Source organism: Arenibacter troitsensis, assembly GCF_900177645.1.
Lineage (GTDB): Bacteria > Bacteroidota > Bacteroidia > Flavobacteriales > Flavobacteriaceae > Arenibacter > Arenibacter troitsensis.
On record NZ_FXAO01000007.1, the window covers coordinates 217,387 to 332,729 of the forward strand.

Annotated in this window: 95 protein-coding genes, 1 tRNA gene and 1 pseudogene (1 of these 97 running past the window's edge); 56 read left to right on the plus strand and 41 right to left on the minus strand. The window is 39.3% G+C overall.

Features of this window, described 5'->3' with window-relative positions; translation table 11 throughout:
• Positions 1 to 321: the end of a Gfo/Idh/MocA family protein gene (locus tag B9Y87_RS16400; RefSeq protein ID WP_085500055.1), read on the plus strand. It extends 816 nt beyond the left edge of the window; only the last 321 of its 1,137 coding nucleotides appear in the window; its start codon lies off the left edge, out of view; the stop codon is at positions 319 to 321.
• A 66-nt stretch (positions 322 to 387) separates the two neighbouring features.
• Here the strand turns inward: B9Y87_RS16400 and B9Y87_RS16405 are convergent, their stop codons facing one another.
• Positions 388 to 849, minus strand: a complete 462-nt coding sequence (locus tag B9Y87_RS16405) for an ASCH domain-containing protein (protein ID WP_085500056.1) — start codon at positions 847 to 849, stop codon at positions 388 to 390.
• Between the two features lie 61 nt (positions 850 to 910).
• The gene (locus B9Y87_RS16410; protein ID WP_085500057.1) at positions 911 to 2,614 is read right to left on the minus strand and encodes a GMC oxidoreductase; all 1,704 of its coding nucleotides are present in this window, start codon (positions 2,612 to 2,614) and stop codon (positions 911 to 913) included.
• A 144-nt stretch (positions 2,615 to 2,758) separates the two neighbouring features.
• On the opposite strand from B9Y87_RS16410, the gene B9Y87_RS16415 reads away from it, so the two are divergent.
• The 7 genes from B9Y87_RS16415 (at position 2,759) to nadD (ending at position 8,062) form a co-directional block, all read left to right on the plus strand.
• A complete protein-coding gene (locus B9Y87_RS16415; protein WP_085500058.1) occupies positions 2,759 to 3,811 on the plus strand; it encodes a sugar phosphate isomerase/epimerase family protein in 1,053 nt (350 codons plus the stop codon).
• A gap of 17 nt (positions 3,812 to 3,828) precedes the next feature.
• Positions 3,829 to 4,605 carry a 3-keto-disaccharide hydrolase gene (locus tag B9Y87_RS16420; protein WP_085500059.1) on the plus strand — a complete coding sequence of 259 codons (777 nt, stop codon included), beginning with the start codon at positions 3,829 to 3,831 and terminating at the stop codon, positions 4,603 to 4,605.
• Positions 4,606 to 4,618: 13 nt separating this feature from the next.
• Entirely contained in the window at positions 4,619 to 5,455 is an 837-nt protein-coding gene (locus tag B9Y87_RS16425) for a 3-keto-disaccharide hydrolase (protein WP_085500060.1), read from the plus strand.
• Positions 5,456 to 5,833 (plus strand): SdpI family protein, encoded by a 378-nt coding sequence (locus tag B9Y87_RS16430; RefSeq protein WP_085500061.1) that lies wholly within the window; start codon positions 5,456 to 5,458, stop codon positions 5,831 to 5,833.
• A 109-nt stretch (positions 5,834 to 5,942) separates the two neighbouring features.
• Positions 5,943 to 6,800 (plus strand): YicC/YloC family endoribonuclease, encoded by an 858-nt coding sequence (locus B9Y87_RS16435; RefSeq protein WP_085500062.1) that lies wholly within the window; start codon positions 5,943 to 5,945, stop codon positions 6,798 to 6,800.
• Positions 6,800 to 7,390 (plus strand): guanylate kinase, encoded by a 591-nt coding sequence (gmk, locus tag B9Y87_RS16440; RefSeq protein WP_085500063.1) that lies wholly within the window; start codon positions 6,800 to 6,802, stop codon positions 7,388 to 7,390. Before B9Y87_RS16435 ends, gmk begins: the two co-directional genes overlap by 1 nt.
• An 84-nt stretch (positions 7,391 to 7,474) precedes the next feature.
• On the plus strand, positions 7,475 to 8,062 hold the full coding sequence (gene nadD / locus B9Y87_RS16445; protein WP_085500064.1) for a nicotinate (nicotinamide) nucleotide adenylyltransferase: 588 nt from the start codon (positions 7,475 to 7,477) through the stop codon (positions 8,060 to 8,062).
• Between the two features lies 1 nt (position 8,063).
• Here nadD and B9Y87_RS22430 read toward each other — a convergent pair.
• From B9Y87_RS22430 to B9Y87_RS16455, 3 genes and pseudogenes are all read right to left on the minus strand, one after another.
• Positions 8,064 to 8,393, minus strand: a pseudogene (locus tag B9Y87_RS22430) (DUF6503 family protein); the annotation flags it as partial.
• A 408-nt stretch (positions 8,394 to 8,801) separates the two neighbouring features.
• Positions 8,802 to 11,072: an inorganic phosphate transporter gene (locus B9Y87_RS16450; RefSeq protein ID WP_085500065.1), complete on the minus strand. Its 2,271-nt coding sequence runs from the start codon at positions 11,070 to 11,072 to the stop codon at positions 8,802 to 8,804.
• Between the two features lie 73 nt (positions 11,073 to 11,145).
• Entirely contained in the window at positions 11,146 to 12,351 is a 1,206-nt protein-coding gene (locus B9Y87_RS16455) for a porin (RefSeq protein WP_085500066.1), read from the minus strand.
• Between the two features lie 331 nt (positions 12,352 to 12,682).
• On the opposite strand from B9Y87_RS16455, the gene dgt reads away from it, so the two are divergent.
• Complete coding sequence (gene dgt / locus B9Y87_RS16460; RefSeq protein ID WP_085500067.1) at positions 12,683 to 14,026, plus strand: dGTP triphosphohydrolase; 1,344 nt, start codon at positions 12,683 to 12,685, stop codon at positions 14,024 to 14,026.
• Here dgt and B9Y87_RS16465 read toward each other — a convergent pair.
• Both B9Y87_RS16465 and B9Y87_RS16470 read right to left on the minus strand, forming a co-directional pair.
• Positions 14,023 to 15,150, minus strand: coding sequence for a DUF3078 domain-containing protein (locus B9Y87_RS16465; protein ID WP_085500068.1), 1,128 nt, complete (start codon positions 15,148 to 15,150; stop codon positions 14,023 to 14,025). The genes dgt and B9Y87_RS16465 overlap by 4 nt on opposite strands.
• 1 nt (position 15,151) lies before the next feature.
• A complete protein-coding gene (locus B9Y87_RS16470; RefSeq protein WP_085500069.1) occupies positions 15,152 to 16,930 on the minus strand; it encodes a 1-deoxy-D-xylulose-5-phosphate synthase in 1,779 nt (592 codons plus the stop codon).
• A gap of 152 nt (positions 16,931 to 17,082) precedes the next feature.
• Between B9Y87_RS16470 and B9Y87_RS16475 the strand changes: the two genes are divergently transcribed.
• On the plus strand, positions 17,083 to 17,532 hold the full coding sequence (locus tag B9Y87_RS16475) for a nucleoside deaminase (RefSeq protein ID WP_085500172.1): 450 nt from the start codon (positions 17,083 to 17,085) through the stop codon (positions 17,530 to 17,532).
• Between the two features lie 83 nt (positions 17,533 to 17,615).
• Entirely contained in the window at positions 17,616 to 18,035 is a 420-nt protein-coding gene (locus tag B9Y87_RS16480) for a hypothetical protein (protein ID WP_085500070.1), read from the plus strand.
• A gap of 78 nt (positions 18,036 to 18,113) precedes the next feature.
• On the opposite strand, the gene B9Y87_RS16485 is transcribed toward B9Y87_RS16480, so the two are convergent.
• The 4 genes from B9Y87_RS16485 to aspS form a co-directional block, all read right to left on the minus strand.
• The gene (locus B9Y87_RS16485) at positions 18,114 to 18,308 is read right to left on the minus strand and encodes a cold-shock protein (RefSeq protein WP_031441862.1); all 195 of its coding nucleotides are present in this window, start codon (positions 18,306 to 18,308) and stop codon (positions 18,114 to 18,116) included.
• A 90-nt stretch (positions 18,309 to 18,398) separates the two neighbouring features.
• A complete protein-coding gene (locus B9Y87_RS16490) occupies positions 18,399 to 18,650 on the minus strand; it encodes a hypothetical protein (RefSeq protein WP_072859951.1) in 252 nt (83 codons plus the stop codon).
• Between the two features lie 14 nt (positions 18,651 to 18,664).
• The gene (locus B9Y87_RS16495) at positions 18,665 to 20,458 is read right to left on the minus strand and encodes a chloride channel protein (RefSeq protein WP_085500071.1); all 1,794 of its coding nucleotides are present in this window, start codon (positions 20,456 to 20,458) and stop codon (positions 18,665 to 18,667) included.
• Between the two features lie 53 nt (positions 20,459 to 20,511).
• Positions 20,512 to 22,260 (minus strand): aspartate--tRNA ligase, encoded by a 1,749-nt coding sequence (gene aspS, locus B9Y87_RS16500; protein WP_085500072.1) that lies wholly within the window; start codon positions 22,258 to 22,260, stop codon positions 20,512 to 20,514.
• 178 nt (positions 22,261 to 22,438) lie between these two features.
• On the opposite strand from aspS, the gene B9Y87_RS16505 reads away from it, so the two are divergent.
• The 3 genes from B9Y87_RS16505 (at position 22,439) to B9Y87_RS16515 (ending at position 25,860) form a co-directional block, all read left to right on the plus strand.
• Entirely contained in the window at positions 22,439 to 25,078 is a 2,640-nt protein-coding gene (locus B9Y87_RS16505; protein ID WP_085500073.1) for a TonB-dependent receptor, read from the plus strand.
• Between the two features lie 210 nt (positions 25,079 to 25,288).
• Positions 25,289 to 25,639 carry a toxin-antitoxin system YwqK family antitoxin gene (locus tag B9Y87_RS16510; RefSeq protein ID WP_085500074.1) on the plus strand — a complete coding sequence of 117 codons (351 nt, stop codon included), beginning with the start codon at positions 25,289 to 25,291 and terminating at the stop codon, positions 25,637 to 25,639.
• On the plus strand, positions 25,636 to 25,860 hold the full coding sequence (locus B9Y87_RS16515; protein WP_085500075.1) for a hypothetical protein: 225 nt from the start codon (positions 25,636 to 25,638) through the stop codon (positions 25,858 to 25,860). The genes B9Y87_RS16510 and B9Y87_RS16515 overlap by 4 nt, the downstream gene beginning before the upstream one ends.
• Before the next feature lie 84 nt (positions 25,861 to 25,944).
• Here the strand turns inward: B9Y87_RS16515 and B9Y87_RS16520 are convergent, their stop codons facing one another.
• The 4 genes from B9Y87_RS16520 to B9Y87_RS16535 are packed head-to-tail and all read right to left on the minus strand — an operon-like array spanning position 25,945 to position 32,624.
• Positions 25,945 to 29,433 carry an efflux RND transporter permease subunit gene (locus B9Y87_RS16520; protein ID WP_085500076.1) on the minus strand — a complete coding sequence of 1,163 codons (3,489 nt, stop codon included), beginning with the start codon at positions 29,431 to 29,433 and terminating at the stop codon, positions 25,945 to 25,947.
• Between the two features lie 7 nt (positions 29,434 to 29,440).
• Positions 29,441 to 30,610 (minus strand): efflux RND transporter periplasmic adaptor subunit, encoded by a 1,170-nt coding sequence (locus tag B9Y87_RS16525; RefSeq protein WP_085500077.1) that lies wholly within the window; start codon positions 30,608 to 30,610, stop codon positions 29,441 to 29,443.
• A 22-nt stretch (positions 30,611 to 30,632) separates the two neighbouring features.
• Entirely contained in the window at positions 30,633 to 31,973 is a 1,341-nt protein-coding gene (locus tag B9Y87_RS16530; RefSeq protein WP_085500173.1) for a TolC family protein, read from the minus strand.
• A gap of 45 nt (positions 31,974 to 32,018) precedes the next feature.
• Positions 32,019 to 32,624 carry a TetR/AcrR family transcriptional regulator gene (locus B9Y87_RS16535; RefSeq protein WP_085500078.1) on the minus strand — a complete coding sequence of 202 codons (606 nt, stop codon included), beginning with the start codon at positions 32,622 to 32,624 and terminating at the stop codon, positions 32,019 to 32,021.
• Between the two features lie 160 nt (positions 32,625 to 32,784).
• On the opposite strand from B9Y87_RS16535, the gene B9Y87_RS16540 reads away from it, so the two are divergent.
• Positions 32,785 to 33,759, plus strand: coding sequence for a polyprenyl synthetase family protein (locus B9Y87_RS16540; RefSeq protein ID WP_085500174.1), 975 nt, complete (start codon positions 32,785 to 32,787; stop codon positions 33,757 to 33,759).
• Between the two features lie 29 nt (positions 33,760 to 33,788).
• On the opposite strand, the gene B9Y87_RS16545 is transcribed toward B9Y87_RS16540, so the two are convergent.
• The 4 genes from B9Y87_RS16545 to B9Y87_RS16560 all read right to left on the minus strand — a co-directional run bounded on the left by B9Y87_RS16545 (position 33,789) and on the right by B9Y87_RS16560 (position 41,347).
• Complete coding sequence (locus B9Y87_RS16545) at positions 33,789 to 37,199, minus strand: HEAT repeat domain-containing protein (RefSeq protein WP_085500079.1); 3,411 nt, start codon at positions 37,197 to 37,199, stop codon at positions 33,789 to 33,791.
• A gap of 67 nt (positions 37,200 to 37,266) precedes the next feature.
• A complete protein-coding gene (locus B9Y87_RS16550; protein WP_085500080.1) occupies positions 37,267 to 38,421 on the minus strand; it encodes a lycopene cyclase family protein in 1,155 nt (384 codons plus the stop codon).
• Positions 38,422 to 38,549: 128 nt separating this feature from the next.
• A complete protein-coding gene (locus tag B9Y87_RS16555) occupies positions 38,550 to 39,038 on the minus strand; it encodes a thioredoxin family protein (protein ID WP_085500081.1) in 489 nt (162 codons plus the stop codon).
• 5 nt (positions 39,039 to 39,043) lie between these two features.
• On the minus strand, positions 39,044 to 41,347 hold the full coding sequence (locus tag B9Y87_RS16560; protein WP_085500082.1) for a TonB-dependent receptor: 2,304 nt from the start codon (positions 41,345 to 41,347) through the stop codon (positions 39,044 to 39,046).
• Positions 41,348 to 41,426: 79 nt separating this feature from the next.
• Between B9Y87_RS16560 and B9Y87_RS16565 the strand changes: the two genes are divergently transcribed.
• The 5 genes from B9Y87_RS16565 to B9Y87_RS16585 are packed head-to-tail and all read left to right on the plus strand — an operon-like array spanning position 41,427 to position 44,252.
• Complete coding sequence (locus B9Y87_RS16565; RefSeq protein ID WP_085500083.1) at positions 41,427 to 42,089, plus strand: metal-dependent transcriptional regulator; 663 nt, start codon at positions 41,427 to 41,429, stop codon at positions 42,087 to 42,089.
• Positions 42,086 to 42,907 (plus strand): ZIP family metal transporter, encoded by an 822-nt coding sequence (locus B9Y87_RS16570; protein WP_072859938.1) that lies wholly within the window; start codon positions 42,086 to 42,088, stop codon positions 42,905 to 42,907. Before B9Y87_RS16565 ends, B9Y87_RS16570 begins: the two co-directional genes overlap by 4 nt.
• 44 nt (positions 42,908 to 42,951) lie before the next feature.
• Positions 42,952 to 43,383, plus strand: a complete 432-nt coding sequence (locus tag B9Y87_RS16575) for a hypothetical protein (protein ID WP_085500084.1) — start codon at positions 42,952 to 42,954, stop codon at positions 43,381 to 43,383.
• Positions 43,384 to 43,416: 33 nt separating this feature from the next.
• Positions 43,417 to 43,830, plus strand: a complete 414-nt coding sequence (locus B9Y87_RS16580) for a DUF2141 domain-containing protein (protein ID WP_085500085.1) — start codon at positions 43,417 to 43,419, stop codon at positions 43,828 to 43,830.
• 35 nt (positions 43,831 to 43,865) lie between these two features.
• A complete protein-coding gene (locus tag B9Y87_RS16585; protein WP_085500086.1) occupies positions 43,866 to 44,252 on the plus strand; it encodes a DUF423 domain-containing protein in 387 nt (128 codons plus the stop codon).
• A gap of 3 nt (positions 44,253 to 44,255) precedes the next feature.
• Here B9Y87_RS16585 and B9Y87_RS16590 read toward each other — a convergent pair whose 3' ends face one another.
• From B9Y87_RS16590 to B9Y87_RS16605, 5 genes are all read right to left on the minus strand, one after another.
• Positions 44,256 to 45,788 carry a carboxypeptidase-like regulatory domain-containing protein gene (locus B9Y87_RS16590; RefSeq protein ID WP_139827262.1) on the minus strand — a complete coding sequence of 511 codons (1,533 nt, stop codon included), beginning with the start codon at positions 45,786 to 45,788 and terminating at the stop codon, positions 44,256 to 44,258.
• A 138-nt stretch (positions 45,789 to 45,926) separates the two neighbouring features.
• Entirely contained in the window at positions 45,927 to 46,076 is a 150-nt protein-coding gene (locus B9Y87_RS21990; protein WP_176225653.1) for a hypothetical protein, read from the minus strand.
• Positions 46,077 to 46,180: 104 nt separating this feature from the next.
• On the minus strand, positions 46,181 to 48,418 hold the full coding sequence (gene feoB, locus B9Y87_RS16595) for a ferrous iron transport protein B (RefSeq protein WP_085500087.1): 2,238 nt from the start codon (positions 48,416 to 48,418) through the stop codon (positions 46,181 to 46,183).
• A complete protein-coding gene (locus B9Y87_RS16600) occupies positions 48,415 to 48,657 on the minus strand; it encodes a FeoA family protein (RefSeq protein ID WP_072859933.1) in 243 nt (80 codons plus the stop codon). Before B9Y87_RS16600 ends, feoB begins: the two co-directional genes overlap by 4 nt.
• Positions 48,658 to 48,875: 218 nt before the next feature.
• Positions 48,876 to 49,550, minus strand: a complete 675-nt coding sequence (locus B9Y87_RS16605; protein ID WP_085500088.1) for an SCO family protein — start codon at positions 49,548 to 49,550, stop codon at positions 48,876 to 48,878.
• Between the two features lie 163 nt (positions 49,551 to 49,713).
• On the opposite strand from B9Y87_RS16605, the gene rseP reads away from it, so the two are divergent.
• Complete coding sequence (gene rseP / locus B9Y87_RS16610; RefSeq protein WP_085500089.1) at positions 49,714 to 51,030, plus strand: RIP metalloprotease RseP; 1,317 nt, start codon at positions 49,714 to 49,716, stop codon at positions 51,028 to 51,030.
• A 178-nt stretch (positions 51,031 to 51,208) separates the two neighbouring features.
• Positions 51,209 to 51,282 (plus strand) — tRNA-Asn (locus tag B9Y87_RS16615).
• 197 nt (positions 51,283 to 51,479) lie between these two features.
• Here B9Y87_RS16615 and B9Y87_RS16620 read toward each other — a convergent pair.
• The 5 genes from B9Y87_RS16620 to B9Y87_RS16635 form a co-directional block, all read right to left on the minus strand.
• On the minus strand, positions 51,480 to 51,686 hold the full coding sequence (locus B9Y87_RS16620; protein WP_085500090.1) for a hypothetical protein: 207 nt from the start codon (positions 51,684 to 51,686) through the stop codon (positions 51,480 to 51,482).
• Positions 51,687 to 51,714: 28 nt separating this feature from the next.
• Positions 51,715 to 51,984 (minus strand): type II toxin-antitoxin system RelE family toxin, encoded by a 270-nt coding sequence (locus B9Y87_RS16625; protein ID WP_085500091.1) that lies wholly within the window; start codon positions 51,982 to 51,984, stop codon positions 51,715 to 51,717.
• Positions 51,981 to 52,232, minus strand: a complete 252-nt coding sequence (locus B9Y87_RS16630) for a hypothetical protein (RefSeq protein ID WP_031442718.1) — start codon at positions 52,230 to 52,232, stop codon at positions 51,981 to 51,983. The genes B9Y87_RS16625 and B9Y87_RS16630 overlap by 4 nt, the downstream gene beginning before the upstream one ends.
• Positions 52,233 to 52,369: 137 nt before the next feature.
• The gene (locus B9Y87_RS21840) at positions 52,370 to 52,627 is read right to left on the minus strand and encodes a hypothetical protein (protein WP_139827263.1); all 258 of its coding nucleotides are present in this window, start codon (positions 52,625 to 52,627) and stop codon (positions 52,370 to 52,372) included.
• Between the two features lie 217 nt (positions 52,628 to 52,844).
• Positions 52,845 to 53,756 (minus strand): helix-turn-helix domain-containing protein, encoded by a 912-nt coding sequence (locus tag B9Y87_RS16635; RefSeq protein ID WP_085500092.1) that lies wholly within the window; start codon positions 53,754 to 53,756, stop codon positions 52,845 to 52,847.
• Between the two features lie 289 nt (positions 53,757 to 54,045).
• On the opposite strand from B9Y87_RS16635, the gene B9Y87_RS16640 reads away from it, so the two are divergent.
• From B9Y87_RS16640 to B9Y87_RS16690, 11 genes are all read left to right on the plus strand, one after another.
• A complete protein-coding gene (locus B9Y87_RS16640) occupies positions 54,046 to 54,519 on the plus strand; it encodes a cupin domain-containing protein (RefSeq protein WP_085500093.1) in 474 nt (157 codons plus the stop codon).
• A 54-nt stretch (positions 54,520 to 54,573) separates the two neighbouring features.
• Positions 54,574 to 55,158: a flavodoxin gene (locus B9Y87_RS16645; RefSeq protein ID WP_262483188.1), complete on the plus strand. Its 585-nt coding sequence runs from the start codon at positions 54,574 to 54,576 to the stop codon at positions 55,156 to 55,158.
• 76 nt (positions 55,159 to 55,234) lie between these two features.
• A complete protein-coding gene (locus tag B9Y87_RS16650) occupies positions 55,235 to 55,699 on the plus strand; it encodes a (2Fe-2S)-binding protein (RefSeq protein ID WP_031445892.1) in 465 nt (154 codons plus the stop codon).
• A 16-nt stretch (positions 55,700 to 55,715) separates the two neighbouring features.
• Positions 55,716 to 57,977, plus strand: a complete 2,262-nt coding sequence (locus tag B9Y87_RS16655) for a xanthine dehydrogenase family protein molybdopterin-binding subunit (RefSeq protein ID WP_085500095.1) — start codon at positions 55,716 to 55,718, stop codon at positions 57,975 to 57,977.
• Positions 57,978 to 57,994: 17 nt separating this feature from the next.
• A complete protein-coding gene (locus tag B9Y87_RS16660) occupies positions 57,995 to 58,417 on the plus strand; it encodes a putative quinol monooxygenase (protein ID WP_245808729.1) in 423 nt (140 codons plus the stop codon).
• A gap of 31 nt (positions 58,418 to 58,448) precedes the next feature.
• A complete protein-coding gene (locus tag B9Y87_RS16665; protein WP_085500096.1) occupies positions 58,449 to 60,701 on the plus strand; it encodes a xanthine dehydrogenase family protein molybdopterin-binding subunit in 2,253 nt (750 codons plus the stop codon).
• Positions 60,702 to 61,097: 396 nt separating this feature from the next.
• Entirely contained in the window at positions 61,098 to 61,331 is a 234-nt protein-coding gene (locus B9Y87_RS16670; protein ID WP_085500097.1) for a GTP-binding protein LepA, read from the plus strand.
• A 296-nt stretch (positions 61,332 to 61,627) separates the two neighbouring features.
• The gene (locus B9Y87_RS16675; protein WP_085500098.1) at positions 61,628 to 62,578 is read left to right on the plus strand and encodes a hypothetical protein; all 951 of its coding nucleotides are present in this window, start codon (positions 61,628 to 61,630) and stop codon (positions 62,576 to 62,578) included.
• Positions 62,579 to 63,377: 799 nt separating this feature from the next.
• Positions 63,378 to 65,615 (plus strand): TonB-dependent receptor, encoded by a 2,238-nt coding sequence (locus tag B9Y87_RS16680; RefSeq protein WP_176225654.1) that lies wholly within the window; start codon positions 63,378 to 63,380, stop codon positions 65,613 to 65,615.
• 609 nt (positions 65,616 to 66,224) lie between these two features.
• Positions 66,225 to 66,614, plus strand: coding sequence for a plasmid mobilization relaxosome protein MobC (mobC, locus tag B9Y87_RS16685; RefSeq protein WP_176225655.1), 390 nt, complete (start codon positions 66,225 to 66,227; stop codon positions 66,612 to 66,614).
• Positions 66,611 to 68,896 carry a relaxase/mobilization nuclease domain-containing protein gene (locus B9Y87_RS16690; RefSeq protein ID WP_085500101.1) on the plus strand — a complete coding sequence of 762 codons (2,286 nt, stop codon included), beginning with the start codon at positions 66,611 to 66,613 and terminating at the stop codon, positions 68,894 to 68,896. The genes mobC and B9Y87_RS16690 overlap by 4 nt, the downstream gene beginning before the upstream one ends.
• Before the next feature lie 407 nt (positions 68,897 to 69,303).
• Here the strand turns inward: B9Y87_RS16690 and B9Y87_RS16695 are convergent, their stop codons facing one another.
• Positions 69,304 to 70,620, minus strand: coding sequence for a tyrosine-type recombinase/integrase (locus tag B9Y87_RS16695; RefSeq protein WP_085500102.1), 1,317 nt, complete (start codon positions 70,618 to 70,620; stop codon positions 69,304 to 69,306).
• 320 nt (positions 70,621 to 70,940) lie between these two features.
• Between B9Y87_RS16695 and B9Y87_RS16700 the strand changes: the two genes are divergently transcribed.
• The 5 genes from B9Y87_RS16700 to B9Y87_RS16720 all read left to right on the plus strand — a co-directional run bounded on the left by B9Y87_RS16700 (position 70,941) and on the right by B9Y87_RS16720 (position 74,217).
• Complete coding sequence (locus B9Y87_RS16700; protein ID WP_085500103.1) at positions 70,941 to 71,615, plus strand: hypothetical protein; 675 nt, start codon at positions 70,941 to 70,943, stop codon at positions 71,613 to 71,615.
• Positions 71,616 to 71,742: 127 nt separating this feature from the next.
• The gene (locus B9Y87_RS16705; RefSeq protein WP_176225656.1) at positions 71,743 to 72,033 is read left to right on the plus strand and encodes a helix-turn-helix transcriptional regulator; all 291 of its coding nucleotides are present in this window, start codon (positions 71,743 to 71,745) and stop codon (positions 72,031 to 72,033) included.
• Positions 72,034 to 72,049: 16 nt separating this feature from the next.
• Positions 72,050 to 72,502, plus strand: a complete 453-nt coding sequence (locus tag B9Y87_RS16710; RefSeq protein ID WP_176225657.1) for a helix-turn-helix domain-containing protein — start codon at positions 72,050 to 72,052, stop codon at positions 72,500 to 72,502.
• Positions 72,503 to 72,507: 5 nt separating this feature from the next.
• On the plus strand, positions 72,508 to 73,170 hold the full coding sequence (locus B9Y87_RS22085) for a P-loop NTPase family protein (protein ID WP_085500106.1): 663 nt from the start codon (positions 72,508 to 72,510) through the stop codon (positions 73,168 to 73,170).
• Positions 73,171 to 73,635: 465 nt separating this feature from the next.
• Entirely contained in the window at positions 73,636 to 74,217 is a 582-nt protein-coding gene (locus B9Y87_RS16720) for a BfmA/BtgA family mobilization protein (RefSeq protein WP_139827266.1), read from the plus strand.
• 246 nt (positions 74,218 to 74,463) lie between these two features.
• Here B9Y87_RS16720 and B9Y87_RS16725 read toward each other — a convergent pair whose 3' ends face one another.
• The 6 genes from B9Y87_RS16725 to B9Y87_RS16750 form a co-directional block, all read right to left on the minus strand.
• Positions 74,464 to 75,870, minus strand: coding sequence for an alpha/beta hydrolase family protein (locus tag B9Y87_RS16725; protein WP_085500108.1), 1,407 nt, complete (start codon positions 75,868 to 75,870; stop codon positions 74,464 to 74,466).
• 55 nt (positions 75,871 to 75,925) lie between these two features.
• Positions 75,926 to 76,507 carry a hypothetical protein gene (locus tag B9Y87_RS16730; RefSeq protein ID WP_085500109.1) on the minus strand — a complete coding sequence of 194 codons (582 nt, stop codon included), beginning with the start codon at positions 76,505 to 76,507 and terminating at the stop codon, positions 75,926 to 75,928.
• Complete coding sequence (locus B9Y87_RS16735; protein ID WP_085500110.1) at positions 76,504 to 77,010, minus strand: RNA polymerase sigma factor; 507 nt, start codon at positions 77,008 to 77,010, stop codon at positions 76,504 to 76,506. The genes B9Y87_RS16730 and B9Y87_RS16735 overlap by 4 nt, the downstream gene beginning before the upstream one ends.
• A gap of 269 nt (positions 77,011 to 77,279) precedes the next feature.
• Positions 77,280 to 77,624 carry a hypothetical protein gene (locus B9Y87_RS16740; protein ID WP_085500111.1) on the minus strand — a complete coding sequence of 115 codons (345 nt, stop codon included), beginning with the start codon at positions 77,622 to 77,624 and terminating at the stop codon, positions 77,280 to 77,282.
• A complete protein-coding gene (locus B9Y87_RS16745; RefSeq protein WP_085500112.1) occupies positions 77,621 to 77,992 on the minus strand; it encodes a hypothetical protein in 372 nt (123 codons plus the stop codon). The genes B9Y87_RS16740 and B9Y87_RS16745 overlap by 4 nt, the downstream gene beginning before the upstream one ends.
• A 19-nt stretch (positions 77,993 to 78,011) precedes the next feature.
• On the minus strand, positions 78,012 to 78,467 hold the full coding sequence (locus B9Y87_RS16750; protein WP_085500113.1) for a hypothetical protein: 456 nt from the start codon (positions 78,465 to 78,467) through the stop codon (positions 78,012 to 78,014).
• A gap of 192 nt (positions 78,468 to 78,659) precedes the next feature.
• On the opposite strand from B9Y87_RS16750, the gene B9Y87_RS16755 reads away from it, so the two are divergent.
• From B9Y87_RS16755 to B9Y87_RS16800, 10 genes are all read left to right on the plus strand, one after another.
• On the plus strand, positions 78,660 to 78,875 hold the full coding sequence (locus B9Y87_RS16755; protein ID WP_085500114.1) for a helix-turn-helix domain-containing protein: 216 nt from the start codon (positions 78,660 to 78,662) through the stop codon (positions 78,873 to 78,875).
• Between the two features lie 52 nt (positions 78,876 to 78,927).
• Complete coding sequence (locus B9Y87_RS16760; protein ID WP_085500115.1) at positions 78,928 to 79,539, plus strand: hypothetical protein; 612 nt, start codon at positions 78,928 to 78,930, stop codon at positions 79,537 to 79,539.
• A gap of 548 nt (positions 79,540 to 80,087) precedes the next feature.
• Positions 80,088 to 81,656 (plus strand): class I SAM-dependent DNA methyltransferase, encoded by a 1,569-nt coding sequence (locus B9Y87_RS16765; protein WP_085500116.1) that lies wholly within the window; start codon positions 80,088 to 80,090, stop codon positions 81,654 to 81,656.
• A complete protein-coding gene (locus B9Y87_RS16770) occupies positions 81,653 to 82,882 on the plus strand; it encodes a restriction endonuclease subunit S (RefSeq protein WP_085500117.1) in 1,230 nt (409 codons plus the stop codon). Before B9Y87_RS16765 ends, B9Y87_RS16770 begins: the two co-directional genes overlap by 4 nt.
• 9 nt (positions 82,883 to 82,891) lie before the next feature.
• The gene (locus B9Y87_RS16775) at positions 82,892 to 83,905 is read left to right on the plus strand and encodes a ComEC/Rec2 family competence protein (protein WP_085500118.1); all 1,014 of its coding nucleotides are present in this window, start codon (positions 82,892 to 82,894) and stop codon (positions 83,903 to 83,905) included.
• Positions 83,880 to 86,225, plus strand: a complete 2,346-nt coding sequence (locus tag B9Y87_RS16780) for an RNA-directed DNA polymerase (RefSeq protein ID WP_085500119.1) — start codon at positions 83,880 to 83,882, stop codon at positions 86,223 to 86,225. Before B9Y87_RS16775 ends, B9Y87_RS16780 begins: the two co-directional genes overlap by 26 nt.
• Positions 86,222 to 87,688: a DNA polymerase gene (locus B9Y87_RS16785; protein ID WP_085500120.1), complete on the plus strand. Its 1,467-nt coding sequence runs from the start codon at positions 86,222 to 86,224 to the stop codon at positions 87,686 to 87,688. The genes B9Y87_RS16780 and B9Y87_RS16785 overlap by 4 nt, the downstream gene beginning before the upstream one ends.
• On the plus strand, positions 87,669 to 90,890 hold the full coding sequence (locus B9Y87_RS16790) for a type I restriction endonuclease subunit R (protein ID WP_217807531.1): 3,222 nt from the start codon (positions 87,669 to 87,671) through the stop codon (positions 90,888 to 90,890). Before B9Y87_RS16785 ends, B9Y87_RS16790 begins: the two co-directional genes overlap by 20 nt.
• Positions 90,891 to 91,399: 509 nt before the next feature.
• Complete coding sequence (locus tag B9Y87_RS16795) at positions 91,400 to 93,265, plus strand: AAA family ATPase (RefSeq protein ID WP_085500122.1); 1,866 nt, start codon at positions 91,400 to 91,402, stop codon at positions 93,263 to 93,265.
• 317 nt (positions 93,266 to 93,582) lie between these two features.
• Complete coding sequence (locus B9Y87_RS16800; RefSeq protein WP_085500123.1) at positions 93,583 to 94,938, plus strand: transposase; 1,356 nt, start codon at positions 93,583 to 93,585, stop codon at positions 94,936 to 94,938.
• A 306-nt stretch (positions 94,939 to 95,244) separates the two neighbouring features.
• On the opposite strand, the gene B9Y87_RS16805 is transcribed toward B9Y87_RS16800, so the two are convergent.
• The 4 genes from B9Y87_RS16805 to B9Y87_RS16820 all read right to left on the minus strand — a co-directional run bounded on the left by B9Y87_RS16805 (position 95,245) and on the right by B9Y87_RS16820 (position 99,987).
• Complete coding sequence (locus B9Y87_RS16805) at positions 95,245 to 96,087, minus strand: nucleotidyl transferase AbiEii/AbiGii toxin family protein (RefSeq protein WP_085500124.1); 843 nt, start codon at positions 96,085 to 96,087, stop codon at positions 95,245 to 95,247.
• Positions 96,062 to 97,060, minus strand: coding sequence for a type IV toxin-antitoxin system AbiEi family antitoxin (locus B9Y87_RS16810; RefSeq protein ID WP_085500125.1), 999 nt, complete (start codon positions 97,058 to 97,060; stop codon positions 96,062 to 96,064). Before B9Y87_RS16810 ends, B9Y87_RS16805 begins: the two co-directional genes overlap by 26 nt.
• Positions 97,061 to 97,642: 582 nt before the next feature.
• On the minus strand, positions 97,643 to 98,851 hold the full coding sequence (locus tag B9Y87_RS16815; RefSeq protein WP_085500126.1) for a site-specific integrase: 1,209 nt from the start codon (positions 98,849 to 98,851) through the stop codon (positions 97,643 to 97,645).
• Between the two features lie 659 nt (positions 98,852 to 99,510).
• A complete protein-coding gene (locus B9Y87_RS16820) occupies positions 99,511 to 99,987 on the minus strand; it encodes a cupin domain-containing protein (RefSeq protein WP_085500127.1) in 477 nt (158 codons plus the stop codon).
• A 424-nt stretch (positions 99,988 to 100,411) separates the two neighbouring features.
• Between B9Y87_RS16820 and B9Y87_RS16825 the strand changes: the two genes are divergently transcribed.
• Positions 100,412 to 100,741, plus strand: a complete 330-nt coding sequence (locus B9Y87_RS16825) for a YegP family protein (RefSeq protein ID WP_085500128.1) — start codon at positions 100,412 to 100,414, stop codon at positions 100,739 to 100,741.
• Between the two features lie 278 nt (positions 100,742 to 101,019).
• On the opposite strand, the gene B9Y87_RS16830 is transcribed toward B9Y87_RS16825, so the two are convergent.
• Positions 101,020 to 101,631 carry an RNA polymerase sigma factor gene (locus B9Y87_RS16830; RefSeq protein WP_085500129.1) on the minus strand — a complete coding sequence of 204 codons (612 nt, stop codon included), beginning with the start codon at positions 101,629 to 101,631 and terminating at the stop codon, positions 101,020 to 101,022.
• A gap of 112 nt (positions 101,632 to 101,743) precedes the next feature.
• On the opposite strand from B9Y87_RS16830, the gene B9Y87_RS16835 reads away from it, so the two are divergent.
• From B9Y87_RS16835 to B9Y87_RS16865, 7 genes are all read left to right on the plus strand, one after another.
• Positions 101,744 to 102,913 (plus strand): FecR family protein, encoded by a 1,170-nt coding sequence (locus tag B9Y87_RS16835; RefSeq protein WP_085500130.1) that lies wholly within the window; start codon positions 101,744 to 101,746, stop codon positions 102,911 to 102,913.
• Between the two features lie 109 nt (positions 102,914 to 103,022).
• Positions 103,023 to 106,403, plus strand: a complete 3,381-nt coding sequence (locus B9Y87_RS16840) for a SusC/RagA family TonB-linked outer membrane protein (protein ID WP_085500131.1) — start codon at positions 103,023 to 103,025, stop codon at positions 106,401 to 106,403.
• An 11-nt stretch (positions 106,404 to 106,414) separates the two neighbouring features.
• Positions 106,415 to 107,911 (plus strand): RagB/SusD family nutrient uptake outer membrane protein, encoded by a 1,497-nt coding sequence (locus tag B9Y87_RS16845; RefSeq protein WP_085500132.1) that lies wholly within the window; start codon positions 106,415 to 106,417, stop codon positions 107,909 to 107,911.
• A gap of 153 nt (positions 107,912 to 108,064) precedes the next feature.
• Positions 108,065 to 109,417: a sulfatase family protein gene (locus tag B9Y87_RS16850; protein WP_176225659.1), complete on the plus strand. Its 1,353-nt coding sequence runs from the start codon at positions 108,065 to 108,067 to the stop codon at positions 109,415 to 109,417.
• A gap of 508 nt (positions 109,418 to 109,925) precedes the next feature.
• Complete coding sequence (locus B9Y87_RS16855) at positions 109,926 to 111,506, plus strand: sulfatase family protein (RefSeq protein WP_085500177.1); 1,581 nt, start codon at positions 109,926 to 109,928, stop codon at positions 111,504 to 111,506.
• Between the two features lie 267 nt (positions 111,507 to 111,773).
• Positions 111,774 to 113,363, plus strand: coding sequence for a sulfatase (locus B9Y87_RS16860; RefSeq protein ID WP_085500134.1), 1,590 nt, complete (start codon positions 111,774 to 111,776; stop codon positions 113,361 to 113,363).
• A 27-nt stretch (positions 113,364 to 113,390) separates the two neighbouring features.
• The gene (locus B9Y87_RS16865) at positions 113,391 to 115,301 is read left to right on the plus strand and encodes a glycoside hydrolase family 97 protein (protein WP_217807532.1); all 1,911 of its coding nucleotides are present in this window, start codon (positions 113,391 to 113,393) and stop codon (positions 115,299 to 115,301) included.
• Positions 115,302 to 115,343: the final 42 nt, after the last annotated feature.

A 115,343-nucleotide genomic window follows, 5' to 3' on the forward strand; every position in this document is an offset into this window, starting at 1 on the left:
AAGGGCGGACTTAGATGGGAGCAGGAAAATCCAAATTATCTGTATGTCCTAAGTGATGATAAACCTCTTCAGGTTTATAAGCCGGGACATTCCTATAATTCCAAATTATCCTTGGGAGGTACTAAATTGCCTCCGGGACACCCTGAAGGAATTTTTGATTCCATGGCGAACATCTATTTGGGTGTTGCAAGGGCAATTCGTGGTGAAAAATATAACGATGGCGAATTCCCTACCATGATGGATGGTGTTCGCGGCCTGGATTTTATAGAGAGTTCTGTGGAGTCCAACAAAAAGGGCAATGTTTGGATCAATTTGAAATAAATCTAGGATCAAGTACAAATATTAAGGGCCGCAATTGCGGCCCTTATCTGTATAAGATGTTTAAGTTTATCCGTATACCTTTTCAAACTCTACACAGACCACGATCATACTATCCCTAGGGACACGATTAAAAGGGCCCAATTCTCGGGAGAAATAATCCCAATGGTATTTTTTCCAATATTCCAGGCTTTTATCCCCTAAGCCATCCAATTGAACATATTCTTTGGTAATGCTAAAAAAGGGCTTCAGCTTTACAGCGGTTGTCCTAACAATACATTTTGCCTTACCGTTCCAGTCCGTAAGGATCATAAAGGCACCTATTTTGGGGAGTGGCTCATTTCTGTGCTGCAGGCCCAAAAGGGAAAAGGAAGCTGCATTTTTAAGGTTTTTAAGTACAAGATCCACACTGTGGTCTGCCTCTTGTTCATTGTCGCTGAAGTGAAGCACTTTAGGTGTTTCTACAAAAGCGAATTCCAAATGGGCATCCAAATAATCACCCCACATATTTCTAGCCGAAGCATTGTCCATTCTAATTAGGTCTAAGGTTTAACAGTAACGGTAAAATACATTAATTATTTCTCGAAGTATGTTATGAAAATTTACCCGCTTTTAATTGTTTGGCAGCGTGATTTGCCGCCCTGGCCGTAAATGCCATATAAGTCAATGATGGATTTACACAATTGGAAGAGGTCATAAAGGCACCATCGGTGACATAAACATTGGGAACCAGATGCACTTGATTGTATTTATTCAATATAGAGGTTTTTGGGTCATGCCCCATACGGGCTCCCCCCATTTCATGTATTCCCAATCCCGGTCCCGAAGGTTCTTCATAGGAACGTACATCTTTAAATCCGGCGGCTTCAAACATTTCAACAATAACTTTTATGATATCCTTACGCATATTCAACTCGTTCTCCTTAAACTCAACATCAAAGGCCAATTGGGGAAGTCCCCATTTGTCTTTTTCGGTAGGGCTTAAGGTAACCCTATTATCGTCATATGGCAGGAACTCTCCAAATCCAGTGGCCCCTATCGTCCAATGGCCGGGCTTAAGAATGCTTTCTTTGAGTTCTTTTCCGAATCCCAGTTCCCCTATGGCCTCTGACCAATCGCCTCTACTGGCAGTGCCTTGAAATCCAAATCCACGGATATAATCATTGCGTTTGGTCTTTTCGTCCATATTTACGAATCTCGGAATATAGAAACCGTTGGCACGGCGACCTTTATAATATTTGTCCAAATGCCCATCTACTTTGGCAGTTGCCCCTAATTTATAATGATGGTCCATGATTCCTCTTCCCAAGGTATCCGAATCGTTACCAAGACCATTGGGAAAGCGTTCACTTTTTGATTGTAATAATATGCCCACTGAGGCCATGGCCGAAGCACAAAGAAAAATAACACGGGCCTTAAATTCTATTTTTTCGTGGGTCACCGCATCTATGATTTTTACTCCGGTGGCTTTTTTAGTTTTATCGTCATAGACCACTTCATACACAATTGAATTGGGCCTGAGCGTCATATTGCCAGTTCTTTCGGCGGCCGGTAAAGTAGATGAATTGCTACTAAAATAACCTCCGAAGGGGCAACCGCGCCAGCATCTATCTCGATTTTGACACACTCCGCGACCTTCAAAATCTGCATTTGGATCCGTGATGTGAGCTGTACGGCCAATGGTCACCAACCGGCCATCATCAAATTTTTCTTCAATCGATTTTTGAAAATCCTCTTCAACACAGTTCAATTTCATGGGAGGTTGAAATTTGCCATCGGGCAATTGCTGAAGCCCAAGGGCTTGGCCACTGACCCCTATATATTCTTCAACCTTGTCATACCATGGGGAAATGTCCTTGTATCTAATAGGCCAATCAACCCCTATGCCTTCTTTTTTATTGGCCTCAAAATCGATATCGCTCCAACGGTAGCTTTGTCTTCCCCAGGTTAAGGAGCGTCCACCTACCTGATACCCTCTTATCCAATCGAATCTTTTGGTTTGCACATAAGGGTGCTCCAAATCGTTTACAAAAAAATGCTTATTGCTCTCAACTGGAGCCCAATTCAACCTACTTTGTATGTGGTATTTCTCTTTATCGGATTTGGATAATTTGTCTTTTAATGGGTAATCCCAGGGGTCATCGTTCATTGTGGGATAATCCTCAATATGTTTTACCATTGGCCCTCTTTCCAGTACTAAGGTTTTTAACCCATTCTCGCAAAGTTCTTTAGCTGCCCAACCTCCACTAATTCCAGTACCTACAACAATGGCATCAAATATTTCACTTTGATTCATTCTATATTTCTTGTATTAATTCTGATGCTTTTCCTATATTTATGACTTCGCGTTTGTAGGCATATGCTACAAACTTTAAATATAGGATTTTTATCCTAAATGTTAACTAAGGTTATTTTCAATTACAACTAATAAAAATTTAAAATGAAGACAATTAAAGGGCCGGCAGTATTTTTAGCACAATTTGTTGATGAAAAAGCACCATTCAATTCCTTGGATGGCATGTGTAAATGGGCATCCGATTTAGGATACAAGGGAATACAGATACCAACTTGGGTCGATTTTCTTATCGATTTGGATAAAGCTGCCGAGAGCCAGACCTATTGTGACGAATTAAAGGGAAAGATAAATTCCTATGGCCTGGAAATTACAGAGTTGTCCACGCATTTACAAGGACAATTGGTAGCAGTGAATCCCGCTTATGATTTAATGTTCGACAATTTTGCGCCAGACAAGTTAAAGAACAACCCAAAAGCACGTACCGAATGGGCCATTGATGTTGTTAAAAAAGGAGCCACCGCCAGTCGCAGGCTAGGACTAAAGGCACATGCCACTTTTTCGGGCTCCCTCCTATGGCATACCGCCCACCCTTGGCCTCAAAGACCAGCGGGATTGGTGGAAATGGGCTTCGAAGAGTTGGCAAAAAGGTGGTTGCCCATCCTTAATCACTTTGATAAGGAAGGTGTAGATGTATGTTACGAAATACACCCTGGAGAAGATCTGCACGATGGGGATACCTTTGAGCGTTTCTTGGCTGCCACCGGCAACCATAAACGAGTTAATATTTTGTACGATCCAAGTCATTTTGTGCTGCAGCAGTTGGATTACATAGCTTACATAGACCATTATCACGAATTTATAAAATCGTTCCACGTTAAGGATTCCGAATTTAACCCAACAGGCAAAAAAGGGGCCTTTGGTGGGTTTAATGATTGGGGTGACCGCGCAGGTAGATATCGCTCGCTGGGTGATGGACAGATAGATTTTAAGTCGATCTTCTCTAAATTAACACAGTATGGTTGTGATGTTTGGGCGGTAATGGAATGGGAATGCTGTATAAAAAGTCCGGAACAAGGAGCTAGGGAAGGTGCCAAATTTATACAGGACCATATTATTGAGGCCACGGAGAAAACCTTTGACGATTTTGCTGGGGCAGCTATTGATAAAACAGTATTGAAGAAAATATTAGGACTTTAATTTCAACAAATAGAAAGATGAAAAAATTAATTTTCAGTGCCTTGATAGCCGTTATGGTAATCGGCTGTAAAGATAAAACGGAAAAAACGAACATGGACATAGACTCAGATCCCCTTGCCAATTCTGAGAAAACAACTCCACCTCCAACAGCCCTAATTGAAGGGGAATGGAAGGTGCTTTTTGACGGGACCAATTTCGATGCCTGGAAACGGTATAAGGAAGATGGGGTCGGGGAGGCCTGGAAAATAGAGGACGGTGCCATGGTCTTTTATCCACCTAAGGAACGGGAAAAAGGCGAGAAATATAATTTAGTGACCAAAGAGGAGTTTACCAATTTTGTTCTATCCATAGATTGGAAAATCACGGAGGGGGGCAACAGTGGTATTTTCTGGGGAGTGCAAGAAATTGAAAGCCTTCGTGAGGCTTACCACTCTGGACCGGAAATACAAGTTTTGGACAATGAAAAACACCCTGATGCAAAAAATGGACCTGTAAGACAGGCAGGGGCTTTGTACGATATGGTTGGTCCTAGTGAGGACGTAACCAAACCTGTTGGGGAATGGAACACCTGTGTTATTACCGTAAACCATATAACCAATAAAGGGAATGTTGTGTTGAATGGTACGGAAGTGGCTTCTTTCCCGGTACAAGGAGAGGAATGGGATGCTATGGTGGCCAATTCTAAATTTAAGGGGTCGGAGCACTTTGGAAAATATAAGACTGGAAAAATAGGTTTACAGGATCATGGGGACATAGTATCCTATAGAAATATTAAGATAAAAACATTGGATTAAAACATTATTGGTTATGCCCAAGCAGCTAAGATCTATTTGTATTCCTATAATTTTGTTGTTGGCATTTGCCTGCAAGGAAAAGGTCAATGTGGATCCTTTGGAACCAAAAGACCTAAAATCGACGGGGGAAGAAATTGTAGTAAACGAGGAATACTCCGGTACTGAGCCTACTACACCCGAAGAGACCGAATTTTATAAGCCCGTGCCTCCAGTAGTAAATCCATTTGACCCTATAAAAAAAGCCCCCAGTGATGCCATTATACTTTTTAGTGGGGACAATTTGGACAATTGGATCAGCTCTAGGGATAGTACGGCAGCCAAGTGGATCGTAAATAAGGATGGTAGTATGACCGTTAACAACAAGACGGGTGATATACAGACGGTCCAAAATTTTGGAAGTATACAGTTGCACTTGGAATGGAAATCCCCAATAGAAATACAGGGAAAAGGACAAAGTAGGGGCAATAGCGGCGTCTTTTTAAATGGGCTGTACGAGGTTCAGGTCTTGGACAACAATGACAATGATACCTATGTAAACGGCCAAGTAGGTTCAATCTACAAGCAACACGTACCGCTCGCCATGGCATCGGTACCTACGGGGGAATGGAATACCTATGATATTGTTTATCACGCACCGGAGTTCAATGATGCGGGGGATAAAATTAAATCCGGGACAGTAACGGTTTTGCATAATGGTGTGCTGATTCAGGACAATGTTGAAATTAAGGGAACCACCCCCTATATAGGTTGGCCCAAAAATCCCGCACATGGAAAGGGCCCTTTAAGACTTCAGGACCACGGGGACAACAGTAGGGTAAGTTACAGGAATATATGGGTAAGGGAGCTTTAGATGGAGTGGGTGTTTTTCTTGTCAGCAACAGCGCCCGGTCTAGTTTTAACCTTTATTTCTTGGATCTATAAAGTACATCCACCCAAGAGCATCAATTATCTCTATGGCTATCGGACGCGTAGAAGTATGCGGAACCAGGATACATGGGATTTTGGCAATTTTATTGGGGCCAAGATGATGTTGTGGGTTGGAATTTCAACTTTTATAGCTGGGGTAATTGCCTATTTCATTAAGCCCTCTTGGGCTATGGGCATTTCTACTTTTTTCTTAATCGTGGCCGTATTTGTGGGAATTTTTTGGTGTGAACGCCAATTGGGGATTAAATTTGACAAAAACGGAAGGCCATTGTTTGATAAGGACCCATCCAATTTAGGATGAGGTTTTATATTAAAAAAATAGGTTGTTGGTAAGGAATTATTCAGGATCCTTGCCATCCTTTATTCAAACCCCAATTTTATTTACCTTTGACAAATTCTAAAAACAATTTATGATCCAATCAATGACAGGGTTTGGGAAGCATGTAATTCAACTTCCATCTAAAAAAATTACAATAGAAATTAAATCCCTTAACAGCAAAAGTCTCGATTTAAACGCCAGAATTCCTTCTACATATAGGGAAAAGGAATTGGAATTGCGCAGGACTATTGCAGGCTCATTGGTCAGGGGCAAGATAGATTTTGGACTTTATATTGAAAATACCGGCGCAGAGACTTCTTCTGAGGTAAACGAAGTAGTGGTTAGGCAATACATGAAGCAGTTGGGACATATTGTTTCAGGGAATGAAATGGGTCTTTTGGAAATTGCTATGCGCATGCCCGATACTATGAAAACGGAACGGGAAGACATTGATGAAGAGGAATACAAGGTCATTAAGGAATCATTGGAGGAGGCCCTAAAGGAAATAAACATCTTTAGAACAGAGGAGGGAAAGGTTTTGGAAGCCGATTTTGAGGCCAGAATAGGCGTTTTAAAGGGCTTATTGGAACAGGTGGCACAAATGGACCCTGATAGGCTCCTGACGATAAGGGAACGGCTGGAAAAGGCCGTAGCTGACTTAAAGGCCGATCTTGACACAAACCGTTTTGAACAGGAGCTTATTTATTATCTGGAGAAATATGATATCACGGAAGAAAAAGTCCGTTTGCTGAACCACTTGGATTATTTTGCCGCCACCCTTAAATCGGACGATTCCAATGGTAAAAAGCTGGGCTTTATTAGTCAGGAAATAGGAAGGGAAATCAATACCATTGGATCCAAGGCAAATTTTGCACCTATGCAACAGCTGGTAGTGCAGATGAAGGATGAATTGGAAAAGATTAAGGAACAAATGCTTAACGTTTTATAATGAAAGGAGGAAAGCTAATTATTTTTTCTGCCCCATCGGGCAGTGGAAAAACTACTATCGTCAAACATTTATTAAATCAGCCGGAGCTCAATTTGGCGTTTTCCATTTCTGCCACCTCCAGGCCTAGGAGGGGCAAGGAAAAGCATGGCGAACATTATTATTTTATGACCCTGTCCGAGTTTAAGAGACACATTAAGAACGATGACTTTTTGGAATGGGAAGAGGTGTATAGGGATAATTTCTATGGGACTCTAAAAAGTGAGGTAGACCGACTTTGGGCAGAGGGCAAGAACGTAATTTTTGATATAGACGTGGTTGGTGGCCTGCGCATCAAGAAGAAGTTTCCCGATCAGACACTTGCTGTATTTGTAAAGCCGCCCAGTGTTGATGAACTTAAAATTAGGTTGAAAAAACGGAGTACGGAGTCCGACGATAAAATTAACATGCGGATTGCGAAAGCTTCAGTAGAGTTGGCCACTGCTCCCCAATTTGATGTGGTCATCAAGAATTATGATTTGGATACCGCCCTGGAGGAAGCACATAGATTGGTAGCGGACTATATTGGTGTTGAAGTTAAAAACAAAATATAGGAAAACAGATTCTGGTTGGGATTGTCCCGTGTGGTTACATCTTGGGAGGACTTCTTTGAAAAATGGTATTGAATCAAACTTCGCATGAATAAAAAAATTGGACTTTATTTCGGCACCTTCAATCCTATCCATATTGGGCATTTGGTGATAGCCAATCATATGGTAGAGTTTTCTGATTTGGATGAGGTATGGTTTGTAGTTACTCCACAAAGTCCGTTTAAAACCAAAAAAAGTTTGTTGGACAATCATCATCGATATCAGCTAGTAGCTGAAGCTACCGTGGATTATCCCAAATTAAAGCCGAGCAAAATAGAGTTTGATCTTCCCCAACCCAATTATACCGTAAATACACTTGCCTATTTACATGATAAGTATAATGACAAATATAATTTCTGTTTAATAATGGGGGAGGATAATTTGAAGGGACTGCATAAATGGAAGAATTATGAGGTAATTCTGGAAAATCACTTCATCTATGTCTACCCAAGAATTTCTGAAGGGGAGGTAGCGCATCGTTTTAAAGATCACGATAAGATTCAATACGTGGAAGCTCCTATCATGGAAATATCCTCGACCTTTATTAGGGCGCAACATAAATTGGGCAAGAATGTGAGACCTATGCTTCCGGAAAAAGTCTGGAAATATATGGATGAAATGAATTTTTATAGATAGATTAACTGGACGATTTGTTCAAAATATCGGTGCCAAAATATTGCTCGTACCTGTAGTAGTGCCACGCCCTGTTCTTGGGCATTTTAGCATTGTTGATGATATCTCCCGCGTTCAATTCAATGAATTCACCAACATTTTTGGTATTATCATGGAAGCGTTGATAAGCTTCCATGGCATAGCTGTTAGGGTCGAAATAGAAATATCAGGTAACCGTTCCCACATCCTCGCAATATGTTACCTTTAGTGTCAAATATTCCTTGTCCCTAATGGTTTTGATCTCAACATTTGGATCTGCAAGGGTTTCCGTGTCCCTTAATTTCATGGGAAGGCCATTGAGATAGGTGCACTAGGCACTCATTAATTTGGCACGTACACAATAGATATCCTGGAGTGCTATATTCTATTCTGAAGTAATGGCCATACGGACAATTTTCAAAGGACATTTTTCCCCCTTCACCATCTGTTCCGTGGTTTTTCCTGCCTTATTTGTGGTTAGCTTAAAGGAAAAGGAGGAACGCTACAGTATTATCCGTATAATTCGTTAATCCCATTTAGGCGATTCCAAGGTCGCTGTAAATTCAAATTTAAAGGTCTGCAAATTGTTATTGGAGTCATTATATTCAATGGCCTAGTCCAATAGTTGAGGCTGCGATACTTTCTGTTCCAAGTATCCCTTGGTCGTAACTAGACATACCAATATGGCAAGAATTCGCTATAAATATTTAATGGTTGTGTTGCGCTATTGCATTTCCAACTTGGCGGGTTCCACCGTACTGTCGTGCTCATTGTAATAGAGCTCCAAAAGATTCATTGTAGCATTAATAAAATCTTTTGTTTCCAAGAGAAAGGTAAAGTACAACGTAGTATTTTTTGGACTTGACTCTTCGGTACGTGTCCTAGCGATCTGTTTTTCTATTTTTTGTGAAACCATATCCAACAGTTCCTGTTTGCTGGCAAAAATTACACCAATGCGTTCAAAGGAGCGGGTTTCAAATGCGGCCTTTGTGGCACTCAACAATTTTTGTAATTCCAGATCAATTTCCTTAAGTTCTTTAATCTGGTTGTATTTCAATTTTTTATGGTTATTGTGGATGTGCTTATGGCTTATCTTGTTCAGATATTCCAATGATTGGGCCATATCCTGTAAATACCCCAATATATTGATATAAAGGTTACTGGCGCCAACACTGGCCTCATCCAAATTCTTGATAAAATAGAAGATATGATCTCTTAGTTCGTCTATTTCCGCAGAAAGTTTAACCACCTGTTTTTTGTTCTTTTTTAGAAGCTCCAAATCCTGTTTGGCCAATCCGTCGATGATGTGTGTGTAAATCTTGTTACTTCTTTTTGCCACATTGGAGATGTTGTCGGCACTTTCTTCTATCACACCTTGGATGGAGCTGCTTTCGGCCTTTCTTAAACTGTCTTCGGCCCTTATTTCCTTAGATTTTTTATTATGCGAAATGTAGTTCCTAACCAGCAATAAAACCGCAATCAACAATAGAATGGCCACCATGGATGGAACATGAATATTGATTAGGGAAACTATAACTGCGGCAGAGACAAAGGCTATAATAGCCGTAAAGAACCACCCTCCAATGACATTCAATACCCCGGCAACCCGGTAAACGGCACTTTCTGCGCCCCATGCCCTATCGGCCAAAGAAGATCCCATTGCCACCATAAATGTAACGTAAGTGGTAGATAATGGCAATTTGTATGAGGTGGCCACGGAAATAAGTACCCCGGCTACCATCAAGTTAACGGAAGCCCTTACCATATCAAAAGCTGGCATTTCAAAGGTCTTATCTTTGGAAAGGGGTATAACGGGTTTTTTAAAATTGGAATCTATTTTTTCCTGAAGGGCTTTTGGCAAAAGGGCAGAGGTGACAGTAGACAGCATCATAGCCGACCTTACTATTCCCCTTGATAGAAAATTAGGCTGAAAGCGTTCCTTGGATTCGCCTTCCCTGGATAGGTTAATTTCCGTTTGGGTTACATAACGTGCCTTTTTGGAAAACCAGAGGGTAAGTACCATGACCATACCTGCCACGAACAGCAAAATAGTGGGGGTAGGAACCTTTTCGGCCAAAACGGTCATGCTAAATTCGGTTGCAGGAATCCCTGAAGCCTGCCAAGCCTCAAAAGACTGCCAAGCGGCGATGGGCACCCCAATAAAGTTAACTAGGTCGTTCCCGGCAAAAGCAAGTGCCAATGCAAATGTTCCTACCACAATAATAAGCTTATACACGTCGTATTTTAATAGTACCGAAATAATATATGATACCAGGGTCCAAAGTACCAGACTACCTATGATAATGGTACTGGTGTTGTTTTTTATATAGTCCAGGACATCATCGCTCACAAAGGTGGCGCCTTTTAGACCTTTGATTAGGATGAAATAGGTGATAGCGGTCAGGGCAATACCTCCAAAAAGTGCTCCAATTATCTTAGCCTTTTTTCTAAAGTCGAAAGAAAGTAGAATTCGGGACAGATATTGCACTAGGGCACCTATGGAAAAGGCAATTACAACGGAAAGCAATATGCCCAAAATAATTTCAGTGGCCTTTGAAGTGTTTATGTAATTGTAAATGTCAATATAGTCACCCCCACTTGAGGCAATTTTAATAAAGGACATGGCTACCGAGGCGCCCAAAAGTTCAAAGACTATGGAAACCGTAGTGGAGGTAGGCATTCCCACCGTGTTGAAGAAATCCAATAACAGGATATCCGTAATCATGACGGCCATAAAGATGATCATGATCTCGCTGAACATAAACTCACCTGGATGAAATATCCCCTTACGGGCCACCTCCATCATACCACTGGAGAAAATGGCTCCTATGGCTATCCCCAAACTGGCCACGATCATAATGGTCCTGAACGAAATGGCTTTGGAGCCGATGGCGGAATTTAAAAAGTTAACGGCGTCATTGCTAACCCCAACAACTAAATCTGCTATTGCCAAGAAGGCAAGGGCAATGATCATTAATAAATATATATTATCCATTATCTTATAAAAATAGTTTGCAAATATCTAAAGTCTCTAGGTTTGTAACGTTATCTTAAGGTTATATTTTTAACTAAAAATGTACGTCCAATTGTAGTCTATACATTAATTCATCAGGGCCATTATTTACGGAAAGATAGCTGATATCTGTTTGCACCTTTAATTTGTGGCCTACAATATATTTGGAAAGTCCCAATGTGTATTGTTTTTTTGGGTTTTCACCGGTAATGTTTTTCTTTAGTTTCACATGGGTGTATCTTCCAGATATCTCCCAATGGTGGTTCATAAGATAACCGGTTTGCAGATTTAATCCGCGGCCCACCTGAACCACTTCCCCGGTTAAGGAGCCATCCATATTTCTGGCAAAGGGATCTTCGGCATCCCTGTAGGCATATTCACCCATAAAGGAAAATCCGTTATATTTGAACATGGCATCTATGAACAGGGTGCTGATGTTGGTTTGGTGAAAACCAAAATCGGTGACCATATATTCGCCCTGATTACTTCTTGTTTTTACGGCCCTGTGATTAAAGTCGTAGGTGGCAGCCAACATTAGTTTTGGGGATTTTTCCCTTTTTAAATCACCACCGCTATATTCGGAATTGTTGGTGAATTCGCCAAATGGGAGCAGTTCCAGTCTCCCCGTATATTGATGTCCTCCTAGATTCCCGGTCGTGATATTCCTTCCCTCCCCTTGTGATATGGACATTTTTTCCCTTATCAGAATTTTATTGTTCAAGAAAAAATGATGTCTTATCTGTAGGCCCATATCGCGGTCTATATTGAATTGTCTATTCAATAAAGAGCGATCTACCAATTGCATATTGCCAGAGGAAATTACACGTTCTATATTGCCCGGAAGTTTGGTCTGGCCTGCCCATAGTTCAAAATTTTTATAAAAATTCCACATTACAACGGCATCATAGATGTATCTTGGAGCGTTACTGGTGTATTGTGATCCCCCAGAAATATCCCTATTGGACAATCCTATTTCAATCTTGTACTTGAGTTTTGGCGAATAGGCAAACCCGTCAAATTTTAGTCTGGCCCTTCTAATAAGGGCATTAAAATGGGGGTCCGTGAAATTATCGTTCGGATTTTCTGACCAAGTAGTGCTACTTAACATTTGCATCCTAGCGGCAATTTTGGCACTCCAGGTACTGTCCCTACCCATTAAATTAAAAAGGCCCTTGCCAAATTCAGGGGCATTTGGTTCTTGAGAATAGGAAATATAAAGTGAGCATAATGCAAGCCCAAGGGCTAAGCATTTCATTTTCATAATGTATTAGTTTTTGTCGGGTGCAAAATACCAACACCTATGTAAAGTTAATGTTAATCTATAAACAATTTTACTTTAAATGAAAAAGCTACCTTGGCCAGAGGTAGCCTTAGATTTCAATTATTTAGTCGACAAAAACTAATATCTATAATGAAACCAACTTCGTCTTAAGACAATTGCTAAGATGGGAATACGGATTGAATCCATTGTAATCTTAAGTTTAATTAATCGTTAAAATTGGGATCTAGGTTTTGAAGTTTATAAAGTGGAAGCTGGATTTATTATGTGTTGAATTGTTAAAAATGTATATTGCGGCCACTAAAATTAAATTATGCATTGGGAACAGCTTCTTTCCTTGAAACGTTTTGGTGATACCCACAAAAGAATAAGAAAGGAACAGGATGAAACCCGATTGGGGTTTGAAGTGGATTACGACAGGGTGATATTTTCTGCGGCATTTAGAAGCCTACAGGACAAGACTCAGGTAATACCCCTTTCCAAAACCGATTTTGTACATACCCGTCTTACCCATAGTTTGGAGGTTTCGGTGGTAGGCAGAAGTCTGGGAAGGATCGCCGGAAAGAAAATTTTGGAAAAACACCCCCATTTACGAGAAGTACACGGCTATCATTTCAACGATATTGGCGCCATTGTTGCCGCCGCGGCCTTGGCACATGATATTGGAAACCCTCCTTTTGGGCATAGTGGCGAGAAGGCCATAGGGGAATACTTTAAAACTGGCAAAGGCAAACAATTTGAAGGGGTATTGACGCAAAAGGAATATCAGGACATTGTAGATTTTGAAGGTAATGCCAATGGATATAGACTATTAACGGAATCCCGCCAGGGTGTTGAAGGTGGATTGCGACTTAGTTATGCCACCTTGGGTGCCTTTATGAAGTACCCAAAAGAATCCCTGCCCAAAAAGCCGACAAAACATATTGCGGACAAGAAATTTGGATTTTTTCAACAGGATGTGGCCTCTTTTCAAGAAGTGGCCGCTGAATTGGGACTGGAATCGAGGGGACAGGGCAAAGACGTTGGTTTTTGCAGACACCCGCTTACCTTCTTGGTAGAGGCGGCGGATGATATTTGTTATACCATTATCGATTTTGAGGATGGAATCAATTTAGGCCTTATATCGGAGGATTATGCCCTGGAATATTTAATAAAGTTGGTCAAGGACAGTATCAATATAAAAAAGTATAATAATTTGGTCTATATGGAAGATCGCTTGAGCTATTTAAGGGCATTGGCGATCAATACCTTGATTTCTGATGCCATTTCAATTTTTATTGAAAATGAGGAAGCTATCCTCAATGGGGAATTTTCGGTATCCTTATTGGATAAAAGCAAGTTCAAGGCCCAGATAGAAGATATTATTACCTTAAGTGTGCAGAAGGTCTACCGGTCCCATGAAGTATTGGAAAAGGAAATAGCGGGCTACAGGATTATCTCGGACATTTTGGATGTGTATGCCACCGCATTGATCCGGAATAAGGAAGGGAATAGCTCCAATTATGACCGACTAATGATTTCTACCTTGCCCGAACCTTACAGGGCAAGCACTGGTTCTACATACGACATACTCTTGAGTACCTGCTGTTATGTAGCCAGCTTATCGGATAGCGCAGCGGTTCATATCCATAATAAGATTATGGGAAAACAGCTTTAAAAATCATAGACCAAACCTACCCCCAGTAATTGTTTGAATTGAATTTTACGTTTTCCCGGGCTGGTAACGGTGCCATCCGCCGCTTTTACCTCATCGAATATGATATCGTGGTCATAAAGAACATGGGTGCCAATGGAGGCCTTTACATATTTGTTTACGTTTAAATCCAGATTTACCTCCCAGTCCACATCTATATTTCCGAAATTATTTACGTAATCCGAGTACAATTGCAATCTGTGATTTAATTTGACATTTTCATAAACCATGGTTTGCCAGGTGTTGGACACCAAAAAACCAAATTCCAGATAAACGTTTTCTCCCTCCTTAATTATATTGCCATCCGTATCCACAAGTGCTTTTTGGACCCCAAAGGCACCACTGTTGGCCAGGGTTTGGTCCAGAACAAAGGTAGATTTGAAGGTAAGTGGGGCCAAGCGAAGGTTAAATTTTTTGCCTTCTGGAATAAAGGAGGTACCAGCACCCAAAAGGGCATACCCAGGCGCCATAAACCTAGAAATGGGTTTATCCCTGTTAGGGTATTTATAACCATTGGAGAACTGGGTCCTAAACTCCGCACTGGCAGAATAATACCAATTACTTATGGTGTCCCTACGAAACGCAAAAGTGGAGGAAAACCGAAGTGCATCATCGGATTTTCTTAATTTAAAGCCTTCTTGGGCATTTAGACCGTATCGTATATCCAAATTGTTGTTGAGTTGTACATATCGAAATTTATAATTTCGGACAAACTTGGCGCTGGCCAATCCGGAAATGGAATTGTTCCCCCCCGCATTCCAGTTTACAAAGGCTACCTCACTAAAGTTAAATCCAAGTTTATTCTCCTTTTCCCAAAATGACGGAATTCTAAAACGTCTATACTTTTCCTCTAGGGGCTTGGTGCGTTTAAATGAAACGATCGGATTGGTCAAATCCGCACCTCGGGGAATGTACTTTATTTTGTCCTGCAAGGTCCGTATTACGATGGTATCTATACGCGTGCTATCTACTCGCATAGAATCTACTTGGGTAGAATCTGGAGGTTGTGGAGCGGGAATGGTATCTTGTGCGAATAAAAAATTGAAATTTAGGAACAGAAGGACAAAAATGAAAATTTTACCGTACATGCTAATCAGTGTTCAAGAGGTTGTTAATATAATTTTTTAAGGTCGATATATCTATTTTAGCTATTTTATGGAGCTCTTCAATGGTTCCCTGCTCTATAAAAACATCTTCAATCCCAAAAACTTTAATGGGGACAAAACTATGCATCTCATTGGCATATTCCAAAATTGCACTTCCAAATCCCCCTATTTTACAGCCATCTTCAATGGTGATGATGTTCTCATAGGTCGAAAATATTCTTTGAAGCATGTCGGTATCCAAAGGTTTTACAAAACGCATATTGTAATGGCCAATCTGGTCCGTATTGTGCATGCTTTTTAGTAAATCTGCGACCATATTCCCAATATGGCCGATGGAAAGTACTGCAATTTTCGTTCCTTTTTTCAATTCTTGGGATATTCCTATCGGAATTTTATGAAACTTTTGCTTCCAATCCAGTGTTACGCCCCTTCCTCTAGGATATCTTATGGCAATGGGGTTATCTAATCCGAGCTGTGCAGTGAACATAATATCCCTGAGTTCAATTTCGTTCAAGGGTGCAAAAATAATAAGATTTGGTATACACCTTAGGTATGCCATATCATATATTCCGTGATGGGTGGCACCGTCCTGTCCAACTATGCCTGCACGATCCAAACAGAAAATAACGGGAAGATTTTGTAGTGCTACATCGTGTATGATCTGGTCATAGGCTCGTTGTAAAAAAGTGGAGTAGATGTTGCAAAAAGGGACCAGGCCTTCTGCAGCCATTCCGCCAGCCATGGTTACTGCATGTTGCTCCGCAATGCCCACGTCAAAAGCCCTATCAGGGAGTTCTTCCATCATGTATTTTAGGGAACTTCCGGTAGGCATGGCCGGGGTAATGCCCACTATTTTTTCATTCTTTTTGGCCAATTCCAAAAGGGTATGCCCAAATACATCCTGATATTTTGGAGGCTGTATTTCGGAGGTTTTGGGCCAAAGGTCACCTGTAAGCTTATCAAATTTTCCCGGGGCGTGATAAACAACTTGATTTTCCTCGGCTTTTTTGAGACCCTTGCCCTTGGTGGTTATGATGTGTAGCAATTTAGGTCCTTCAATATCCTTTAGTCTCCTTAGTTCGTTAACCAGAGCTGCCAGATCATGCCCATCCATGGGGCCGGAATAGTTAAAATTTAAACATTCAAAAATGTTCTCATCTTTGGCCGTTCCTTTTTTAACATTGGTAAGGTATTTTTTCAAAGCCCCTACACTAGGGTCTATTCCTATGGCATTGTCATTTAATACAATCAGGATATTGGCATTGGTGTCGCCGGCATGGTTAAGACCTTCAAAGGCCATACCACTTGCAATGGAAGCATCGCCAATGACCGCTATGTGCTGTACATTCCTGGAGCCCTTGATTTGGGACGCCAAAGCCATTCCGAGAATGGCCGAAATGGAGGTGGAACTATGGCCGGTCCCAAAGTCGTCATAGGGGCTTTCCGTACGTTTTGGAAATCCGCTTATCCCTCCCAATTGCCTGTTGGTATTGAATATTTCCCTTCGTCCAGTTAATATTTTATGGCCGTATGCCTGATGTCCCACATCCCATATTAGTTTGTCTTTTGGGGTGTTGAACACATAGTGGAGGGCAATTGTGAGCTCAACCACGCCCAGGCTAGCCCCTAAATGTCCTTCTTTGGTTGCAACAATATCTATGATAAACTCCCTTAATTCTTGGGCAAGTTGTAATAAATCGACTATTTCCAAGGATCGGATATCCTTAGGGTCGTTAATATGTTGAAGAATTCCCTTGGGCATACTAAAAATGTTACGCAAAACTAATGTATTTAAACATGGGTTGGTATGTTTTTAAGTGTTTGATTGACTGTTTTTATTGATATATTAAACAATTCGTATTTTTTTTGAACCTTCACCATTATTGTTTACTATTGTGCCTTAAAATGATTCAAATGATCAATCCGTTCGATGATGCTTATTTTATGAGGAAGGCCTTGCAGGAGGCAGAAGCGGCCTTTGAGATTGGGGAGGTGCCCGTTGGGGCGGTCATCGTTGTTGAGAATAGGATCATTGCCAGGGCGCATAATTTAACTGAACGTTTAAACGATGTTACGGCACATGCAGAAATGCAGGCCATAACTTCGGCTGCTAATTTTCTGGGGGGGAAATACCTTCATAATTGTACCCTATATGTTACCTTGGAACCCTGTCAAATGTGTGCCGGCGCGTTATACTGGAGCCAAATTTCCAAAATAGTATACGCGGCAAAGGATATAGATAGGGGCTTTGTGACCATGGGGACCAAAATACACCCCAAGACCGAACTAGTGAATGGGGTATTGGAGGAGGAAGCTTCGGCCATTTTAAAGCGCTTTTTTATTCAAAAACGCAATTTAAATTAGAAAGGCACCTATTAGGGCCAACCGAAAACGCAACGTATTGACTAGTTGTGTATCTACTTTTTAGTTCAACAATCTAGGTTAATATGAAAATATGCGGATTAATGTTCTTTTTGGTCGTGATTTTGGTCTTTAACCGATGTTCCACAGACCTAACTCCTGAGGGAAACGATAAAGTTAATGGAACTTGGAGTCTTATTAACGTTAGTGGCGGTTTCGCTGGGGTTGACGATGACTTCGAAAAAGGTAAAATTGTTTGGAAATTCAACGCCGCTGATGGGTCATTGACCATTACCAACAATGATGCGTCCAGCGCAATTTACAATGGCTTGCCATCGGGAACCTATACTTATTCCATTATAAAGGAGAAAGACCTATACTATTTGTTATTAAATGACAAGGAGATAGGTGGGGTAGATGTTGCCAAATCACAACTCATGATAGATCAAAACTTCACTACCTCGGGGAGTGGGGCCGATGGCTTCCTGTTGAAATTGATAAAATAGGCAGGTAGCCAATAGGTTGATTAAAAACAAAACCCTTAGGGTTGCCAAGGGTTTACAATTTTTCAAAATAAAATAGTATTAGCCGATTACCTGCACTTTTGCAGCAACTATACCCTTGCGCCCTTCTTCTTCCTGGTATTCTACTTTGTCTCCTTCGTTAAGTTCAGTTCCGTTTAATGCAGTAGCATGAACAAAAATGTCCTTACCCGTGTCATCGTTGGTAATGAAGCCATATCCCTTGGATTCATTAAAAAATTTTACTGTTCCAGTCATTCCAATTGAATTAAAATAATAATCGTTTAGATTACTAATTTATGTTTTTTTGGTCAAAATGGCCATAATCAATCTAAAAAAATATCAAAATTACTGCTTGTCTTTGGGGTCCATTTCCTTTCCCTGCATTTTTCTGATGTTTTCCTCGGTGAGCATATAATCCTTCATTTTTTTGCCTTTGCTCACCTTGATAAGAAAGAGGGGCATGGCTATCAAAAATATTCCGACAGTACCAAAACCAATACACTTATTGGATAAGGCCAAATCTTCCTCATTAATGCTAAAGCCATAAATGATGGAAGCAAAGGACGCTAAGAGAATTAAAGAAATAATATATTTCATTCCCAACCTGGGTTTTAGGAGGTTAAAGTTATTAATTTTCTTCTATAAGCGGTCAAGAGCTTGGATTTGGAGATAAAACCAATATACTTTTCATCCTTGATGACGGGCAGGTTCCAAGCACCACTATTTTGAAATTTCTCCATAATATCTGTCATTTTATCCTTGTCCATTTCAATAATTTCAGGGGGGGTGTTCATAATGTCGGCAGCCATCACCTCCTTGTACAATTTCTGATCGAACATAATGGGGCGAATGTCATCCAACAGAATAACCCCTAGAAGAGTGTTGTCCTCCTTGTCAATCACCGGAAATATATTTCTACTGGATTTTACCACCGCTTGGTGTACAATGTCCCCCAAGTTCATCTCGGGATATATGGGTACAAAATTGTCTTCAATGACCTTGTCAATATCCATCAGGGTTAAAACGGCATGATCCTTATCATGTGTTATTAATTCGCCCTTTCTTCCCAGTTCCATGTTATAGACAGAATGTGGGTGTACATATTTGGTTATGGAAAAGGAGATGGCCGAAGTTATCATTAACGGAATAAACAATTCATAACCTCCTGTAACCTCTGCAATAAGGAATATAGCCGTAAGCGGGGCGTGAAGTACCCCTGCCATGAGGCCGGCCATGCCTACAAGGGTAAAATTGCTTTCAGAAATTTGGTTAGGGAAGATTCCTAAATTGTTAATTGCCTTGGCGATACAATTGCCCATTATACTTCCCATAAAGAGTGTTGGGGCGAAGATGCCCCCAACGCCCCCTGCACCAAAAGTAAGGGCACAGGCTATAATTTTAAAAAAAACCAATCCGGCAAGTAAGCCTATTACCATCCAAACATTGGTAAGGTCCAATTGGAAAATGTTGTTTTCCAATACCTTTTCGGGATTGCCTTTGATGAGGTTGTTAATAACATCAAAACCTTCACCGTATAGGGGAGGGACCAAATAAACCAATATTCCTATGGCCGTACCTCCATAAAGCAACCTTTTTATGGGGGAATCTATTTTATCGAATAGCTTTTGGACCCGCTCATAGACTTCTGTGAAATATATGGAAGTTGAGCCCGCAAATAGCCCTAGGACAATATAAAAGGGTATGTCTGACATCATAAAGTCATCTTCCAGCTTAAAAGGCAAAAGAATATCATTTCCAAAGAAGAAGTAGGAAGTAATGATTCCCGAAAGCGATGCCAATAGCAAGGGCAACATGGACGCAATAGTAAGGTCCAGGCTAAATACCTCAATAGCAAAAATTATGGCTGCAATAGGGGCTTTAAATATGGAGGACATGGCTCCAGCTGCCGCACATCCAATAAGTAAGTTCCTTGTGGTCTGGTTTACATGGAACATTCTTGAGATATTGGAACTTATTGCTGCCCCGGTGGCCACCGTAGGGCCCTCCAATCCAACAGATCCTCCAAAACCAACGGTAATAGGGGCAGTAAGAATGGATCCGAACATTTGATATTTTCTCATGATTCCCTTTTTTTTTGAAATAGCGAAAAGGGTGGATGGGATACCATGGCTCACTTTGTTGCGGATCACATATTTAATGATCAGATAAACAATAGTTAGGCCAATGATGGGAAAGACAAAATAAAAGGCGTTGTGATAATACCTTACCAAATTGCCTTCCAATAAATGTTGAAAAAAATGGGTTAGATTTTTAAGGATAACCGCACCGATCCCCGAGGTAAAACCTACCAAAATACTGAGCAGGTAAATAAATTGCCTTTGGGAAATATGTTTTGCGCGCCAAACCAAAAAGTTGGTAAGCCAAGATTTTTTTAGTGCTGTCATGCCATTGAAAAAAATCCTGCTAGTACTGGACTAGCAGGATTTTAAAGATATGATTATAAATCCAATTTTAGGTGAAGTTCCTTCAATTGTAAATCGTCAATCGGGGCAGGAGCATCGATCATGACATCGCGGCCACTGTTATTTTTTGGAAAAGCAATAAAATCGCGAATGGTTTCCTGTCCACCTAAAATGGCCACCAACCTATCCAGGCCAAATGCCAAACCACCATGTGGAGGTGCCCCATATTGAAAGGCGTCCATTAAAAATCCAAATTGTGCCTTGGCCTCCTCAGGGCTAAAGCCAAGATGTCTAAACATTGTGGATTGTATCTGCTTATCGTGAATACGTATGGAGCCACCTCCAATTTCATTTCCATTCAATACTAGGTCATAGGCATTGGCCTTTACTGCTCCCGGATCGGTATCCAACAATTCCAATTGTCCAGGTTTTGGCGAGGTAAACGGATGGTGCATGGCATGGTAATGCCCAGTTTCCTCGTCCAGCTCCAACAATGGAAAATCTATTACCCAAAGGGGGGCAAACTCGTTCTTTTTTCGCAATCCTAGACGTTGTGCAATTTCCATTCTAAGCGCACTTAACTGTGTGCGCGTTTTATTGGCATCTCCGGAAAGCACGCAGATTAAGTCGCCCGCCTTTGCTCCCGTGACTTCTGCCCATTTTGCAAGATCTTCCTGATCATAAAATTTATCTACCGAAGATTTAAAGGAACCATCTTCATTATATTTGGCATAGACCATGCCTTTAGCCCCTATTTGTGGCCTACGTACCCAATCTACAAGCGCGTCAATTTCTTTTCTAGTATAGGCCGCTCCACCGGGTATGGCAATACCTACTACCAATTCGGCCTCATTGAATATTCCAAAGTCCTTATGCTGTGCAATGGCGTTAAGTTCACCGAATTCCATCCCAAATCGGATATCCGGTTTGTCGTTGCCATATTTTTTCATGGCCTCATCGTAAGTCATTCTTGGGAACTTGTCAATAGAGACCCCTTTAATTTCTTTTAACAAATGTCTGGTAAGGCCTTCAAAGATGTTTAGAATGTCCTCTTGTTCCACAAAGGCCATTTCACAGTCGATTTGTGTAAATTCCGGTTGCCTGTCCGCCCTAAGGTCTTCGTCCCTAAAGCATTTAACGATCTGGAAGTATTTGTCCATTCCGCCCACCATTAGTAATTGCTTAAAGGTCTGGGGCGATTGTGGCAAGGCATAGAACTGGCCTTCGTTCATTCTGCTTGGAACCACAAAATCTCGGGCGCCTTCCGGGGTAGACTTTATCAAATAAGGCGTTTCAACTTCAATAAAACCTTGGTCGGAGAGGTATTTTCTAACCTCAATGGCTACTTTATGACGAAAAATAAGGTTGTTTTTTACGGGATTTCTGCGAATGTCCAGATATCGGAATTTCATCCGGATATCCTCACCACCATCGGTCTGGTCTTCAATGGTGAAAGGAGGTACCAGGGATTTGTTGAGGATTTTGATCTCAGAGACCAGCACTTCCACATTGCCGGTAGGTATGTTTGGATTTTTGGAAGCCCTTTCAATCACGGTTCCTTTAACCTGTATTACAAATTCGCGGCCCAAAGATTTTGCGATCTCCATAATCTCTTTTGAAGAGCGTTCCTCATCAAAAATGAGCTGGGTAATACCATATCGGTCCCGAAGATCGGCCCATACAACAAAACCCTTATCCCTTACTGTTTGTACCCATCCTGACAAGGTTACTTGTGACTGTTGATGGGTTTCCCGCAATTCACCGCAATTATGACTTCTATACATTTTTAATATCATCTAAGAAAAGGCAAATGTAAGAAGTAATAGGGTAAGCTGAAAAAAATATAGTCAATTGAGAAATTATTAAATTTTACTATAAAAATTTATCATATTATAAATTATTTTAGAGAATATTAACAAAACTTACTTATTTTAGTATATAAATCTAACGAAACTCATTACTATGAAACAGAAATTATTTAAGAAGAACATGTTCTTATTTTTCTTAATGGCACCTTTGATGTTGTTGGCTCAGGATGTTGTTAAGGGAAAGGTGACCGACTCGGGTCTTGGGGATCCGCTTCCTGGGGTGAATGTGGTTATTAAGGGAACCACTACGGGTACTACTACGGATTTTGATGGTAATTATGAACTTTCGGTTGATAATTTTCCATCCATTCTAGTGTTTTCCTCCTTGGGGTATGCCTCAAAGGAAATGCAGGTAACCGGACCAACAACTTTGAACGTTGCCATGGATGAATCGGCAACAGGATTGGAGGAAGTTGTCTTGTTGGGGAACCGTTCCAAGCCAAGAACAGTTCTAGGATCACCTGTGCCTATTGATAATATAGGAGTTGCCGAATTAAAAAGCACCGGTCAACCTACAGTTGACAAGATGTTGACTTATAAAGTTCCATCATTTAACTCTACCACCCAGGCAATCTCAGATGGTACAGCACACTTCGATCCTGCTGATTTACGGGGGTTGGGTCCAAGTAGAACTTTGGTGTTGGTAAATGGAAAGCGTAAAAATTTGAGTGCTTTGGTATATATCAATGATACTCCTGGTAAAGGGGAAGTCGGAGTGGATTTGAAAAGTGTTCCCTCTGCGGCAATAGAAAGGATAGAGGTTTTAAGAGACGGGGCTTCTGCCCAATATGGTTCAGATGCCATTGCTGGAGTCATTAATATGGTATTGAAAAGGAATGTTGAATATACTACTGTGGGTGTTAGTTCCGGAATCACCACTGAAGGGGATGGCTTTAATTTTGCTGCAGATGTGAATAGTGCTATAAAACTTGGTGAAGATGGAGGGTATCTCAACTTGACAGTGGGCTATTATAATCAAGAAAAGACCAATAGAGCTGGAACACCTGGAGAAGATGGTTTGTTTGGGGTACCTGCAAATGATCCCGACTGGGGATCCTGGCTGGCTGAAAACCCGGATTTGGGAATGACCATAGGTCAACCCGAACTAGAAAAAATGGATGTATTTTTTAATGCAGGTATTCCTTTTAAAAATGGCAATGGGGAGATCTATACTTTTGGAGGGCTTACCTATAGAAAGGGAAAAAGCTTTGCATTATACAGACCACCATATTGGGTTTCCGATCCATATAACTTATTGCATGATCCAGGAACCACTTATCAAGGATTTCAGCCAACTTTTGAAACAGATATAAGGGACAATAATGCAACGGTAGGAGTAAAATGGAAATTGTTCACCTTCGATGTTGATTTGAGCGGTACTTATGGTAGAAATGCTGTTAATTACGACGTAAGAAACACGCTAAACATTGTTTTGGGAGCCAATAGTCCTACATCTTTTGACGTTGGGGCCTATTCTTTTAGCAATACCTTGGGAAATTTGGATTTTTCCAAAAATTTGGGGACCGTCAATATTGCCTTTGGTGCCGAGATTAGGGGGGAACGTTTTACTGCTTTGGCAGGTGAGTCAGCCTCCTTTGCGGGGCAAGGGGCTGTATCCTTTCCTGGATTGCAACCAAGTAATGCGGTAGAAGCTACCAGGGATAACTATGGTCTCTATGGAGATTTGGAATGGGAGCCTACCGAAAAATTACTTTTGGGAGGGGCACTGAGATACGAGGACTTTAGCGATTTTGGTGATAATACTTCCTGGAAGGTTAACGGGCGCTATTTATTGGGAGAGCGTAAAGGAGCCATTAGGGCCTCTTATAGCACAGGTTTTAGAGCACCGGCATTACATCAAATTTATTTGAGCAATATACAAACATTGGTTTCCGGTGGGACTATTTCCAATCAGGGGACATTTAACAACGTTGATCCAATAATCAGGGATGGTTTGGGAGTACCACAGCTAACTGCTGAAACTTCAAAAAATATCACGGCTGGTTTTACATTCAGTCCGCTTACCAATTTATCTTTTGCCGTGGATTTTTACAATGTTAAAATTGATGATCGGGTATTGTTTACCAATGAGATTGGATTCGATGGTGATACTGCGAACAACAATCCTGTTGAGGAAATATTATTGGACAATGACATAACTAGTTTAAAATTCTTTGTAAATGCTGTAAACACCAACACAACAGGTGTTGACATAGTGGCCAATTATAAAAATATAGCTATAGGTGCTGGAAGTTTGGGTGCCACAATAGCTGCCAATTTCAATAAGACAGAGATTGAAGGGCAAATTAAAACACCTAGTTTATTGGCAGCCAATGGTTATGAGATTTTTAACAGAAAGGAACAGGCCAGAATCACAACGGTTAGGCCAAAATCCAAAATTCTTATTGGGCTTGACTACAATATTGAAAAATGGAATTTTATTTTAAACAATACCTACTTTGGGGAGGTAAAGTGGGATCATGGTACAGATCCCTTAAAGGATCAGGTCTTTGCAGGAAAGGTTATTACCGACCTAATATTGGGTTATGAATTTTCACAGAAAGTATCTGCGACTATAGCAGTAAATAACCTATTGAATGTCTATCCGGATGAATTGGATCCCAAAGGCGATGTGGTTACAGATCTTGGAGGAAGATTTAAGTATCCTTGGGAAGTGAATCAATTTGGTTTTGCGGGAACTATTATAAATGCCGGACTTTCTTTTAAATTTTAAGATTTGAATTAATAGCGACAATAGAACCATTTTATCGATTAAAACAGAAACTCCCTATTTAAGGGAGTTTCTTTGTTTTATAAACCTCTCAAAGACAAGTAATTAATGTTTCAATGTAAATTTAATGTTAACTAAAGGTTTCTTTTTCGTAAAATATATGTATCTTTAATTCGTTAAGAGTTAATAGATAAACATAAAATCCCAAATAAAATGAAAGGAATAACACTAGTTTTTGCACTAATATTTGCAGTTGTAATCAACGCACAAGATATAAAACCTGTTTTTGAACAAGATGGTGAAATGTTAAAGGCGACTTATTTCCATGACAATGGGGAAGTTTCCCAAGAGGGACATTTCCTAAACGGAAAACTGCATGGCGAATGGAAGATGTTTGGTGAAGATGGAAAGAAAATAGCCATGGGTGAATATGCCGAAGGTAAGAAAACTGGGAAATGGTTTTTCTGGGATGCCAAAAAATTAAAAGAAGTAGATTTTGTTGACAGTAAAATTGCCAATGTTACCGAATGGAATAGCGAAGGTCAGTTAGCGATCAATAAATGATAAAATTATTTTTCAATAGGAAACCCGGCGAATATCGCCGGGTTTTTTTGTTTTGGATCTTACCGGAATCCGTTAACGAGCACATTATTCGTATAAGGGAAAAGTATATGGACTATAATTTTGCTTCCAAAATCCAATGTATAGGTATTGCCATAGACATAGTTTTCCATAATGGCTACGGAGCCGATAATAACCTGGGTATTTCTCCAACAGGATATTAGAATTGATAGAATAAGTACAGGTATAGTGCAAAAAAAAGCCTGTTTTATTAAAACAGGCTCCTATTAGATTTGGTTGCAAATAACCTAGGCAGTTACAACTTTCTCAGTTTTTGGCTTACCAATGCCCCTTATGGCTATTTTCATCCTGTAGGTAATATTAAATAGTACAGGAACAATGATCAAGGTTAGGAAGGTGGCCACTATCAACCCGAAGATTACCGTCCAGGCCAAAGGACCCCAGAATACCACGTTGTCTCCACCAATGTATATATGCGGATTAAATTCCGAAAATAGGGCAAAGAAATCGATATTTAAACCAATTGCTAGAGGAATCAAGCCCAATACGGTGGTGATGGCTGTAAGTAGTACTGGTCTTAGCCTGGCCTTTCCACCCTTAATGATCGCTTCTGTAGCATCTTCCCTTGTCAATAGGGCTTTATCATCCATACTTAGCTTTACCTTCCTACGATCAATTAAAATCTGGGTGTAATCCAATAGAACCACTCCGTTGTTCACCACAATACCAGCCAAGGAAATTATTCCCATCATCGTCATCATGATCACAAAAGACCATCCGGTAAGCATTAGCCCTCCAAATACCCCAATAAAACTTAGGAAAATGGCAATCATTATGATCAATGGCTTGGAAATACCACCAAACTGAAATATCAATATCAACATAATAAGGCCTAAACCGGTGAAAAATGCACCTACAAGGAACATCATTTGTTTGTTCTGTTCCTCTATTTGCCCCGTATAGTCTATTTTGATATCGTCAGGAAGGTTTTTGAATTCTTCCATTTCCTTTTGTATCTCGGCAACAATGGCCGCCGCATCGGTAAACCCAGGCTGAAGCCCGGAATAGACGGTAACCACACGTTTGTTGTCCCTGTGTTTAATAGCACTAAAGGCCGATGTATTTCTTTCTGTTGCCACAGCGGAAATAGGGATTTCCTTGATTTTACCCGTAGATTGGTCCCTAAATATGATATTTTGGTTGAAAAGGGCGCTTTTATTATATCTTAAATCTTCGCTAAAACGGACATTGATATCATAATCATCCCCATCTTCCTTATATACACCGGCTTTTTCACCAAACAGAGCCCTTCGCAATTGGTTCCCCACTTGGCCAACAGAGACCCCTAGTTCACCTGCCTTTTTACGGTCTACCGCCACTTGCATGGAAGGCTTGCTCTTGTTTACGTCAATTTTTATTTCTTCTATACCGGCGATATTTTTGGTGTTGATAAAGTTTCTGATATCCTCGGCCGTATTGATCAATTGGTCGTAATCCTTACCTTCCAATTCAATGTTAATTGGATAACCGGCCGGTGGGCCATTGGCCTCTTTTTCAACGGAAATGGCTACCCCGGGATATACGCCGCTTAGGCCGGCCTGAACTTTGGCACGGATGTCCTCGGTGTTGACTCCCCGTCTATATTTAAATTCACTGAAATTGACCGTAATTTTACCCTTATGGGGCATTTCGGCCGAAGAACCTCCATCTGCCAAAGGATTACCGGCGCCTTCACCCACCTGGGATACGGCTGTGGTAACAATAAAGTTCTCCCCATTGTGAAAATATGCCTGGTCATTGACAATGCCGTAGACCTTTTTCTCAATATCCAGGGTAATTGCATTGGTCTTCTCTATGGCGGTGCCTTCAGGGTATTCTATATAGACGTATATTTCATTGGGGATGTTGTCCGGGAAGAATTCTATTTTGGTTCTCCCACTGCCTACGGACATGCCGAAAAGCATAAACACCACTACCAAAAGCATAGTCGTAATTCCAAAATACCAGTATACATTTTTCCCCCTCAATGCATGTATCAATCTTTTCTCATACCAGTTTTCAATGCGGGTCATGGTATTTTTCTGAAAGCGCAGTGCCCATTTCTTCAGTACATATTTGTAAATCCAAAACATGGCCGCCGTTAAAATCATAACCGTGCCCAAGCCCCTCATAGCTCCACCGAACAACAAAATCAATAGCCCAAGTCCGCCCAAAACAATACTGATACGAATTAGCTGTTTTCTAGTCAGTTCCTTTTCATCGGTATCCATAAAGTTGGATACCAACATGGAGTTCATAAATATGGCCACAAACAGGGAGGATCCCAATACTACCGATAAGGTGATTGGAAAATAGATCATAAACTGTCCAAATATTCCAGGCCATAGCCCAAGTGGAACAAAGGCCGCAACAGTGGTAGCCGTGGAAATAATAATGGGAAAGGCTATTTCACCGATTCCCTTTTTCGCTGCTTCAATACGGGGCATTCCCTCATCCATTAAACGATACACGTTCTCTACCACAACGATACCATTATCCACCAACATTCCCAATCCCATGATCATTCCAAATAGAATCATGGTATTCAAGGTATAGCCCAACCAGGAAAGGATCATAAAGGACATAAACATGGACATGGGTATGGCAAAACCAACGAACAAGGCGTTTCGGAACCCTAAAAAGAACATTAGGACCCCAACCACCAATATAATTCCGAAAATGATATTATTGACCAAGTCATCTACCTGGTTAAGGGTTCTTGTAGAGGAATCATTGGCAATGGAAATGTGAAGATCGGGAGGGAAATAGTTGGCCTTGGTGGTCTTTACTATTTCCTTAATTTGGTCGGATGCCGATATGGCATTTTGGCCTGCACGCTTTTTAACATCGAGCATCACAACGCTTTCCCCAAATTCCCTGGCATAGGTAGTTTTATCCTTTTCGTCAAAATAAACGGTCGCAATATCTTTTAAATACACTGCCCCATTGTCTGATTTTACCACAAAATCGTTAAGTTGATTGGGATCTTCTATCTCGCCCAATATACGAATGGTACGGCGTTGGCCGCCAATCTTTAGATTTCCTGCGGACATGGTCATGTTACCATTGCCAATGGTCTGCATTACATCGTCAAAGCTAACCTTGGCCGCCATCATTTTATAGACATCTACAGCAACCTCCACTTCTTTTTCCTGGGCTCCACGGATATCGGCTTTTTTTACTTCAGGGAGATTTTCAATTTCGTCCTGAAGGTATTCCGCATATTCCTTTAATTTTTCTACCGGATAATCGCCGGTGAAGTTGATGTTCATTATGGGGACTTCCTCGGAAAAATTTAGGTCGAACACGTTGGGTTCTACCTTGGCGCCGTTGAAGGTGGGCCAATCCTCACTGGCTTTCTCGCCATCAACCTCGTCCTTTACCTTTTGTTTTGCCGCTTCCACCGTAATTTCTTCGTCGAACTCAACGGTGATGATGGAATAATCTTCCTGTGAAGTGGAAATAATTTCCACCACATTGCTGATATTCTTTAGTTCATCCTCCAAAGGATCTGTTATCAACCTTTCAATATCCTCCGCTGTATTACCAGGATAGGGGGTACTGATATATATTTTGGTTTCTATGATTTCTGGAAAGTCTTCCCTGGGCATGGCCATATAGGAGGAAAAACCGATCCATAGGAAGATACCGATCATTACATAGATAACCGACGGGTTATCTATTGCCCAAGACGATAAACTAAATTCTTTGTCTGCGTTTTTTTGTAGTTTGCTCATGGACTCTTTAGTTTAAAACTTTCACTTTTTGACCATCTTTTACGCTTCTAGCACCCTCTTTGATAATGTGGTTTCCATTGCTGATTCCTGAAAGAACTTCCACATAACCATTTTGGGTCTTACCAGTGGTAATGATTTTCTTCATTACTATGGCTTCGTTTTCATCATTTAGTTCTTCGGCCACGTAGGCGTACTGCTCTCCATCGGCATTTTCGGATACTATACTTTGCGGTATAAGAATGGCATTATCACTACTGTAGTCGTTCAATTGTACTTTGGCGCTTAAGTTGGGCTTAATGGTACCTGTCTTGTTGGGCACAGGTATTTCTACGGTAAATGATCTGTTGCCAGGATTAATAAAGTTTCCTGTTTGTCTAATATTGGTCATAATACTATCACCTAACACAGGGAAATATACTTTGGCTTCCTTCCCATTTTTTATACTTCCCAAATAGGTTTCCGGCACCTCCACTACAATGTACATATCCGAAAGGTTTACTATACGGAAAATTTCGGATCCAGGACCAGGGGCAACCACTGTTCCTTGGTCCTTGATAACATCGTCTATAATTCCTGAAAATGGTGCCCTAATTGTGGATTTTCCTAACTGACTTTCCATTTGTTTAACGGAATTTTCGCTAGCTTCATAATTGGTCTTTGCCTGTAAATACTGAATTTCCGAACCTATCTTTTGCTCCCACAATCTTTTTTGACGCTCAAAGGTAGTTTTTGCCAATTGTGCCTGGGTTTTTAATTGTTCCAGTTGGCTGCCCATACCACCATCATCTATGCTGGCCAAGATCTGACCCTTGGTCACTTCTTGTCCCTCCTTTACATAGACTTTTTGTAATACGCCTTGCATTTCCGGATAGATCAGTACATTTTGCTTTGTTTTTACGTCTCCCTGTAAATCCAGAAAATGATCAAATTTTTTGGGATTGGCTATAATTGTGGTTACCAAGGGAAGGTTTTCATTTCCGCTCATTGATCCAATTACCGAATCCAGTTTTTTCATTTCAGATTCCAATACTTTTTGTTTCTCGAAGAGCTCACCTTTTTTAGTGCGCAAGGCATTAAGGTCCCCTGCAGATATAAGGTCGTCTACTGTTTTTTGATTATCGCTTCCACAAGAAACCATTAAGGTTCCCAATACGAATATTTGAAGTATTTTGTTCATAGTTTTAATTTCTAGGTTGATGTTATAATTTGCTGTTCAGTACCGTCTCCAAGGCTGTTTTGTTGTTTATTACCTCTACCATGGATTGCAGGTATTCCTGCTGTGCATCATAGAGTTGTGTTTGTGCCTGTCTCAGCTCAAAGCTGGTGGCAAGTCCTTCTGTGTATTTTATTTCGTTCTTCTTTTCAATACGTTCCGCCAAAGCCAAATTTTCACTTGCCGTATTATACTGCTCAATGGAAAAGAGGTAGTTGCTCTTGGCTGTTTGGTGTTGTAGTTTAATACTTTGTTCTGTTTCGGATTTTTGTGTTCTCGCTTTTTCAAGTGCAATTTTTGCCCTTGCAGTCTTGGCACTCCTTCCTAAAGAACTAAAAATGGGGATGCTAAGGTCGAATCCCAGAATGGAGGAATCAAACCATTCGGAATCGTTGCCCAAAAAATTAAACCTGTCGCTATAGGAAGTACTACCGTAATTTATAAAGGCATTCAAGGTTGGCAAGGCCAAACTTTTCTGTAACTTAAGTTCCAGTTCCCTTTGTTGGTTTAAATTGTCCACTATTTTAAAATCTATATTGTTGTCCATGACCAAATCTTCATCCAATAGATCCAGGCGAATTTGCTCCTGGGCCAGATCGGACAGATTTTCCTTTAAAGTGGTAGGAGCATCTATATCCAGGCCCATAATCAGATTTAGCATCTGAAGGGTTATGGATTGAAGGCGTAAGGAGTTCTTTAACTGATTTTCTACCGAGGATAGGGTAATCTGCAATTGCTCCACACTTTCCTCATCGCCAAGACCATTTTCGAAAAGTTTCTGTGTCTCATATAAATTTTTCTCCAAATTGGCCTTATTCTTTTCAAGTATGGCAATACTTTCTTGGGATAACAACACATTACCATAAGCTTCCACTACCGATTTACGAACATCCAATTCGGTCTTTTCCTTGTTGTTGTTACTGTAGGCAATAAAAGCCTTTGTGGCTTGAATGCCCACGATATAGGATCCATCAAAAATTTGCTGTTTCAAGGTAGCGGTGGCACTTGCAGTTTGTGGCTGACTAAAGACTATAGGGATAAAGGTTCCTGGTTCCTGCCCTGCCAATTCACCTGGTAACAGGGAAACAGGCTGCTTTAATTGGTTTTGATAGCTCACGGCACCACTTATTTGGGGTAGTCCGGTGGCAATGGTTTCCCATTTTTGCTTTTGGGCATCCAAAAGATCTCTGTCCGCATTAATGGCCCCATAATTATTTTCTATGGCGAAATTAATGGCTTCTTCTAGGGTGAAACTATAAGTTTGTTCCTGGGCGTAGGACCAAGTTGCTGTAAATAGCATCAATAGTGCTAAAAAACTGTTTTTCATAAAATTGGCTTTATAGTTTTTTAATTCGGTCATTTAACTTATTAATTAATCTTGCGTAGAATTGATTATATCGTTTAGTATCTTTCTTCCCTTAGGTGTTACAATTCCTCGCAAATGATATTCAAGAAAATAATCCTGTAGTTCCTTTGCAGAAAAATTGCCTTGCGGGAAAAAGCGCTCGTCCTTAATACTGGCCACGCCGGAAATATAGATCCGGGATACAAATTCAACGTTTAAGTTTTCCCTGTAAATGCCCATTTCCAAACCTCTTTTGATATTGTCTACCGTACATTCCTGCATAAGCTCATATTGCTTTTTGCTAGTGTTGTCGAAAATTTTGGGATAGTATTTTTGTAACTGGTATTGGGGGGAAGATTTTTCATCCTTCAATTGTGAAATGACAAACTTTTTAATGTCGTACAATTCCTCAATAGGATTCTTGCCGCTGGAACATATTAATTCTATCCCAAGATTAATCCTATCCAATAGGCCGAAAGTACATTCTTGTACCAACTTGGTTTTGTTCTCAAAATGGGTGTAGATCGTTTTTTTTGATATCCCCATTTCATTCGCCAAATCATCCATGGTAACACTTTTGAACCCAAGGTTCAAAAACATATCCGTTGCTTTTTCTAAAATTTTTTCCTTCATAGAGGCCGCAAAGATAATCGTGGAAACTTATAAAACAAAAAAAGTTTCCTAAGTTTTACGTTTTCTTAACACTTTAGTCGATTACTTACTTTTTGCATCGTATCTTGTTTCCCTATGGTAGGTGATTTCTTTTAATGTATTTTTGAAGAAAATTGCCGTTATGCATAGTATTGAACAGTATAGGTCCCAGTTTTTGGCCCATATGGAGCAGAAAGTGAAAATAAAGGAACCTGTAAATCTTTATCAGCCAATTTCCTATATATTGAATTTAGGGGGGAAACGATTAAGGCCTGTGTTAACATTGATGACCACTGATATTTTTGGAGGCGATTATAAAAAGGCTTTGGATGCTGCTTTGGCGGTAGAGGTATTTCACAATTTTTCTTTGGTTCATGATGATATTATGGATGAGGCCCCCTTAAGGAGAGGGAAACAGACGTTGCATAAAAAATGGGACCTGAATACTGGTATTTTATCAGGGGATGCCATGTTGATATACAGCTATCAATTATTGGAAAGTTACCCTGCCATGATTTTTAAGAAATTGTTGCAGGTGTTTAGTCAAACTGCTTTAGAGGTCTGCGAAGGGCAACAATACGATGTGGACTTTGAGAATAGGGAAGATGTTACTATTCCGGAATACCTGATCATGATCCAAAATAAAACTGCAGTATTGGTAGCAGCGGCCATGAAAATGGGAGCCATAATTGCCGAGAAACCAGACGATTTGCAAGATTTAATATATGACTTTGGAAAGAATCTAGGTATTGCCTTTCAATTACAGGACGATTATTTGGATGCCTTTGGGGATCCCGAGAGTTTTGGGAAACAGGTTGGAGGCGATATTATTGAAAACAAAAAGACCTATTTGTATTTGAAGGCCTTGGAAATGGGAACCCCAAAACAGGCTCAGGAGTTGGAACACTTGTACTCCATTAAGCCCAAAAACGCCAAGGACAAAATAAGCACGGTAAAGGAATTATTTCTAGAAACTGGAGCAGTATCCAGAACTATCGAAGAAATAAAAAGTTATACCGATAGGGCCTTCACAACCTTGGAAATGCTTAAACTGGAACCTGGGAAGAGCGACCTATTAAGGCAGTTTGGCACTGCCTTAATGAATCGCGAGGTTTAAGGAGGTGTAAAGTATTATTTTAGTTTGGGTCAATTCTTTTTTAAATTGGCCAAAAACTCTATCACATCCCTAATTTCCCTTTTGGACATTACAGTTCCCATGGGAGGCATGCCAGAGGCCATATTTTGTCTTTTGTCTATCCTGGACAAGGCAATTTCCATGGGTTCCGCATCTGAAGTTTTTAGTATTAGTTCATCCTCCGTTTCCTCTTCCAATATTCCTGTAACTGTTTGTCCGTCCTTTAGGGTAACGGTAACCATTCCATAACCTGGTGATAAACGTGCACTAGGGTTTATTAAGGCTTCAAGGAGCTTTTCCCTGCTCAAAATGTCACCTATATTGTCCAAGGCCGGACCCACAGCTCCGCCTGCACCACCAAGGGCATGGCATCTAACGCACTGTCCGGCGGAATTGGTGTTGAAATATTGATAACCCGCCCGTCTGTTACCTCCATTTAGGGTTTCCGTATAGGCTTCCAGCCCATCTCCATGGGCTTTCAAAATCCCCAATTGGGAAATTAGCTCATCCGATTTGGTAGCCTCTACAGCCTCTGTTAAATCTAAAATGACCCCGTTGGAAAGTTTTTTGTCGTTCCCCTGTTTTATTAGGGAGATTAAAACGTCCTTACTTTTTTCTAGGGGCATTTCTCCCAGGACACTCAACATTTTCTGTTGCTCTACTATGGATCCACTTTTAAATATAGGTTCCACAATAGCAGGGAGCTTTTCTTTGGGGAGATCTACCTGTGTTACCAATCCGACTGCCACGGTACGTACATCACTATCCTTATCCGCCATGCCTATCCTCATTGCCTCCTCTATTTTGGAATAATTCAAATCCCCTAGCGCCGCCAACATGGCCGAACGTACCTCTGGGGAAGCATGGTTTTTCATGATCTGTGCCAATTGGGCATTATAGCCTTCGATCTGCAATGAGCTTAGGGCCTTAGCTGCAGCCACCAAAATATCCGGATTTTTATCCTTTAGGAAGTTGGGAATATACTTTTCTATCTTCTGCTTTACTACAATGGCATCCCTATTGATCTCGCCCCTGTAGCGGCCATCTACCCTATCCAGAACGGAAGGGGAGGCCCAAGTACCAATGGCTGCCAATGCCTCGCCCCTAAGATTACTTGAAACGGATGCCCTTTTTGCAAAGTTGATTAGCAAGTCCAGTTCTTGTTCTCCACCAACTCTAAGGGCAGCATTTATACTCCTGCGCAATAAAGGCTCTGAAGTGTATTTTTCCTCCTTCAGCAATGAAGCCAAAGCAGGTAGGGCGGGTTCAATAGACCAGTCATCGTTGATGGCCCTAGCTGCCTCGGTTACTATATATTCATCCTGGTCCTGTAAAAATAAAGTCAATTGTTCATGCTGTAGACGTCTTAATACCAATACCGCAGCTATGCGCAAACTTCTGTTTTCGCTTTTGGCCAAGGCAACAATTGGGTCAACTTCCCCTATTCTTGACAATGCCAGTACCCCAGCATGTCTTAGATAGAGGTCTTCGTCATTATTGGTTTCCAACATTTTTAGAAGGGGCTCAATGGCATTTTTGTCCTTTAACCTGCCCAAGGCCTGGGCTGCAAAGAAACGGACACGGGCATTGTCGTGTTCAAGTAAGGAAATTAAATCCTTCCCTGCATTATTGTATTTTACATCGCCCAAGGTTTTGGCGGCCTGTGCCACTATTTCCGCATCACCATCCTTTAAAAGACCCATTAGTGATTGGGCCCTTTCCAAATTTTTTCTTGCCAACTGCCCAATTCCCCAGATACCATGTACCCTGGCCAATTGGTTTTGCTTTTGTGCAATAGCTTCGGTAAAGGCTTGTAACCCTTTGTTGTCCCTATTGGCCAATTCGAACTGTGCTTTTTGACGGATGCGCATGTCCGGGTAGGAAAGAAATGGGGTCAATTTATCCTCGCTTTGATCTGTATAATCCAGAGTCATAAGTCGCTCTGTCTCTTTTCTTTCGGCCTCTAAGTCGTTCTTGTTCTGTGCCACATCCAACTTCCAGACCCGACCGTAATTTTTGGTGTCCCATCCATTCATCCAATCGGCAATATACAGTGCGCCATCCGGGGCGAAACGGATTCCCGTTGGTAAAATTCCGCTTAGGATATCCTGCTCGCTATTCAATTCAAAAGAGGCACCTTTAGGTTTTAGGTCAAAACTCCAAATATGGGATCTACTTGGATTGCCGACAAACTCTACCAGGAAAAATTTGTTTCTCCATTCCTTTCCTAGGGCAGTTCCCGGATTGTATGCCATTCCTGTGGGGCCATTGTGAAAATTCATTATTGGAGGAATAATATAAGCGGCCTGACCCTCCCAATGTGGGACATATAGCTTTTCATCCATCCAAACGTTGTACCCATTATTTTTTGGATCGGTGTATTTGCCATACTGCCAATTGGAGCGCCATCCTGCATCGGAACCTTCCACAATATAAACCAAGCGTTCACTCTCCCCACGGTGATCCCCATCATTGTCTGCCGTAATAATATTGCCATATTCGTCAAAGACAAATTCGTGGGTGTTACGGACCCCGGCTGCAAAAACCTCAAAATCACTTCCGTCCGGATTGGATCTAACAATAACCCCTTGATTCGGGTATTTATGATGTATCCCATCTGCCGTAGTAATATTGGCACCTATATCACCAATACCCCAATATATTCTTCCATCAGGACCTTCAATGGCGCCCGACATTCCATGACCTCCAAAACCTATATGTACCCCATAACCATGGGAAATGGAAGTTTTATCGCTCATAATGCCATCACCATCCTCATCGGTAACTCTCCACATATCCGGGGCAATACCCACGAACATATCATTTTTCCGAACCAATAATGCCCCGGCCACGTCCGATACTTCATCGTGAAAATCATTAAGGATTCTTGTGGCAACGTTGGCTATACCACTTCCATTTTGGTCTTCCAGCTTCCAAATTTCTTCCTTTTGAACCGTAAGATCCTTCCAATCATGTATACTATCTTTGTTGAGGTCCTTTAACCATTCGTTTTCTGAACTTTTTTCAGTAGCGAAGGTTTCATGTAAGAATTTTTTTCGATCTTCCACGGATTGTAGAGCGATGGACGGTGTCATCCAATGCCTAAACCCCCTAATATCAAATTCGGAGTTCTTCTGACGATTGGTCCTTGTAAGGTATATATTGCCCTCATCATCCACGGACATGGCCACCGGATCGGGAGCCAAAGAGTCCGAAGCCCATAAGGATAGTGTCAATCCGTCAGCAACTTGGGCGGGAACGCTTTCCCTTATTTCCTTAAATCTAGTCCGAGCAGTTGTCGTATCCTCTTTTATAACCAGCAAAGGTTCTTGTGGTTGTTTGGGTTTTTTGTCGCAAGAAATGGCGAAAATCCCAAAAAGGGAAACTAATAGTGCAAGTCTAAAGGAGATAGTGTTTCGCATGGGTTTATATTGGTCTTAAGAGGAGTAAAATATACGTGTATATATCAGTATTTTAAAATATTGTCTGTTAAATTAAGAATATCCTGCGTACAAAGGCTTGGATAAACTCTTTTTTGGGACATGCCAAAATTATACTTAGGTCTTGCCATATGGTAGATTTTTCATCCAAAAAGGCAAAGATTTTTTGCGGAGTACGATTATTGAACAATTGCCCAAAAATTAATCGCCCCTTATTGTTGTCCTTAAATAGAATATCCAACAAAAGGAGGTCGTAAAACCAAAAGCGATCCTTTTTAAAGAAGGTGTTTAGAGGTCTATTCTCTTTTATAAAGGGTATTAGCTTCTTTGTTTTTTGATGTGTCCGCATAAAAGTATAGCCGGAACTGGGCTTGGCCCATCCGCCGGCAACCCCAATGTGCATAAGATTCTTACTGTTGTGAATATTGAAATCATAACAGCTCATGGGGATGCTTCCCTTTTCCCTTTCCAATATTTCGTACTGTTGGCAATTTAGATCATCTTTTAGGTAGTCTTTTATGGCTTCTTCATATTCATGGGCAGGGAGCAGATTTTTGGAGAATAAAGTATACTCCACCAGGGCCTCCGTTTCAGAAAAGGGCAATACATACATAAACCGGGTGTTACCTTTCTGTGGTATGGAAAAATCCATAAAAGTGGCCTGTTGACTGTCAAAAACAGGTTTGTCAGATTTTATAAACCAGCCAATAAAATGTTGCTGAAGGACCGGGTATTTATTTTGTTGCAAAAGAGGTTTGTAGTTGAATATGCTATTGAATACTTTTTTACCGATAAATGAATGGGAATCCGTGTCTACAATTACTTGGTCATCCCTCTCCTCTATGTGGACAACATTCGCTTCCAAGAAAGTGATGTTGGCATACCCATTGATTTTTGTCCGGTAGGCCTTGTAAAAATCCAAGGCCCTGATCATCTTATAGGTATAAGGGTCAATGGACATACGATTGGAATAGGTATCATCTGCCACCAAAATATGATTCCAGGTTTTGTGTAGTATGGTATCGAATTCACCCTTGCCCTTTTCCCAAAAACACCAGGTGCGATCATTGGGTTTGTTCAAGTCCTTGTCCAATAAAAGAATGGACTTTTCCGAAAAGAAACTATCCTTTCCCAGGGCGTCGGCCAATAGCAGACCGGAAGCACCGGCACCAATAATTATATAATCGTATGTGGCCTTGGACATGGTCTCTATTGACACGGAATAATGCTGGGTTAAGTAATGATGAAATATCCATATAGGGGATATTTCCAAAAATACGAATTCTATTTATAGAACATACATTTCCTTGAAAGGTAAAAAATTGGTTTAGGTTATGGCATTTTTTCCAGTATAGCCAGCAATTGTTCTGCATCCAGATACTGGAAATAACGTGCTTGGGCATTAAATTTGGAGTCCATCAAAACCATGGCGGGCAAGGTAAAGGGAGCGTCTTTTCTACTGGCTAAAAGAAGGGGGATTTCGTGTACTGGATTGCGTTTATTGGCCCTTTTATTGATAAAACTTTGTTGCCCAAAAACAATGGTGTCCGTTGTTTCCACATTCATCTTCACGGCATAATAGTCGTTGTTGAGTTTTTGGATTACCTTGGGGTCTTTAAAGGCAATTTCATCCATTTTTAGGCATGGGGCGCACCAATCCGCATAAAAATCGATAAATACTTTTTTTGGATGCACTTTTAGGGAATCGTGCAATTGTTCAAAGCTGATCCATTGTATTGCATTATTTGCTTGGGCATATGTAATACTGGAGACAACGTGAAATAGACAAACGAACATCCATATAGTCAGCTTTTTCTTCATGTTTATTACAATGATTTGATCCTTAGTCCAACAAAAACGGTCCTGGGTGCTCCCGGTCCATAGACGTAGTTACTATCCCTATTTTTTCCTAGATCGAAATCCTTCTGATAATCGTTGGTCAAGTTTTTTACCCCGGCAAAGACTTCCATTCCAGTATCAATATTGGGAATTTCAAAACTGTACCCAAGTCTTAGGCTAAGCTCCGTGAAGGATGGGGAGCTAGTGTATTCATCCAGAGCCTGCCCAGTTCCTTCCCCGCTAAAATGGACCAGTTCCATAGGACCTGTATACACTATATTGGCGCTGGCGCTTAATTTTTTGGTAGGGGTATAAGTAAAGGTAGCATAACCGTAATTATTAGGGGTTCTTAGAAATTCCCTTTTGGCTTCCAGGCCTTCAATATTTACTACAGCCTCATCATACTGGCTCTGTTGTAGGGTAAGGCCTGCATCAACTTGTAACATATAGTCAAAATTGGCCCTTGTTTCCAAGGTAATACCTTTTACGGTGGCACTACTGCCATTTCTTTTTTCGAAACGTTCACCAAATTGATCTTCCCCCAATGGGAAAAGGTAAAAGGCGTCATTTAGATGGGTATGGAATCCCTCCAGAGTGAAACCTGCAATAAAGTGTTCCCTAGCCTTATCGTAATTTACTGAAGCCGTAAAACTATTGGAGCGTTCTTCCTTTAAATTATCGGACAGGGTGATGCGCGAAATACCACCTCCGGCAAAGGCTATGTGCAGGTCGGTATCAAAGGCTTGCGGCGCCCTGAAACCTGTGCCCCAGCCGAGTCTAAATTGTGTCTCTTTCTTCCATTTGTACAGCAAGGAGAGTCTAGGGCTTAATATGGCCTTTTCCAAGAGATTGTGCTGGTCTATTCTAAACCCTGATAAAAAATTTAGATCGGGAGTTATATCCCAATCATTCTGTAGAAATCCCCCAAGGTTTCTTGTGGTCTGATCTATTTTATAGTTATAGGCTTCAATTACATCCAATACCTCGTCATATACATACTCGGAACCAAGGGTAATTACGCTCTTGCCGCCTAAAAAGGAATTGAATCTATGATTGTATTGTGCCCCGCCTTGATGGGTGGTAACATGGGATATGCCATAGGGAGGGTCCGCATAAAACTGGCTCAATTCTGGTTCCTCGTCCGGGATGATGCCCGTATAATGATCTCGATCGGTATATTGACCGCCGTAATAGAGTATCAAAGCACTTTTTTCTTCATTAAAATTAATCTGATAATCCAAACTTCCCATGAGTACGTTGTGGGTCCTTTCTTCCGACTGCTGTGCCAAGTGGGCGGGTTTGTCTACCATTTCGCCTCCATAGCGATATTCATTAATACTACTTATACTCGCTTCCAGTTTTTGGTTTTCTTTAGGGATATAAAAAAAATTGGTGCCAAAGGAATTGTTTTTTAGCTGTGGTAATTCGGAAAAATTATCCCCGTTAAAGTCATAGGTATCGCGGTCCCGCTTACTGACAAAAAATGTAGCGCCAGCATTTTTCTTGGTGTTTACTACAGTTGCGTTTCCAACAAGAAGATGGTCGTTGCTGCCGTTGCCCATATTTTGATAGGTGTAGGTAAAGGCGTACTCATTTTGCCTAGGAATTTTGGTCATTACATTTACTGTCCCTCCAATGGCACTAGACCCGTATAGGGCCGAAACGCCGCCTCGGACTATTTCAATGCGCTCTATCATATTGGCAGGAATTTGCTCCATACCATATAATCCGGTAAGTGGACTAAATATGGGCCTCCCATTGATAAGGATTTGCGAATATCCTCCTTGGAGCCCGTTTATGCGCAATTGGGTATAATTGCAAGTTTGGCAATCGGTTTCTATGCGGAGACCAGGTTGAAATCTGAGGCCTTCGGACAGGTTGCTTGCCACCACGTTGTCCAATGTTTTACTGTTGATCAAATTTACAATTACTGGAGAGTCCGTCCGTCTTTTGTCGGTCCGGGTACCCGTAACCACCACTTGTTCCAGCCCCATAACATCTTCTTCCAATTGAAAATTTAGTTGCAAGGGAAGGGAGTTGTTTAGCGCAACCACTTTTTCCACGGTTGTGTATCCTATGCTTTTACATATCACGGTATAGGTGCCAAGGGGAGCCTCCAGGACAAACTTTCCGGCTTCATCGGTAGTTGTACCTAGACGGGTGTCCTTGAGTTGTATGGTAGCCCAGGGCAAAACCTCTCCTTGGGACATGACCGTACCTGTTAAGGTTCCGGTTTGCGCATAAAGGTTTAAAAGTGGAACAAGGAGACTTGCCAACAATATATTTTTCATCAATTGAAATTATAATTTAGGCAAATCTAAAAATTTGTTTTTATAAATAAAAATGTATTTTTGTGTAAATAAGTATTTAATGACACGTTCGGAAGAAAACTATATTAAGACTATTTTTCATTTAGGAAGAAAGGGGACCCAGGAAGTGGCCACCAATGCCATTGCCGAACTCATGGAAACCAAGCCTTCCTCAGTTACGGATATGATCAAAAGACTGTCCGAAAAAGATCTGGTAAACTACAAGCGATACCAAGGGGTCTCATTGACCGCCTTGGGAAACAAAACAGCTTTGGGGATTATTAGAAAACATAGGCTATGGGAGGTGTTCTTGGTGGAGAAGTTGGATTTTTCCTGGGATGAGGTGCATGAAGTGGCGGAACAGTTGGAGCATATAAAAAGTGACAAGCTAATAGATAGCCTTGATAGGCTGTTGGCATATCCAAAATTTGATCCGCACGGAGATCCCATACCCGACAAAAATGGTGGATTTAAGGAAAGGGACAGGGAATTATTAAGTGAAGTCCCCATAAATACTGGTGGGGTATGTGTTGGGGTGAAGGACTCATCCGCAACCTTTTTAAAATTCCTGGATAAGAACGGCATAGCCTTGGGCAACCAAATAAAGGTAATGGAGATAGAAGAGTTTGATGGTTCATTGAATATTGAGATCGACGGCAGAAAAATGCAAATTTCACATGTCATTGCTTCTAATTTGTATATTAAAGCCAATGATGGAATATGAAGGAGATTATTGATTATTTTGAGGCAATAGACCCTATTTTGGCTGCATTTTATGCCACCTTATTTACATGGGGATTAACTGCTCTGGGAGCTGCGCTGGTCTTTTTCTTTAAGACCATGAATAGGGCAGTATTGGACGGGATGTTGGGTTTTACCGGAGGTGTTATGGTAGCCGCAAGCTTCTGGAGTCTTTTGGCGCCAGGAATTGAAATGAGCCCTGGGGAAGGGTTTGTAAAAGTTATTCCGGCAGCAGTTGGATTTTTGTTAGGGGCTTTATTTCTTTTTGGATTGGATAAGGTCTTGCCGCATTTGCATATCAATTTTAAGGAAAATGAAAAGGAAGGGATAAAAACACCATGGCATAAAACCACCTTATTGACTTTGGCGATTACCTTGCACAATATTCCGGAGGGACTTGCCGTAGGGGTATTGTTCGGGGGTGTTGCCGCAGGGTTTGACGGGGCCACGATTGGTGGGGCCGTGGCTTTGGCCATGGGTATTGGACTCCAGAATTTCCCCGAGGGTTTTGCCGTTGCCATGCCATTGAGAAGGCAGGGACTTAGCCGTAGAAAAAGTTTTATGTTTGGTCAGGCTTCCGCTTTGGTTGAACCTATTGCCGCTGTATTGGGGGCTTGGGCCGTTCTTACCTTTCAGCCCATTTTGCCCTATGCGCTGTCTTTTGCGGCCGGTGCAATGATATTTGTGGTCGTGGAAGAAGTAATTCCGGAAACACAACAGGACAAGTATACGGACATTGCCACCATGGGATTTATAGGAGGTTTTATAATAATGATGGCATTGGATGTTGGTCTTAGTTGATATGTTCTATTTTTATAAATTAATCGTCTATCTTCACTAATAATATGGGAAAAACTGAAAAAAGGCATTGGTTGCTCAACTTGCTTATTGTGGTCACAATAATTGTGGTGGCCTTGGCTTTTACGGCACATTATAAAAATTGGGTAAAGACAGAAAAAGAGGAACTGGAAATATTATCCGGAATATATTTCGTAAAAATTCCGTATGCCGATATGGATAGTGTTTCTATGGTGGAAAAGATCCCTTCTATGGAGCGCATTAATGGTTTCTCTGTTAAGGAAAGGGAAAAAGGTGTTTTTAAAGAGGATAGCCTCAGTACGAACAAGGTGTATGTTTATGTAGATAAACTATCCCAACAAAAGATTAGGCTGGTCTATAAGGATTCCATGAAATTATTTTTAAACATGCCCGATAGCACCGAAACCGATCTTATGTATCAGTTTTTGTCCAATAAAATTAATCCGCCCAAGGAATAGATGTAGTATTCGGGTGTAGATTTAGCTATAAGCATGAAGAAATATAGTTGGCTATTGTTGTTTGCTTTTCCTTTTTTAGGGATGTCCCAATACAGTCTTTCTGTAGAAGTACAGGGCGTGAAGTCCTCTTTGGGGAATATAAATGTTGCCATTTACAATCGCTCGCAAGGATTTTTAGAATTCGAGAAGGTCTTTAAGATAGACCGGATTGCAGCCCAAGAGGCAACCACCAATTTCAAGATTATGGACCTACCCAACGGGGAGTATGCCGTTGCCATTTTTCATGACGAAAATGGGAACGATAAATTGGATACAAATTGGTTGGGGATTCCCAAGGAATCCGTTGCCTTCTCCAACTCCAAGATCAAGGCATTTGGACCACCCAGCTATAAGGAGTGTGCCTTTAATTTGAATAGGGACTTGGATTTAAAGATGCAGTTCAATTAGGATATATATATTTTAAACTTTGTAATAACAGTCATATGGTACTTATAGCTCATATAATGGGTTCCCTTTACGGTCTTTTAGCGGTGGTATTTGGTGCCTTTGGAGCACATGCTCTAAAAAAGTCCTTAAATGAACAACAATTAAAAAGCTTTGAAACGGGCGTAAAGTATCAAATGTACCATGCTATTTTGTTGTTGGTTTTAGGTTTTAACTTCAATCTCGAAACTGCTTTGGAACGTTTTATGATCTATTGTTTTATTATTGGGATCTTTCTTTTTTCCTTTAGTATTTATGGTCTTTCCATTAGTGCGGCCAAGGGCAGGAAAATTAGGATTCTGGGGCCAATAACCCCATTGGGAGGATTGTTGTTGGTAATAGGGTGGGCCTTATTACTCTATTCCTTTATCCAAAATTTAGTGTAGTATTTAATCGATCTCCACTTGTGCCGTAAAATCCTTAATGGCCTGATTGGGTTCCAAGATGTTATATCCTTTCCAAAATTCTGGATCATAGTTGGGCATATAAGTGGGAAGTACCGTGTTATTTTCTTTAATGGAATTGAACTCTTGTTGTGTGATATCCTCAGTATCAAAAAGGATAAGTTCGTGCTTATTTATACCGCTGCTGGCCATATCCAATTTTAAGTGAAGTTCATTTTGTTTGTTCCTGCCTTTAACTCGTTTGTTCAGTTCAATTATTTTTAGGGGTCTTTTTATGCCCACTTTTGCCCCTAATTCCTCTTCAAAATAGCGCAAATAATAAAATCCGTCTTCGTTTTTAGAGAAGATCATTTTGCCCCTGTCCAAATATTGATCCAAGGAAATGCCTAAAAGTTTAAAGGTCCTCAATGATTTAACATTGTTGTAATCTAATCGGATAATGGCAAAATCATCGGCATTTATAAATAACCTTCCCTTGTAGTCTGCACCCCTTTTAGGCTCAAAATCCAAAATATACACCGCATCATCGCCCCAATAGGTAAAGTCTATCATCTTAAAATCGTAGCGATTGTCTTTGTTGATAAAGTTGAGGTCGGAATCCTTGAGAAAGAACTGTTTTTCCATAATTTTTCCCAAACTTCCCTTTTTAAAGGAGGCAAAATTCTTCTTGCGCTCCTCTTCCTTTTTTTTCTTTTCTGCCAGTTCGTTCTTCAGGGCTTCGGCATCGGTGGAATCGGTGGCGAAGGTCATAAATTCGTCCGCATCCACCTTAGTGCCAAATAGCCCCGATTTTATTTTGAAATAGGAATCGGGCTTTATATTCTTCCTTAAAATATCATTGAACTTTTCCTCTAGGGAAGTTAGGTCCAGTTCACTTTGTTTATCATAAAGGTCCGAAGCTTTTATTAGCGTCAGTTTTTGGTTGTCTTTTTCAAAGTTGCCATAGAAGTCACCTAGGATCTCGGTGTAGCGACTGGATTGTTTAGGGATGGAATTCAGTACACTGTCCAAGAACTTTTTGTTGAGGGCGTCTATAGTGGATTCCTTGAACGTATAGTCCCTTTTTGTTAGGTTTTGATGATAGGAATCTCTAAAGAATACGCGCTTTTTGGTGAGGCTGGTACCGTAATTTCTATCGATATTGATTTTTACCTGTTCAATAAGTTCTTCTGCGGTATATTGTTTATTGCTGACAATAACCGGATTTAGTTCAATGGGTTTGGCATTTAAAAGAATTACGCTTTCCTTAAATTCGTTCAATGGCTTGCCCAAGGTTTCATATCCCATACATGAAACAAAAAGGGAGTCGGTTTCCTTGGTGTTCGCATCCAGGAGTAAACTAAAGCGCCCTTCCTCATTGGTAATTACGCCTTTTTTATTGGATAATTGTACGGTGGCGTAGGGAATAGGTTGTTGGTTTGCGGAGTCCCTTACCACAGAGCTAATAATTTGGGCCTGATTGTAGAAAAATCCAAAGACAATTAAAAGCGCGGTAATTACGGTTCTATTTATAAGCATAGAAGTGGTCTAAAGAACACCAAATTAAGGAATTGGAATTCTGAATGCAATGGACTTGTGAATATTTTAAGACACTGGAATACTTTTTTCAGCTAACGGCAGTGCTGTTATGGCAATTAAATGGGATGTGTGAAAAGATTAATGACAACCACAATCCCCATCACCACAGGCTTTGGAGTTTCGTTTTTTTCCTGCAAACAACGATTTTGGCAATAGAAATTTCTTTAAGAGATACCCGAATGCGAGGGCAACCGTGATATAGACCAGAATATGTTGAAGAATACTCATTTTTAATTCACGTTTTAAGGGTTGAACAGATAAAAGTATATGGCTGTAATTACTCTATTGGAACCATAGTTTGTTATATTCTTTCCATTTGTTCATCCTCCCGATTACTTTAAGATTTGGTAAGCGATCAATGCTACAATATACGCAAAAAGACTCATAAAAACCAGCTGGGCTGTTGGCCATTTCCAAGTATTGGTCTCCCTTTTTACTATGGCCAGTGTACTCATACATTGCATGGCAAAGGCATAGAAAAGCAACAAGGATATCCCTGAGGCCAGATTAAATAAAGGTTTTTTTGTTTTGGGATCCATTTCGGCGGCCATTCTGTTCTTTATAGTGTCCTCTTCATCGCTGCCCACACTGTAAATGGTTGCCAAGGTACCCACAAAGACCTCTCTTGCGGCAAAGGAAGTCAATACGGCTATACCAATTTTCCAATCATATCCCAACGGACGTACAACAGGCTCTATGGCCTTACCCATATATCCCATATAGGAATTTTCCAGCTTATAACTGGCAATTTCCTGATTGATGGCCTTTTCGTTTAAGGCCATTTCCTTAATTCTTAGGGAGTCGTTTATAGCCGCTTGGTCCAAGGCGTAGACTTCGGAGTTTAGACTATCCTGTAGTGCCAATTTATAGCTGGCCATGGTACTTTGTATATTGGATTTGTTAAAGTCTGAAAATCCTTCATTTTTTATATTTTCCGTAACAATAGCCTCTGCATTTTCAAAATCATCGGAAAAGCCGTTGGAGCCCAAAAACCATAAAATAATGGAGATGGCCAATATTATTTTACCGGCACCCAGCACAAAACTTTTAGTCTTTTCCCAAACCGTGTACACCACATTTTTAACAAGTGGTAACTTATAATTGGGCATTTCCATGACAAAAAAGGTCTTGCTCTTGATCTTCATGATCTTGTTCAGGATCATCGCCGAAAGTATTGCCGCTCCAAATCCCATTAAATAAAGGAGCATTAAGGTCAGTGCCTGATAGCTCAGCCCCAAAAATCTTCCTTCCGGAATTACCAGGGCAATTATGATCAGATATACGGGTAGGCGGGCAGAGCAGGTGGTAAATGGGGTAACCAAAATGGTAATCAGTCGCTCTTTCCAATTCTCAATGGTCCTTGTGGCCATAATGGCTGGAATGGCACATGCCGTTCCGGAAATTAATGGCACAACGCTTTTACCACTTAGACCAAAGGGCCGCATTAATTTATCCATTAAGAAAACAACCCGGCTCATATAGCCAGATTCCTCCAATAGGGCAATGAATAGGAATAAAAATGCTATTTGTGGAATAAAAATAACGATCCCACCTATACCAGCCAGAATTCCTTCCGCAATTAAATTGGTAAATACGCCAGGTGGCAAAGTGTCCTTTACCCATTCGCTGGCAGAGGCAAAGGATTCATCAATAAAATCCATTGGATAACTGCTCCAATCGTATATGGCTTGAAAAATTGTCAATAGGATGACGAAAAAGATAAGATATCCGAATATTTTATGGGTCAACACCTTATCCAAGGTAGCTCTGAGTCCCTTGGCGGCATTTATATCTACCTTATAGGCCTGTTTTAGGATACCATTTATAAATTGATATCTAAGAATGGTTTCTTTTTGTTGAAGTCGCTTTAATTCAGATTTGGATTTGGTGGCAAAAGAGGCGGTAATGTTGATCGGATTCTTTTCTATGGGCATAAAATTTACATCCTGAGTAATTACCAGCCATAGTTTGTAAAGATCTTCTTTGGGGAAGGTGGCCTTCAATTTTTCAAAATACTCGGGTGCAATTACCGTAGTGTCCACATTGGGGGCAATGGAAAGATTTTTATAATCGGCGATCAATTCTTTGATCCTATCTATGCCGGTTCCCTTTCTGGTACTTACCAGTGCAATTTTGGTATCGAGCTTTTCTTCCAACAATTCAATGTCCAAAGAGATACCCGTCCTGGACATACGATCGGCCATGTTGATGACCAAGATGACCGGAATTTTAAGGTCCTTGATCTGTGTAAAGAGAAGCAGGTTTCTTTTAAGGTTTTCAACATCGCTGATGACGACGGCAACATCCGGAAAATCCTTGTCATTTTTGTTGAGAAGTAGTTCTACAACTACACTCTCGTCCAAGGAAGTGGTGTTAAGGCTATAAGTACCGGGAAGATCTAGAATATGGGCTTTTACACCTCTGGGCAATTTACAGACCCCTTCTTTTTTTTCAACAGTAATCCCGGGGTAGTTCCCTACTTTTTGTTTTAATCCTGTAAGTTGGTTAAAGACCGAAGTTTTACCGGTATTGGGATTGCCTATAAGCGCAACCTTGATCTGTTTGCTCATAGTGGGGAATCTTCAATAATTTCTAATTCTATTAGAGCGGCCATAGAACGCCTAATGGCAATATGGGTACCGTTAACGTTAATGTAAATAGGGTCTTTAAGAGGGGCTACCTGTACCAATTCTATTTCGTTGCCTGGCAAACAACCCAGTTCCAATAGTTTAATGGGAAGAATTCCATCGGCAAATTCTTTGATGATTCCCTTTTGACCTCGCCTTAAATGTGCTACCGTTGTAATCAATTTTTATTTAGATTGATTTTAATTAAGCACAAAAATAAAAGAAAAAGATGAAGTAAACAGCTAAAACCATAAAAAGTTAAAGGTATAAAAGGGGAGCTGCCTTGGTTTGAAGATGGGAGGCCCATTTTTTAGTAAGAACAATGTACGTTTTGTTGAATTGGCAGAAATGGATCTACCTTAATATTTTAAACTTTGTTGGCCCAAGCTATGCCTAAACATTATTCCTCATAGGAAGATTTCAATATTTTCAGGTCGCGCAGCAGCTGCTCCATTTCTTCGGTGTTTGTACCGTCATAGAATCCCCTGATCCTTCGTTCCTTATCTACCAGAATAAAGTTTTCGGTATGGATCATATCGTAGGGACCTGCATCGCCATCAGTCTTAACGGCCATGTACGATTTTCTGGCCAGTTCATAGATCTGTCGCTTATCGCCCGTAACCAGATTCCATTTGCTGTCCTTAACCCCTTTTTCCATAGCGTATTTTTTTAGTTGCGGAACGGAGTCAATGTCCGGAGTTACCGAATGTGACAACAGCATTACATCATCGTCGTTTAAAATTTTGTCCTGGATACCTGCCATATTTTTGGTCATTATGGGGCAAATTGTGGGGCAGGTGGTAAAGAAAAAATCGGCAATATAAATTTTGTTCTCGTAGTCTTTTTGGGTCACCAATTTCCCGTTCTGGTTGGTCAATGCAAAATCGGCAATGGTGTGGTATTTTTTTACATGTTGCAGGGTGCTGTCCACCAATTCAAAATTTACCATGGCCGGTTGGTAGACGGGCAGGATTTCTTTGGGCTGCAAGGCATTGTAAAAGAGGGAGACAATTACTGCAGAAACAATTAGAAGTACAATGCCGAGGAATTTGAATTTGGCAAAAAACGAACGCATTTTTTTTTGGTAAAGGTAAGGTAGACCACTATATATTTCAAGTAGCTAATTAGGGATTGCTACTAAATCTTTCTTAAAAAGACCTGTGTGGGGAATAGTTTTTTTTTTAAGACCACGTAATAATGTACTTTTGTGCGTTTTTAAAGTTTAAAAAAAATACTTAATGACCTTAACACTACAGATTGTACAGTTTGTACTCATCATATCCATTTTGGTGATCCTTCATGAAATGGGCCATTTTTTTCCCGCAAAATATTTTAAGACCAAGGTAGAAAAGTTCTATTTGTTTTTTGATGTCAAGTTTTCCTTGTTCAAAAAGAAAATAGGGGACACCGAGTACGGAATTGGTTGGTTGCCTCTGGGCGGTTATGTAAAGATTGCCGGGATGATCGATGAGAGTATGGATACCGAGCAAATGAAGCAGGAGCCACAACCTTGGGAATTCCGATCCAAACCAGCTTGGCAACGACTTATTATTATGACCGGTGGGGTAATCGTCAATTTTTTATTGGCCTGGGTAATTTATACCGTGTTGTTGTTTTCCAATGGCGACACCTATATTCCCTCGGATAGTCTAAAATATGGTATTGTAGTAGATTCTATAGGGGAACAGTTGGGATTAAGGACCGGCGATCAAATTTTGATGGTGGATGATAAGAAGACCAGAAAATTCAATGAGGCCGTTTTGGATATTATCCTTGGGGATGAGGTTACAGTGAAAAGGGATGGGCGCGAAATAACAGTGCCCTTATCGGATGAAGGCAAGGAGACCGTTTTTGCTACCCAGGGAAAGAATTTCTTGGGATATAGGTCTAAGGCTATAATTGCCAAGGTACAGCCCAATTCGGTAGCGGAAAAGGCTGGATTAATGCCAGGTGATGAAATTAAAGGGGTCAACGGAGTAGATACCCAATATTGGGACGAATTTAGAAGTAAGATTGGGGCATCTGCCAATCAAAAATTGGATATCAGTGTTTTGCGCAATGGCAGTACGGAACATTTGGAATTGACCGTTCCCGATGAAGGAATAATTGGGATAGAGTTGGATCTTACCGATCTTAGGGTAACCGATAATTACAACTTTTTAGAAGCCATCCCTGCGGGTTTTAAACGTACCATTCAGGTTTTGACAGATCAAATAAGACAGTTTAAGGTAATCTTTAATACAAAGACAGGGGCCTACAAACAAGTAAAGGGTCCTATTGGAATAGTGGAATTGATGTCGCCCACATGGGACTGGGTTTATTTTTTTAATTTCATGGCCATGTTCTCCGTATGGTTGGCCTTTTTGAATATTCTCCCTATACCTGCTTTGGATGGGGGACACGTAATGTTCTTGTTGTATGAGATAATATCTGGTAGGAAACCGAGTGAGAAGGTGTTGGAAACTGGTCAAATAATTGGTTTTGTTATACTTATGGGGCTTATGGCAGTGGTGTTTGGAAACGATATCTGGAATATCATCAAGAAGTTTTTATAGGGGAAATAAATAATTTTAAAATTTAGGTGCAAAACAGCCATTAATTGTTTGGCGTATTTGAAAAAACATTTATATTTGCACCCGCTTAGGCGATAAAAATACACTCTTCCTTAGCTTATCCCGATAGTGTTGGGAGGTTGGAAGAAACGTTCTTAAAGAGATTTTAAAATACATACACTCCTCCTTAGCTCAGTTGGTTAGAGCATCTGACTGTTAATCAGAGGGTCCTTGGTTCGAGCCCAAGAGGGGGAGCTTGATAATCAGGCAGTTACATGAAAATGTAGCTGCCTTTTTTAATTTTCAGCGTGCTTTCAGCGTGCTTTTTTTGAAACGGATTTTTTCAATTCTGTAGGTATTTACTAAAAAAAGGGAAAGTGTGTGCGGTATTCTTTTCTTTAATTTGAAAGCAATACAAGGTAGATTCCTCACAGAATCCAATTCATCGTTTATTAAGACCTTGACCGATTATAATTATCAATTAACGCTTCAGATACAATTTTGGCCTTTTCATCGTCTATACAATCAAAAGTAATTTTTTGGGTAGTTGTATATTCTTTTAGCAGCTTTCTGACATCCTCAGCGGTCAGAAAACCATTATCCCTTAGGTTGCCCACTATATCACTATATCTATGCGACCTAAAACCATCTTCTAACATGTCCTATATTTAAACTTCAAATAGAATATTACTTAGGAAAAATTTTATAAATATCATTGCGTTTCAGAAACCTTGCTAATTCGACACAATCGGTTTCTTTATAGAGTCCTAATCTATAATCGCCCATTCTTATTCGGTAAGCAATGGAGTAGCCCCTCATTTTTTTTACGCCAGTTATTTCTTCTAAACTTTTGGCAGCTTCAATTTCAAGAATCAATTTCTTTATTCTTGATTTTAACCCCTTGTCCTTGATTTTCTTAATGTCACTAAGAAAACTCTTTAGGAATATAACTTTCATTCGTCTAAGGCATTCATAACATCTTCTCTGCTTACTGTTTCTGTCCTATCTACTTGTTGCATTAGTAGGAGAAGTCCTAAATCTTCTTTTTCTTCATCCGAAAGAGCATTCAAGCGTTCTTTCTCCTTTTGTTCCACGAAAAATGATACTGCCTTTTCCATAAGAGCCTTTACGCTCATATTCTCGAATGCCGATAAGATTTTAAGTTTAGTCAAAATTGTTTCGTCTATGTCTATGTTTTTTTTCATGATCAACATTTTATAAAACAAATATACAATAAATATACTATGTATATAATATACACTTTTCTTATTTTGAAATAGTCCGTAATTTTGACACTTCTTAAATGATTAGCAAATGTATCCTTCAAGTGAACTTTGGTAAATCATTCTAGATGTCTAAGATAAGCATCGGGATTATTTAAAAATGACCTTGTTATTGAATAATGATCGGTATCTTCAAAATCAACTTTTTTCATACCATCATCAGAAATTTGGTAAATTGTCGCCCCTGGATAGGCCATTAGCATAGGGGAATGAGTAGCTACAATGAACTGTGATATGTTGTGCCTAAGATGTTCCTTGATGAAGTATAGCAACGAAAGCTGCTTGGACGGGGACAGTGCAGCTTCAGTTTCGTCCAATAAATATATTCCTTGTTAAAATTGAAAGTTCAAAAAAACGGTCATTTAAATATACTTATTTAGTTCCGTAAAAGGTTAATTAACGAAACTATTATAAAGGACCAAGAATGGGACACCTAGATAAAAGAATATCATTAGTCTCAAAATTGTACCGTAAATAAGCCGTTTTATAGGGCCATGAAAAACATATCGGATAGAATTGTGGATTTTGATTAATTCAATTCACCTGCCGAAACTCGTTCGGCGAATGCCCTACTTTCTGTTTGAACAAACGGCTAAAGTGCTGTGGATATTTAAAACCTAATTCATAGGCAATCTCGCTGACCGTTTTATTGGGATCAAAGACCTTTTCCTTGGCCACGTCAATAAGTTTGTTCTGTATATATTCCTGGGCAGAATAGCCCGTTTCTTTTTTGACCAGATCTCCAAAGTAGTTTGCACTTAAATGCAAATGTTCGGCAAAATAGCCTACGGAGGGCAGTCCATGTTTTCGGGGTTTTTCAGAATTGAAATATTCGTTCAAAAGAGTTTCAAAATTTTCCAAAGAACTTTGGTGAGCTACCTCGCGAGTCAAAAACTGCCGATCATAAAATCGCAGGCAGTAATCTAAAAACAGTTCTATGTTGGCAACAATCAATTTCTTGCTGTGTTTGTCCAGATTTTGCTCCAGTTCATATTGAATTTTATCGATCAAGCTTAAAAGGATTGTGCGCTCTTTGGCGGACAAATGTAACGCCTCATGGCTGGCATACGAGAAAAAACTATACTGATTCATTTTTCTGGCCAAATCCGTACCTAACAATAAATCAGGATGAATAATCATGGCATAGCCCTTGGGCTTATAATCGGGGTCGTAGTCGCCAAATTCCACATTTTGGCCTGGGGCCATAAAAACAAGGGTGCCTTCATCATAATCATAGTCTTTACCGCCATATTTCAATTTGCAGCCCTCGGCATCCTTTAAAAAAATTGCAAAGCATTTAAAATGAAAACCATCATATTCGGGTTTTGTATAGCCGGATTTATCCACATTGTTAAAATCGACAATACCGACCAAAGGATGCAATACCCTAGAATTGCGCAATTTCAAATAATCGGCAACTGTATTGATTTCTAAAATGTTCTGCATGATCTTCTAAATTTTCAGTTAAAGATAAGTTACTGATTACCAGATCAGCAAACCAATCGCTTTCAATCTGTAATAATGGTACGAATATCCGTAATTTGGGTATTACAATTCCTATTTTCTTTAGGTATTTTTGAATGGAGTAAAATTAAAGTGAGATGAGAATGATTTTATTTAGAGCACCTCTGACTTCAGTTTTGGAAGTAGTAGTAATAGAATCAATAAAAGGAGGCAACTATAAATGAGTTCTTTAATAGTAAACTAAAAGAAGAATAAATAAAGGATATAAAAAATGAAAAATCTAATTACGACATTACTTATTATTATCCCCCTAGGTACTTTTGCCCAACAAGATGATTATGCTATCTCGTCTTATCAAGACGAGGGCTTTAAGGCTCCAAATACACATTATATTGGTGAGGCCTGGTTAAATGGAGTACTAGAGGTAGAGGGAGATTTAAACTTTCACATAACCAAAGCCAACTTTAAGGCAAATTCTACGCTGGACTGGCATAAGCACGCCTCCGCTCAAGTTTTGATTTATGTTGAGGGCGAAGGCTACTATCAGGAAAGAGGAAAAGAGCCAATCATTCTTAAAGAAGGTGATGTCCTTAATTGTGAAAAAGATATAGAGCATTGGCATTCTTCCACCAAAGAAAGTGATGTTACTTATTTAGCTATATATGGAGGAGAAAATCCGACCACTTGGACCGAGGTCCTTACTCAAGAATATTATGATGATGTCGCTGAAAAACTCAGTAAATAAGTACGGTTACACTTTCAAGACCTTTTGAATTAATTTTCTATGAATAAAATGAGAATGTCACTAAAAACTATTTTATTCACTTGTATAATTTTTTGTATTCTGAGTCTAAAACCGCAAGAGTCAGACAAGACTTGTATAGTCTATTTATCACGAACCAACAACACCAAAGCGGTTGCCGAAATGATACAACAAGAGGTAGGCGGGGATTTGATTCCTGTAGAACTTCAAAACCCCTATCCTGCAGATTATAAGGCCATTGTAAAACAAGTTTCTGAAGAAAACGAAAGTGGTTTTCTACCTCCTTTTAAAATTAAGTTAGAGCTAGCTAAATATAACACTATATTTTTGGGTTTTCCTACATGGGGGATGCAGTTGCCACCCCCTGTAAAAAGTTTTCTAAATGATTACAATTTAACGGGTAAGACCGTCATTCCTTTTAATACTCACTCAGGATACGGGTTGGGAAGCAGCTTACGAACAATAGGGAAATTGTGCCCTAACAGCACCATATTGGAAGTATTCTCCATTAAGGGAGGAATAGAACGCGATGGCGTTTATTTGTACATTAAGGAGGATAGGGTGGTAGAAGTAAAATCTGAAGTGAAAAATTGGCTTCAAAAGATTGGTATGCTACGGTAGTATTTAACGGTGCCATATCATACCGAGAACAATAAATTTTGTAAATTCAACAAATTCATATACTTACACGAAAATCATGGCAAACTTCAATCTAAAAATCAATGGAAAAACCCAAGTAGTAGATATAGATCCCACTACTCCTATGCTTTGGGTTTTACGTGATCATCTAAAATTAGTAGGCACAAAATACGGCTGCGGTATTGCCCAATGTGGTGCCTGTACGGTACATTTGGGTGACAATGCGGTTCGCTCCTGTCAACTTCCGGTTTCAGCGGTTGGTGAACAAGAAATCACAACCATTGAAGGTTTGTCTGAAAACGGCGATCATCCAGTTCAAAATGCTTGGATGGAAATTGATGTACCTCAATGTGGTTATTGCCAAGCAGGACAGATAATGTCAGCCTCCGCCTTATTGAAAAGAAATCCTAATCCTTCTGATGAAGAAATTGAATCTGCCATGAACGGTAATATCTGTCGCTGCGGAACGTATACAAGAATTAAAAAGGCAATTAAAACAGCCGCAAATACCGAAGGCGTTTAATTAGAAAAATTAGAAGATGACAAAGATAAACACACACATTGGACGTAGGGCTTTTATTAGGAATACCAGTTTGGCAAGTGGGGGATTGGTACTTGGATTTAGTTTTTTAAATTCCTGTAAGCCAGAACAGGCCAAGGAAACGGCCGGTATGGAAATGCCCAAAGAATGGTTCGAGATGAACTCTTATCTTAAAATTGGTGATAATGGTATCGTAACCATCTATACGCCCAATCCGGAATTTGGTCAGAATATAAGGACATCCATGCCAATGTTGGTGGCAGAAGAGTTAGATGTGGACTGGAAAAACGTACTAGTTGAACAGGCACCATACCATTCAGAAAAGTATGGATTTCAATTCACGGGGGGCAGTAGGGGAATAAGTGCTAGATGGCAACCCCTTAGAATGGCAGGTGCAACCGCTAGGCATATGTTAAAAGAAGCGGCTGCACAAACATGGCAGGTTCCCGTAGAAGAAATTATTGCGGAGGCTGGGGTATTGCAACATGCCGCCACGAAAAAATCGGCCGGTTATGGGGAAATGGCTTCGGTTGCAGCGACACTAGATGTGCCAGAAGAAGTGCAATTGAAAGAAGTAAAAGATTTTAAACTGATAAGTAGCTCACAAAAAAATGTAGATGCGAAAAGAATTGTTACCGGTGCGCCTTTGTTTGGAATGGATCTTCAAAAGGAAGGAATGTTAATCGCCATGATCGTACATCCGCCTGCTTTTGGCATGACCTTAAAATCGGTTGATGGTGAAACGGCCAAAGCCATGCCGGGCATACAGGATGTAGTTACCATTAAAAGCTTTAAAGACGGGTTTGAAAAAGGCGGGTTCGATACGAACGCTTTTCCCGAATTGGTGGCAATTGTGGGTAACTCTACATGGGAGGTCATGCAGGCGAAGAAAAAGTTAAATGTGGAATGGCAACCCACTTCTGCCTTTTCAGAAACAATCGCCGGATTTAGAGGTAAAGAAACGAGAAATGTACCTGCTGGACTGGAATCCACAACCGCTCATAAAGCACAAATGGAAATACTGGCGGCCAAGCCAGGAAAGATTGTTCGCAAAGATGGTAGCCCAGAGGCTGCCTTTAAAAATGCAGCAAAAATAGTGGAAAGAAGCTATTCGGCCCCTTTTCTTGCCCACAATAGTATGGAGCCTTTAAATGCTTTCGCGCATGTGGAAGGTGATAAAGTGAAAATAGCGGCCCCAATTCAGATTCCGGCCTTTATTATTCCTACCATAGCCAGCAGTTTGGGAATATCACAAGAAAATATTGAAATGGAAATGCCTAGGATGGGTGGCGGTTTTGGGCGTAAGGCCTATGCCCACTTTGTGGTCGAAGCGGCCCTGATTTCCCAAAAAGTAAATGCTCCGATCAAGTTGGTGTACAGCCGTGAAGACGATTTGACAAACGGTATTTATCGACCTGCATATCAGGCTACCTATCGCGCCGCTTTGGATGAAAACAATAAATTGACGGCATTACATGTTAAGGCGGGCGGTGTCCCAGAGAGCCCATTGTTCGCAAATCGTTTTCCTGCCGGAGCCATTGATAATTATATGGCCGAAGAATGGACCATTGATTCTAACATTACCATAGGTGCCTTTAGAGCTCCAAGATCTAATTTTATGGCCGGTGCAGAACAGGCATTTTTGGATGAAGTGGCGGAAGCCATGGACAAAGACCCTATTCAATTTAGATTGGACCTATTAAAAAGGGCTAAAGAAAATCCGGTCGGTGAGGCTAATGAATATGATGCCGATCGCTACGCTGGAGTTTTGGAATTGGTTCGGGAAAAATCGGATTGGAAAGAAAATGATACAACACTGCATCGAGGGGTGTCTGCCTATTTTTGCCATAATTCCTATGCGGCCCATGTACTGGATCTACGAATGGAGAACGGAAAACCTGTTGTCGAAAAAGTATGTTGCGCGATTGATTGCGGGGTAGTCGTAAATCCTGATGCGGCCACGAACATGGCGGAAGGTGCCATAACCGATGGTGTGGGAAATGCCCTTTTTGGCGAATTGACCTTTGAGGACGGGGTGCCCCAGAAAAATAATTTCCACCAATATCAAATGATCCGTATGAAAGAAGCACCAAATGAAATCGATGTGCATTTTGTGCAGAATGAAATTGACCCAACAGGTATGGGGGAGCCTCCGTTTCCTCCTGTATTTGGAGCTATGGCCAATGCATTGTATAAAGCAACGGGTACAAGGTACTATAAACAACCATTCATAACTGACAAACCCCCTCTGGTTGGATAACTTTATCTAAATATTCTATGGGATACCAAAAAGTAATTTTATCCTTTGTGACAACAATGATCTTCTCGTTTTCCGGGCTAGCACAGGTAAGTGATGATGCAACAATAAATGAAAATATGATGGTCAGGATTGCAGCCCTAGAAATATATCCTGAATATCTAGAGGAATATAAGGACATTTTAAAGGAAGAGTCTGAAGCCTCTGTACGTTTGGAACCGGGTGTAATTTGCATTTATCCCGTGTACCAGAAAGAGCATCCCAACCAAATTCGTTTACTGGAGATCTATGCAGATACCAATGCGTACCAATCGCATTTAAAAACCCCGCATTTTCTAAAGTATAAAACCTCCACCCTAAAAATGGTGAAGCACTTGGAACTGATCGATATGGAATCGATGGACCCAGAATCCATGCCATCTATCTTTACCAAATTAGAATAAAAACAGAATAAAAACATTAAAATTAAATTTCATGTCTACTGTAAAAACTAAAATAGGGAGAAGGTCCTTTATCAAAAGTTCGGCACTGGCCGGTGGTGGCATGATGCTCGGTTTTAGCTGGTTGGCTTCTTGTAAAATGTCCCCAGAAGAGGTGAACGAATTACCGAAGGAATGGTTCAAGATCAATGGTTATTTAAAGATTGCCGATAATGGACAAGTGACTATTTTATCTCCAAATCCGGAGGGCGGTCAGAATGTAAAAACGTCTATGCCGATGATCGTGGCCGATGAACTGGGCGTTGATTGGAAAGATGTTATTGTAGAACAAGCACCTTTAAATACGGATGCTTTTACCTTTCAGTATCTTGGAGGTAGCCAATCCATTCGAAGAGGATGGGAAGGTCTTCGAATGGCAGGTGCTTCCGCGAGGGCAATGCTCATCGCAGCTGCTGCAGAAACTTGGCAAGTTTCCCAGGAAGATATTACCACTGAGGGCGGATTTTTATATCATAAGAAAAGTGGTGCCTCCACAGGTTATGGGGAATTGGCCTCTGCTGCAGCAAAACTAGAAGTACCCGAAGAAGTACAATTAAAGGATATTGGGGATTTTAAGATTATAGGAACTTCTCAAAAAAATGTGGACGGACAAAAAATTGTGACCGGAAAACCGTTGTTCGGAATCGATACCCATCGCGAGGGCATGCTCATAGCCATGATCGTACATCCTCCTGCCTTTGGATTAAAGTTAAAGTCCATAGATGATACCGAGGCAAGAAATATGCCCGGAATCAAGGATATTTTCACCATCAACGTTTTTAACGACGGATATGAAAAGGCTTTCTTTGATACGCGGACCTTTAATGAAGTGGCGGTTATTGTCGGTGATTCCACCTGGGAGGTCATGAATGCCAAGAAAGCCTTAAAATTGGAATGCGAACCCATTGAAAGTTCCACAGATTCCCGGGACCGATTTGGCCGAAAATGGCAAGAGCATACCCCGGCCGGATTAGAAAATACAAGCGTACATTATGCTCAAATGGATGCCATACCCTCAAAAAGAGTAGAAGTAAGACGCCGAGACGGTGACCCTGATACTGCCTTTAAAAGAGCTGCAAAAATTATAGAGGCCACGTATACTGCACCATTTTTGGCACATAATTGCATGGAACCCATGAATTTCTTCGCCGATGTGACTGCGGAAAAGGCGGAACTTATCGGACCCTTGCAAAAACCAGAATTGACGGAGCAAACCCTTTCGGCACGTTTAGGAATGCCGCTCGAAAATATCGATATTCAAATGACCCGGTTGGGTGGTGGCTATGGTCGAAGATCTTATGCCCATTGGCTAGTGGAGGCAGCATTGATATCGCAAAAGATGAACGCCCCGATAAAATTGGTCTACTCCCGGGAAGACGATATGACCGATGGTATCTACAGACCGGCCTATCAGGCAAAATTTCGAGCGGGTCTGGATGCGGATAACAAATTGATCGTATTCCACGTGAATACCGGGGGTATCCCACAAAGTCCATTACACCAGGACCGCTTTCCTGCAGGTGCCGTTGACAATTATCTGGCGGAGGATTGGACCATCGATACCAATCTTACCGTTGGTTCCTTTAGGGCACCTAGTTCCAACTTTATGGCCTGTGCGGAACAGTCCTTTTTGGATGAAGTTGCGGAGGCAGCCGGGAAAGACCCCATTGATTTCCGATTGGAATTGTTGGACCGTGCCATCACCAATCCCCTAGAAGGAAAAACCAATGATTATGACCCTTTACGATATGCCGGCGTTTTAAAATTGGTCAAGGAAAAATCAAATTGGGGCAATATAGACAGTGGCTTGTCGAAAGGAGTGGCTGCCTATTTTTGTCATAATTCCTATGCCGCTCAAGTGTTGGAAATGCGCTGGGAGAATAATCAACCTATTATCGAAAAGGTAACCTGTGCTGTCGATTGTGGTATCGTCGTAAATCCTGATGCAGCTATTAATTTGGCCGAAGGAGGAATCGTAGATGGTATTGGTACCGCACTCTATGGGGAACTGACTTTTGTGGATGGGGTACCGCAAAAGAACAACTTCGACACCTACCGTATGATACGTATGGGCGAAGCACCAAAAGAAATCGATGTGCATTTTATAAAAAGTGACGTAAGCCCTACCGGCCTCGGAGAACCCACCTATCCGCCAATTTTTGCAGCGTTGGCCAATGCACTATATCAAGCTACTGGAAGACGCCATAATCATCAACCCTTTCTTACCAAGGAAAATGTAATCGGATAGCAAATTTGTTAGAAAATAGATAGTTTCAAATTAGGAACGATTTTTCGGACACTACCTAATTTCTTATCTCGCTCTTTTTATTGGCCGTTTTATAGAGCCGATATTTAGTCCTTTTCAGACAATTTATGAGGCCAAAAAAATCCCGGAAATAGTAAAAGGCCACCGATTTGGGGAATGGGGCCTTTTACTTGAACAACTTTAAGTAAATATATATGCGCCAAATTAGACCACAAAGAGGCAAGTAGCAAAGTTTTTGTTACGAAATACATTGTTTATGTGGTATACGGGCGCAATAGTGAGGTGTCGCCAAAATGATCAACTTTTTTATTCCGTTTAGACATTTAAATCTTCTTTCAGAAATAATATTTAAATTTCCAAAAATTTATTAGAAGTAATATGGCCACATATATCGCCGAGTACCTTGCCACCCATAAAATAATCATGATAGAAGAACACTCCTGTTTCATCTGGAATCAAGACGTTGGGGAAATAGATGTTGAAATGCTTAGGGGAAAGATTATTAGGGAATCCTCCGTCCACTTTTATAAGTTGTTGGTGGGAAAGAATTATAACGTGTCCCTAGAGGACATAAAAGTAGATATAATAAAGACCCAGATGTTCAATGGATGATCAAGGATCTTGTGTTAATGTCGCCTGCATGAACTGGAAGCTGACGAACAATTTTTCGGTATCGTTCTTTCTGCCTTGCCTACCTTTAAGTTATGGATTTCCGCACATTGGTGAAAGCAAAAATTGCTATTTTTAGGAGTTCTGCAACAGTCACGAACCTTTTTTGGGACAGCCCCCTTTTCTAAAATCGTGTCATTTATTGGTCGTTTAAGGGTACTATTATTATTCGCGAAAAAACATTAATTTGATAAACGATCATTCAGCTACCTTTGGCGGTAATTAGAAATACTGCACCTATGAAAAATTATCATCTATATTTCTACTTACTGCTAGTTCTTACAACTTGCACAAAGCCTAAAAATGTACAAATTTCTGGTGCGTTCTACCCAGATTCTACAGATCACATATACATTTATGCCCTTAATTATTTTACAAATAATGACGGAGATTTAATCATTGACTCTATAAACATTCAAGCTGATAAATCCTTTTTTTATGCATTAAGGCAAGAACTGCCTAAGTTACTTTATCTATCTACAACAAAGGTAACTCCACCCACTGTTAAGTTCTTAAAGGATCATCCGGAAGCTTACTATTTTTCCTTTTGTAGTAATTATTATTCTAATGGTGTTTATTTATACAGTGATCCAGGAAACTCCATTTCTATAAACTGGATTAAAAATGATGGGTCTAAAGATTCCATTATCTATGGAAGTACTAATGGAGACACTCAGCAATTCCTTAGAGACTTTTATGTAAAAGTTGGTAATGAAGAGTTTGATGAGGAATTAAGAATTGATGGAGGCTTCAAAAAGCTAAATCCGAAAAAAGCATTTGAATTGATACATTTAGCAAAAGAAAAAATGAAAGTGTATGCATGCGATAAAATGCCTCAAAACGCATCAACAAGATTTAAAAATTATATCGGAACTGAAATTGAATTAGGATCATTAAATCAGTTTCTCAACTGGTATGAATATGTGTATTCCGAAAATTTAGCTAAAGACTTTAAATCAAAAAGTTTACCTAAATTATATACGGATTGTTACGAGAATGCGATCTTGAAAAATTGGGATACTAATAGTATAGAATTTTACAAGTTTGTAGAGAAGTATATAACCTTCAAAATAAATTTGGAAAAAGGCTCGTTCAAGGAGTATTATTCATCGGAAGACTTGAAAACCCAGCAGGCTGCTAACTTACCCAACGAAAACATAAGGAATTTGTACCTTAGTAAATACCGTTAGTAATCGAATAGACAAGTATGCCATTAAATGACGGACTGCGCGAACATAGTCTCTTTAAACGAACATTTTTCGGGACACAACCAACTTTATGCATTCGTTCTTTTTATTGGCCGTTATATGCCGCTGAAAGTGGATACTTCCAGCTTTTATCTGGCTTTGTTGTTTCGAATAATTAATTACAACAAAGCTTTGTTCTGTGCATGAGGTTGGACAAATTTCAGCTCATAGGAAGACTCATTTATGAAATGATTTTTCGCTATTGGCAGAAAATAACAATGCTTTTGAGTACACATATATAATTGTTGCTGCCAAATAATAAAATTTTCAACAGTAAAATACACATTTAAGGTAATGGAGATTTAAGAAATTTCTGAACAAATAAACCGCGGTATAGTAAATTGGAAAGTTATCGCCCATGACGATAATATCTGGATAGTATTTAAAAAATCATAATAAACTTTGATTATTTTAGACATTAAACTCAACAGATTTCCTTTTTTAAAACTGACACCATATGGATGAAAGAATAAAAATATATTTGCTGACAGCATTACCTTTATTTTTTTGGTCCTCTCAAATCCTCGCTCAAAAAAATACACGAATTAACTCTCTAGCCCAGAAACTAGGCGCTTACGTAAATAATTTAGCGCCCGAAAAAGTATATATACAAACAGATAAAGATTTCTATATCGTTGGTGATACAATCTGGTTTAAATCTTATTTGGTGAATGGTGTGACTCATTTTGCTAGTGACAAAAGCAACATCGTTCATGTTGAGTTATTAGACGCAAATGGCGGTATGCTAGTAAAACGAAAACTTTATACCGATAATGGAAGCGCCTTCGGTGACATTGAAATTGACGATTCCATAACGGAGGGGGACTATCGCATACGTGCTTACACCAGGTACATGCTGAACGATGAGGATCTAGTTTTATTTGAGAAAAAAATTTCAATTTTGGCCCGGCCCATGACTATCAATGACAAATATAAAAGTGTAGGATTAGTTAATGCAGAAAAGGAGAAAAAACAAGAAAGGGAAGTTAGGAATTCTCAGATGTCAAAGCCCAACGTTCAATTTTTTCCAGAAGGCGGTAATCTAGTAATAGGCCTCCAAAGCGAGTTGGGCCTAAAAATAACCGACGAATTTGGGAACGGATTAGCCATGAAGGGCCACATTTTTGACCAAAAAGGCAATTTGATCAATTCCTTTCAAACCTATAATTTCGGTATAGGTGTCTTTCCTTTTACACCTAAAACCGGTACTAATTATTATGCTGAACTTAATATTGGCGGAATTGTGCACAGATACTCCTTACCTATGGCATTGGATAAGGGATATGTAATACAGCTTAAGAACCATGGCTCCCAAATAATAATCAAAGTTTCTTCTAATATTGACCAAGGACTCACGGGAACGTTAGTATTGGGTCATCTCCGAGGTGAAATCTTCCTTAAACATTCAAAAATAAATAGCAGTAAATCATCATATTTAATTAAATTTCCTACTTCTGAATTATCCGATGGAGTTGCTCATTTCACCTTGTTCAATCAGCAGGGGGAGCCAATTTGCGAACGCCTGACCTTTATCGACAATCCAGAAAACGAGATAGACCTTACTTTGACAACGGATAGGTCAGATTACAAGTTTCGTGAAAAGGTCGACCTTAATTTGTCTATTGCTGACACCCAAGGAAAACCTTTACAGGGTGATTTTTCCATAAGTGTCGCCCTCGATAAGAGCTTTGATAAAAACGATTCCAATATTAAAGGTTGGTTTTTGTTAAATTCCGATATGGGCAATACAGTAGAAAACCCATATTACTTCTTTGGTGAGGATTCCAATTTTCGGAAAAAATTATTGGATATATTGATGCTCACTCATGGATGGAGAAGGTTCGTTTGGAAGTCTTTTCTGTTAAATGAATCTAGTAGGCCGCTAGAGTACCTACCAGAGAAAGGGGTAATGATCAATGGAGTGACAAGGGCATTCAATAACCGTAATCAGCCAATAAAAGCCCTTACTACATTGAGTATCTTGGGGCAAGATGTATATCAAGAAAAAAGGCTGACCGATGCACAAGGGAGATTTAGCTTCGGACCCTTGGTCTTTTTAGATAGTGTTGAGGCCATTATAAATGCATCCTCTTCTATCCTTGGTAAAAACGAAAATAAAAAAATCTCTATTTATTTGGATACCGTAAAAACAAAAGTCAATATTGATAGCCTGACGACCCAGGAATCATATAAAAATACTTTTCCTATTCAAGAGGAGCTTATAAAAGAATATAGAGCTAAAGTAAGTGATTTAGAATATTCTCCTAGGGTTAATGCATTATCGGAAGTTATAGTAAAAGCAAAGAAAAAAAACAGAAAGGAAAGTATTGAAGAAGAATTGAACAAAATGACAGTTTATGGCACAGCCCAAAATAGAATAATTCCAGATTCGATACCTGGAAGGACATCGCGCACTGTTTTCGACGTTCTAACTCAGGTTCCAGGGGTACAGGTTTTGGGCACATTCCCGAACCAAAATGTTCGAATTAGAGGAATGAATAGTTTTAGCTCCTCCGGAGACCCACTTTTCTTAAAAGATGGGGTTCCTGTATCCGCCAATTTTGTTCAAAGCACGGCATTGAACGATGTGCTGTTCGTGGATATTCTCAAGGGAGGAGAAGCTGCTTTCTATGGTTCTCGTGGTACGAATGGAGTGGTTGCCATATACACAGATAGTGGTCAAAGCTTTGAGTCTGGGCTAAAAGAGCAGCCTGGTGTTGCCAATTTCGTGATTCCTGGGTTCTACAAAGCAAGAGAATTCTATCACCCAAATTATGGAGGCAAAAAAACCTACCATAAAATATCGGATCATCGCACTACATTATACTGGAATCCTGAAGTTATAATTACCGAGAAGACAAAAACCAATTTAAATTTCTATACTGGTGATCTGCCAGGAAATTATACCCTTAGACTGGAAGGGGTCACCTCTGATGGAAAACTTGTTAGTAAGCAATACAGCTTTAATATTCATAATTAAGCCTATTGCACGATTATCCACCAAAAGTAAACCTCTTTTAATTTTGCTAACCCTCTAGTCTAAATCTATAAAACCTAAATTTTGGAATGTTCTATAAAAAGAACGTTTTTTGGGACACGCTCAATTCAACATCGTGTAATTATTCCCACCTTTATATAGACTTTCTGTAGAAGCACTTGTCATAGATTATTCCAAGCCCCTACGGAAGTTGGGAAACCGCCACCTCCAAGCCGACCATGCCGACGCACATCGCCGATCCGCATTCGGTCGTCTTTCCAGTTACGGTTTCTCAACACCCTCGGAACCGCTCAAAAGTACAAACGGAAAAAGCCGCTTGACCTTTCCTCTCCCTACACACAAAAAAATGAAACGTTTACCTATTCTTCCATCATTTCTATATAACAAATAAGACCGTATAAATCGGTTATCTGTACCCATTTGGCCTAGTATGGTTCTATATGATTAACGATGTTAAATAGCTGATTATTAGTTTGTTATAATTCATTTTGATTGCCTATATTTATCTTCAAAGAAGATAGCAAGTTATGTTTTAAGCATCTTAAAACGCCTACTTCTTACGAAGTGAAAAACGATAAAATCGATTTAAAAATGGTTGGAAACAAAGGCGGCAGAAAACAGTTGGGGGACAGGAAACGGGAGCATGCCATAACGCTTCGGTTCAATGGCAGGGAACTGGAAAAAGTAAAGGCCATCCTGCAGTCCTATAACCTTGATTTTGGAAAAAGGGGAACTGTTGGCCCTTTCCTAAGAAAGCTTATCCTTAACAGGGAAACCATTAAGGAGAAACGGGTTCCCGATGGTATTTCGAACCTCAGTTACCAATTGAACAAGATAGGTACCAATATCAACCAACTGGTCAAGGTGGCCAACTACAGGAACATGCGGAGCCCAAATGCTAACGTAGATAGGGAGATGCAAAAGGCCAGCGAACTGGTGCTTGAACTCATGGAGACCATCAACACCAAAGATCAAGAATGATAGCAAGGATTCTATATCGGAACAGCGTTCAGGGAGTATTGAACTATGTATTGGGCAAGGCCGAAAGCACCATTCTCGGCTTCCAGAACACCTATTCCGATACGGACACCAATACGGAGTTTTTTGGAAGGGTCCTCTACTATCTCGGCAATCGGCACGATTCCGAAAAACGGTATGTACATGCCACTATCAATCTTCCCCGTGGCGAACAATTGGACGACAAGGACTTTTTTGAACTTTCCAAAGCTTACATGGAACATATGGGCTATGGGGAACAGCCCTTTGTTGTAGTACGCCACCGTGATACGAAGCACGAACATGTCCATATCGTTTCGACCACCATAAAGGAGGATTGTCTGCAGATAAATCTTAACAACGATTTCAGAAGGAACGTGGCCACCCAGAAATACCTGGAAAAGCAGTTCGGGCTCTCCCCATCTCCTGATATGCGGCAAGAAAAAGAACTTTTGATATATGGAATGCCCCAATTCAAGAACGAGGACATCAACGGGGTCAGGTTCTATTTGCAGGACATTGTAAACAACACTTTGCAAAAGTATAAGGTGAGGAGCTTTAAAGAGCTTTCCGAATTTCTGAGGCCCCACCACATTCAGCTAAGGACCGTAAATCACAATGGTAGGATAGGCGTATCGTTCGGCATCGAAGTAAAGGACAGCTACAGGTCGAGATTTATCAACGGTTATACCGTCCACCCACAATTGAGCGGTCCAAAACTGCAAAAGGTCTTTGAGCTCAACCAAAAATCCAAGCTATTGCCCATGGTCAAAAAACGGCTGGAAAAACAACTGCGTACCACTTTTGGACTTTTCAGGACCATCGGCCCCGAACACCTTCCCGATATCCTGAGATCCCATCAAAAATTGTATTGTAGGCTAAACTATGACGGACAGGGAAAAGCAGTGGATTTCTCGATATATGACAAATCGGGATATGTCCTCAATAGCAAAGAAATGGAGAAGGATATAGGAATCCTAGAAAACCCGGCACTGTTCGAATGTGAATATACCCAGATGTATGCGGAAAGCGTTCAGCTGCAATTGGAGCTCCAGCGGTGCATCAAGGAAGCCTATCGTAGCAGCTATCAGGATTCATGGAACAGGACCCTTTTTTCTGAACATATCATTAGGATGCCCATAAAGTCTATAGCTACGGAAATGGCCAAATCGGAACGCTTTAGGTTTCTTAGGAAGTATCTGCATACCGACAACCGAAACCTGGGCGATCTGATACAATTGCAGTTCGATATTGTAAAGGATAAGCTTTATAATATGGAATCAATAAGGGAAGAACGGGAATTGCAGGCAAAGGCCGGACTTATAAAACAGGTAATTGACAAACAGCTTTTTGATCCGCCAGGGCAAAGGGAATTCCTTTTTGAGCTTTTGAAAAGTCTCGGGACCAAATATGATAGGGGAATCCTCACCTATGCGAATTCTTATCAGTACGGAGTCAAGCTAGATTTAGGCCATGAACCGATACCGAACCAAAACGAATTTTATGCCTCCCCGGGCTTTATGAAGGAGAACCAAAAAGTATTGGACGGACTTATGAACGACAGAACAGCCAAAGAAATTGGACTTAGGCCGACCTCGATGTTCCTACCATTGATGTTCCCGAACCTCTATCAAACTATGAGCCAGTCATATAGGCAAATGTTTGACCGGTTGAGCCTGAAGGCCTTTCATAAATATGCAGAGCGTATGCAGGTATCCTTCGAGAAATCTCCGAACGACTATATCACGTTTTTTAATGAAAAAGGCTTTTATTTTGAGAAAAGGGAAGGGAGACTATGCATCGGTTCGATATATTCCAAGTATCCGGTCGATGTTCTGCTTTCACTAAAAACACAAGCCTATCTGGAATCATCAAACGATCTGAACAAGACCTTGGAGAACCAAGCGAAAATCTTGGAGGATATCACAACTAACGAGCAGGATAACCTAAAAAACCTCTGGTCGTCATACTTGATAGAACGGGGACAATATAAAAAGGCATCCTATCTTTTCGTATTGGATGGGGCCAGGCCAAACCTCCCCATTGAGATATTGGAACACCATATGGAAAACGGGTTGAGGGAAGCACTGCACACCGTTGCCAAAATACAGATTGACAGGAAGCAGGCAAATCTTCTGAGAATAGGTGTCTATGCGTTGGGCAATCTGTTGGGAAGTGATAATCCCAAACCGGAAGAAGCCTTCAACGGCTTTAAGGATGAATTGACAGACTATTCCAAGTATAAGGGCAAAGGTCTTTCTATGTAGGCTTTAGGCAATGGGTACAATACGAAATTTAGCATCTTAGCTCGTGCTTTTTTGTGGATAGGAGGAACAAAACATAAGTTACTAAAGATTGGGAATGTTGAGCACATTATAATCTCATATACCACCATGGGAATTTGGAGGAAAAATAGAAAACCAAAAATTGTTTTATACTTAGACGAATAATCGTGACATCAATCGCGGCATTTTTATGGAAAACCCTTTATAATAGGGATTTAATCTCGACATAAATCCTATAAAAATAGTGGCTTTCTAAAGCTTATAACTGCTAGTGTCGATGATATATTCAGTACCCCTCTCTTTACCATCTTTATTAAATATGGAGAGTTTCATAAGTTCATCAACCTCTCGTGAGACCGTTCTATCGGGAATAGTAAGTCGCATATCTTCTACGATTCCGTGATTTTAGCATTAATCTCATCTAGTATTTTTTCAGTGACGCTTTTGCCGTAGTGTTTTTCAGTTACCTGAACACTCGAATGGCCAAGTCCTGATGATATTTTTCGGATATCGATACCCATGTCAAGACCTATATTGGTCCAGGTATCTCGAAGTGTGTAGGTGGTTATCTTTTTCGAAATACCAGCTAAAGCTGCAATTTTATTGGCATACTTATTAAAGATTTTGACTTTGCCATTATTGACCTTATGTAGACGTTCTGGCGTGGTATTGGGTGGAATAATTGGAAAGAGGTAATCTTCATCTTTTTGATCCTTGAGGTAATGGCGGATAATATTTAAGGACTCTTCATTTTGAAGAACACTAAAATAATCTCCTTCATAATGAGTTTTTTTGCGAAAATATTTGATACGATTATCCTCAAACTGAAACCACTTTAGGATTGCAACATCAAAGAAGTTCATGCCCATATTATTGAACATAAAAAGAAGATAATTCCTATTATGCCAAATCGGAGTATCTGGTTCTAATTCCAATTTTCTGATTTTATGAATATCTGACAATTCAATAGGTGCTGGAGCGTTTTCATGGCTCTGCTTTTTAAAATTGGAGAGTGGCCTATGATCTTTTAAGTCCTCAAATGCTTTTCCCGCATCGTTCATAATCGCTTGAAGACTTCTTAGGTGCATGGCAGGCGTATTTTTGGATTTATACCTGTTGCTCATATAGGCTTTGAAGTCCTTTAAAAATGAGTAGTCTATAGACTTGATTTCCATATCCAAATCTTTGAAGTTCTCTAGAGGAAACAATCCATTTTCCTTAACCTCATACAATGTTTTAATCAACATGGTATCATCCTGACCTTTAAGTTTTTTTCGAAATTTGATTAAGGCCTTCAATGCGTCCTCGTAAGAGCTTGCCGTTGAAAATCGCTGTTCCATACGAAGTCGGTGGAGATACACTCCCCCATAATTAAGGATTGTACGAGAGGGAGATTTTTTAAAAAAGCATTGCTCTATTTCTGATTTTAATCGATCCATATCCCACCTCCTTATTTCACCCTCGTGCTCATCGATCCATAAATCCACATCGGAAAAAGTTTTTTGGGTCCGTTTAGTATGGCGCACAGAGTTCAATATACCTGTGATTTTCCCTGTCCTAAAATCGTATTGGTTTTCCTTTAGGTGTAAATTGAATGGAATGTAGCGTGTTTTTCGGTTATGATTAATACACAAAACCAACATGAATTTATTATCTTTAGTGGTGTTAGATGCCCGTTTATCGAAGGTTATCTTAATTGTGGCCATGAGGAAGAAGGATTTATTTTCAGCGTGCTTTCAGCGTGCTTTTTTTGGTTTCATATGGTTTAATCTGAAACTAAAGATACGTAAAACACCTGTAAAATAAGCATTTAGGCATATATAAAATCATATGAAACTATAAATGAACCGACTGTTAATCAGAGGGTCCTTGGTTCGAGCCCAAGAGGGGGAGCTTAATTAGAATAGGCCTTGCGAGAAATCGTAAGGCCTTTTTCTTTTCATGGGGACAACATAGGGACAACATTTATTTTCCGTTCCATTTCATCACTTTTATTTATATTTATTGGTAGGAAGATTGGATCTCAATGGAAAAATTCATCCAAAACGCCGGTAAGGCACTTGCCAGGGTACGGACCGCCACCAATGATTTTCTGAACGAACGGATCGGTGGCAATAGGGGAAACCTTATTTTTTTCCTTGTTTGTGTATATATCCTGTTCATACTTCTTGTTTCCGTCGTTATCAATTTTAGGTCGCTTATCGACCATTATCAGATATATCTTGGGTTGTTATTGGCCTTGGTTCTGGCCATACTTTGGGTGGCCGTTTTTTATGAGTCCGAATCCCATATGGCCAAGGACGGACATGGTTTTACAATGGAGCGGTTAAAAAGGTCAAGGATGAAGTTCCATCTTTTGGATCTGGACCCTGATGGGCAAAAGGAACTCGAACGCATACTCTTGGGCAGGAATGTCCTTACCAAGATCAACTTTACCATGGGCAACAAAAGCGGGGAATCGGCAAACCACCGTTTACTTTTTGTCCTGTTCGATGAGATCATGGTCGGGGGAATTACCGAGATAACGGGAGAACGGAAACAGGAATTCTTCCAATTTTTACAAAACTCATTTCTTATGAACGGTGAACCGATCAACCCCAATACCCTAAAGTCCAGTTTCTCCTCTTGGAAGGCCGATCAGGAAAAGACAAATTCCAAGAACCAACGGAAATTGGTAAAACAGATGCTGGGCAAAGCATAATTATAGCATAATCCTTCCCAAACCCCGATTATCGTATTGACATGTGCATATCTGTTGCCATATGTTTGTCCCGTACAAAAGAGCGATCGGCCGGTTGCACATTCTTCAAAATCCTAAAAATACGATAATGGAAAATCAACAGGATGTGGTAACACTACTTACACAGATCAAGGGGCTATTGGCCCACAACAAAAAAACGCTCAATGTGGAAGACCTGGCACAATACACCGGACTCTCCAAAAGCAAGATCTACAAACTTACACAACAGAAGCTCATCCCCATGGGCAACAACCCCAATATACGCCAGAAATTCTTCGACAAGGATACCATCGACGCATGGCTCCTAGGGGAGCCCGATCTTTCCGATGAGACCTTGGAACATAGGTTCAATGAGTCTCTAATAAAGAATAGGAGGTAAACGGATGTCCATTGGCATGGAACCCACGGAAAGGAATTTTCAGGGCATCTGGATACCCAGATCGATCTATCTAAACAAAGAGGTGAACTGGTATGCCAAGATCCTTTTCTTGGAGATACACAGCTTTACGGAAAACGGGAGGGAATGCTATATGTCCAACAGGTACATCGCCTCCTTCCTGCATATTTCCGAACGACAGGTCAGCAGGTACATTTCCGAACTGAAATCCCTGGGCTGGATTGAGGAGACCTCCTTCAACGGAAGGAAGCGATACCTGAGAAGTCTGCTCCGTTTTGGGTTTAAAATGGGCGACCCTGCCCTGACAAGAGTGTCCGGGCTGCCTAGACAAAAATGTCCAGGCAGCATGGACAAAAATGTCGAGTATACTAAACAAGTAACAAAACAAGGAAAAAAAGAATTTACCTTTTTAAAAGAAGAAAATAAAAATAGAAGTCCAATATTGGAGTGATCGATATGGAAAAGGGATGGTCGGAACATTTTCGGAGAAAGGAAACGCAACCAAGACCGTTATGCTCCCCGGAAATTTTTAAAAAAGTTTTTTTCAGGGCGGCACAGGAATTTTATGCCCGCATAGATCTCGACTTTGAAGTGGACGGGACCAACAAAAATTTCCTCGGGCATTTCTGCAGGTACTGGAACCGGGACCCTGCATTCGAACTAATTGAAAATATCTCCCTGAGGAAGGGATTGATGGTCTTTGGTTACTATGGAACCGGAAAGACATCGAGTTTTAAGATCATCCAGAACATGTCTAGACAATATGGTCTCCGGGCACTTTGGTTCCCATCCATCAGTGCCCAGGAAGTGGTGGACAAGTACAATGCAGAAAAGAACAAGGACGATGTCATAGACTACTATTCCAAGGGAACCTTCCTGTTCGATGACCTGGGATCCGAAACGGTGGCGAACAATGTTTACCAGTATGGAAAAGAGGATATATTCGTCAGGATATTGCTCAACCGTTACCGCAATTTTGAGGACCTTGGGACAAAAACGCACATCACCACCAATCTGAACTCTTCCCAAATAGAGGACCGGTACGGGAGGCAGATCTCGGACAGGTTTGTAAGGATGTTCAACCTTTTAAAGTTGGACGGCCCCAGTCGGAGAAAGTAGCTGGTGAAAAGAAAAATAGACTTAAAGGTGGTTGTTAAGGTTTTAAAAGGGGATTATGGGCCATAAGAAGAGAGGCAAAAAATGAAGCATATTATCCTACATAATTTTTCTTTGGTGCCTTCATTTTGGGGTATTCGAAAACCGGTAGCGTAGCGTATAAGGTTTGGAATAGCAAGAGGGTAACGCGCTGAAGCGACGTTACTATTATTAAATTGTTGAATATCAGTTATTTAAATTCAGTGTAAATGGATTTCACTGTGGCAAATTGACTAAAAACACTTGTAATACATTGGATTCATTGACAAAAATTACTGTAGCCGAATTTTTTAAATATAAAACAATACTTATAAAGCACTGAAAATCAATATGGTAATAATATTTGGCTTTTTGGCGAAAATAATTGGTAACGCAAATTTGCACCATATGATGGGTGAACCCCAATGAATGCTGATAAAATTTACTGTAATGGAAAGAAATGTCAAGAGAAAAAATACTTTTTCGGCTATTAGTATCAATAGAATAACAGCGGAACGTTTTAGGGAATATTCCAAGACCGTTGCAAAGTCCCATTCGGACACCATTGATACGATGATCGATTTTTTTGAGAAGGCCAATATTACCCCTAAGAGCCAGGTGATTAGTAGCTTTATCAAGTATCAGGTTTATCTCGATGGCAGGTTCGATTATATTGAACAACTTTTAAGGGATCTGGAACGAAAATACCTTAAGCCTACACACGATATACTTAAAAGTCTTTTCGACGGGGTAGCTCCTAAGAAGAAGGAAAAACAACAGCCTTTGCTTTTGAATCGGAACACCATAAAGATGACCAAGGAGGAATGGCGCATGGAGGAGGAAGTTGTTCCCATTGCCAAATACAATGAGGCTGTTAGGGGGAGGGATGAGGATAGAAAAAAGTTCAGGGAAGTATTGCGCAAAATTTCTATTGTGGAACCAACCTTTGGCAAACCCTACTTTAGAGTTGAATTGGAGGCCGATGAATTGGAAAGGTTAAAAAGGGAGTATTTGGGCCGGTATATCTATTGAGTCCCAATCATGAGTAGGTGCGCCCTAATTCGATTTTACATGACGCTTATCTTTCCGAACACTATAAAATCGAATTAGGATCCATGCGCAAAGTTTTTGGGTAAGGATTTGGGGTTTAAATGTTAAAGTTTGAAGTAAAATTAAGATGCAATAGATTAGTACTAGTTTTTAAAACCTGGATGTTTTTTGTTGAATAATTGATTCCGAATGCATTTAAAAAGTTGATTTACCATAATGGCAAGTGGACTATTGCACTTGTTTCAAGATCCAATTGGTCATTTCTGTAAGAACAACTGGAGAAAACGTTTCCTCAATGGTTCCATATTCATTGGGAGAACCTGTTTCACATTCTTGAAATAAGTGGTTTAAATTGGGAAACTCCATCACAGTTACTTTTTTGTTTCCCTGTTTTTTCAATGCAAAATCTATTGCTGTTAAATTCTCTTTTGGCGGTACTTGTAAGTCTTTTTCCCCATTTATAGCTAATACGGCACAGTCCACTTTTTCCAATACAATGGCCGGATCATGTTTTAAAAAATTAGCCATCCAAGGTGTGGCCATAAAATTTATCTGCATAGAAATAAACTGTTCCTCTGTTATTCCTAGAGGCAATAATGCTCTGGATTCCGTATTTTGAAATTCCTCTGTCAAGTAAGTTCTTAAGTCAGCTTTTAAGGAATTAATATCTTTGGATGCAAGGGTCATAGCAATCATTTCGTCCCTGATCTCCCCAGATCGTTTTATTTTGGCTTCGGATATCCCAGAGGCTTTTTCAATTAATTTTCCTTGTAAGGATAATAACTTATCTCCCGATATTCCTGGCCCTGCCATTAAAACAATAAAATCTATGTCTTTGGATTCTACAGCTACCATGGGCGCAATCATGCCGCCTTCGCTATGACCTACCAAACCAATTTTAGTGACATCGATTTCTTTTCTGGTTTTTAAATAGGCTACGGCACTCTTTACATCGGATGCAAAATCGACAGAGGTCGCGCTTGCAAAATCACCGGTAGATTGCCCAATACCTCGATCGTCAAACCTTAAAACAGCAATTCCGTTTTTGGTTAGATAATCGGAAATAATGAGGAAGGGTTTATGTCCTACGATTTCTTCGTTCCTATCTTGCGGGCCACTACCTGTTATTAACACCACTGCAGGGTACTTTCCTTGTTCTTTGGGCATGGTTAAAGTACCCGCTAAAGAGATGTTGGCATCAACATTTTGGAAACTTACGTCTTCTGCAAGATAAGGATATGGCTTTTGGGGTTCCTGAGGCCTTTTTACCGCAGTTTTTTCGATCTTATCCTTTGAAAAATCCAATGGCAATGTCATTCCTCCCTGTATAAAAGTTCCTTTAAAGGAATCGTCTGCAAACTCCCCCTTATATTGGATTCCCAATTTGACCACAGTTAATTTAATGGTAGAACCCATAAATAATGTCGTATCTACAGGAATGTCGTAGGCACCTTGGTCCGGACTGTCCAGGGTGGAAGTATAGCCTTGGTCCGTTTTGGTAATGTTTATGGCCAATCTTAAAGGAGAACCTGGAATATTTAAAAGGCCGTTCCATTGGCCGGTAATATCTTGCCCAAAGGCTGTTAGCGACATCGTGAAGGTTAGTATGGCTACAAGTGTTCTTAGTATTTTCATTTCTAGTGAATATTAGATTTGTTTGTAAGTATAAAAAAATATTTGTCAATGGGTTTTACTCTTCCATAACTTTTAGAAGTTCGTCAATTTTCTTCAATCTAGGGGTAATTTGCTTTTTAATTGCTCTTTTGTTCAAAATATAAACAATAATCCCTGACACTATTAATCCTCCAAGATTGACTAGTAGATCTTTTATGTTATTTATCGCTCCTATGGAGAATAAAACTATACCTATTGCAATAGGTGAAAAATACCAGTATATAACAGTGTCCAATAACTTTTTTTGAATAAAGAGGTACTGCTTAGTTTTAATTAGATAATCCCTGTATGTTTCAGTAAATGAACCTGGTCTAATTTTTTTTGCTTTTTGTAACCTAATAATTATGTATATAATGCTAAGTATAATCCATATTGCACCAATTTTAGAAAGTGTAAAAGGAATTGTATAAGCAATGTATACAAAGATTGGAATTATTATAATTCCCGGAATTGTTTCCATCAAATCCCTATATTTTATTGTTCTATGAAAACGATCCAAACTGGACTGCACATCAATCATCAGTTTGGATTTCTCAAACTTTATCCGTTCCTGATTCGGGGAGGACTGCCAAATCTTTATCAATTCATCTTCCATCATGAGGCTTTGTTTATACAGTTCAATAATTTTTTCTTGATTCTTTTTACCTTGACCACAACAGTATTTTCAGTCAGTTCCAATATGCTCGATATCTCTTTATAGGGCAGTTCTTCTAAATAGAGCGTAATAACTGCCTTATCGGCCTCGTTAAGTACTTTAATACAATTTCTTCGTTGTGCCAGTTGTTCGTTCTGTTCTTTATATTCCTTTTCGGATGGAAGGTTGGCGAAGGTGCTATTGTCCATATGAAGGAAACGTTTTTGCTTTTTGATATCCTTGGAATGAAAACGAAGACAAACATTCAGGGTGATACGGAATATCCATGTAGACAGTAAAGAGTTGAACTTAAAATTTGGCATTGATTGCCAAATATGTATCAATACTTCTTGGAAAAGATCTTTGGTATCTTCGGCATCTTTGGCGTAAACGGAACAGATTCTAAGAAGCTTTTGCTCATTTTGTTCCAATGCCTCTAGAAAGGTATTTTCAAGTTCTTTGTCCATACTTATATCTTGTCTCTAATATATTAGTTACAAGGGCTTTAAAAATATGACACTTTGGGGCATTTTTTTTTGAAGATATATGTCAAGAACCTTCAAATGTTGGTCTCAAGTGCTATATAGATATAGGCAACAGCCCGGATCGATTTAATTAACGGCTTGATGACTATTGAAAATATTGGTTTATGGTTCTATTTGCCGTTCTTTTTGGTCGTTTTAATAATTCGATTTTATTACCATTTTGCCTCTCAAATTATATTCTTCTCCGATTGTTATTGTAACCTTTCCCTCAATTTTTCTTGCCTATAATAGAGGTTGAGATCATCCAAGAGCGCCTCCTCCCCTTGTGGTAAAAGTCTATTGGCAATGGTTAGTATTTGACGGATGTATTCCTTTTCATACCTATCATTGATCTCATCACACAATTCAGGGTCGATTGTCTTCATAGCTAGGTAGAGCATGGCTCGGACGGTCAACATCAAATCCACATGATTATCTACATAGAAAAGACTTACCTCAAACTTATTTTTAAAGAAGGTGTGGGGTTTTAAGGTAGGATGGTGGTCCATTGCCTGATGCTTTAAGCTATTGATCAGTTTTTCTTCGTTCGGGTTCATAGCTGGTGATCTTTAGGAGATTTTGTAGTGGTATTGTCTAAATTGGTCAGCTTTTCGGTTACGTAGTCCATAAAATCCATTTGACTAGACGGAAGTATATTTAGGACCAATTCCAGCACCCTGCAAATGCTGTCATGTTTCGTTACGTTTTGATTGTTCGGGGACAATAACAATCCGTTCCCGTCCAGAGCAAACACACATACTTCCAGAAGGCTCGCAATGTTCAACAGCAGATCATTGTTGTCCTTGACCTCTAGGGATATCGTATGATTTCCTAATGGATTACCAGGATCCTGTTTTAAAAGCCCCATAAGATTTTGGTGCCGTTTATGAATGTCCTTCAGGGTTTTTCTTTTTTTCTTTTTCATCGGCTTATTTTTATGATAGTCATTTGGTTTCCAAATCCGGTAAAATATCCCGGATTTTATCAAGGAATTCCATTTCCTCATAGGGCATCATATTGAGTACATATCCAAGTACTTCTCGAATGTTCTGTTCGGGTTCTGGAACAACACTATTTGGAGTGCGTTCCGCATCCAATGCCGTGATGCATACCTTTAACAAACTGGAAATCATAAAGGAGGTTTCGAGATAGCCATCGGTAATAAGGTTTACGGTATAGAGTTCCTTTTTGGAGGGGTAGCGCTTTAAGGTATGGAAATGCTCCTTGGCCAATTCATTAATTTGATCCAAAGTAACATTGTCTTCTAATCCCAGTTTGGCTATATTGGTAGTATCTTCATTAATTAAATTGGATTCTCTGGATGATTCTGGATTCTCCCAATGCTTTCGATATTCTGGATTATTAATGTTTTGTCCTTGTTTACTTATTTTCTTTCCCATAGCTACATTTTTTATGAAGACCCCTTGTCATATTTTGAGAACATTCACCTAATCGTATCTATAATGAATACATTAGTGTAGAAATTCGTTACTAATGTATTTAAAATTAAACCAAATTCAAAACAAAAGTGTAATAATTTTACACAAGCGTATATACTTTCTAAATTTATGTAATCAATAATTACATTTTGGATGACAAATTTAGGCTTATACTTAGCTAAGAAATCGATTAATAAGGCGGAGGTTGCCAGAAGAACTGGGTTGAGTAAATCTCGTTTAAGTCAATTAAGCTCTAACGAAACAACCAAACTTCGCGTGGATGAACTTTATCTAATAGCTTTGGCAATCGATGTGGATCCTAGTGAATTATTGAACGAGGTTTGCAAGGGGCTACATTTGCCTGAGTAATCTGAGATTCTATTATTTTATTTAGCCGTTTGTTGCAAGAAAGCTGAAAAAAATGGCCGTCGGAGATAGACAAAGGTTCATAACCGAAATTTTAGAAAAGTCTCTAAACCAAAGAGCGGAGACGGACTGTAAATTCGACTGGTTCGTAAACAGCCATTCCGAATTCCATTTTGGGAAATATTTCAAGAATATCCATAAAATTTTTCAAGGACTGAATGGTAACCTGTTCGCAAATCAAAACAAACGGACTTCATATTTGCGATGTGATGCCTATTTTGGAGGGAAATACAATTTCATATTTGAGTTTGACGAATATCAACATTTCAGTTCTGCACGATTAGCGACTTTGGACAACTATCCAAAACGTATTAAATTAAATTTTTCTAAATCGGACTGGAGAAAATATTGTTTGGCGAACAGATTAAGAGCTGACCGATATCGTTATTCAAAAACCGCGACGGATTTTAATTTTGAAGGCGGTCGGACTGCACAAAGAGCATACTTGGACTGTTTTCGGGACTTTCTGCCATGTGAAAACGGACTTAATCCTACATTGCGGATAAATGAATTCGAAGTTGCCGACATAGTTTTGAATAACAAAGAAAGTCAGCGGAAGTTAAAAGTGCTGGTGGAAAACAAACTGAACGGAAAAGCCAGCTTGTAACATTGTGTATAGCCCATTCGATAGGATTTCCTAAGCGGTAATCACCGCAATCAGCTATCTTTAGGTCTACGGCGGAAAGAATCCTGCGGATTTTTTCGCAACGAGCCAAACAGGTGACCGTTACACGTCAACAGATTAAATCCGATCTTATGCGGAAAATCCTTGTCCGGATTTGAAAAATCTTCTTATATTCGGAATTCTCTTACGAGAACTTTCCCTCGAAAAAATATAAAAATAAGCGACCTGTTAAGGTCGTTATTTGTGTGTAATTGCCATGGAATATATTAATAGGAATTGCTTGCTATGTAAACTGTGAAGTTGATATTCGTAGTGGTAATTGTGGTTTTCCGTATTTGGTTGAACAATTTTGGATTTAATTTTAAACAGAGGAAAATGGTAGAATTTTCAAATGAAAAATGCAGTTTTATTATCTGGCCTGCTCTGGTAGGTAAACATGCAAGGATTGTGGATATTTGTTTATTATAAGTGTAATAGCATGTTAATACTTTTTGTAGAAGACATAAGATTTTAATATTTAGAGTATATAAATGGCCAAAAAAATTGAAGAAAAATCAGAAAATTTAGAAAAAAAACTGTGGAAAACCGCAGATAAGCTTCGAAAAAATATCGATGCAGCCGAGTACAAACACGTGGTGCTTGGTTTAATTTTTCTAAAATACATTTCAGATGCGTTTGATGAGTTGCACCAAAAGTTACTAGAAGGAAAAGGTGAATACGTAGGTGCCGATCCAGAGGACAAAGATGAATACGGAGCAGAAAACGTATTTTTTGTTCCCGAAAAAGCCCGTTGGTCCTACATTCAGTCTCAGGCCAAGTTGCCCAATATTGGGAAACTGATTGACGATGCCATGGATCTAATTGAAGCGGAAAACAATACCTTAAAAGGGGTCTTGCCCAAAACCTATGGACGGACTAATCTAGACCCCCAGACCTTAGGAGGCTTAATAGATACTATTGGTACCATTGCCCTGGGAGATGAAAAAGCCAAAAGTCAGGATGTTTTGGGACGTGTGTACGAATATTTTCTAGGACAGTTTGCCCTCAACGAGGGTAAGAAAGGAGGGCAATTCTATACTCCTGAGAGTATTGTGAAGCTCTTGGTGGAAATGTTGCAACCATATAAAGGACGGGTTTATGACCCTTGTTGTGGTTCGGGAGGAATGTTTGTGCAATCGGAAAAGTTTATTGAAAGTCATCAAGGGCGATTAGACGATATTTCAGTGTATGGACAAGAAAGCAACCAAACTACGTATCGTTTGTGTAGAATGAACTTGGCAATTCGCGGTATAGATGGATCCAACATAAAATGGAACACCGAAGGTTCATTTTTAAATAATGCCCACAAAGACTTAAAAGCCGATTATATCATAGCCAATCCACCGTTTAATGTAAGCGACTGGAGCGGCGAGCAATTGCGAGACGATGCACGTTGGCAATACGGTGTGCCTCCAACAGGTAATGCCAATTTTGGTTGGGTACAGCACTTTTTATATCATTTAAAGCCAGATGGTGGACATGCCGGTTTTGTACTGGCCAACGGTTCGTTAAGTTCCAATACTGGTGGCGAAGGTGATATCCGTCAAAAACTGGTAGAGAACGATCTGGTAGAATGTATTGTGATGTTGCCTAAAGCCCTATTCTTCAATACTGGCATTCCAGCTTGTTTATGGTTTTTACGCAGAGGCAAAAAGCAGCGTAATGGCGAAGTGCTCTTTATTGATGCTTCCGAATTGGGTTATATGATAGATCGTAAAAACAGAACCTTTGCTCCAGAAGATATTGCGAGGGTCACCAAAGCCTACCATAGTTGGCTCAACCCTAAAATGCCTGCATCGAGTGATTCCAAGAGAAACGAGGAATTGTATAGAGATGTCAAAGGCTTCTGCAAATCTGCTTCCATAAAAGATATACAAAAGCACAAGTTTGTTTTAACCCCAGGGCGTTATGTAGGTATTCCCGATGAAGAGGATGATGGTATTCCGTTTCAGGAAAAAATAGATGCTCTTACCGAAAAACTGAGAACGCAAATGGAAATGGCTCAGCAGCTCGACCAAGAAATAAAATCACAACTGGCTAAAATTGGGATTGAGTTATGAGTAATTGGAAGGAAACTGAAATAGGTAGAATTCCAAGTCATTGGAGAGTTGGTACAATAGATGAAATTGCTGCTGTGGTCACTGATGGAGCACATAGTTCACCAAAGCAATTTATTGGTGGTCGTTATATGGCTTCTGTAAAAGATATGACTTATGATAAATTTGTGTTTACTGACTGTAAAACAATTAGGGAAGATGATTTTCAAAAGCTTAAAAAACAAGGCTGTTCTCCTCAAAAAGGAGATATTCTTATTTCAAAAGATGGAGAAAAATGTCTGGATTTAATATTTGTATATAACCAAGTTGATGACATCGTTCTTTTATCTTCAATAGCTATTGTAAGATTAAAGGATGGTTTTAATCCATACTTTTACAGATACTTTCTTCTTTCATATGTTGCTCAGACCATAATGTACAAATGGTTTCGGTCTGGTTCAGCTATTCCAAGAGTTGTTCTACGTGATTTCAAAAAGGTTCCAGTACCTATCATGGATAAAAGAGAACAAGATGAAATCGCAAATAAGATTCAGAAACTTGACCAAAAAATCACCCTGCTCCGAGAGCAAAACAAAACCTTAGAAGAACTGGCACAAACGCTGTTTAAGCGTTGGTTTGTGGAGAACGAGAATCCTGAATGGGAATTAAAGTCATTATCGGAAATAGTTAATATAAAAATTGGGAGAACTCCTCCAAGGAAAGAAGAGCAATGGTTTTCAAGGAGTAAAGAAGATGTCAAGTGGGTTTCTATAAAGGACTTAGGAAAAAGTGGGGTTTACATATTAAAAACTTCAGAATTTTTAACACAAGAAGCAGTTGACAAATATAAAATTCCTTTAATTCAGGAAAATACAGTACTTCTAAGCTTTAAAATGACCTTAGGGCGTGTAGGAATTGCGACTGAAACCATGGTTTCCAATGAGGCAATTGCTCAGTTCGTACCCAAGAGGAAAGAAATTACTCCTGAATTTCTCTATTTCTATTTAAAAACGTTTAAATACCAAAAATTGGGTAGTACTTCTTCAATTGTCACATCCATTAATTCCGGTATGATTAAAGATATGCCTGTTACAGTTCCTGATAAGGATAGCTTGAGTCATTTTTCAATTGCTGTCAAGACGATTTTTGATAAAATCAAATCAAATACTAAAGAAATCCAATCCCTCACTCAATTGCGTGATACTTTATTGCCAAAATTGATAAGTGGGGAGTTGAGAGTTATAAGTTAAAATTATTTTATGGAAATTAAATTTTTAAAAGCTGGGAAAGGTGATGCAATACTAGTAAGTAGTAAAGGAGAACATATGCTGGTTGATGGAGGGGATGATGCTACCTACTTATTTAATGAACTAGATGCAATTTATAATAAGGGTGAAAGTTTAAATTGTCTAGTTGTTACTCATCATGATTCAGACCATATCAAAGGAGTTTTGGAACTATTTGAGGAGCTTAGTAATAATCGTTTTGGAGTTGCAAAGGATTTTATAAAAAGGATTTATTTTAATTCACCTAGATTGTTTTTAGGAAAAAAAATATCTACTGGTTCCAATGAACTATCATATAAGCAGGCATATCAATTGGAGGAAAAAATTTGTGAACTAGATATTCTTTGGGACCAATTATTAACGGAAAAATCAAATATTTTTAATATTGGAAGTTTTAGGGTTAATTGTTTATCTCCAACAGATGAGATTGTGGATAGTTATTCTAATAATTCAGGCGCATACTTATCATCTCTCTCTGAAGGCGATTGGGGGAAAAGTCTCGTAGATTTATCAAAGTATGTGTCAGATAAGAAACTAGATAAATCACCTCCCAATGAAAGTAGTATTGTATTGGAAGTTGAAAGTGATAATTTCAAAACATTATTAACCGCAGATATTACTCCTAAAAGATTAGCGCAAGTTGTATCTGATCTTTTTAAAAGAAATGATAATAAATTATTGCAATACAATTTCTTTAAATTACCTCATCATGGTAGTCACAGAAATATTACCAAAGAAATTCTTTCAAAAATAGCCTGTGATAAATATTTCATTAGTACTGATGGAAACAATCATTATTTGCCAAATAAGAAAACAATATTAAAAGTCCTTGATGGGAGAATTAAACCTGAAGGTAAAACTGAGTTTTATTTTAATTACCAAGAGGTTATCGATAAGCTTCAAATAACTGAGGTTGAAACTAAAAAAGGAAAATTTGAATTAATAGGGAACAATAAAGATTATGGATACTGTTTTTCAGCAATTTAAAAGGTGTGCGATTAAGATTAATACTGAAATATCAGGTGTTCCAAAATCGTCGTCTGGTTTTTTAATTAAGACAACAGCATTAAATCGATACGATTATATATTCACAGCAAAACATTCATTTTACGAAGACGACGAGGACACAGAAGTTTTTATTGAAGATATTAGTTTTATAGAAATACTTGCTCATAAAGACAAGCAATTAAATAGGTGTTTTTATATTTCAAATAAAGAAATATCGAAACGTTTCATTGAGTTTGAAGTTGATTTAGTCATAATTTTAATTGATAAAATAGAAGATCCATCTATACCTAACATTCAAGTTTCAGATAATATTAGTGATAAGTGTATGTCATGGTCTATTACTTCGGTAATGCCTGACAAATTACAAAATTTAGATTTAACCAAAAGTGATCCTGAAGACAAAAGGTATACAATATCAAAATTTACACAGCCCGGTTCGTTAAAAGGATGTTCAGGTTCAGGTATATTATCAACAGATAGGCCTGTTCTACACGGTTTTATAATGAGGCATCCAACCGAAGAGTTGGAAGGTCAATATATAGATGCAGTTGATATTTCTTTTAGTGATATAAACTCAATATTGGTAAAACGTGGTTTGGAACCAATTAATATAGAGAATGAATCAAAAGTTGTTCGAGTTGTTAATGATAGTTTAGTTGTTAATCTTGAAGAAGTAATTATAAATGAGGTTCGTTTAAATTTAATAAATGCAACAACTAAAGTAGAAGCGGATTGCGTTGATGATTGGTTTCACGACCCACTATCTTATGTAGATCTCAGAGGAAGTGATTTTTTATTTAAATATTTTCATGACAATTTCTTAGGTAAGAGATATCAAGTAACTAAAGCAGAGACTTTTTTCTTGCCAAAATCTTCTTTTACACTCCGAAAGGCACTTGTGATGCATTATCCAGATAGGCTATATTATACTGAATTAGTGGATGTATTAGGGAATAGTATTGATTCTTGTTTAATTCCTGAGGTTTATTCTTCCAGATATAGCTATTCCGGCAAAGGGGCTTTAATTATTTCAGGAGTCGAACAGTGGAAAAAAATAAAATATCAGATTAAGAAGTATTCGCACCAACATAACTATATAATAGAGATAGACATATTGAATTTTTATGACAACATAAATACAGATATTCTTTGTGATAAGCTTTTGGCCGTATGTTGTTCTCCAAATGAAAGAATAGCTACAGAAGAATTAAGAGGTGTTTTGAATGTTTTTTCTTCAAAAACCAAAAGTGGTATTCCTCAAAATAATGACGCCTCTTCATTATTAGGTACATTTTATTTGAATGAGGTAGATACTTATATGACTCATCTAGTTCCTAAATATTTACGGTTTATGGACGACATTAAAATATTTTGCGATAATGAATTTCAAGCTAGACGATTCCTACGATTAATTGAAATGAAGCTAAGGGAATTGAAGCTTTCATTGAATAGTCAAAAAACTAGAATTATTAATTTAAAACCCCTTGAAAAAGTACAAAAAGAAGAAATTCAAAATGAATATCGCAATTTTTTCAATTTAAAAAGAAGTAAATTATCAGCGTTATCTTTATCAGATAGTATTATTTATCGAAATGAAGCATTTCATTTAGCTATTAATTTAGTTATTGAATATTTAGAGGAAGATTCAATTGGTGAGGGTAACAATGAAAGAACATTGCTTCAAGCTCTTACAATCTTAAAAAAGGGAAAAGTACGGGGAATTTCAATTGAAAATTATAAAGGTAAAATATCAAAGATACTAGAACTACTACCTAAACTTTTGAAGGAACGTCCTTGGCTTACAACACAAATAGTATATTTAATCGCAATTATCGATAATAAATACGTGCCAAGCAATATATGGAACGAAATTACAGAGATAGTTACTGAAAAAATGTACAATACTTACCCTTGGCAATGCTATCATTTATGGTTATTGCTGGCAAAGCATAAGATAAGCAATACTGTTTTATCTAATTACGTTTCTAATGTTCTCGATTCAAACGATGTGATTAGCCGACCCGTTGTTGCAGCTATGATGATCTACATGGGGAGTATCGATGAAAATTATAAAAGAATAGTTTTGAATAAATATAAGGACGATTATATAAGTGGCTCGTTTCAAGAAAGAGCAGCCCTGATAACATTAAGGAGCTTTACTACTGAGGATGTTTGTAACAAAAAGGATAACACTGCTATTCACGAGTCTTTACATAAACATAAAGACAAAGAATTGATCTATATTAATGGAGAGTGTGATGAAGATTATTCGGAAATAATACAAATGTATTCTTTATGATGAAGGTAATTTTTAAAGCCAATGAAAACTGGCATTTGCTTGATATCAATTCAAGTGAGTTAAATAAGGGGACTATTATTGAAATTCAAAAACGGATTCAACATGATGATTATATTTATTCCTTACAAATATCCGATTTCATAAGAGAGTTTGATAATGAATTCCCTAAAAAAGATTTACCAATATTAATTGATATAGAATCCTTTACTAAGCAATTCTTACAAAAGTCGAAACCTTTAGAAACTCAGAAAAAGTGGAACTTCTTCAAGTTTTTAAAGGAGCAAAATTATTTATCTGACGAGTTTAAAATTCAGGATTCAATAAACGAATACTTATTAAAGATAGGAGACTTTATCCAAAAGACTATTGAGGTGAGCGACCCCGATGAACTTGATCGATTAAGAAGTATAGAAATTCCTATTAATGAATTGATATATAATCGTCAACGTAAAGGTCTAGCCATTGATGAAAGTTTATACCCTGGTTTAATAAAGAGTACAGAAGAAGAACTTTATGAAATTAAAAATGAATTACAACTCAATCATAAAATCTATACTCCTGAAAAACGATCAACTCAATTGGAGTATTTAAAAAAAGAAGGAATTGAAATAAAAGGATCTGTATTGGCCACGTTTAAGAACAACAAGAATAAAATAGAATTATGTGATTTATTCTATAAAATGTTAAGAACAAAAAATGAATTGAGCGCATTACTATACTTAACCATGACAAGAGGTGGACATTCACGTACTTATCCTAGTTATCATGGATTTGGTTCAATTTCATCAAGGATTACACTTAGACAACCTGGACTTCAAAATTTAAGAAAACAAACAAGAAAGGTCATTAAACCGGATATTGGAAAAGAGTTTATATATATAGATTTCTCTCAATTTGAAGCAGGCATATTAGCTTCTTTAAGTGAAGATAAAAAACTTCAAGACCTTTATAGTGAAGATATTTATGACGACATAAATAAAAAGGTATGGGATGACTCTAGAACAAGAGATGATGCTAAAATACTTTTTTATATGTATATGTATGGTGTCGAATTTAATTCAATACCTGAAAATGATTATTTCAAATCCTTCACAAAGCTTAGTACATTCAAGGATAAAATTGAAAATGAAATAGAGTCATCAGGTAAAATAGGGAGTAGTAATGGTAATAATAGAGTATTAGAATTAGAGGACAAGTCCATTGCTTTGAGTCATAGAATACAAGCCGAGGCTTCCTTGATATTTAAAGAAGCCCTTTTAAAGGTTGAAAAAGAGATTCCTGAAATTGATTTTGTTTTACCAATGCATGATGCAGCATTATATCAAATTAATATTCAACATGAGGATAAAGATAATGTTAAAGATAAGTTGAAAAGTGCCTTTATTGATGTTTTTGCCAAAAGATGCCCTGGTATAAATCATTCTGTAAGCATTAAAAACTTCTATGATGACCAAACTAACTGAAAACGACATAGAATTATGGGCCATTGAGGAATTGCAAAGCCTGGGTTGGCACTATATTCATGGTGCTGAAATAGCACCAGACGGAAACAAACCTGAACGTAATTCCTTCGCAGATGTCATATTGCGTTCACGTCTTCAAGAAGCCATAACCAAGAACAATCCAAACATCCCTTTTGAGGCGCGGCAAGAAGCTTTAAAAGCTGTGGAACGTATTGCCTCACCAGAGCTGATGGTCAACAATCAGGCATTTCATAAAATACTTACCGAAGGAGTTCCGGTAGAATACCGCAAAGATGGTGTACAGCGAGGTGATCGAGTTCAGTTATTGGGTTTTAATAACCCCACCCAGAACGATTTTTTAGTGGTGAACCAATTCACCATTATTGAGAATAATAATAACAAACGCCCTGACCTTATTCTTTTTATAAATGGCTTACCGTTGGTGTTGTTTGAGCTGAAAAATGCAGTAGATGAAAACGCAACCCTACTTTCGGCTTACAAACAAATTCAAACTTATAAAGAGACTATTCCCAGCCTGTTTGCTTTCAATACATTTTGTGTATTGTCAGACGGTGCAGATGCTAAAGCAGGTTCGTTATCCGCAGGTTTTTCACGCTATTTAGCCTGGAAAACAAGTGATGGCATCAAAGAAGCTTCTACCCTAAGCAGTCAGTTAGAAGTACTTATTAAGGGTTTAATGAATCCCACTATCTTATTGGATTACATTCGTCATTTTATTGTTTTCGAGGAGAGTAAAAAAGTGGACGCAACTGGTATTACCACCATTCAAACCATAAAAAAGGTAGCTGCTTATCATCAGTATTATGCCGTAAACAAAGCAATTGCATCAGTTACCAATGCTACGGCTTCGGACGGGGATCGTAAAGGTGGCGTAGTGTGGCATACCCAAGGAAGTGGAAAATCGCTTTCTATGGTATTTTTTACAGGTAAGCTCGTTTTGCAACTGGACAATCCTACCGTTTTGGTGATAACCGACCGTAACGATTTGGACGATCAGTTATTCGACACCTTTGCCTCCTCCAAACAGTTGTTAAGACAAGTCCCAGTACAAGCAGACAACAGGGAACATTTAAAAGATTTACTAAAAGTAGCTTCAGGAGGAATTGTATTTGCTACCATACAAAAGTTTCAACCCGAAGATGGCAGTAATGTATATGAAGAGCTATCTGCTAGAACTAATATTGTAGTGGTAGCCGATGAAGCCCACCGTACGCAGTATGGCTTTAAACCTAAAACCATAGATGTAAAAGACGATGATGGCAATGTGGTTGGTCAACGCTTGGTGTATGGTTTTGCAAAATATATGCGTGATGCGCTACCCAATGCAACATATTTAGGTTTTACAGGAACTCCAGTGGAATCAACAGACAACAACACTCCTGCTGTTTTTGGTAATTATGTGGACATCTATGACATTGCCCAAGCAGTTGAAGATGGAGCTACCGTTCCAATTTATTATGAAAGCCGGTTGGTAAAAATTAACCTTTCGGAAGAGGGTAAACAATTGATTGAAGATTTGGATGAGGAATTGCAGGGAGATGAATTAACCGAGACACAAAAAGCCAAAGCCAAGTGGACTAAGGTCGAAGCTATTATTGGAAGTCCGCAGCGTTTAAGAAAAGTGGCCGAGGACATCGTTTTCCATTATGAGGAACGAAGCAATAGCGGTTTGGAAGGCAAGGCAATGATTGTCTCCATGAGTCGTCAGATTGCAGTGGACTTATATAATGAAATAATAAATATTCGCCCACACTGGCACAATGATGACTTAGATAAAGGAGCCATTAAAGTAGTTATGACAGCTGCATCATCAGATGGTCCGGATATGATGAAACACCATACTTCCAAAGATCAACGAAGAGCTTTGGCAGATAGAATGAAAGACAATTCGGATCCGTTGAAGTTAGTCATAGTTCGTGATATGTGGCTTACAGGGTTTGATGCTCCTAGCATGCATACCCTATATATTGACAAACCGATGAAAGGTCATAACCTGATGCAGGCAATTACAAGGGTAAACAGGGTTTATAAAGACAAACCAGGTGGGTTGGTAGTTGATTATTTTGGCATTGCATCCGATTTGAAGAAAGCCCTTTCTTTTTATTCTGATAGTGGAGGGAAAGGAGATCCGGCAGAAGCACAGGAAAAAGCTGTTCAATTAATGTTGGAAAAGCTGGAGGTGGTTTCTCAATTGTTTGATGAAAAACCCGTCTTGGACAATGTAAGCTATCAAATGGCAGCCGAAGATAAAACGTTATACGGGAAGCCTTTTGCCTACGAAGATTATTTTGATGCTTCAGTTAAGCAAAAGCTAGAAATAATACTCTCAGCAGTAGAACATGTACTGAGTTTAGAAGATGGTAAAAATCGTTTTGTTCGAGAAGTTACGGCATTATCCAAAGCATTTGCCATTGCACTGCCGCATGAAGAAGCCATGGATGCCAAAGATGAAATTGCATTTTTTCAAGCAGTTAAAGCTCGCATTCAAAAGTTTGATACAGGAGCTCAAACTGGTGGCAAGTCCGATTACGAAATAGAAACCGCAATTAAACAGGTGGTAGATCAAGCCATCGTTTCAGAACATGTGGTGGATATTTTTGATGCAGCAGGAATTAAGAAACCTGAACTTTCGGTATTGGACGATGACTTCCTGGAAGAAATGCGAGATATGAAGCACAAAAACCTTGCCTTGGAAGTTTTGAAAAAATTGTTGAACGATGAGATAAAAATTCGATTGAAGCATAACGTAGTTCAGAGCAGATCTTTGATGGAAATGTTGGAGTCGTCCATTAAGCGTTATCAAAACAATTTGATAACAGCAGCAGAAATCATACAAGAAATGATTGATTTGGCCAAAGAAATAAAGGAAGCAGATAAGCGTGGAGATAAAATGGGCTTATCCAGGGACGAATTGGCTTTTTATGATGCGGTGGCCAATAATCAAAGTGCCAAGGATTTATTAGGCGATGAAACTTTGCTCAAATTGGCAAGAGTTTTAGTTGAGCGTGTTAAAGAAAATGCAAGCATTGACTGGACTGTAAAGGAATCAATTAAAAAGAAGTTGAAAGTAATCGTAAAAAGAACGCTTCGACAATATGGTTATCCACCGGATTTGCAAAAGTTGGCTACTGAGACGGTATTGCAACAGGCCGAAGCTTTGGCTGAGTTTTGGAATAATTAATAATAAAATTGATGAATCAAGAAGAAATAATTCGTGTAATCTAATCTCCAAAAATTCAAGAGGTTATTGCCTCCAAAGAATTTAACTTTCAAATGGCACAGGATGCCTTAATGAAGTGGTTATGATTGGAAATTGATGATGTGCTATGGGAATCGTTAATCAAATTTTCCACAGATTATAATTAGTTATTAGAAATTACCGACATACACCTGAATTTTGAGAAAATTAAACGGGTGCTTCTTAAAATTCGGATTGTGCTTTCTTCTGGTCATATTACAGTAAAATAAAAATCCTAACTTAATTTAATGTCCGACTAGAAGGGGAAATTATAGTTGATATAATAAAAAAGGTGTGAATAAATGTTAGTATCAAATTTGCAATTATAGTTCGCATTTATAAGTAAACAATTTCTTTAGAATGTAGTGTGGATTTTTTGGATTTGAAAAAGGGGAGTGAATTTGCACATTGAAAAGTGCATTTTAAAATATGAAATACAAATAGGCAGATTTATGATTAAAGGAATCAAATTTGACAAAAAACTGGACGGTCAATTTAGTGGTACCAACTACTTTGGTATTATTAATAATTTTAAACAGGTAAATACTTTAGTTGGCGTAAACAATTCAGGGAAAAGTAGATTTTTAAGAACAATTTTTTCCGAAACAAACCTTGTAAAATTTATTTTCAGTATTGATGAAAATATAAAGAACACATTAAATAATATTTTGGTTCAAATATTTGCGCGACTTGATAACATAAAAAGATATGGAGTGATCTATAAATATCGAAGTAGCTTAGATATATATGCAAAAGATATTTATGAGGACAACGATAATTCTATAAAAAGTATTCTAACATTATACTGGTTTTTAAGCACACTTAAAGAACAAGAATTTGTTTTGACAAACGATTCTATGGCATATAAAATTCCACCTGTGATTTCTGAAGTTGAAACCCTTACAGCCTCATTTGGTTCAATTGTGGAAAGGTTGGGAATTGAGAATAGTTTGGTTGATAAAATATACATTCCGATTTTGAGAGGTCTTCGGCCAATAGCACAAGAAGGCGAGAATTTTTTGAACACCGATATATATTTAAATAGAACTAAGAATGATTATTTTAAGGAGACAATTCCGAATGGATTGATCTTTACTGGCTTATCAATTTATGAATGGATTAAAAAACTTCTATTAGGAGATGAATCGGAAAGGAACGAAATAAAGCAATTTGAAACTTTTTTAGAAATTAATGTTTTTAGACAGAAAATAAATTTAATACCAAAATACGATGATGATGTTTTGCATATTAAAATAGGGGACGATTTACAGTTTCCAATTTATAAACTTGGTGATGGTCTCCAAACTTTAATTATAATTCTGTTTCCAATATTTATAAATCGAAGAAAACCTCATCTGGTATTCATTGAAGAGCCAGAAACACATCTTCATCCAAAGTGGCAAAGACTTTTATATAGGTCTATATGCCAATTTGAAAACCACACTTATTTCTTATCTACTCATTCATCCGTTTTCATTAATTCCCCTGAAAATTCAATATTCATTATTTCGAAGAAAAAAGGAAAAACTCATATACATCATTCTGATATCAAAACAGAAAAAATTTCGATATTGAAGGATCTGGGGTATAAACCAAATGATCTGTTTCAAACAAACTATCTTTTATGGGTCGAAGGACAAAGTGATAAGATTTATCTTAATTATTTAATAAAATATATTGATAATTCACTAGTAGAAGGTGAGGACTACAGTATAATGTTTTATGGTGGAAGTTCGTATAAACATTTTTTATTAAACAATGGCGATTTGAACCTAGAGTTCATAAAATCTTTAAATCAAAATTATGCGCTAATAATGGACAGTGACAGAACAAAATCTGGGCAAAGATATAACCTTAAAAAAAAGGCTATAGTTGATTTGTTCAGAAAAAATAAAGCATATTGTTGGTTGACAAAATTAAGGGAGATAGAGAATTATATACCATTTAATCATTTCATTGAGGCCGTGAAAGATGTTCACAAGGTGAAAAATATTGAAATTGAATCAGGTGATTTTGGGGATAGATGTAAATATGTTGATTTAGATGCAAAGCCAAATTTTAGGCCAAGTATTAAATTAAGCAATAATTTATTTAGTAAAATTCAAAAAAACAAAGATGGCTCTCTAACCGGTATAAAATCTGAGGAATTAAGACGAGAAATAGAGTTCAGTCTAGATAGAACCAAGAAAAATTTCAACCAAATTGATAAAATAAAAGTAGCGGAAAAAGTTGTCCATAATGGGTTCAGTATTGAAAGTGATGAGCTCCAAAAAGCAATAACTACAATAATTGAAGCCATTAAAAAGGCTAATGAATAAATAATAAATGTCCAATAATTGATGAATTCTAAAATTTCCTAAATCTTTTATAGAAGCTTATGACTCGAAAATTGCAGTTGTACATCGAGATAATTTTCGGGAATTTGTGAGGTAGACTTGGTTCCAAACCCCTACAAAAGAAGCTCACTGGCCCCATCCAGAACGGCACTATCAAACGCCTTTAAATAAGTTTGTGTAGGCACCTTCAGAAGTAGATTAAACACTTGATATTCAGCATATTAATTCGTATTTTAGATAAAACAAAACCCCGAATATGAGTCTCCAGCTCTAAAAACGGGGTATTATCTTAATTACGTATGTACAATATACGCAGATTCGACAATTTTCAGCACACTTTTTTATTTACATCGCGCACCGAGCAGTTCGAACTGTTCTTCGATCGCTTTTTGGAGGGAGACCTCGGGAAGATCTATACTGCCGTTCCATGGGAGGAACTGGTACGGACCTTTGGTCTGGGCGATGCCCGAAAAGGGCCGCTATCGATATTCGGTCCCAAGGGGAAACTGGCCCTGATGTTCCTAAAGCATTATGCCGGATGTTCCGACAGACGTTTGGTGGAGCAGCTCAACGGTAATATCGATTACCAGTTCTTCTGTGGCATCGATCTTGGGGGCAAGCGTCTGACGAACTATAAGATCGTTAGCGAGATCCGTTGTGAACTGGCCAAAAAGATGGATATCGATAAGGTCCAACGGACACTTTTCGGTTCCTGGTCGGCGCACATCGGCGATAAGCATAGTGTAGTGATGGATGCGACCTGTTACGAGAGCGAGCTCAGGTACCCCACCAACGAGAAACTTTTATGGGAATCGGTGGATTGGAGCTACCGCCAACTAAAGGCTATCTGTAAGGTCCTGGGGATAAAGACCCCCCGGACCAAGTATCTGAAATGGAAAAGGCGCAACATCTCCTACAGCAAGATGCGGCGCAAGACCAGGTCGAAACGGACCAGGTTGGACCGCAGCCTCCTTCTGCTCCTTGACAAGATCGATGGCGAGCTGGACAAACTGGAAAAGGGCCATGGACTCCGAATGCCGGAGAGGTACCATCGGCGCAGGGCAACGATAAGAAAGATATACGAACAACAGCACCGGATCTTCCATACCGGTGAAAAACCGACAGGGCGTATCGTAAGTATCTGCAAGGATTATCTCAGGCCGATCGTGCGCGGGAAGGAAATAAAGGCCGTTGAGTTCGGGGCAAAGGTCAACAAGTTCCAGATCGACGGCATCAGCTTCATAGAGCATTTGAACTTCAATGCCTTCCATGAGGGCAACCGGTTCCAGGAAACCATCTTCAGGGTACAGCACCTTACCCGGACCAGGACCAGACTGGCCGGGGCGGATGCCATCTATGCCACCAACAAGAACAGAAAGTTCGCCACCAAGTATGGTATAGGGACCGACTTCAAGCGCAAGGGAAGGGCAGGGAAACACGAAGGGCAGCGCAGACAGATGGCGGCCATGATAACCAAGGAAAGGGCCACGCGACTGGAAGGAAGTTTTGGCAAGGAAAAAGAGCACTACCACCTAAAAAAGATCAAGGCCAGGACCAAAGAGACAGAGATCTTGTGGATATTCTTCGGTATCCATACGGCAAATGCCCTGGAGATCGGTAGGCGAATGGCCAGAACACTACAACAAGCGGCATAATCCAGGGCGGGGCAAAAGAAATCATGGGATACCTGGCCAAAGGCCCTACCAAAATCGATCCAAGAGCATACCTCCTGTTCAAAAATCAAGATCGGGCATAAAAAAATGCTCCTAAATAAAATCTAAGGGCAGTTAATATTCTATGTGTTCTACAAAATTAAGCTAACTCCTGAAAATGCCTGTGTAACGGCTAGGTTCTGATGGCCTATAGATTCACTGATAATTTCGGTAGCTACTCCTTTTTGTTTGAGGCAATTGACAAAACTATTCCGGGCAACGTAACTGTTGATATTTATTATGTTATTTCTAAGGGGTGTCAACAATTCCTTTTTTAATCTCACTTAATAAATTTTTAACCTCAAGTAAAGATTTGTTCATGTTTAACGCTAGAATGATTTCTGTATTTTCCGCTTTTGGTTTTTCTTTAATTGCTGCCTCTATAATACTCATAATGGTGTGATATAGCTTTTCATTTGTTGCTAAAATTGGCTTCATTTTTCGGCCTAAAATTCTGGCTGCTGCTTTAGTCATTTCAAAATCATCATTGAAAAGGTCTAGGTGATTCCTATAAGCTTCTTCCTCGTAGAAATCCCACCCTGAATTTAATAGCAATGAAATATCTTCTAAATCTTTGATTCTATCTTGTTTATCATTCCAAGAAATTAGTTTCAGAATTATAAGGCCAACCACAGGCGATGTAATCAAGGAAAAACCGGCATCTTTAATCTCAATCTCTTCGGCATGATCTCCAACTTCTTTAAAGCCCAGGACCGAAAGGGAAATGTCCCGTTCATTAAAGTTAACCGTATAGTCCTGCTCAATTTTGCCATAAGGCATAAGGTCTAATACTGTATTGGTTTTGTCATAAATCAAACGGTAATTTTCCTTTGTTTTTCTAAATTTTCTGTTACACAATTCTTCAATTAGGTTGTCATAAATTTCCAAATCAGGTACCATTACTGCAAAGTCAATATCGGCAGTTCCTCGAGCGGGTTTGATACCAGCTTTATATAGTTGCACATCCCTAGCGTTGGCACCTATTAAATAGTAGGTGATATCGTAAGTTGTAAATACTTCTTCTAAAATCTTGTATACCTCTCCATGATTGGCAAATGAATAATCTTTATAGGTTAGGTTTGATGTACTCATCGAAGATTATTTTGGCAGTTTCTATATTTCTATCGTTGCCGGTGTAAATTAATTCTGCGTAAATCAAAAGTGGATTGGCCGCGGTTTCGCTATAGTGATGAAATAATTCAATACTTCTAGGTTTCCAAAAGGATTTATATACACAAATATCTCCATTGACGTCTGGGATCATTTTGAAAGGCCCTATTAAATCTGCTTTGCCTCTATTAGTGAAAAACGAGTATTTTTCTGGATTGAGGTAGTTTGTTATAATCTTTGCACCATATTCGTTACCCCAGCAACTCTCAAGAGTTGAACTGCTATCTTTTATTTTAAAATGTTCTGGAGTGCTAAATCGGTAATTGCCTATTTTATGAGTCGGTAAGATTTTCTCATTTAGTAGAGTTACCCACTTGTCTAATAATTCTTCTCGTCTAATTAATTGGTATTTTTTTTCGGTATCCCATTTAACCACAAAACCTTCGTTTATTAGTCCATTTACTGTTTTGCTTACTGTGCCTAATGAAACGCAACTAACCTCTGCTAAATGCTCATAATTAGCATTAATCAAATCTGGCTTTAGCAATAAATGTAATAGAACTTGGCCACCCGCTCTTGTGAAAACTTCGGAGTATACGTTGTAAACTGGTTTGGCGTTTCCCTTTTCTATAAAAATTTTTAGATTCTTTAGATCTAAAAAGGCATTGCCATAACTATCAATATAGTTTATGCCATTTGTTTTTAGGGCTTCCTTTGACTTTGGTGTAATATAATTGGCACCGACTAAAAAGGCATTTGGTTGATGATGTTGACCAATTCCTTTAAAAATAGCGATATGATTTGGTCTAATCTCCGTTCTGGTATTAGCGTACACCTTCTCTCCGTTTATGGTTATAACAATATCCGACTCTGCATGCTGGTCATGTGATTGCTCGATTTTTACAGGAAAATCTAAGTTGTCAAAAAAATCTTTTATTGTGAGAAATTCAACCATTTTTCATTTATTTTTAATTTTCACGTAACATGAAAAAACAAATTTAATGAAAATATAAATATGTATCAGGAAAAACCATTACAAGAAAAGTACTTTTCAATCTATTTTAGGAAAAAAGTCTACGCAATGTAGCACAACAAATTAATGTTAAATCACATAAACTGAAAAAAATCTATGTGGAGGAAGATATTCCAACGCCTCAAACTGGGTATTGCGTAAAATGGAAACATGGCTAACCCTGCTTCAAAGCGGAAATGGATATCAATAAATTGGATTCAACAAAAGCTAAAATGGAGATAAGGAAGTCCTAGTCCCTATGGAAGTTAAATAATTTCAGGATTTTTCAACCTCCTCAGGACCGCTCATAAAAGCATGGGGCGGAGAAAAAACGCCCCATGCCTTTATCCATGCCAACCCACAGACATTTACTTTAGATAAAGCCAGAAAAGTAAGTACGTGGTCTATTTAGTTTTTATCTAACGCTTATTTTCCGTATCTATAAAAAAAGGATAAGATTGGGGCCAGTTGGGATCTGGTACGTATTTGGGGTTGTGTTCACCTTACCCACTTATTTTATTTAAGCTATAGAAGCACTTCTAGTGCCTTATCCACAATCTCGGCGTCAAGCTCTTTAAGGTAGGCTTGTGTAACAGCTAAATTCTGATGGCCTAGTGATTCACTAATTACATCGGTGGCCACTCCCTTTTGTTTGAGGCAATTGGCAAAACTATGCCGGGCAACATAACTGCTAACGTTTTTCGTGATATTACATAATTTAGCCACTTCCTTAAGCTCTATATTATAAATCCCCAACATTTTATGTTTTCGATCGGCCAGTTGGGTGGGGGTATAGTCTTCACGAAACAACAATGGAAATACGTACTTGTTGCCATAGCCGTGAACGCGATAATAGTCCAAAATTTTTTGAACTGGGGGCATAATGGCTATAGAGAAGTTTCCTTTGGTCTTCGCTCTGGTGTAATAGATGACATTAGCCTCAACATCTTTCCATTCCAAGCACATCATATCGGCAAAGTTCATCCCCCTCGTATAGAAGCTGAAAACAAAGTAATTTCTGGTATTGATTAAATGTGGGTGGTCAGACAAATCTAAATTGATGATGCGCATAATCTCTTCAAAATCCAAAGCACGTTTAAATCCTTTCCCTCTTAAGTTTGATATTTTATAGGTTTTAAAGGGATATAAGCTTTCTTTTATTACACCCCGCTCTATAGCTTTGTTAAACAATGCCCTTATGGCCCTCATTTTAACACCAACGCCACCATCTGTACCACCTCTAGATCGAAGGAATGCATCATATTTACTTAAAAAAGCAGGGTTTACCTCTCTAAAATTTAACTTCTTCATTTTATGAAAAATTTGTATCGAGGTTTTGGCATCTTTATAGGATTTTGCATTACCGATGCGTCCAGCAAAGGTCATTTCTTGAATAATCTCATCAAAAAAAGCGAAAACATCATTGCTTACTGGGTTAAACGTAACTCTATATCTTGAATCAAATTCCTGTATACTGTAATCGGGATTTTCAATTTCTAAATCAGTTATAATTTGGTAAGCTCTTTCTTTGAACTTTACAAGTAGTCTGTTGAATTGAACATGGTTAGGATTTCTTTTATTGAAACTTCCTGTTGAATCTATCCATTCATCCAATTTTGCATTGAACGGTGTTTTGTAGTGCCTACATTGCCTTTCTTTTGTTACGCGCAAACAGACGGGATAGGTGCCATCCGATAACAATTTTTTCTTGAGAACGATTTTAAGTGTAATCATATTTTATAAATTTGGGGACAACATTTAATCTTTCAAACCCTTCTATATCCTGTTGCATATGGTAGAAATGGGGACAACATAGGGACAACAAATGGGTTATTAAATGTAAAAATTGTATTTCTAAATACAAAACAAATTTTCATAAAACCTTGATAATCAATGTATAAGCAGCTAAATGGCACTACATGAAAACTCGTCTTTAGCGCCTGTTAATCAGAGGGTCCTTGGTTCGAGCCCAAGAGGGGGAGCAAAAGTGGAAATCCAACTTATGAAAATAGGTTGGATTTTTTTGTTTAAGTGCCTTTGTTTATAGGGCTGTACAAAGGGATATCCAATTCCCATATACTTTTACTGAAATTGGGTTAGGGTGTAAATCTACCCCTAAAAAGGTACACAATTCGGCGCCCCATTGTGTGCACCACCGACAAACGTCGTAGGCTTTAAAAAAGGCTATGAGCCACTATACCGCCATAAGGAACTATGGGTCCACCTTATAGAATTAGATAAAGGCTTTCTTAGGTCATGGGTTAATTAACTATGTTTTTCAATTGCATTTCTATTTTCTAAAATCAATTTTGCTTTGTCTATTTCGGTATCCACCCTTCAATATGACAACATTTATATTTAATTAAGCTTTTGCGCATAAGCTATGAAGATTATCAATTGCTTTGTAGCATTTCGGCAATGTTGTCGTAATATTCTTGAGTTACTACTTTAGTCCAAGTTGTTGGTTGTTCGGCGCCGTACAAAGCCAAATACGTTACATCACTATCTTTGGTTGACGAGTGCCAGTGTTCGGTATCTTTTTCACATTTTATTATATCACCTTCTTTCAGAATTACGGCTTCTTTTCCTCTTTCTTGATAATATGCTTCTCCAACTACAATTATTAAGACTTGTGCAGAACTATGTTTGTGCCAATCCAAGGTTGAGTTGGCTTTAAAGGTTGCTTTGGTGATGTTGTATCCCAGTTCTGCATCGTCGTGAATAATGGCGTTAAGCCAAGCTTCTCCAAGGTAATGGGTATTGGGAGCTTTAGTGCCGGCTGTAAGAAATGAGGAGACCTTATATTCGGAATCTTGCGAAAAGGCGGAGATTGTGGTAATAATAAACAGGACTAAAATTGATTTTTTCATAATATACTTTTTTATATATTTTCTTTGTGGGCCATCATTGCTTGTGAATAATGGTAATTATTATGTTAGTGACGTGTCTACGTACCTAATTTACCAAATAAACACCAGATAAAAATCCGATCTGTTACATTTTTGGGCGTGGTAGGATTTTTCAGGATCGGAATCGAGCCGGATCAATGGTAGAAATTTTCTCTTTGGAAGTAGGTAGGAATGAATGATAGCCCTTCTTGTCTACTAAAATAGATTATTTGGGATATTCTACTCAACGGATATTTGTCAGCGCTTAAATAGTGCATCATTTTTTAATGTATACATAGTAATGGGGCACAGGAACTCTTGAGGCAGGTTGTAAGTGGGTATTATATTTTACGCAAGGCTGTCCAAAAAAAATATTATATTTAAGACTTAATATAAAATAGTACAAATGGGAAAATTTGAAATTAAAAAAGACAAATCCGGACAGTTTCGGTTTAATTTAAAGGCATCCAACGGACAGATCATTTTGGGAAGTGAGGCATATACTACCAAAGCAGCTTGCGATAACGGGATAGCATCCGTAAGAAAAAATTCGCAAGAAGACGCCAGATATGAGCGCAATACTGCTAAGGATGGCAGCCCATACTTCAACCTTAAGGCGTCCAATGGTCAAGTAATCGGTAAAAGTGAAATGTATTCAAGTACCGCTGCCATGGAAAATGGTATTGCTTCGGTGAAGAAAAACGCACCTGAGGCTGCCATTGAGGATAACTCATAATGGTCTTTGGAACAACAACGGGTTACGTTGATAATTACCAGGAAGGGCAGTCATAAAGACTGTCTTTTTTATTTTTTACCCATTTGGCAAGCAAAGTCTACCCATGGCGGAGAACGAGGGATAACAGTGGGGCACAAATGGAAATCCAACTTATGAAAATTGGTTGGATATTATGTTTATCGGCCTAGGACTTTGTTAAATGATTCCATTGCATACACACTGAACTAAAGGCTGTCTTATTCAATCATTGCGCGTTATAAAAGAAATTATATTTGGAGCTATACCGATCTAGAAGTATGTGGATCTTTTTTTAAAGATTTGAATATTAAGAATAAAACTTGAGGCATTTCCTCTCTTATTGATTGCCTCAGAATCGAAAAGGCTTTGGTGATATGGGCCTCTACCGATTTAATAGATACTTGTTTATATTCGGCTATTTCCAAATTGGTGAGTCCATCATGTTTACTCAACATAAATATTTCCCTGCATTTGGGGGGAAGGTTTTGTATGGCCCTTTTTACTAATTTTATTTTTGCTTCCAAGGCATGGTCATCTTCATTTTCCACCATAGTGGTAAGCGCATCAATATATTTTTTCTCCAAGGGAACTACTAATTTCTGTTTGCGATATTCGTCTATAAATTCGTTGTAAACCGATTTATAGAGAAAACTTCTAATTTCAAAATCGGATTTTAACCTATTTCTTTTCTTCCAAGTACGGATAAAAACATTTTGGACAATGTCTTCAGCGGCTTTCTCATCATTACTAAGGCTATAGGCATAAATACAGAGCTTATGGTGGTAGGTGTCCACTAGAAACGTATAAGCTTTGGAATCCCCAGATTTTAGAGCTTCTATCAATTCTAAATTGCCAGAATATTTGGTCAACATATGGTAATTTGGTAATTATTGGTGGTTTATTTGGGCAATTTAAAAAAAATATACTAAAAAAGTTAGGGTTATGTAAATTCCATACGTATTAAGTGTAAATGGTACGTTTCTAATGAACGATAAGCAAGCAAAAGAACTAATAGCCAAATTCCTGATCCAACAAGCCTCGGCCGCTGAGTTGGATGCGCTAATGCTATGGTTGCAAGATGCTAAAAACGAACAATTGTTCAGCTCCTATGTCCAAACTAATTATGCCATTGAACACCAAATGAGACAATTTGATCCCAATAGATTAAAAACCAAGTTGCAGCTATTAATGGACGAAGACATCAAGGCTGTTAAGCGAAAAAAGATCCGTAAGATTATATCTTATTCGGCTGCGGCGGTGGTTACGGTGTTATTGGCCACTGGCTATTTTCTACAGAACAACAGTTTTAATAAGCCTATAGAAACGACCCCCAGAATAATTAGCAATAATATTAATATAGGGTCCAACAAAGCCACTTTGACGCTGGAAGACGGCTCTCAAGTTGCCTTGGAAAAAGGGAACACTTATCAAACACCAAATGCAAGCAGTAATGGCGAAGTAATCGTATACGGAGCGGATAAAAGTGATGGGGCAAGAGCGGTCTTTAACTATTTGACGGTTCCAAGGGGAGGACAGTTTCACCTGGTATTATCCGACGGTACTGAGGTTTGGTTAAATTCCGAATCCCAACTTAAATATCCGGTAAACTTTATAAACGGGCAAACTCGCAAAGTAGATTTGGTTTATGGGGAAGGGTACTTCGCTGTTTCACCCAGTACGGAACATGAAGGTGCAAAGTTTGTAGTTTCCAATCAATCACAGGAAATAGAGGTATTGGGTACCGAATTTAATATTAAGGCCTATAAAGACGAAGCAAATATATATACCACCTTGGTAGAGGGCAAGGTTGTCCTTAACACGGAAACTGCTAAAAGAGTCCTGCAACCGTCGCAACAGCTAAATCTAAATCTTTATGATAACAGTATGGAAGTGGCTACCGTTAATGTTTATAACGAGATTTCGTGGAAAGATGGCGTTTTTAGTTTTAGAAGAAAGCCCCTTGTGGAGATTATGAAGGTGTTGTCCCGCTGGTATGATATGGACGTTATTTTTGAGGATCCAGAGTTGGAAAAAGCGGGGTTTAACGGGGTACTTGATAAAGATCAGAAAATAGAAGACATATTGAATACAATTAAAAATTTCAAGGTAATTGAAGATTATGAAATAGTTAATAAAACTATTCTCTTAAAATAAAATAGAATTAATAAAAAAGGGAGCGAAGGAGAACATTTAGCGGTGCATCAACTTCGTCCCTTTAGACTGTATTACTTAAACCAATGTTTAACCAATACCATGTAAATTTATGAAAATTAAATTAATTAAGTCCCGGTCATTCGTCCGATGGCGAATGCTAATTATGATGATGAGAACCTTTATTTTTCTATTGTGTACAACCGTTTTTGGGATAACGACTGAAAAGTCATTTTCTCAAGAAAAAATAACAATAGACGTGGATAAAGTAGTCTCTGTAGATGAGGTTTTTGATATTATTCAAAACCAGACCAAGTATCGTTTTATATATCCAGTCGATCTGTTTGCAGATGCTCCTCAAGTACAATTGAAGAAAGGAGAGATTGCAGTGGATGAGCTTTTAAAACAAAGTTTGTCCAAGAGTCCGGTAGAATTTGACCTGTCCCGAAAAAATCGTATTGTGATTAAGGAATGGCATGCCGATACAGGGCCTGCCGAAGAAGTGTTGTCGCAACAACAATTCGAAGTTTCGGGTACGGTAACGGATCAGGCGGGTCAACCCTTGCCAGGGGCAAATATTGTTGAAAAAGGAACAGCCAATGGGGTTACCGCAGATTTTGATGGGAATTTTTCTATAGATGTTGCCAACGAAAAGGCAATTTTAGTAGTTTCTTACATTGGTTATGCTACGAAAGAAGTTCCCATTAATGGGGAGTTCAATATCAATGTTGTGCTGGAGGAAAGTGCTGCTGGCCTTGAGGAGGTAGTTGTAGTTGGTTATGGAGCGGTACAACGGAAAGATTTAACCACTTCCATTTCAACGGTTAAGGCAGAGGAAATATCAAAAATAACTACCGCTTCCTTTGATCAGGCGCTTAAAGGTATGGCTCCGGGATTATTTATTGCGCAATCTCAAGGTGCTCCAGGAGCCCAGCCGGACATAAGAATTAGGGGAACTAATTCGATTTCTGCGGGTACTGCCCCTTTGTATGTAATAGATGGACTGGTAATTCCAAACAATAGTGGTTCGGCAAATGCGTTTGATGTGGATCAGGCAACACCGGGTGCAACGAATATATTTGCTACAATAAATCCGGACGACATTGAGTCGATTGAGGTATTAAAAGATGCCGCAGCTACTGCAATCTATGGCGCAAGAGGAAGTAATGGAGTGATTATCGTAAATACTAAAAGAGGTAAGTCTGGCCAAGCTAAGATTAATTTTGACTATTATACGGCTCTAGCCAACATTTCCAAAGATTACCCTTTAACCAATGCGGTTCAATACATTACTATAGCCAATAGATATACTGATGCCAACGGTGCAAATCGATTGTTTACGGATGCAGACTTGGAAAATTATTCAGGTACAGGAGGTACCGATTGGCAAAATGCAGTTTTTAGAACTGCCATAACTCAGAATTTTTCCCTTTCAGCATCAGGGGGTACTGATAAATTTTCATACTTCCTATCCAGCTCGTATTATGATGAAGAAGGGATAGTTATAGATAATGATTTGAGTAGATTTTCAATTAGGGCAAATTTGGATGCTACACTCGGAAAATTCAAACTTGGAAATAGTATGACTGCCTCGTATACAACCAACAATGATATTCCATATGGAATAGACCGTAATCCACAGGCAGGTCCTGCAGTTATTTCCAGTGTTTTGCAAATGCCTCCTACAGATCCCATTTTTAATGCGGATGGGACATACTTTGTATTTCCAACAAGGTCATCTGGGGCTATAACAAATCCTGTAGCTATTGCAAAAACTCAGGAAATACAGTATAAGACACTAAGAAGTTTGGGCAATTTCTTTTTGGAATATACAATTTTTGACGATTTGAAAATACGCTCAAGTTTAGGATATGATATTTTTTCTAGAAGTGATGGAGTTTACTTTCCTAAGGAGACTACGTTATTAGGAAGTGAGTTGGGAGGGGTAGCCAGAAGGGCGAGTACTTTAAATCTGACCTGGTTAAACGAGAACACCTTAAGCTATAATAAAGAATTTGGAAATCATAAGGTTAACGCCGTTATTGGTACAACTTTTCAAGGAAATCATTTAGAGGGTGTTTTTGCTGGGTCTTCCAATTTTGTTACCGACGGGTTTAAGTCTTTTAACCTTGAGGCGGGAGCATCGGATTTACCTCCAGGGTCAATCCTTCAAGAATGGCAAGTCTCTTCATTTTTGGGTAGGGTGGCATATGATTATAAATCAAGATACTTATTAACTTTTTCTGGTCGATATGATGGTTCATCAAGGTTGGGACCTAACGATCGTTATGATTTTTTTCCAGCCGTCTCTGGTGCGTGGAGAATAAGTGATGAACCTTTTTTCGAAGGCATATCAAATAAAATAGATTATTTGAAACTTAGGGCTAGTTATGGAGTAGGAGGTAACGATCAAATTGGTAATTATGCTTCCTTTCCAAGTTTTAGCACAACTTCTGTGCAATTTGGAAGCACGTCGTCTACTGGGGTGATTCCAGGCAGTTTTGGCAATCAGGATATTAAATGGGAACGAACGACACAGTTGGATATTGGCCTGGATGCAACCTTTTTTAATAATGTCTTAAGTCTTACAGCTGATTATTACGACAAAACGACTACAGACTTGTTGGCTCCAAGGGTATTGGCTTCTGAATCAGGTTTTTCTAACATTACGGTTAATGCGGGTGAGATTAAGAATAGTGGCTTTGAATTGGAGGTTGGAAGCACTTTTAACCTAGGTGAGTTCGCAGTGGACCTAAATGCTAACGCTTCCTTTGAGAAGAATAAGTTCATAAGTCTAGGAGAGTTTAATCAGGCAGATACATTACGAACAGGTAATACAGCAAGAATTGTTGGCAAGCCTTTGGGAACTTGGTTTATCCCGCAGTTCAAAGGTATATATCAAATAGGGCAAGAGGCAGAGGCAGCGATTTATAATAAAGAAGTAGGAGATCCTATTATCGAAGATATAAATGGAGATGGGCAGATAATTCCATTGGATGATTTTAGGGCAACTGATTTAAGTGCTCCCAACAAGTACTTTGGATTTAACGGTAATGTTCGCTATGAAGGGTGGGATTTAGGCTTTTTCTTTCAAGGAGCCTTCGGTCATAGAATTTATAATAGGGATTTTGCGGAAAGAGGCTATAGAATTAATCAAGGTCTTAGTAACTTTTATACGTCTTTATTAGATGCGTGGACTCCTCAAAATCCAAGTAATACTATTCCCAGATTGAATGCAAATATAAATCACCTAGTTCATTCTGGGACTGTTCAAAAAGCAGATTACATTAGACTTCAAAATGTAACAATAGGATACAATTTCGATAAAAGGGTTTTAGATAAACTAAATGTTTCAAAATTACGATTGTATTTGAGTGGACAGAATCTTGCCACATTCACAAAGTATGACGGATTAAATCCTGAGGCGTTTAATGACAATGGATCCTATCCATTGAGTCGCACTTATAGAATTGGAGTTAATATTAGTTTATAAATAAAATAAAAATGAAAAAATATATAATTATTACTAGATCGTTCTTAACATATATATTGATATTCTCTTTTTTTGGTTGTGATAATTTTTTGGAGACGGAGCCAAGAAGTTTTATCAATCCATCTTCTTTTTTTAATACAGAATCAGATGCGGAAGCCGCAGTTTTGGGAGGGTATAGAACTTTTGGATCGGGAATTTCTGGCTCTTTTGGTTGGCATCAGGATTTTCAGTTGGCTGCCATGTCCGACGATTTTACTGTTAGACCATTGGCGAATCCCAATGATGTAGATAGAAATGCTAAATTTATCGATTTTAACCCTACACGCGGACCACAGAATTTATATTATCAAGTGGGGGCGATTAATACGTTTAGCTGGTCCATTGACGGAATATCGGGAATGCCTGAATTTCCCAATAAGCAGGCATTAATTGCCGAATCAAAATTTCTTCGGGCCTACAATTACTTTATTATGGTACAGCTATTCGGTGGTGTTTCAATCATTGATAAAGCTTTGGAAACACCTGAGGAAGCTTCAAATATACCAAGAGGCACTGTTGATGAAGTTTATGATTTGATTGTTGGTGACTTAATAACCGGAAGTGAAGAATTACCGGAAACATCCCCCCAACCTGGACGTCCCTCCAAGTACACAGCTATGGCATTATTAGCCAAGGTTTATTTAACTAAAGGCGAATGGGCAGATGCTGCTTCTTGGGCAAAGAGGGTGATTAATGAAAGTGATAGGGAATTATTACCATCTATTTGGCATGTATTTGACGATTCCAACGAAAATAATCAAGAGTCATTATTTGAAATTCAATACGAAATTGAATTACAAAGAGCGAACCAAGTAGGTAATTGGCCTAGGGGTATAGGTGCCAACGCTGATAAAGATTATTTTCTTGGTCCAAATTGGGGAGGTGTATATATTGCATCAGAAGATTTGATTTCTGATTTTGAGCAAGGTGATGAAAGAAGAAATATGATTGCGACAGAGGTCTCCAATGCCGCTGGAGAAGTCCTTACCTTCAATGCCGATGGTACAACCCCCAATTATAGTATAAAAAGAACACCTAGTGCCTATATCAATGGACTTGAATCTAATAACAATAGCAGCTATAATTTTATTGCACTTCGGTTAGCTGAAGTCTATTTAATAGCTGCAGAAGCGGAAAATGAGGTAAACGGTCCGGGTTCTGCCCTACAATATATCAACCCAGTTCGTAATAGAGCCGGATTAAGTAATATAGAAGTAACTAATCCCGTAGTATCGTCGGATAAAAGTGCTTTTAGGTCTGCGGTAAGAAAGGAACGTAGAACCGAGCTTTTTGACGAAAGGGTACGCTATTTCGACTTATTACGTTGGGGCACTCTGGTAGAGCGTGTTTTGGCAGTAACTCCAGATGCACAAATACAACCTCATCATGTTTTGTTTCCAATTCCTCAAGATGTATTTGAAAGAAATGATGGTATGAATGCAGCAACTGATCAAAACCCGGGATACTAAAATGATTTTCGGTCAAGAAATTCTTTTAAATAAGAATCTGATACTAATTAATCAAAAATGGTGTTAATGAGGTCAATCTATTTCAGGAAAATTACTCCAATATTCATTTGTTTTTTTCTTTTCGCTTGCGAAGAAAGAGAGAAACATAATACAGTGAATAAAGAAGATGTCGCAGGGCTGCCCAATATAATTATTTTGCTGGCCGATGATTTGGGTTATGGGGATTTATCAATTTACGGAAGTCAATCTATTGAGACCCCAAACATAGATGCGTTAGCGCGCGAAGGTATGAGGTTCAGCCAATTCTATTCGGGTTCGGCAGTCTGTTCTCCTTCTAGAGCATGTCTTCTGACTGGGAAATATCCTTTACGTTATGATATTCGACAACATTTTAATGATAATGAAGAACATCTTCCAGAAACTTCTATAACACTTCCAAAACTATTAAGGGATAATGGGTATAAAACTGTACACATTGGCAAATGGCATTTAGGGGGGTTAAGGCCAATTGACTTCGAAGCTCGAGCTGCAGGTAATACGGCGAATCCCGGACCATTACAGCATGGTTTCGATCACTATTTGACCAGTATTGAGGGTGCTCCTACTAGGCCAAAATTAATTAAAGAAAGAAAATTGTACAGGGAGGGAGGTAAATATATGATAAGAAACGACAGGCGAGCAGATACCATAAATAAGCATTGGACAGAAATAAAAGTGGACGAGGCGATTTCTAAAATCGACATCTATCAAAATGAAAATGCACCTTTTTTTATTAATCTTTGGTTCGATGTGCCACATACTCCTTATGAACCGGCCCCTGAACCCCATTTGTCGAAATACAAAAAACTTGGTGCCACAGGTGATCAATTATACTTTAGGTCTATGGTATCACATTTAGATGCCAATATAGGTAGATTGATCTCCTATTTGAAGGAAAAGGGAATTTTTGAAAATACTATAATTCTATTTACTTCAGATAATGGTCCAGCTTTTCAGGGAAGCCCAGGACCATTTTCAGGTGGTAAAACTGATTTACATGAAGGAGGATTGCGTGTTCCCATGTTAGCTGTCTGGAAGGGTAGGATTCCAGAAAATACCCATTCATTCAATACCTTACACATGGCGGATATTTTGCCGACCTTGGCAGATGCTGTCGGAATTAATATAGATAATCTTGAAATAGATGGAATTAGTGCGTTGCCACTTCTTGAAAATAATAATTATGTGGAACGAGAAGCCCTTTATTGGCAAATGGACCTCTATAAAGGTTTTCAAAATCAAGGACCTAAACCGCTTCCTTATGCAACTTCGGGTATAGTTCAGGGAAAGTGGAAAATGTTAATGGACAGTACTGGGCCAGCAGCGCTTTACGATTTGGCGCAGGATCATCGCGAGCTATATAATCTTAAGGGCAAGCATCCCTTTGTCGAGAAGGAACTCTCGTCAAAATTAGAGGACTTCTTAATGGCTAAAAGGGACACCACTGGATTTATTGAAATTAAATAATTGCCGTGGTGTCAAAACTTGAGTGTAATTATTGGTTTGATTTTTAGTTTAAAAAGTTCTATGTTACAAAAAGGTATAAATTCGATATAAAGGAAATTACTTCCCACTCACTGGTTAATATAATTCAACATGAGGTAGGAGAAAGTATTCAAAATGCATGTTTGAGTTAATTGAGTCGGTTACTTAATCTCTTTTAAAAAGGGCAGACCCAATTGTCTGCCCTTTTTTGCCTCCTAATCCTTATTTCTGTACCTGCCAAGTTTAGGCATTACCTGGGTAGTATAAGGGGTTTTTCCATATCGTTAGATTTTTTTAATGTCGTGAAAAATTTATCAAAATATAGCGTTAAACTCATGGTCTAAGCAAAAAACGTACCACTAGTGGTGCTTTTACTAGTGGCAACATCAATATCCTTTATCTATTTTTAAAAGTTTTAAAAATGATTTTTTTAGAAAAGTCTAGGGATTCATAAATGCAAATTAAACACCATCTAAAGTTTTTTATACATATGAAAAAAGTACTCAATTTTATTACAATATTGTTCGTTTTCTCCCAACTCTCCGTCCATGCCCAAAGGAATAAGGCAACGACCCAAAAAGGGACAGCCCAATCCCCCAATATCATCTATATCTTGGCGGATGATCTGGGATATGGCGATGTTAAAGCTTTTAATCCCGAAGGAAAAATTGCTACTCCTAACCTGGACGCAATGGCTGCCAATGGAGTTAAGTTTACCGATGCCCATACCTCATCGGCGGTATGTACCCCTACCCGCTATGGCATATTAACTGGACGATACAATTGGCGAACTTCCTTAAAGAGTTTTGTGCTGAGCGGCTATTCCAAATCCTTGATTAAACAAGAGCGTACCACCATTGCCGAAATGCTAAAAACACAAGGCTATACTACAGCCTATGTAGGCAAATGGCACCTAGGCTGGGACTGGGATGTTCAGGATAAGGATTCCAACTTAGAGCATAATAAACTTAATGCAAATCCGGAGGTGAACTTCGCCTCCCCCGTCAAAAATGGGCCAGCTACCCATGGGTTCGAATATTCCTTTGGTTTTTGTGGTTCCCTCGATATGGCGCCATATGTATACGTGGAGAATGATATGCCTACTATGGTACCGACCAAGACAACGGTATCGGTGGATGAAAAAGGCATTTGGAGAAAAGGACCTACTTCGGACGATTTTGTTCATGCTACCGTGCTCCAGGATCTGACGGACAAGGCCGTTAAATATATAGATGAAAAGGCCAAGGGCAAATCCCCCTTCTTTTTATATTTCCCATTGCCCGCCCCCCACACACCCATTTTACCTACCACGGAATTTTTGGGCAAGAGCAATACCAACATGTACGGCGATTTTGTGATGCAGGTAGATGATGTGGTTGGCCAAATAAGGGCCGCCCTTAAAAAACAGGGCATATCCGAAAATACCCTCCTGGTGTTTACCAGTGACAATGGCTGTTCCCCGAAAGCCGATTTTGAGGAGCTTGCCAAAGTAGACCATGATCCCAGCTATACTTTTAGGGGCACCAAAGCCGATATCTTTGAAGGTGGGCACCATGTACCCTTTATAGTAGAATGGCCCAATAGAGCTCCCAAAAATACAAGTACGGACAAAATTATCTGTACCACCGATTTTTTTGCCACCTGCGCAGAATTGACAGGGTATAAAATTAAAGATACCGAGGCGGAGGACAGTTATAGTATGCTGTCTCTTATACAAGGGGAAAAGGATGAGGAAATACGTGAATATACCGTACATCATTCCATAAATGGATCTTTTGCCATCAGACAGGGCTCTTGGAAATTAAGTGTTTGTCCAGGTTCCGGAGGTTGGAGCTACCCAAGGCCACAGGATATAAAACAAGAGAAACTGGATTTGCCCGCTATGCAGCTATACAATTTGGCGGCCGATATTGGGGAAACAAAAAATTTGATAGCCCAATTCCCGGAGAAGGCGGCAGAGCTTAAGTTGGCCCTTAAAAAAATTATTCTAGACGGAAGAAGTACTGCTGGGGCGGTACAGGAAAATGATGGTATGGAAGGCTGGGAGCAAATAGAAGGTATTATCAATTAAAGTTAGTTTGATTTTTAATTGCTAATGATTTTTTTAGGTTAATGTTGTCGGGTAGAGTGCAGTTGAGGTTTGTCAGGTCGAGCGCAGTCGAGACCTCATTGTCCCCAAATCCTCTCGACTCCGCCTGTCTGCCGACAAGGCAGGCTTACCTGTCGGGAGGCAGGCTCTAGGAGCATGAGCATTAATTAATGTACAATCAATTATTTGCATCTATTTTTTAATCAAATTCACGATAATTAAATATTCAACAAATCAAAAAACAAGTCCATGCGAAGATTTTGTATATCCATTCTTTCTTGTCTAACGGTATTACATGTTTCCTGTCAAAAACAGGAAAGTAAGGGGCAGCCCAATATTGTTTTTATCCTGGCCGATGATTTGGGCTATACAGATCTAAGTTGTATGGGCAGTACCTACTATGAAACACCCAACATAGACAGGATAGCGGATCAAGGAACTATTTTCACCAACGGATATGCCGCCAGTAGGGTCTGTAGCCCCTCACGGGCTAGTATCATGTCCGGTAAATTCACTGCCAGGCATGATATCACCGTACATATTGGGTCTCCTTCCGGTGAAGCATGGCGAAATAGGAATCGATTTACAAAACTGCTTCCGGCCGAATATATCCATAACCTGCCCAAGGAGTATATTACCATGCCCGAAGCGTTGAAACAACATGGGTATAAAACATTTTTTGCCGGAAAATGGCATTTGGGCGACAAGGGTTCCTGGCCCGAAGATCACGGATTTGATATCAACGTTGGCGGATGGACGTCAGGAGGGCCAAGGGGAGGTTATTTTTCTCCTTATGACAATCCTAATTTGGAAAATCTGAAGGATGGGGAGAACCTCTCACATCGACTTGCCAAGGAAACGGTAAAATTCATTCAAGAAAATAATCCTCAGAAAACCGGAAAGCCTTTTTTTGCCTATCTCTCCTTTTATGCGGTGCATTCGCCCATTCAGACCACTCAGGAAAAATGGAAGAAATATCGGGATAAGGCAGTGCAACAAGGAGTGGCGGAAAAAGCCTATAACATGGGGAAATTTTTGCCCATTCGCCAGGTGCAGGACAACCCAATTTATGCGGGCTTGGTAGAGCAAATGGATGAGGCTGTTGGGCAGGTGCTTTGCGCCCTGGACGAGCTGGGGCTAGAGGAAAATACCATTGTTGTGTTTACCTCCGATAATGGAGGGGTGGCTGCCGGGGATAATTTTTCAACCAGCAACAAACCCTTGCGGGCCGGTAAGGGATATCAGTTTGAGGGCGGTATCAGGGAACCCTATTTTATCAAGATTCCAGGTCTCTCCAAAGGAGGCGATAAAATTGATTATCCGGTATCGGGAACAGATTTCTATCCCACATTCTTGGAGTTGGCTGGTGCCCAACAGCTACCCAAGGAACATAACGATGGTATTAGCCTTCTCCCTTTGTTTAAAGGGGAGACATTGGCCGAGCGGCCTCTTATCTGGCACTTCCCGCATTACGGGAACCAAGGGGGTGAGCCTTCTTCCATTATTCGTAGGGGCAACTGGAAACTTATTGATTACTATGAGGACGGAAGAAAAGAACTCTATGACCTGTCTAAGGACCTTGGGGAGAAAACGGATCTCGCGGCAGCCTATCCTGATAAGGTACAGGAACTTAACAAGGAGTTGTTCGACTATCTAACAGAGGTGGGAGCCAAATACGCAAAGCCCGATCCTGAATATTCAGAAGAAAAGGCCAGGGAGTTTTTGCACAAAATGGAATATGAAAAGATGCCTGAACTGGAAAAACAACGGATGGAGCTATTATCCAATGATTTTGATCCCAAAAACAACTGGTGGGGCAGTATGGTGACCAAAGATTAAAAATGTAAAAAATAAATTATAATGATAATGCGAAGAAAGTTCTTTTTTATTGCCTTGTTGATAGGGTTGGTATCTTGCCAAAAATCCCTGGATAATTTCAACTTAACTTCTCCAGATGGTAATCGATCCATGGGGATACAGCTTGTTGATAATAAGTTGAATTATCAGGTTGGCTCTCAAGGTGTAGAACTTATCGGGACTTCGGAATTGGAAATAATACCGAACGCGAAGGTGACCATCCTGAAAGCCACAGAAATTGAAAACGACGATAGCTGGAATCCGGTTTGGGGGCAACAAAGCAGCATCCGGGACCATTTTAAAGAACTTCAATTGGATCTGAATATCGATGGAGTAGGGGGAAAATTGTTGGCCCGTGCCTATAATGAAGGAGTTGCTTTTAGATTTGTCCTCAACGAAGGCGAAAAACCAAAGGAGGCCATTTTTAAATTCACCTACAATTTGCCAAACGGCAATAATTATTTTACACCAGCAGGTGAAAGTGAACCATTGGGGCCTGTGGATTATAAAGGACTCACAGATTATTTACAGGACAAAGGTCCTAAAAAGAGAAAAATTAGTGTCCCTCTAGTAGTTGAATCTACAGACCAATCCTATATGGCGTTATTGGAGTCGGACCTCTATGTGGCCAATGGTATGGATCCCATGCATCTTGATGTTGGGGAGATGGAAGGAAAAATTGCATCCATCAACAAAGTAGCATTAAGTGACAAGGAATGGACCAGTCCTTGGCGGGTAATTCTTTTTGGGCAATCGGCTGGCGACCTTGTGGTGAACACAGTACCCATCAACTTGGCAAGTCCGTCTAAACTTGAGAATACCGATTGGATAAAGCCCGGAAAGACCTTGTGGGATTGGCGTGTTCATGGTTACACCGCTCCTGATGGGTTTGTGTATGGAATCAATACCGAAAGCTATTTCCGTTTTATCGATTTTGCCGCCGAAAAGGGAATCGACTATTTCCTTATCGATGATTCCTGGTACAAGGAAGTTACCAAAGGGCATTTTGAGCTTTCCGATAAACTGGACCTAGAAAAGGTGATCGCATATGCCGCGGAGAAGGAGGTAGATCTGATGTTGTACTATGACCGAAGGCATGGAGAATATGGGGATGATGAACTTTTTCCTTATTACCAGTCTTTGGGAATGAAGGGAATCAAATATGGTTTCATGGGCAGCAATGTGGATTTTACCAGGGAGGCCATACAGAAAAGTGCGGCAAGTGAGCTGCTGATCGATTTTCATGACGGTCCGGTACCTTTTACGGGAATACGCCGTACCTATCCCAATGCCATAACCAGGGAATACTGCCATGCCCAGCAGGATTCACGTAGGGCTTTCACCCCCGAGGCGTTCATTAAAATGGCACTGATAAACGCCATTACCGGTCCTTTGGATATGAACAACTGCAATTTTGATCTAACGGGGATCAACAGTGGACTACGGCAAAAAGGCCCAAGGGAAACAAATACTTATTTTTCGACAGTAGCTTCTGAAGCCGCCCGAACATTGGTTATTTTCAGTGGTTTGGTCTGTATCCCAGATGCCCCGGAAGCTTATGAAGCCAAGGCCGATCTTTTCGAATTTATTCAAAAAATGCCTGTTGGGAAATGGGATGAGAGCCAGATTCTACATTCCAAAATAGGCGAATATATTACTACGGCAAGGCGCCATGGTAAGGAATGGTTTATTGGCAGTGTGTACAACCAACAAGGAGGGGCACTGGATATTGGTCTCGACTTTTTGGAGGCCGATCAGGAATACGATATCACCTTTTATGAGGACACCTCCGAAACCCATTGTAAGACCAATCCGGAAGCTTACCAAGTTAGGAACGGCAAAGTTAAAAAAGGAGATGTTGTTAAGGCCGTAATGGCGCCAGGAGGCGGACATTGTATGTGGATACGGTCAACCAATTAAACATCGTTGTAAAGAAAGTAGGTCAAGATTTTGAAACTATGT

Coding starts and splice junctions, on each gene's coding strand:
- B9Y87_RS16670 (WP_085500097.1), top strand. CDS start 61,098: ATGGCCACATATATCGCCGAGTACCTTGCCACCCATAAAATAATCATG.
- B9Y87_RS16565 (WP_085500083.1), top strand. CDS start 41,427: ATGACACGTTCGGAAGAAAACTATATTAAGACTATTTTTCATTTAGGA.
- B9Y87_RS16625 (WP_085500091.1), bottom strand. CDS start 51,984: ATGAAAGTTATATTCCTAAAGAGTTTTCTTAGTGACATTAAGAAAATC.
- B9Y87_RS16835 (WP_085500130.1), top strand. CDS start 101,744: ATGAACGATAAGCAAGCAAAAGAACTAATAGCCAAATTCCTGATCCAA.
- B9Y87_RS16765 (WP_085500116.1), top strand. CDS start 80,088: ATGGCCAAAAAAATTGAAGAAAAATCAGAAAATTTAGAAAAAAAACTG.
- B9Y87_RS16650 (WP_031445892.1), top strand. CDS start 55,235: ATGGCAAACTTCAATCTAAAAATCAATGGAAAAACCCAAGTAGTAGAT.
- B9Y87_RS16515 (WP_085500075.1), top strand. CDS start 25,636: ATGATAAAATTATTTTTCAATAGGAAACCCGGCGAATATCGCCGGGTT.
- B9Y87_RS16820 (WP_085500127.1), bottom strand. CDS start 99,987: ATGAAAAAATCAATTTTAGTCCTGTTTATTATTACCACAATCTCCGCC.
- B9Y87_RS16635 (WP_085500092.1), bottom strand. CDS start 53,756: ATGCAGAACATTTTAGAAATCAATACAGTTGCCGATTATTTGAAATTG.
- B9Y87_RS16425 (WP_085500060.1), top strand. CDS start 4,619: ATGCCCAAGCAGCTAAGATCTATTTGTATTCCTATAATTTTGTTGTTG.
- B9Y87_RS16840 (WP_085500131.1), top strand. CDS start 103,023: ATGAAAATTAAATTAATTAAGTCCCGGTCATTCGTCCGATGGCGAATG.
- dgt (WP_085500067.1), top strand. CDS start 12,683: ATGCATTGGGAACAGCTTCTTTCCTTGAAACGTTTTGGTGATACCCAC.
- B9Y87_RS21990 (WP_176225653.1), bottom strand. CDS start 46,076: ATGAGTATTCTTCAACATATTCTGGTCTATATCACGGTTGCCCTCGCA.
- rseP (WP_085500089.1), top strand. CDS start 49,714: ATGACCTTAACACTACAGATTGTACAGTTTGTACTCATCATATCCATT.
- B9Y87_RS16415 (WP_085500058.1), top strand. CDS start 2,759: ATGAAGACAATTAAAGGGCCGGCAGTATTTTTAGCACAATTTGTTGAT.
- B9Y87_RS16775 (WP_085500118.1), top strand. CDS start 82,892: ATGGAAATTAAATTTTTAAAAGCTGGGAAAGGTGATGCAATACTAGTA.
- B9Y87_RS16630 (WP_031442718.1), bottom strand. CDS start 52,232: ATGAAAAAAAACATAGACATAGACGAAACAATTTTGACTAAACTTAAA.
- B9Y87_RS16505 (WP_085500073.1), top strand. CDS start 22,439: ATGAAACAGAAATTATTTAAGAAGAACATGTTCTTATTTTTCTTAATG.
- B9Y87_RS16780 (WP_085500119.1), top strand. CDS start 83,880: ATGGATACTGTTTTTCAGCAATTTAAAAGGTGTGCGATTAAGATTAAT.
- B9Y87_RS16800 (WP_085500123.1), top strand. CDS start 93,583: ATGTACAATATACGCAGATTCGACAATTTTCAGCACACTTTTTTATTT.
- B9Y87_RS16745 (WP_085500112.1), bottom strand. CDS start 77,992: ATGAAAAAGAAAAAAAGAAAAACCCTGAAGGACATTCATAAACGGCAC.
- B9Y87_RS16645 (WP_262483188.1), top strand. CDS start 54,574: ATGTCACTAAAAACTATTTTATTCACTTGTATAATTTTTTGTATTCTG.
- B9Y87_RS16795 (WP_085500122.1), top strand. CDS start 91,400: ATGATTAAAGGAATCAAATTTGACAAAAAACTGGACGGTCAATTTAGT.
- B9Y87_RS16760 (WP_085500115.1), top strand. CDS start 78,928: ATGGCCGTCGGAGATAGACAAAGGTTCATAACCGAAATTTTAGAAAAG.
- B9Y87_RS16700 (WP_085500103.1), top strand. CDS start 70,941: ATGGAAAAATTCATCCAAAACGCCGGTAAGGCACTTGCCAGGGTACGG.
- B9Y87_RS16825 (WP_085500128.1), top strand. CDS start 100,412: ATGGGAAAATTTGAAATTAAAAAAGACAAATCCGGACAGTTTCGGTTT.
- B9Y87_RS16540 (WP_085500174.1), top strand. CDS start 32,785: ATGCATAGTATTGAACAGTATAGGTCCCAGTTTTTGGCCCATATGGAG.
- B9Y87_RS16735 (WP_085500110.1), bottom strand. CDS start 77,010: ATGGACAAAGAACTTGAAAATACCTTTCTAGAGGCATTGGAACAAAAT.
- B9Y87_RS16805 (WP_085500124.1), bottom strand. CDS start 96,087: ATGAGTACATCAAACCTAACCTATAAAGATTATTCATTTGCCAATCAT.
- B9Y87_RS16410 (WP_085500057.1), bottom strand. CDS start 2,614: ATGAATCAAAGTGAAATATTTGATGCCATTGTTGTAGGTACTGGAATT.
- B9Y87_RS16730 (WP_085500109.1), bottom strand. CDS start 76,507: ATGATGGAAGATGAATTGATAAAGATTTGGCAGTCCTCCCCGAATCAG.
- B9Y87_RS16620 (WP_085500090.1), bottom strand. CDS start 51,686: ATGTTAGAAGATGGTTTTAGGTCGCATAGATATAGTGATATAGTGGGC.
- B9Y87_RS16570 (WP_072859938.1), top strand. CDS start 42,086: ATGAAGGAGATTATTGATTATTTTGAGGCAATAGACCCTATTTTGGCT.
- B9Y87_RS16660 (WP_245808729.1), top strand. CDS start 57,995: ATGGGATACCAAAAAGTAATTTTATCCTTTGTGACAACAATGATCTTC.
- B9Y87_RS16785 (WP_085500120.1), top strand. CDS start 86,222: ATGATGAAGGTAATTTTTAAAGCCAATGAAAACTGGCATTTGCTTGAT.
- B9Y87_RS16640 (WP_085500093.1), top strand. CDS start 54,046: ATGAAAAATCTAATTACGACATTACTTATTATTATCCCCCTAGGTACT.
- B9Y87_RS16665 (WP_085500096.1), top strand. CDS start 58,449: ATGTCTACTGTAAAAACTAAAATAGGGAGAAGGTCCTTTATCAAAAGT.
- B9Y87_RS16655 (WP_085500095.1), top strand. CDS start 55,716: ATGACAAAGATAAACACACACATTGGACGTAGGGCTTTTATTAGGAAT.
- B9Y87_RS16855 (WP_085500177.1), top strand. CDS start 109,926: ATGAAAAAAGTACTCAATTTTATTACAATATTGTTCGTTTTCTCCCAA.
- B9Y87_RS16605 (WP_085500088.1), bottom strand. CDS start 49,550: ATGCGTTCGTTTTTTGCCAAATTCAAATTCCTCGGCATTGTACTTCTA.
- B9Y87_RS16865 (WP_217807532.1), top strand. CDS start 113,391: ATGCGAAGAAAGTTCTTTTTTATTGCCTTGTTGATAGGGTTGGTATCT.
- B9Y87_RS16555 (WP_085500081.1), bottom strand. CDS start 39,038: ATGAAGAAAAAGCTGACTATATGGATGTTCGTTTGTCTATTTCACGTT.
- B9Y87_RS16755 (WP_085500114.1), top strand. CDS start 78,660: ATGACAAATTTAGGCTTATACTTAGCTAAGAAATCGATTAATAAGGCG.
- nadD (WP_085500064.1), top strand. CDS start 7,475: ATGAATAAAAAAATTGGACTTTATTTCGGCACCTTCAATCCTATCCAT.
- B9Y87_RS16860 (WP_085500134.1), top strand. CDS start 111,774: ATGCGAAGATTTTGTATATCCATTCTTTCTTGTCTAACGGTATTACAT.
- B9Y87_RS22085 (WP_085500106.1), top strand. CDS start 72,508: ATGGAAAAGGGATGGTCGGAACATTTTCGGAGAAAGGAAACGCAACCA.
- B9Y87_RS16480 (WP_085500070.1), top strand. CDS start 17,616: ATGAAAATATGCGGATTAATGTTCTTTTTGGTCGTGATTTTGGTCTTT.
- B9Y87_RS16520 (WP_085500076.1), bottom strand. CDS start 29,433: ATGAGCAAACTACAAAAAAACGCAGACAAAGAATTTAGTTTATCGTCT.
- B9Y87_RS16510 (WP_085500074.1), top strand. CDS start 25,289: ATGAAAGGAATAACACTAGTTTTTGCACTAATATTTGCAGTTGTAATC.
- B9Y87_RS16525 (WP_085500077.1), bottom strand. CDS start 30,610: ATGAACAAAATACTTCAAATATTCGTATTGGGAACCTTAATGGTTTCT.
- B9Y87_RS16585 (WP_085500086.1), top strand. CDS start 43,866: ATGGTACTTATAGCTCATATAATGGGTTCCCTTTACGGTCTTTTAGCG.
- B9Y87_RS16845 (WP_085500132.1), top strand. CDS start 106,415: ATGAAAAAATATATAATTATTACTAGATCGTTCTTAACATATATATTG.
- B9Y87_RS16675 (WP_085500098.1), top strand. CDS start 61,628: ATGAAAAATTATCATCTATATTTCTACTTACTGCTAGTTCTTACAACT.
- B9Y87_RS16725 (WP_085500108.1), bottom strand. CDS start 75,870: ATGAAAATACTAAGAACACTTGTAGCCATACTAACCTTCACGATGTCG.
- B9Y87_RS16490 (WP_072859951.1), bottom strand. CDS start 18,650: ATGAAATATATTATTTCTTTAATTCTCTTAGCGTCCTTTGCTTCCATC.
- B9Y87_RS16590 (WP_139827262.1), bottom strand. CDS start 45,788: ATGCTTATAAATAGAACCGTAATTACCGCGCTTTTAATTGTCTTTGGA.
- B9Y87_RS16720 (WP_139827266.1), top strand. CDS start 73,636: ATGGAAAGAAATGTCAAGAGAAAAAATACTTTTTCGGCTATTAGTATC.
- B9Y87_RS16710 (WP_176225657.1), top strand. CDS start 72,050: ATGGAACCCACGGAAAGGAATTTTCAGGGCATCTGGATACCCAGATCG.
- B9Y87_RS16485 (WP_031441862.1), bottom strand. CDS start 18,308: ATGACTGGAACAGTAAAATTTTTTAATGAATCCAAGGGATATGGCTTC.
- B9Y87_RS16405 (WP_085500056.1), bottom strand. CDS start 849: ATGGACAATGCTTCGGCTAGAAATATGTGGGGTGATTATTTGGATGCC.
- B9Y87_RS16450 (WP_085500065.1), bottom strand. CDS start 11,072: ATGGATAATATATATTTATTAATGATCATTGCCCTTGCCTTCTTGGCA.
- B9Y87_RS16695 (WP_085500102.1), bottom strand. CDS start 70,620: ATGGCCACAATTAAGATAACCTTCGATAAACGGGCATCTAACACCACT.
- B9Y87_RS16740 (WP_085500111.1), bottom strand. CDS start 77,624: ATGAACCCGAACGAAGAAAAACTGATCAATAGCTTAAAGCATCAGGCA.
- B9Y87_RS16810 (WP_085500125.1), bottom strand. CDS start 97,060: ATGGTTGAATTTCTCACAATAAAAGATTTTTTTGACAACTTAGATTTT.
- B9Y87_RS16530 (WP_085500173.1), bottom strand. CDS start 31,973: ATGAAAAACAGTTTTTTAGCACTATTGATGCTATTTACAGCAACTTGG.
- B9Y87_RS16455 (WP_085500066.1), bottom strand. CDS start 12,351: ATGAAAATGAAATGCTTAGCCCTTGGGCTTGCATTATGCTCACTTTAT.
- B9Y87_RS16435 (WP_085500062.1), top strand. CDS start 5,943: ATGATCCAATCAATGACAGGGTTTGGGAAGCATGTAATTCAACTTCCA.
- B9Y87_RS16420 (WP_085500059.1), top strand. CDS start 3,829: ATGAAAAAATTAATTTTCAGTGCCTTGATAGCCGTTATGGTAATCGGC.
- B9Y87_RS16705 (WP_176225656.1), top strand. CDS start 71,743: ATGGAAAATCAACAGGATGTGGTAACACTACTTACACAGATCAAGGGG.
- B9Y87_RS16750 (WP_085500113.1), bottom strand. CDS start 78,467: ATGGGAAAGAAAATAAGTAAACAAGGACAAAACATTAATAATCCAGAA.
- aspS (WP_085500072.1), bottom strand. CDS start 22,260: ATGTATAGAAGTCATAATTGCGGTGAATTGCGGGAAACCCATCAACAG.
- B9Y87_RS16545 (WP_085500079.1), bottom strand. CDS start 37,199: ATGCGAAACACTATCTCCTTTAGACTTGCACTATTAGTTTCCCTTTTT.
- B9Y87_RS16680 (WP_176225654.1), top strand. CDS start 63,378: ATGCTAGTAAAACGAAAACTTTATACCGATAATGGAAGCGCCTTCGGT.
- B9Y87_RS16815 (WP_085500126.1), bottom strand. CDS start 98,851: ATGATTACACTTAAAATCGTTCTCAAGAAAAAATTGTTATCGGATGGC.
- B9Y87_RS16465 (WP_085500068.1), bottom strand. CDS start 15,150: ATGTACGGTAAAATTTTCATTTTTGTCCTTCTGTTCCTAAATTTCAAT.
- B9Y87_RS16430 (WP_085500061.1), top strand. CDS start 5,456: ATGGAGTGGGTGTTTTTCTTGTCAGCAACAGCGCCCGGTCTAGTTTTA.
- B9Y87_RS16790 (WP_217807531.1), top strand. CDS start 87,669: ATGATGACCAAACTAACTGAAAACGACATAGAATTATGGGCCATTGAG.
- B9Y87_RS16770 (WP_085500117.1), top strand. CDS start 81,653: ATGAGTAATTGGAAGGAAACTGAAATAGGTAGAATTCCAAGTCATTGG.
- gmk (WP_085500063.1), top strand. CDS start 6,800: ATGAAAGGAGGAAAGCTAATTATTTTTTCTGCCCCATCGGGCAGTGGA.
- feoB (WP_085500087.1), bottom strand. CDS start 48,418: ATGAGCAAACAGATCAAGGTTGCGCTTATAGGCAATCCCAATACCGGT.
- B9Y87_RS16575 (WP_085500084.1), top strand. CDS start 42,952: ATGGGAAAAACTGAAAAAAGGCATTGGTTGCTCAACTTGCTTATTGTG.
- mobC (WP_176225655.1), top strand. CDS start 66,225: ATGGTTGGAAACAAAGGCGGCAGAAAACAGTTGGGGGACAGGAAACGG.
- B9Y87_RS16475 (WP_085500172.1), top strand. CDS start 17,083: ATGATCAATCCGTTCGATGATGCTTATTTTATGAGGAAGGCCTTGCAG.
- B9Y87_RS16495 (WP_085500071.1), bottom strand. CDS start 20,458: ATGACAGCACTAAAAAAATCTTGGCTTACCAACTTTTTGGTTTGGCGC.
- B9Y87_RS16560 (WP_085500082.1), bottom strand. CDS start 41,347: ATGAAAAATATATTGTTGGCAAGTCTCCTTGTTCCACTTTTAAACCTT.
- B9Y87_RS16830 (WP_085500129.1), bottom strand. CDS start 101,631: ATGTTGACCAAATATTCTGGCAATTTAGAATTGATAGAAGCTCTAAAA.
- B9Y87_RS16470 (WP_085500069.1), bottom strand. CDS start 16,930: ATGCCCAAGGGAATTCTTCAACATATTAACGACCCTAAGGATATCCGA.
- B9Y87_RS16550 (WP_085500080.1), bottom strand. CDS start 38,421: ATGTCCAAGGCCACATACGATTATATAATTATTGGTGCCGGTGCTTCC.
- B9Y87_RS16535 (WP_085500078.1), bottom strand. CDS start 32,624: ATGAAGGAAAAAATTTTAGAAAAAGCAACGGATATGTTTTTGAACCTT.
- B9Y87_RS16690 (WP_085500101.1), top strand. CDS start 66,611: ATGATAGCAAGGATTCTATATCGGAACAGCGTTCAGGGAGTATTGAAC.
- B9Y87_RS16580 (WP_085500085.1), top strand. CDS start 43,417: ATGAAGAAATATAGTTGGCTATTGTTGTTTGCTTTTCCTTTTTTAGGG.